At 44.6% G+C, this 115,343-nt stretch carries 112 protein-coding genes (1 of these 112 running past the window's edge); 44 read left to right on the forward strand and 68 right to left on the reverse strand.

The window, feature by feature from the left end; genetic code table 11:
• Positions 1-267: 267 nt before the first annotated feature.
• From WG943_RS17090 to WG943_RS17210, 25 genes are all read right to left on the reverse strand, one after another.
• Positions 268-1,914 carry a beta-N-acetylhexosaminidase gene (locus WG943_RS17090; RefSeq protein WP_340410862.1) on the reverse strand — a complete coding sequence of 549 codons (1,647 nt, stop codon included), beginning with the start codon at positions 1,912-1,914 and terminating at the stop codon, positions 268-270.
• 151 nt (positions 1,915-2,065) lie between these two features.
• Positions 2,066-2,935, reverse strand: a complete 870-nt coding sequence (locus tag WG943_RS17095; RefSeq protein ID WP_340410863.1) for a YsnF/AvaK domain-containing protein — start codon at positions 2,933-2,935, stop codon at positions 2,066-2,068.
• 58 nt (positions 2,936-2,993) lie between these two features.
• The gene (locus WG943_RS17100) at positions 2,994-3,401 is read right to left on the reverse strand and encodes a YsnF/AvaK domain-containing protein (RefSeq protein WP_340410864.1); all 408 of its coding nucleotides are present in this window, start codon (positions 3,399-3,401) and stop codon (positions 2,994-2,996) included.
• Between the two features lie 371 nt (positions 3,402-3,772).
• Positions 3,773-4,327 (reverse strand): GNAT family N-acetyltransferase, encoded by a 555-nt coding sequence (locus WG943_RS17105; protein WP_340410866.1) that lies wholly within the window; start codon positions 4,325-4,327, stop codon positions 3,773-3,775.
• Positions 4,328-4,362: 35 nt separating this feature from the next.
• A complete protein-coding gene (locus tag WG943_RS17110; protein WP_340410868.1) occupies positions 4,363-4,929 on the reverse strand; it encodes a DUF6438 domain-containing protein in 567 nt (188 codons plus the stop codon).
• The gene (locus tag WG943_RS17115) at positions 4,892-5,479 is read right to left on the reverse strand and encodes a hypothetical protein (RefSeq protein WP_340410870.1); all 588 of its coding nucleotides are present in this window, start codon (positions 5,477-5,479) and stop codon (positions 4,892-4,894) included. Before WG943_RS17115 ends, WG943_RS17110 begins: the two co-directional genes overlap by 38 nt.
• 102 nt (positions 5,480-5,581) lie before the next feature.
• Positions 5,582-7,414, reverse strand: coding sequence for a membrane protein insertase YidC (yidC, locus tag WG943_RS17120; RefSeq protein WP_340410872.1), 1,833 nt, complete (start codon positions 7,412-7,414; stop codon positions 5,582-5,584).
• Positions 7,415-7,450: 36 nt separating this feature from the next.
• The gene (locus WG943_RS17125) at positions 7,451-9,064 is read right to left on the reverse strand and encodes a CTP synthase (protein WP_340410873.1); all 1,614 of its coding nucleotides are present in this window, start codon (positions 9,062-9,064) and stop codon (positions 7,451-7,453) included.
• Positions 9,065-9,481: 417 nt separating this feature from the next.
• Positions 9,482-11,977 carry a zinc-dependent metalloprotease gene (locus WG943_RS17130; RefSeq protein WP_340410874.1) on the reverse strand — a complete coding sequence of 832 codons (2,496 nt, stop codon included), beginning with the start codon at positions 11,975-11,977 and terminating at the stop codon, positions 9,482-9,484.
• Positions 11,978-12,220: 243 nt separating this feature from the next.
• Positions 12,221-13,342, reverse strand: a complete 1,122-nt coding sequence (gene dinB / locus WG943_RS17135) for a DNA polymerase IV (protein ID WP_445323647.1) — start codon at positions 13,340-13,342, stop codon at positions 12,221-12,223.
• A 63-nt stretch (positions 13,343-13,405) separates the two neighbouring features.
• Positions 13,406-14,860, reverse strand: a complete 1,455-nt coding sequence (locus WG943_RS17140; protein ID WP_340410875.1) for an NADH-quinone oxidoreductase subunit N — start codon at positions 14,858-14,860, stop codon at positions 13,406-13,408.
• Positions 14,847-16,430 (reverse strand): NADH-quinone oxidoreductase subunit M, encoded by a 1,584-nt coding sequence (gene nuoM / locus WG943_RS17145; protein ID WP_340410876.1) that lies wholly within the window; start codon positions 16,428-16,430, stop codon positions 14,847-14,849. Before nuoM ends, WG943_RS17140 begins: the two co-directional genes overlap by 14 nt.
• A complete protein-coding gene (gene nuoL / locus WG943_RS17150; protein ID WP_340410878.1) occupies positions 16,427-18,313 on the reverse strand; it encodes an NADH-quinone oxidoreductase subunit L in 1,887 nt (628 codons plus the stop codon). Before nuoL ends, nuoM begins: the two co-directional genes overlap by 4 nt.
• 4 nt (positions 18,314-18,317) lie before the next feature.
• Entirely contained in the window at positions 18,318-18,626 is a 309-nt protein-coding gene (nuoK, locus tag WG943_RS17155; protein ID WP_340410879.1) for an NADH-quinone oxidoreductase subunit NuoK, read from the reverse strand.
• Positions 18,623-19,153: an NADH-quinone oxidoreductase subunit J gene (gene nuoJ, locus WG943_RS17160; protein WP_340410881.1), complete on the reverse strand. Its 531-nt coding sequence runs from the start codon at positions 19,151-19,153 to the stop codon at positions 18,623-18,625. The genes nuoK and nuoJ overlap by 4 nt, the downstream gene beginning before the upstream one ends.
• A gap of 5 nt (positions 19,154-19,158) precedes the next feature.
• On the reverse strand, positions 19,159-19,674 hold the full coding sequence (gene nuoI / locus WG943_RS17165) for an NADH-quinone oxidoreductase subunit NuoI (RefSeq protein ID WP_445323645.1): 516 nt from the start codon (positions 19,672-19,674) through the stop codon (positions 19,159-19,161).
• A 328-nt stretch (positions 19,675-20,002) separates the two neighbouring features.
• Positions 20,003-20,965: an NADH-quinone oxidoreductase subunit NuoH gene (nuoH, locus tag WG943_RS17170; RefSeq protein ID WP_340410882.1), complete on the reverse strand. Its 963-nt coding sequence runs from the start codon at positions 20,963-20,965 to the stop codon at positions 20,003-20,005.
• Positions 20,935-23,688, reverse strand: coding sequence for an NADH-quinone oxidoreductase subunit NuoG (gene nuoG / locus WG943_RS17175; RefSeq protein WP_340410883.1), 2,754 nt, complete (start codon positions 23,686-23,688; stop codon positions 20,935-20,937). Before nuoG ends, nuoH begins: the two co-directional genes overlap by 31 nt.
• The gene (nuoF, locus tag WG943_RS17180; RefSeq protein WP_340410885.1) at positions 23,676-24,947 is read right to left on the reverse strand and encodes an NADH-quinone oxidoreductase subunit NuoF; all 1,272 of its coding nucleotides are present in this window, start codon (positions 24,945-24,947) and stop codon (positions 23,676-23,678) included. Before nuoF ends, nuoG begins: the two co-directional genes overlap by 13 nt.
• A gap of 17 nt (positions 24,948-24,964) precedes the next feature.
• Positions 24,965-25,435, reverse strand: a complete 471-nt coding sequence (gene nuoE / locus WG943_RS17185) for an NADH-quinone oxidoreductase subunit NuoE (protein WP_340410887.1) — start codon at positions 25,433-25,435, stop codon at positions 24,965-24,967.
• A gap of 197 nt (positions 25,436-25,632) precedes the next feature.
• Positions 25,633-27,381: an NADH-quinone oxidoreductase subunit C/D gene (nuoC, locus tag WG943_RS17190; RefSeq protein WP_340410888.1), complete on the reverse strand. Its 1,749-nt coding sequence runs from the start codon at positions 27,379-27,381 to the stop codon at positions 25,633-25,635.
• 104 nt (positions 27,382-27,485) lie between these two features.
• A complete protein-coding gene (locus tag WG943_RS17195) occupies positions 27,486-27,758 on the reverse strand; it encodes a DUF4242 domain-containing protein (protein ID WP_340410890.1) in 273 nt (90 codons plus the stop codon).
• A 19-nt stretch (positions 27,759-27,777) separates the two neighbouring features.
• A complete protein-coding gene (locus WG943_RS17200; RefSeq protein ID WP_340410892.1) occupies positions 27,778-28,416 on the reverse strand; it encodes an NADH-quinone oxidoreductase subunit B in 639 nt (212 codons plus the stop codon).
• A gap of 76 nt (positions 28,417-28,492) precedes the next feature.
• Positions 28,493-28,903, reverse strand: coding sequence for an NADH-quinone oxidoreductase subunit A (locus WG943_RS17205; protein ID WP_340410894.1), 411 nt, complete (start codon positions 28,901-28,903; stop codon positions 28,493-28,495).
• 105 nt (positions 28,904-29,008) lie between these two features.
• Positions 29,009-29,443: a CBS domain-containing protein gene (locus WG943_RS17210; RefSeq protein WP_340410895.1), complete on the reverse strand. Its 435-nt coding sequence runs from the start codon at positions 29,441-29,443 to the stop codon at positions 29,009-29,011.
• Positions 29,444-29,685: 242 nt separating this feature from the next.
• On the opposite strand from WG943_RS17210, the gene WG943_RS17215 reads away from it, so the two are divergent.
• Positions 29,686-30,966, forward strand: a complete 1,281-nt coding sequence (locus WG943_RS17215) for a hypothetical protein (protein WP_340410897.1) — start codon at positions 29,686-29,688, stop codon at positions 30,964-30,966.
• An 85-nt stretch (positions 30,967-31,051) separates the two neighbouring features.
• On the opposite strand, the gene WG943_RS17220 is transcribed toward WG943_RS17215, so the two are convergent.
• Complete coding sequence (locus WG943_RS17220; protein WP_340410899.1) at positions 31,052-34,354, reverse strand: PQQ-dependent sugar dehydrogenase; 3,303 nt, start codon at positions 34,352-34,354, stop codon at positions 31,052-31,054.
• Positions 34,355-34,666: 312 nt separating this feature from the next.
• Between WG943_RS17220 and WG943_RS17225 the strand changes: the two genes are divergently transcribed.
• From WG943_RS17225 to WG943_RS17245, 5 genes are all read left to right on the forward strand, one after another.
• Positions 34,667-35,572 carry a mechanosensitive ion channel family protein gene (locus WG943_RS17225; RefSeq protein ID WP_340410901.1) on the forward strand — a complete coding sequence of 302 codons (906 nt, stop codon included), beginning with the start codon at positions 34,667-34,669 and terminating at the stop codon, positions 35,570-35,572.
• A 207-nt stretch (positions 35,573-35,779) separates the two neighbouring features.
• Positions 35,780-37,018 (forward strand): PAS domain-containing protein, encoded by a 1,239-nt coding sequence (locus WG943_RS17230; RefSeq protein ID WP_340410902.1) that lies wholly within the window; start codon positions 35,780-35,782, stop codon positions 37,016-37,018.
• A gap of 62 nt (positions 37,019-37,080) precedes the next feature.
• The gene (locus WG943_RS17235; RefSeq protein ID WP_340410903.1) at positions 37,081-37,443 is read left to right on the forward strand and encodes a histidine kinase; all 363 of its coding nucleotides are present in this window, start codon (positions 37,081-37,083) and stop codon (positions 37,441-37,443) included.
• Between the two features lie 59 nt (positions 37,444-37,502).
• Positions 37,503-38,195, forward strand: a complete 693-nt coding sequence (locus WG943_RS17240) for a CPBP family intramembrane glutamic endopeptidase (protein ID WP_340410904.1) — start codon at positions 37,503-37,505, stop codon at positions 38,193-38,195.
• Positions 38,196-38,260: 65 nt separating this feature from the next.
• Positions 38,261-38,698: a nucleoside deaminase gene (locus tag WG943_RS17245; RefSeq protein WP_340410905.1), complete on the forward strand. Its 438-nt coding sequence runs from the start codon at positions 38,261-38,263 to the stop codon at positions 38,696-38,698.
• Between the two features lie 131 nt (positions 38,699-38,829).
• On the opposite strand, the gene WG943_RS17250 is transcribed toward WG943_RS17245, so the two are convergent.
• The 3 genes from WG943_RS17250 to WG943_RS17260 form a co-directional block, all read right to left on the reverse strand.
• Positions 38,830-40,269 carry a M48 family metalloprotease gene (locus tag WG943_RS17250; protein ID WP_340410906.1) on the reverse strand — a complete coding sequence of 480 codons (1,440 nt, stop codon included), beginning with the start codon at positions 40,267-40,269 and terminating at the stop codon, positions 38,830-38,832.
• Between the two features lie 276 nt (positions 40,270-40,545).
• Positions 40,546-40,941 (reverse strand): response regulator, encoded by a 396-nt coding sequence (locus WG943_RS17255; RefSeq protein ID WP_340410907.1) that lies wholly within the window; start codon positions 40,939-40,941, stop codon positions 40,546-40,548.
• On the reverse strand, positions 40,931-43,120 hold the full coding sequence (locus WG943_RS17260) for a PAS domain S-box protein (RefSeq protein ID WP_340410909.1): 2,190 nt from the start codon (positions 43,118-43,120) through the stop codon (positions 40,931-40,933). The genes WG943_RS17255 and WG943_RS17260 overlap by 11 nt, the downstream gene beginning before the upstream one ends.
• A gap of 404 nt (positions 43,121-43,524) precedes the next feature.
• Here WG943_RS17260 and WG943_RS17265 point away from each other — a divergent pair, with 404 nt between their 5' ends.
• Together WG943_RS17265 and WG943_RS17270 are read left to right on the forward strand one after the other, a co-directional pair.
• Positions 43,525-44,106 (forward strand): AraC family transcriptional regulator, encoded by a 582-nt coding sequence (locus WG943_RS17265; protein ID WP_340410911.1) that lies wholly within the window; start codon positions 43,525-43,527, stop codon positions 44,104-44,106.
• A 68-nt stretch (positions 44,107-44,174) separates the two neighbouring features.
• Positions 44,175-44,639: a DUF4268 domain-containing protein gene (locus WG943_RS17270; RefSeq protein WP_340410913.1), complete on the forward strand. Its 465-nt coding sequence runs from the start codon at positions 44,175-44,177 to the stop codon at positions 44,637-44,639.
• Between the two features lie 17 nt (positions 44,640-44,656).
• Here WG943_RS17270 and WG943_RS17275 read toward each other — a convergent pair whose 3' ends face one another.
• The 7 genes from WG943_RS17275 to WG943_RS17305 form a co-directional block, all read right to left on the reverse strand.
• A complete protein-coding gene (locus WG943_RS17275; protein WP_340410914.1) occupies positions 44,657-45,847 on the reverse strand; it encodes an NRAMP family divalent metal transporter in 1,191 nt (396 codons plus the stop codon).
• A 2-nt stretch (positions 45,848-45,849) separates the two neighbouring features.
• Positions 45,850-46,626, reverse strand: coding sequence for a LamB/YcsF family protein (locus WG943_RS17280; protein ID WP_340410915.1), 777 nt, complete (start codon positions 46,624-46,626; stop codon positions 45,850-45,852).
• On the reverse strand, positions 46,623-47,633 hold the full coding sequence (locus WG943_RS17285; RefSeq protein ID WP_340410916.1) for a 5-oxoprolinase subunit C family protein: 1,011 nt from the start codon (positions 47,631-47,633) through the stop codon (positions 46,623-46,625). Before WG943_RS17285 ends, WG943_RS17280 begins: the two co-directional genes overlap by 4 nt.
• The gene (gene pxpB, locus WG943_RS17290) at positions 47,623-48,351 is read right to left on the reverse strand and encodes a 5-oxoprolinase subunit PxpB (protein WP_340410918.1); all 729 of its coding nucleotides are present in this window, start codon (positions 48,349-48,351) and stop codon (positions 47,623-47,625) included. The genes WG943_RS17285 and pxpB overlap by 11 nt, the downstream gene beginning before the upstream one ends.
• 321 nt (positions 48,352-48,672) lie before the next feature.
• A complete protein-coding gene (locus WG943_RS17295; protein ID WP_340410919.1) occupies positions 48,673-49,299 on the reverse strand; it encodes an HD domain-containing protein in 627 nt (208 codons plus the stop codon).
• Between the two features lie 13 nt (positions 49,300-49,312).
• Complete coding sequence (locus WG943_RS17300) at positions 49,313-50,656, reverse strand: TonB family protein (protein ID WP_340410920.1); 1,344 nt, start codon at positions 50,654-50,656, stop codon at positions 49,313-49,315.
• Positions 50,643-51,242, reverse strand: a complete 600-nt coding sequence (locus WG943_RS17305; protein ID WP_340410921.1) for an RNA polymerase sigma factor — start codon at positions 51,240-51,242, stop codon at positions 50,643-50,645. The genes WG943_RS17300 and WG943_RS17305 overlap by 14 nt, the downstream gene beginning before the upstream one ends.
• A gap of 206 nt (positions 51,243-51,448) precedes the next feature.
• Between WG943_RS17305 and WG943_RS17310 the strand changes: the two genes are divergently transcribed.
• Complete coding sequence (locus tag WG943_RS17310; RefSeq protein ID WP_340410922.1) at positions 51,449-53,296, forward strand: vWA domain-containing protein; 1,848 nt, start codon at positions 51,449-51,451, stop codon at positions 53,294-53,296.
• 152 nt (positions 53,297-53,448) lie between these two features.
• On the opposite strand, the gene WG943_RS17315 is transcribed toward WG943_RS17310, so the two are convergent.
• Both WG943_RS17315 and WG943_RS17320 read right to left on the reverse strand, forming a co-directional pair.
• A complete protein-coding gene (locus tag WG943_RS17315; RefSeq protein WP_340410923.1) occupies positions 53,449-53,787 on the reverse strand; it encodes a DUF1684 domain-containing protein in 339 nt (112 codons plus the stop codon).
• Between the two features lie 300 nt (positions 53,788-54,087).
• Positions 54,088-58,563, reverse strand: coding sequence for a DUF7619 domain-containing protein (locus WG943_RS17320; protein ID WP_340410924.1), 4,476 nt, complete (start codon positions 58,561-58,563; stop codon positions 54,088-54,090).
• A 189-nt stretch (positions 58,564-58,752) separates the two neighbouring features.
• Here WG943_RS17320 and WG943_RS17325 point away from each other — a divergent pair, with 189 nt between their 5' ends.
• The gene (locus WG943_RS17325) at positions 58,753-59,184 is read left to right on the forward strand and encodes an acyl-CoA thioesterase (protein ID WP_340410925.1); all 432 of its coding nucleotides are present in this window, start codon (positions 58,753-58,755) and stop codon (positions 59,182-59,184) included.
• Between the two features lie 209 nt (positions 59,185-59,393).
• Here WG943_RS17325 and WG943_RS17330 read toward each other — a convergent pair whose 3' ends face one another.
• Positions 59,394-59,726: a hypothetical protein gene (locus tag WG943_RS17330; RefSeq protein ID WP_340410926.1), complete on the reverse strand. Its 333-nt coding sequence runs from the start codon at positions 59,724-59,726 to the stop codon at positions 59,394-59,396.
• Positions 59,727-60,422: 696 nt separating this feature from the next.
• Here WG943_RS17330 and WG943_RS17335 point away from each other — a divergent pair.
• Both WG943_RS17335 and WG943_RS17340 read left to right on the forward strand, forming a co-directional pair.
• On the forward strand, positions 60,423-60,578 hold the full coding sequence (locus WG943_RS17335; protein ID WP_340410928.1) for a hypothetical protein: 156 nt from the start codon (positions 60,423-60,425) through the stop codon (positions 60,576-60,578).
• Between the two features lie 353 nt (positions 60,579-60,931).
• Positions 60,932-61,198: a hypothetical protein gene (locus WG943_RS17340; protein ID WP_340410930.1), complete on the forward strand. Its 267-nt coding sequence runs from the start codon at positions 60,932-60,934 to the stop codon at positions 61,196-61,198.
• A 71-nt stretch (positions 61,199-61,269) separates the two neighbouring features.
• Here WG943_RS17340 and WG943_RS17345 read toward each other — a convergent pair whose 3' ends face one another.
• On the reverse strand, positions 61,270-61,524 hold the full coding sequence (locus tag WG943_RS17345; protein ID WP_340410932.1) for a hypothetical protein: 255 nt from the start codon (positions 61,522-61,524) through the stop codon (positions 61,270-61,272).
• Between the two features lie 353 nt (positions 61,525-61,877).
• On the opposite strand from WG943_RS17345, the gene WG943_RS17350 reads away from it, so the two are divergent.
• Positions 61,878-62,159 carry a hypothetical protein gene (locus WG943_RS17350; protein ID WP_340410933.1) on the forward strand — a complete coding sequence of 94 codons (282 nt, stop codon included), beginning with the start codon at positions 61,878-61,880 and terminating at the stop codon, positions 62,157-62,159.
• A gap of 78 nt (positions 62,160-62,237) precedes the next feature.
• Here WG943_RS17350 and WG943_RS17355 read toward each other — a convergent pair whose 3' ends face one another.
• Both WG943_RS17355 and WG943_RS17360 read right to left on the reverse strand, forming a co-directional pair.
• Positions 62,238-62,429 carry a cold-shock protein gene (locus tag WG943_RS17355; RefSeq protein WP_340410935.1) on the reverse strand — a complete coding sequence of 64 codons (192 nt, stop codon included), beginning with the start codon at positions 62,427-62,429 and terminating at the stop codon, positions 62,238-62,240.
• A gap of 276 nt (positions 62,430-62,705) precedes the next feature.
• On the reverse strand, positions 62,706-62,870 hold the full coding sequence (locus tag WG943_RS17360) for a hypothetical protein (protein ID WP_340410936.1): 165 nt from the start codon (positions 62,868-62,870) through the stop codon (positions 62,706-62,708).
• Between the two features lie 275 nt (positions 62,871-63,145).
• Here WG943_RS17360 and WG943_RS17365 point away from each other — a divergent pair, with 275 nt between their 5' ends.
• Positions 63,146-63,589, forward strand: a complete 444-nt coding sequence (locus WG943_RS17365) for a hypothetical protein (RefSeq protein ID WP_340410937.1) — start codon at positions 63,146-63,148, stop codon at positions 63,587-63,589.
• Positions 63,590-64,000: 411 nt separating this feature from the next.
• On the opposite strand, the gene WG943_RS17370 is transcribed toward WG943_RS17365, so the two are convergent.
• From WG943_RS17370 to WG943_RS17380, 3 genes are all read right to left on the reverse strand, one after another.
• Complete coding sequence (locus WG943_RS17370; protein WP_340410939.1) at positions 64,001-65,308, reverse strand: hypothetical protein; 1,308 nt, start codon at positions 65,306-65,308, stop codon at positions 64,001-64,003.
• A 131-nt stretch (positions 65,309-65,439) separates the two neighbouring features.
• Entirely contained in the window at positions 65,440-66,210 is a 771-nt protein-coding gene (locus WG943_RS17375; RefSeq protein WP_340410941.1) for a DoxX family membrane protein, read from the reverse strand.
• Between the two features lie 157 nt (positions 66,211-66,367).
• Positions 66,368-66,790 (reverse strand): EamA family transporter, encoded by a 423-nt coding sequence (locus WG943_RS17380; protein WP_340410943.1) that lies wholly within the window; start codon positions 66,788-66,790, stop codon positions 66,368-66,370.
• 171 nt (positions 66,791-66,961) lie between these two features.
• On the opposite strand from WG943_RS17380, the gene WG943_RS17385 reads away from it, so the two are divergent.
• The 6 genes from WG943_RS17385 (at position 66,962) to WG943_RS17410 (ending at position 71,859) form a co-directional block, all read left to right on the forward strand.
• On the forward strand, positions 66,962-67,732 hold the full coding sequence (locus WG943_RS17385; RefSeq protein WP_340410945.1) for a Mut7-C RNAse domain-containing protein: 771 nt from the start codon (positions 66,962-66,964) through the stop codon (positions 67,730-67,732).
• A 245-nt stretch (positions 67,733-67,977) separates the two neighbouring features.
• Positions 67,978-68,658, forward strand: a complete 681-nt coding sequence (locus tag WG943_RS17390) for a response regulator transcription factor (RefSeq protein ID WP_340410946.1) — start codon at positions 67,978-67,980, stop codon at positions 68,656-68,658.
• 578 nt (positions 68,659-69,236) lie between these two features.
• Positions 69,237-69,545, forward strand: coding sequence for a hypothetical protein (locus tag WG943_RS17395; RefSeq protein ID WP_340410948.1), 309 nt, complete (start codon positions 69,237-69,239; stop codon positions 69,543-69,545).
• A gap of 102 nt (positions 69,546-69,647) precedes the next feature.
• Complete coding sequence (locus WG943_RS17400) at positions 69,648-70,508, forward strand: TIGR02587 family membrane protein (RefSeq protein WP_340410950.1); 861 nt, start codon at positions 69,648-69,650, stop codon at positions 70,506-70,508.
• A gap of 3 nt (positions 70,509-70,511) precedes the next feature.
• The gene (locus WG943_RS17405; protein WP_340410951.1) at positions 70,512-70,937 is read left to right on the forward strand and encodes a hypothetical protein; all 426 of its coding nucleotides are present in this window, start codon (positions 70,512-70,514) and stop codon (positions 70,935-70,937) included.
• 28 nt (positions 70,938-70,965) lie between these two features.
• Positions 70,966-71,859: a cyanophycinase gene (locus tag WG943_RS17410; RefSeq protein WP_340410953.1), complete on the forward strand. Its 894-nt coding sequence runs from the start codon at positions 70,966-70,968 to the stop codon at positions 71,857-71,859.
• Between the two features lie 284 nt (positions 71,860-72,143).
• On the opposite strand, the gene WG943_RS17415 is transcribed toward WG943_RS17410, so the two are convergent.
• The 4 genes from WG943_RS17415 to WG943_RS17430 form a co-directional block, all read right to left on the reverse strand.
• On the reverse strand, positions 72,144-73,166 hold the full coding sequence (locus WG943_RS17415; RefSeq protein ID WP_340410954.1) for an LLM class flavin-dependent oxidoreductase: 1,023 nt from the start codon (positions 73,164-73,166) through the stop codon (positions 72,144-72,146).
• Positions 73,167-73,365: 199 nt separating this feature from the next.
• Positions 73,366-73,935, reverse strand: coding sequence for a pseudouridine synthase (locus WG943_RS17420; protein ID WP_340410956.1), 570 nt, complete (start codon positions 73,933-73,935; stop codon positions 73,366-73,368).
• Between the two features lie 103 nt (positions 73,936-74,038).
• Positions 74,039-74,722, reverse strand: coding sequence for a response regulator transcription factor (locus tag WG943_RS17425; RefSeq protein ID WP_340410958.1), 684 nt, complete (start codon positions 74,720-74,722; stop codon positions 74,039-74,041).
• Positions 74,694-76,202 (reverse strand): sensor histidine kinase, encoded by a 1,509-nt coding sequence (locus tag WG943_RS17430; RefSeq protein WP_340410960.1) that lies wholly within the window; start codon positions 76,200-76,202, stop codon positions 74,694-74,696. The genes WG943_RS17425 and WG943_RS17430 overlap by 29 nt, the downstream gene beginning before the upstream one ends.
• Before the next feature lie 128 nt (positions 76,203-76,330).
• Here WG943_RS17430 and WG943_RS17435 point away from each other — a divergent pair, with 128 nt between their 5' ends.
• Both WG943_RS17435 and WG943_RS17440 read left to right on the forward strand, forming a co-directional pair.
• On the forward strand, positions 76,331-77,011 hold the full coding sequence (locus WG943_RS17435) for a hypothetical protein (RefSeq protein WP_340410962.1): 681 nt from the start codon (positions 76,331-76,333) through the stop codon (positions 77,009-77,011).
• A 262-nt stretch (positions 77,012-77,273) separates the two neighbouring features.
• On the forward strand, positions 77,274-80,219 hold the full coding sequence (locus WG943_RS17440; protein WP_340410963.1) for a glycosyltransferase family 117 protein: 2,946 nt from the start codon (positions 77,274-77,276) through the stop codon (positions 80,217-80,219).
• Positions 80,220-80,290: 71 nt separating this feature from the next.
• Here WG943_RS17440 and WG943_RS17445 read toward each other — a convergent pair whose 3' ends face one another.
• Positions 80,291-80,725: a hypothetical protein gene (locus tag WG943_RS17445; protein ID WP_340410964.1), complete on the reverse strand. Its 435-nt coding sequence runs from the start codon at positions 80,723-80,725 to the stop codon at positions 80,291-80,293.
• A 145-nt stretch (positions 80,726-80,870) separates the two neighbouring features.
• A complete protein-coding gene (locus WG943_RS17450) occupies positions 80,871-81,317 on the reverse strand; it encodes a hypothetical protein (protein ID WP_340410965.1) in 447 nt (148 codons plus the stop codon).
• Positions 81,318-81,618: 301 nt separating this feature from the next.
• Between WG943_RS17450 and WG943_RS17455 the strand changes: the two genes are divergently transcribed.
• Together WG943_RS17455 and WG943_RS17460 are read left to right on the forward strand one after the other, a co-directional pair.
• Positions 81,619-81,855, forward strand: coding sequence for a hypothetical protein (locus WG943_RS17455; RefSeq protein ID WP_340410966.1), 237 nt, complete (start codon positions 81,619-81,621; stop codon positions 81,853-81,855).
• Positions 81,856-82,152: 297 nt separating this feature from the next.
• A complete protein-coding gene (locus WG943_RS17460; RefSeq protein ID WP_340410967.1) occupies positions 82,153-82,752 on the forward strand; it encodes a hypothetical protein in 600 nt (199 codons plus the stop codon).
• Between the two features lie 40 nt (positions 82,753-82,792).
• Here the strand turns inward: WG943_RS17460 and WG943_RS17465 are convergent, their stop codons facing one another.
• The 3 genes from WG943_RS17465 to WG943_RS17475 form a co-directional block, all read right to left on the reverse strand.
• Positions 82,793-83,539 (reverse strand): DUF72 domain-containing protein, encoded by a 747-nt coding sequence (locus WG943_RS17465; protein ID WP_340410968.1) that lies wholly within the window; start codon positions 83,537-83,539, stop codon positions 82,793-82,795.
• A gap of 35 nt (positions 83,540-83,574) precedes the next feature.
• Complete coding sequence (locus tag WG943_RS17470; protein WP_340410970.1) at positions 83,575-84,201, reverse strand: HAD family hydrolase; 627 nt, start codon at positions 84,199-84,201, stop codon at positions 83,575-83,577.
• A gap of 174 nt (positions 84,202-84,375) precedes the next feature.
• The gene (locus WG943_RS17475; RefSeq protein ID WP_340410972.1) at positions 84,376-85,950 is read right to left on the reverse strand and encodes a protein adenylyltransferase SelO; all 1,575 of its coding nucleotides are present in this window, start codon (positions 85,948-85,950) and stop codon (positions 84,376-84,378) included.
• Positions 85,951-86,125: 175 nt separating this feature from the next.
• Here WG943_RS17475 and WG943_RS17480 point away from each other — a divergent pair, with 175 nt between their 5' ends.
• The 3 genes from WG943_RS17480 to WG943_RS17490 all read left to right on the forward strand — a co-directional run bounded on the left by WG943_RS17480 (position 86,126) and on the right by WG943_RS17490 (position 87,792).
• On the forward strand, positions 86,126-87,055 hold the full coding sequence (locus tag WG943_RS17480) for a 2-hydroxyacid dehydrogenase (RefSeq protein WP_340410974.1): 930 nt from the start codon (positions 86,126-86,128) through the stop codon (positions 87,053-87,055).
• Between the two features lie 3 nt (positions 87,056-87,058).
• Entirely contained in the window at positions 87,059-87,472 is a 414-nt protein-coding gene (locus WG943_RS17485) for a VOC family protein (protein ID WP_340410975.1), read from the forward strand.
• 104 nt (positions 87,473-87,576) lie between these two features.
• Complete coding sequence (locus tag WG943_RS17490) at positions 87,577-87,792, forward strand: hypothetical protein (protein WP_340410976.1); 216 nt, start codon at positions 87,577-87,579, stop codon at positions 87,790-87,792.
• 199 nt (positions 87,793-87,991) lie between these two features.
• On the opposite strand, the gene WG943_RS17495 is transcribed toward WG943_RS17490, so the two are convergent.
• Positions 87,992-88,417, reverse strand: coding sequence for a hypothetical protein (locus tag WG943_RS17495; protein ID WP_340410978.1), 426 nt, complete (start codon positions 88,415-88,417; stop codon positions 87,992-87,994).
• Positions 88,418-88,540: 123 nt separating this feature from the next.
• Here WG943_RS17495 and WG943_RS17500 point away from each other — a divergent pair, with 123 nt between their 5' ends.
• Together WG943_RS17500 and tcmP are read left to right on the forward strand one after the other, a co-directional pair.
• Positions 88,541-89,104, forward strand: a complete 564-nt coding sequence (locus WG943_RS17500; RefSeq protein ID WP_340410979.1) for a DUF1543 domain-containing protein — start codon at positions 88,541-88,543, stop codon at positions 89,102-89,104.
• Positions 89,105-89,377: 273 nt separating this feature from the next.
• Entirely contained in the window at positions 89,378-90,502 is a 1,125-nt protein-coding gene (gene tcmP / locus WG943_RS17505; RefSeq protein ID WP_340410980.1) for a three-Cys-motif partner protein TcmP, read from the forward strand.
• Between the two features lie 90 nt (positions 90,503-90,592).
• On the opposite strand, the gene WG943_RS17510 is transcribed toward tcmP, so the two are convergent.
• Both WG943_RS17510 and WG943_RS17515 read right to left on the reverse strand, forming a co-directional pair.
• The gene (locus WG943_RS17510; RefSeq protein ID WP_340410981.1) at positions 90,593-91,093 is read right to left on the reverse strand and encodes a VOC family protein; all 501 of its coding nucleotides are present in this window, start codon (positions 91,091-91,093) and stop codon (positions 90,593-90,595) included.
• Between the two features lie 22 nt (positions 91,094-91,115).
• Entirely contained in the window at positions 91,116-91,523 is a 408-nt protein-coding gene (locus WG943_RS17515; RefSeq protein ID WP_340410982.1) for a GerW family sporulation protein, read from the reverse strand.
• A gap of 178 nt (positions 91,524-91,701) precedes the next feature.
• Here WG943_RS17515 and WG943_RS17520 point away from each other — a divergent pair, with 178 nt between their 5' ends.
• Positions 91,702-92,451, forward strand: coding sequence for a hypothetical protein (locus WG943_RS17520; RefSeq protein ID WP_340410983.1), 750 nt, complete (start codon positions 91,702-91,704; stop codon positions 92,449-92,451).
• Positions 92,452-92,527: 76 nt separating this feature from the next.
• Here the strand turns inward: WG943_RS17520 and msrB are convergent, their stop codons facing one another.
• The 6 genes from msrB to WG943_RS17550 form a co-directional block, all read right to left on the reverse strand.
• Positions 92,528-92,980 carry a peptide-methionine (R)-S-oxide reductase MsrB gene (msrB, locus tag WG943_RS17525; RefSeq protein WP_340410984.1) on the reverse strand — a complete coding sequence of 151 codons (453 nt, stop codon included), beginning with the start codon at positions 92,978-92,980 and terminating at the stop codon, positions 92,528-92,530.
• A 141-nt stretch (positions 92,981-93,121) separates the two neighbouring features.
• Entirely contained in the window at positions 93,122-93,466 is a 345-nt protein-coding gene (locus WG943_RS17530) for a hypothetical protein (RefSeq protein WP_340410985.1), read from the reverse strand.
• Positions 93,467-93,593: 127 nt separating this feature from the next.
• Complete coding sequence (locus tag WG943_RS17535; RefSeq protein ID WP_340410987.1) at positions 93,594-94,673, reverse strand: AI-2E family transporter; 1,080 nt, start codon at positions 94,671-94,673, stop codon at positions 93,594-93,596.
• A gap of 121 nt (positions 94,674-94,794) precedes the next feature.
• Positions 94,795-95,544 (reverse strand): alpha/beta hydrolase, encoded by a 750-nt coding sequence (locus WG943_RS17540; protein ID WP_340410988.1) that lies wholly within the window; start codon positions 95,542-95,544, stop codon positions 94,795-94,797.
• Positions 95,545-95,659: 115 nt separating this feature from the next.
• On the reverse strand, positions 95,660-96,565 hold the full coding sequence (locus WG943_RS17545; protein WP_340410989.1) for a gamma-glutamyl-gamma-aminobutyrate hydrolase family protein: 906 nt from the start codon (positions 96,563-96,565) through the stop codon (positions 95,660-95,662).
• Positions 96,558-97,559 (reverse strand): amidoligase family protein, encoded by a 1,002-nt coding sequence (locus tag WG943_RS17550; RefSeq protein WP_340410990.1) that lies wholly within the window; start codon positions 97,557-97,559, stop codon positions 96,558-96,560. Before WG943_RS17550 ends, WG943_RS17545 begins: the two co-directional genes overlap by 8 nt.
• Before the next feature lie 145 nt (positions 97,560-97,704).
• Between WG943_RS17550 and ggt the strand changes: the two genes are divergently transcribed.
• The 5 genes from ggt (at position 97,705) to WG943_RS17575 (ending at position 102,728) form a co-directional block, all read left to right on the forward strand.
• Positions 97,705-99,393 carry a gamma-glutamyltransferase gene (gene ggt / locus WG943_RS17555; protein WP_340410992.1) on the forward strand — a complete coding sequence of 563 codons (1,689 nt, stop codon included), beginning with the start codon at positions 97,705-97,707 and terminating at the stop codon, positions 99,391-99,393.
• A gap of 178 nt (positions 99,394-99,571) precedes the next feature.
• A complete protein-coding gene (locus WG943_RS17560) occupies positions 99,572-99,997 on the forward strand; it encodes a DoxX family protein (RefSeq protein WP_340410993.1) in 426 nt (141 codons plus the stop codon).
• 166 nt (positions 99,998-100,163) lie between these two features.
• A complete protein-coding gene (locus WG943_RS17565) occupies positions 100,164-101,318 on the forward strand; it encodes a zinc-dependent alcohol dehydrogenase (RefSeq protein WP_340410994.1) in 1,155 nt (384 codons plus the stop codon).
• A 14-nt stretch (positions 101,319-101,332) separates the two neighbouring features.
• The gene (locus WG943_RS17570; RefSeq protein WP_340410995.1) at positions 101,333-101,839 is read left to right on the forward strand and encodes a hypothetical protein; all 507 of its coding nucleotides are present in this window, start codon (positions 101,333-101,335) and stop codon (positions 101,837-101,839) included.
• Between the two features lie 322 nt (positions 101,840-102,161).
• The gene (locus tag WG943_RS17575) at positions 102,162-102,728 is read left to right on the forward strand and encodes a hypothetical protein (protein ID WP_340410997.1); all 567 of its coding nucleotides are present in this window, start codon (positions 102,162-102,164) and stop codon (positions 102,726-102,728) included.
• A gap of 79 nt (positions 102,729-102,807) precedes the next feature.
• Here WG943_RS17575 and WG943_RS17580 read toward each other — a convergent pair whose 3' ends face one another.
• Entirely contained in the window at positions 102,808-103,947 is a 1,140-nt protein-coding gene (locus tag WG943_RS17580; RefSeq protein ID WP_340410999.1) for an MFS transporter, read from the reverse strand.
• A 248-nt stretch (positions 103,948-104,195) separates the two neighbouring features.
• Between WG943_RS17580 and WG943_RS17585 the strand changes: the two genes are divergently transcribed.
• Complete coding sequence (locus WG943_RS17585; protein ID WP_340411000.1) at positions 104,196-104,459, forward strand: hypothetical protein; 264 nt, start codon at positions 104,196-104,198, stop codon at positions 104,457-104,459.
• 133 nt (positions 104,460-104,592) lie between these two features.
• Here the strand turns inward: WG943_RS17585 and WG943_RS17590 are convergent, their stop codons facing one another.
• Positions 104,593-105,345, reverse strand: a complete 753-nt coding sequence (locus tag WG943_RS17590) for a hypothetical protein (protein WP_340411002.1) — start codon at positions 105,343-105,345, stop codon at positions 104,593-104,595.
• 147 nt (positions 105,346-105,492) lie between these two features.
• Here WG943_RS17590 and WG943_RS17595 point away from each other — a divergent pair, with 147 nt between their 5' ends.
• The 3 genes from WG943_RS17595 (at position 105,493) to WG943_RS17605 (ending at position 107,561) form a co-directional block, all read left to right on the forward strand.
• Positions 105,493-105,768 carry a hypothetical protein gene (locus WG943_RS17595; protein WP_340411003.1) on the forward strand — a complete coding sequence of 92 codons (276 nt, stop codon included), beginning with the start codon at positions 105,493-105,495 and terminating at the stop codon, positions 105,766-105,768.
• Positions 105,769-105,924: 156 nt separating this feature from the next.
• Positions 105,925-106,473 (forward strand): hypothetical protein, encoded by a 549-nt coding sequence (locus WG943_RS17600; protein WP_340411004.1) that lies wholly within the window; start codon positions 105,925-105,927, stop codon positions 106,471-106,473.
• Between the two features lie 233 nt (positions 106,474-106,706).
• On the forward strand, positions 106,707-107,561 hold the full coding sequence (locus WG943_RS17605; RefSeq protein ID WP_340411005.1) for a hypothetical protein: 855 nt from the start codon (positions 106,707-106,709) through the stop codon (positions 107,559-107,561).
• A 140-nt stretch (positions 107,562-107,701) separates the two neighbouring features.
• On the opposite strand, the gene WG943_RS17610 is transcribed toward WG943_RS17605, so the two are convergent.
• Entirely contained in the window at positions 107,702-108,112 is a 411-nt protein-coding gene (locus WG943_RS17610) for a hypothetical protein (protein WP_340411006.1), read from the reverse strand.
• A gap of 439 nt (positions 108,113-108,551) precedes the next feature.
• Between WG943_RS17610 and WG943_RS17615 the strand changes: the two genes are divergently transcribed.
• The 3 genes from WG943_RS17615 (at position 108,552) to WG943_RS17625 (ending at position 111,698) form a co-directional block, all read left to right on the forward strand.
• Positions 108,552-110,300, forward strand: coding sequence for an ABC transporter ATP-binding protein (locus tag WG943_RS17615; RefSeq protein ID WP_340411008.1), 1,749 nt, complete (start codon positions 108,552-108,554; stop codon positions 110,298-110,300).
• A gap of 223 nt (positions 110,301-110,523) precedes the next feature.
• Positions 110,524-111,072 (forward strand): RNA polymerase sigma factor, encoded by a 549-nt coding sequence (locus tag WG943_RS17620; RefSeq protein ID WP_340411009.1) that lies wholly within the window; start codon positions 110,524-110,526, stop codon positions 111,070-111,072.
• A complete protein-coding gene (locus tag WG943_RS17625) occupies positions 111,069-111,698 on the forward strand; it encodes a cupin domain-containing protein (protein ID WP_340411010.1) in 630 nt (209 codons plus the stop codon). The genes WG943_RS17620 and WG943_RS17625 overlap by 4 nt, the downstream gene beginning before the upstream one ends.
• Before the next feature lie 408 nt (positions 111,699-112,106).
• Here WG943_RS17625 and WG943_RS17630 read toward each other — a convergent pair whose 3' ends face one another.
• Complete coding sequence (locus WG943_RS17630; RefSeq protein ID WP_340411011.1) at positions 112,107-112,589, reverse strand: hypothetical protein; 483 nt, start codon at positions 112,587-112,589, stop codon at positions 112,107-112,109.
• Positions 112,590-113,020: 431 nt separating this feature from the next.
• Between WG943_RS17630 and WG943_RS17635 the strand changes: the two genes are divergently transcribed.
• Positions 113,021-113,881, forward strand: coding sequence for a universal stress protein (locus WG943_RS17635; protein WP_340411012.1), 861 nt, complete (start codon positions 113,021-113,023; stop codon positions 113,879-113,881).
• A gap of 86 nt (positions 113,882-113,967) precedes the next feature.
• On the opposite strand, the gene WG943_RS17640 is transcribed toward WG943_RS17635, so the two are convergent.
• A complete protein-coding gene (locus WG943_RS17640; RefSeq protein ID WP_340411014.1) occupies positions 113,968-114,807 on the reverse strand; it encodes an alpha/beta fold hydrolase in 840 nt (279 codons plus the stop codon).
• Positions 114,808-115,030: 223 nt separating this feature from the next.
• Here WG943_RS17640 and WG943_RS17645 point away from each other — a divergent pair, with 223 nt between their 5' ends.
• Positions 115,031-115,343 carry the start of a hypothetical protein gene (locus WG943_RS17645; RefSeq protein ID WP_340411016.1) on the forward strand. The gene runs 896 nt beyond the window's last position, so the window shows 313 of its 1,209 coding nt (coding positions 1-313); its start codon is at positions 115,031-115,033; its stop codon lies beyond the right edge, outside the window.

Raw genomic sequence — 115,343 nt, forward strand, 5'->3', positions numbered from 1 at the left:
TTATACTTTATATTTAAGTAAGTATAGGCTATTTGTTGATAATAAAATAGATGTGTATTCAAATTAGGTTTGCGAAGCCACACTTTGCTGGCATAGTAGCTTTACTAATCTCTATTACTGACTGATGCCTTCAACATCTCTCTTTAAGCTGAAGGCGTTAGTTACCAAACTTAAAGTATAGATAGATGTTAGCTTATGGCTTAAAGCAGCAGAGGCCGGAAATTATACTTCCGGCCTCTGCTATTTATACTTTAGTCTCTATACCTACTATTTGTTCTTCATGGTCCAGTTGGCGTAATCTTTAAAGTAGTTGGTATCCCAGTGTTTGTACCTTGGTATAACACTTTTCTCCAAGCGGCGCTTAAAGTCTTCGAAGTTCTTTTGCTTCGGATCAGACCATAGTGCCTCACTCAAGGCTGTCATTCTTGGGAAAACCATGTACTCCAGCTGCTGTATTGTCGGGATATATTCTGTCCAGACGTTACCCTGTGCTCCCATGATATACTTTGACTCCGGTTTGCCCTGCAACTGTGCCGGAATAGGGTTATAGGTATAAACGGCATCTAAGGGGCTATAGCCCGGTATCTGCAGGCTATCGGCTTTTGTTTTGGATTGGTACTGGTTAAAGTATAGCGGGAAGCTTGGCGTCATAATAACAGGATGTTTGAGCATAGCTGCTTCTGCACCTTTTTTATCATCGGCCCAGTTCATCACGATAGTGGTCGTGTCTAGTTTACCTTCCAGAATTTCGTGCCAGCCTATTATCTTTTTGTTCTTTTTGGCAAGGTAGTTTGCCACCTGTTCCACAAAGTATGTCTGCAGTCCTTTCTCGTCTTTCAGGTTGTGCTGCTTAATAAACTCCTGTGCCTGTGGGCTAGCTTTCCACCACATTTTGCTGGTTTCGTCGCCGCCAATGTGAATGTAAGGTGACGGGAAAAGGTCTGCTACCTCCTCAAAAACCGTTTTCAAAAACTTAAATGTTTCAGGGCGTGGGGCAAGCACATTGTTCTGGCGGTTATACATGCCCCAGGTATAGGCTACGTTCCAAGTGGTGTCGGGATGGGTGCTGAACTCAGGATAAGCGGCAATGGTGGCTCGGCTGTGGCCTGGTATATCAATTTCTGGTATAATGTTAATACCTCGCACTTGGGCATACTTTATTACTTCCTTTACCTCCTCTTGGGTAAAAAAACCACCGTATCGCTTAGGATTATACTTTATAGGCTTATCAAAAAAATGGCCAATTAGTGTAGAGTCACGGTACGAGCCAATGGAGTTTAACTTCGGATAGCTTTTGATCTCGATGCGCCAGCCCTGATCATCGGTTAAGTGCCAGTGAAAGTTGTTGAATTTATGGAAAGCCAGATAATCGATGTACTTTTTAATATAGTCAAGCGGGAAAGTATGGCGTACTACATCCAAGTGCATACCACGGTAAGCAAACTGAGGATAGTCTGTGATCTTAACAGGCTCTACCCGTACACTTGTTTTAGACTCTAGTGGCACCAGCTGTAGCAGCGATTGAATGCCGTATACTATACCGTTTACATCCTGTGCTTTTATTGTGATCACATCATTGCCAGACTCCAGTACGTACATTTCTTTGCGATTTGCTGATACTGGATCATGTTGCAGTACAATGGCATCTCTCACTTGCTGGCCTTTCGGTAAGGGCAAGGTACGTAGCTCCAGCCCAATTTGTCCTCTGAGCATCACCTTAAGTAGGCTGGCTTGTGTAGAGTAGGGGCTGTCAAAATATATAATACTTTTCGAGTTAACTTCTACCGGGTTTTTATCAAGCGGAATTATTAGTTGGGGCTTTGGTACAATGTTATTTGCAAGCTGTGCATGTCCTGAAACAACAAACAGAAAAACACATAGCAGCACCAATAGCTTTGAGAAATGTTTTTTCATAAGTGGTAGGCTTAAAATTGATTTCCTAAATTTACTTAATTCAGCATTATAAGCCTATTGTGCATGCAGTCATGTTACAGCTGTTTCATATAAAACAAAACAGGGGCTGCCTGATCTAGGCAACCCCTGTTTTAGTTTACTTTATCGGAGACTATAACTTTCTGTTCGGATCTCTTTCATTTGGGTTATTTCCCTGGTCTCTTCTGTTCGGGTCGTTTCCTTTATTTTTCGGATTTAAGCGGTCGATTTCGACATCAGTTTTGCGTTCAGTGCCTCTGATGGTCTCTTCGTGCTGTTCAACATCTTTTCCTAGTCTAACTTCCTCCACAACACGGGCTTCTTTATTCACCATTGGCCTTTCCGCATGCTCTGTCATGGTAATTTCTCCTTCCTTAAAGCCTTTTAGGTCTTGCTCGCTGGCAGGTCTGTTTACTGGTCGTCTCTCCACATGCACATGTTCTTCACGCAAGCGTAGTTTTTCTTCTACAGGGCGCTCAATAATTCTGCTCTTTAACTTAACGCCGCCAGTTTCTACATCGCGCTTGCCTACCTGCATTTTTTCTTCTACTACAGGTATAGATTGGCCTGAATTAGTCCATTTACCTTTGTCTGAAGTAGACATGCTTCTGTACTGAGCAGAACGTTCATTAACATCTATAGCGCCACACTTATCTAATAACTCAGCTGCTTTTTTTGCCTGCTCCTTAGAGTCTGCGTGAACAGTTACGATAGAGCCTTTTTGGGCAACCTCGTAATACTTGCTTGATTCGTCGCGGTTATCAAACAGGGAGTTGAAAAAATCGTTGTCTCTTCTGTCGTCGGTTGTAACTCTGTTTGTTGGTCCGCCTATGTTTGGTTGAGATGGATTAGGTCTGTTTTGGGTAGGGGCACTGCCTTTATCTTTGGCACCTCTAACTGCAATATCTATATTATTACTAGGAATACCGCTTTTTTCAAGCTCTTGAGCTGCCATTTGCGCATCTACGCCAAAATCGAAAATTCCTATTACTGTCTGTTTCATAGTGTTCTTTGTGTTTAATTTCAAAAAATCAAAAGCATGATTTTCATGCTTGAGTATCCTAAATTGATGATTGGTCTGCGTTATTGGTTCTATCTATCTTAATTTCCTCTTTTTTAAGCCTAACCTGTTGTGGGTTGTGCTCTTCCACTTTTCTTTTAGTGATATGAATTTCTTCAACCAGAACCAGCTTCTTCTGCACAACTATTTCTTCTTTAATGACAGGTACTATCATAGTTTCTCCTTCATAGCGCACATCAGGTATTGCTTCAATTGATATATTTTTAGCAATCCTCTGTACATCAATTTCCTCATGTACGAAAGGCACATCAACTGTTACCTCTTCTTCGTGCACCTGCTTAGACACTCGTACTTTGGCCTTTTCAACATCCTGTACGCTAACATTTAGCCTTTCTTCTATAACTGGTATAGTCTTTTCTGGCTTGCTTTGGCTGTCTTCAGAATTCATGCATTGCATCTGCCTTTTGTTAGGATGTTGTACTTTATCTTTACTGATATTTATTTTCATTTATAATTCACATATTTAAATATACCTTAGGCAAGATTGCTTTTTTTTTATCTATTTAGTTTTACGGCATCTCAAATCAAGTTTAATGGTATAGTTTAATAAAAACACACTATTATGCAAATTAAGTATTTTTTTATTGGTGGGTGATAGCTTACATACTGTGAGTCCAACAATCTTTTGAGTTAATGGGACAAAGGGTAATAGCAGGAAGAGAGCAATTCTTTTAAGAATTTAAAGAAGTAAGACGAAAGATTTAGTTATAGAAAGTATGAAAAGCTTCTTTTTAAGGTATTTCTTAGATAAGCTGCTGTTTATTGCCAATCCCAAAGTATAATATCCCATTTTTCGCCGCTGGCAGCGTTAAACTTCAGAATAGACTTAAATCCGGCTTTGTAGTGTGCATGTACAGAACGGGTGTTACGTTGTGCTACACCAGTAACTACATAATCGAAGTGCGGTTGCATCTGTTGCCTTAACTGCATGTACAGGCCTGCCAATACGTGTTGGCCTCTAAATTCTTTTGCTACACAAACTTGGCCCATAATAAAATAAGTAGAGGAAATTAACGGCACTTGCTCATAAATGAGTTCATCTACTACTTTAATTAAAGGTGTGAGAACAGGAAGCTTTTCTGAGAACTCCTTGAGCATTACCAGCGCATACCCGATAACCTGATTATCTTTTTTTGCCACTACGTGCCGGTACTTCTGGTTCATCTCCTGCAGGAGTGGTAAATTGTGCCGGGCTGTAACAAAACCTTGTTCAGTGGCTTCAGTAGCTGAAATTTGATCTTCGCAGTTAGCAGCTTGCAGCTGCAATATCTGCTCCAGGTCAGTGGTTGTTTCAGCGGAAGTGTAGATAATCATCGTCGGTGATGGTTAAGTTAACTAAGGCTGCTATATTACTTGTTTTCAGATTGATTTGCTATTAATTCCATCAGCTGCTGGTGCAGGCTATTTAGTAAGGCCACCAGGTTTTCAGGGCCGCCCTCCTGATGCTTTACTCGTTTTACTTCCTTGCCGTCTTGGTAAAAAGTTAAGTAGGAGCTAGGCCGGTCTGTCCAATTACTTAAATAAGCGTCTTTAAGTGAAGTATACTGAAGATCTGCCATGGCTTTTTTCAGTTGCTGTAGTTCCGGTTCGCTCATAAGCAGCTGCACAGTGTCATCTTCTGGCACGGCAATGTTTCCCCAACTGATCAGGCTTATACTTCCATCATCTCTAATATTGGCTTCGTAGGCAGGGCAGGGGCCATAACAGGGCGCTTTCTGAAACTGTAGCAATGGCAAAGCAACTTGGCTCTTGTTCTCTGTTTGGGCATTACCCTTACCTGCGCAGCTGCTAAGTACTAAGCTTACCAGTAGCAGTTGTACAAAACTGCTCAGTTGTAAATTTATGTTAAATAGCGCCTGCGGCATGTTGTCCTTGCAATTAGTCTTGGGATACTTTCCTGAACTTGCCGTTTTCAAAAGTATAAGCCTCCGGTGTACAGTTGCTACACTCTTGGTAGTTAATGGTGGAGTCGGGGGGATTAACGATAAACAAATGGCTATTGGCATTATACTTTGCTCCAACGCTGCTTTGCATTTCATCTAAAATCTTTCCGTTTTCTCTGTTAATAACATAGTGTCTTTGGCAGCTTGTGCCGCAACCTATAGTTACTACTGTATACTTTCCGGCAAAGTTTACACCTTGTTTCATACCCTCTCTAAGGGCAGTACGGTAGGTAGCAGCATCAGTATGACTTTTCTCATCAAGCGGCGCCAGGCGGCCACGGTACATATTTCCTACATCATATGCGCGGCTGTTCTGATACTCGTCCATTGTAATACGGTAGCGTTGGTACAAGTCTGGGTTACGGCCTTCTGTTATGGGCTCTGATACAGTTCTGTTTTCCAGCTGTTCTTCAAGCTTGGGGTGAGTTTCAGCTAAGTTGCCTTCCTTGGCGCCTTCATTTTCCTGCTGACAGGAAGCAAGGGTTAATGAAAGTATTAACAAGCAGGTTGATCCTATTTTCATCGTTTTATTCATATACTTCATCATACGGCTTTACGGCAAGTATAGCCATAAAAAAAGCCTTTCCTGAACAGGAAAGGCTTTTTTTATACTTTAAGGTGTCGGCTATTTCTTGGCCTTGTTACCACGCTTCTGCTGCTCTTTTTCAGCTGCCTGGCGCATTGCCTCCTGCATACGCTCTGTAAAAGATGGTCCACCAGACTTCTTCTTCTCTTTTATTCTGTCTTTGTTGGCTTCCAGTTTGGCTCTTACTTTATCCTCGTCTACAAACTTACGGATGATAGCCTGCTGACCGAATGTTACCATGTTTGAAACAAAGTAATAGAACGATAAACCGGCAGGGAAGGAGTTTAGAACGAACATGAAGATTACAGGCATCAAGTAGCTGTAGAACTTCATTGGGCCCTGCATCTGTGTATTAACTTGGTTGTTAGACCACGTATAAAGTATGGTAGAAGCCGTCATCAACAGCGTAAACATACTTACGTGGCTGCCATAGAATGGTATCGTAAATGGCAACTTGGCAAATACGTCATAAGTTGACAGGTCATTAGCCCAAAGGAATGCCTCCTGGCGCAGCTCAATCGAGTTCGGGAAGAAGTTGAACATCGCAAACAAGATCGGGATCTGCAACAGCATCGGGATACAGCCGCTCAGTGGGTTTACGCCCATTTCCTGGTACAGCTTCATGGTATCCATCTGCGTTTTCTGCATGTCGTCGCCGTTGCGCTCTTTAATGGCATCAATCTCAGGCTTTAATACCTTCATTTTCGCCATCGAAGTATACGACTTGTAAGTAAGCGGCAACAGAATGGTTTTGATGTATAGTACCAGCAGCATGATGATGATACCATAGTTGCCGATGAAATTCTCCAGGAAGTCAAATGCCGGAATAATCAGCCACTTGTTCACATAGGAGAAGATACCCCAGCCCAGGTCAAGGTTCTTATCAAAGTCGTTGCCAATGTGCTTGAGTATCTTGTAATCGTTCGGGCCGAAGTAGTAAGTGAAATCGGCAGCCCCGGATACAACATCCTGCGCAGGAATCAACACTTCAGATGATAGGGCTTTTACAACAGTTGTATCGGCAGCATCTACGGTAGATGTAAGTTTGGCGCCTGTAAACTGATTGTTTGCAATGATGCCGGCAGTAAAGAAGTTCTGCTTGTTAGAGATCCACTTCAGTGGCTCATCCAGTGTTAGCGTTTCTTTATCCTCTGAGATAGAAAGGTAATCATAACCGTCTGCTACTGTAGCGTAATTGATGGTAGTTTTAGCACGGTTCTGAGTTAGATCACGCTCCAGCTGTTTTACTCTGTCGTTCCACGTAAAAGTTACAGCGTTGCCACCAAGTTCACCTTCCAGTCCTTTAAAATCAAGCTCATAACCCATAGTAAAGCTTTCATCGTGCAGGGTGTATACCTGCTCAATGTACTGGCCATTGCCAATCTCAGCTCTAAAAGCAATAGTTTTACCAGTTATTTCGCCAATTTTAACGTTGCGTACCTCTGAAGGGGTGAAGTATAGATCAGACAGCTTTACATTTCTACCATCCTTTGTTGTAAAGGCAACATCCGTTTCGCTGCTTTCTTTATCAAACAAGTATAGCGGCTGGCCATTATACGTCTTGTAGTTTTTTAGCAATACTTCTTCTACCTGGCCACCTTTAGTAGTAAATGTTACTGCTATGTTTTGGTTTTCCAGGCTAATTGTGCTTGCCTCACCGGTTGCGGCGGCGCCAAAAGCACCCAGAGCCGTTGCTCTGCGAGCCTGAGCCAATGAGTCATCTTCAGCAACTGCTATACTTTGCACTTGCTCTACCTTGGCTTTTTCCTGCACCCCCTGCTTTGCCTGCTCTTCCGTTCCTGAAAAGAAGAAGGAGTAAGCCAGTAGCAGTATGGCCATCAATCCAAAGCCAATCGCTTGATTTCTATCCATTTACTGTAATTCTAAATTGTGTTTTGTGTATTATGCTTATTTAGTTTTAGCGTAATTATTTGCCGCTTTCACAAATTTAACAAAAAGCGGGTGAGGGTTTAGCACTGTGCTCTTTAATTCTGGGTGATACTGCGCTGCCACGAACCACGGGTGGTTGCTTAACTCAATAATTTCAACCAAACCAGTGTCCGGGTTAATGCCTGTTGCCATCATTCCGGCTTCTTCAAAAGCCTGTAAGTACTTGTTATTGAACTCATAACGATGCCTGTGGCGCTCTGAAATCTTAGACTTCCCGTAAATAGAATAAGCCTTTGAACCCTTTTTTAGTTCACAAGTATAGGCACCTAATCGCATAGTTCCACCCATTTGCTTGATTTGTTTTTGATCCTCCATCATATCGATAACAGGATGAGCTGTTTCCGGATCCATCTCCGTGGACGCAGCCCCCTCTAAACCAAGCACATTGCGGGCAAACTCTACGGCAGCGCACTGCATGCCCAGGCAGATGCCCATAAACGGTATATTATTTTCTCTTACAAAGCGGATAGCTTCCAGTTTGCCTTTAAAGCCACGCTCACCAAAACCCGGTGCAACAAGAACACCGTCCATGTCTTTCAGTAAACCGGCTACATTTTCATCAGAGATATTCTCTGATTGGAACCACTTGATATTTACCTTGCACTCGTTGGCAGCACCAGCATGTACAAAAGATTCTACTATAGACTTATAGGCATCCGGCAGCTCCACATACTTACCAACCAGGGCGATGTTAACTTCTGAAAGCGGGTTTTTCAGTTTCCCTAAAAACTCTTTCCAGCTATCCAGGTTAGGGTCAGCCTTGTGCGGAAGCTTCAGCTTGCTGATCACACGCTCATCCAGCTTCTCTTTGCGCATGAGCAGCGGCACATCGTAAATGGTATCCGCATCCAGCGACTCTATAACAGAGTTCTGCTTTACGTTACAGAAAAGCGCAATTTTTTTGCGCAGCTCCAATGGTATATGATGCTCAGAGCGGCACACCAGGATATCTGGCTGCACACCCGCCTCAGATAAATCTCTTACAGAGTGCTGGGTTGGTTTTGTTTTAAGCTCTCCGGCAGCTTTTAAGTATGGCACCAGCGTCAGGTGAATTACGCAGGTTTCGTTAACGCCTAACTCCCAGCGCAACTGACGTACCGCCTCAATGAAAGGCAACGACTCAATATCACCCACACAGCCACCAATCTCAGTTATTACAATATCATACTCGCCAGATTCGCCCAAAAGCAGCATGCGGCGTTTTATTTCGTCTGTAATGTGCGGAATTACCTGCACCGTTTTACCCAAATAAGCACCTTCACGCTCCTGCATAATCACATTGTAGTAGATGCGGCCAGTAGTTACGTTGTTAGCCTGGGAGGTAGGTACGTTTAAGAAACGTTCGTAATGCCCCAAGTCCAGGTCAGTCTCAGCACCGTCTTCGGTTACATAGCATTCGCCGTGCTCGTACGGGTTCAGCGTGCCTGGATCGATGTTAATGTAAGGGTCAAATTTTTGGATGGTTACAGAGAAACCTCTTGCCTGCAGCAACTTAGCAAGAGAAGCGGAAATGATACCTTTTCCGAGAGAGGACGTTACACCACCAGTAACGAAGATATATTTAGTAGCCATAAGTTAGGTTAAACTTTATGGGCTACAAAGGTACTCGAATAATTTGATTTTCCTGATAAAACACGAAGGTTGTACCTAAGCCTTAAGATATCTTTCTTAAAATTCAAGTGTAATTCGATTTGATTGTTCGTTGCTTGATTACTTTGCCTCACTTTGATTCTTCTGATGCTAAAGACCTGGCAGCGTCCGGCGGTTCTGCGAGCGTTTGGGGTAGGAAGGGCCGTGGCTTCATAGTGTTAGAAGCTCGCGGGGCATAAAGACACCGCGAGGCCTTTGTCATTTATCCTTTAACTTTTTATTTCCCATCTTTAAAGTAACAAGTGACACTTCGCTTATGATTTGAGCCAATAAGTATAAAAAAACCGCCTCAACCAAAATGGCTGAGGCGGTTTGATTAACTAACCAGTAAGTATAAACTTAGCTTTTCGGGTTCAGAATATTATCAATTCTAACCAGAGCATCCTGCAGGTGATACTTTGTCATGGTATCTTTTGCCTGTGGGATTGAACGTTTTATCTGGCTTTGCAATGCGATCAATTCACCGCGAACTACCGGGCGGATATCAGACTGAGATACATCTACAGAAGAACCTCCTCTGGCTCGGCCAGCTGCTGAAGATTGCTCCTGATCCGTCATGAGGTAAGCCATGCGCTCCAGGTAACCACGCTGCAGGTTTCTGCGGTACGTGTCTATGGATTTGCCTGCGCTTAACTCAGACCAAATGCCGCCACGAAGATCAGACATCATTTCAGTTAAAGTATAAGTGTTGTTACCCAGTGTCGCCTGAGCCTCAATTAGTCGGCCCATACGGCCTGCATCTAATACATTGTTCAGGACATTAGTCTGAGCTGCGCGGATTCGCTCTACAGTGCCCGCTGACTCAATTTTACGCAGAATGTTGTCGTCCAACATCCAGGTAGGAGTAGCAAAGCTTTGCTCGTTCAGGAATTTTAGCGCACGTTTTTGCTTATCTTTCGGCACAAATGAGTATACATCACCTTTCTGGTCGTAGGTTTTGTAGTTTTCGTAAACACCACCAATGTTAGCTGTTACGTGGCCCATGTAGCGGTTCCACTGGCCAAGCACCTGACTGTACATCTCCTGAAGGTCGTCGTAGTTTTTATTATCCTCTTTAGTCCATTCGATCAGGTTAGGCATTACGCGCTTTAGGTTTTTAATGCCGTAGTCGCTGGCCAACATTGCGTCATCACCTAAGTCTTCTGTCTGAGAAGATGGATCGACTGGGTTGCCCTGCTGACGGCCAAAGCGGTACATGGGGTCGTTCTCATGCTGACGAATCCAGCTGCTTAGCTTTGTGATGTTGTCACCGCCTTTAGTTTCAGGGAAGTAAGAATAACCCCACTTCACGGCATGCTTGTCATAAATACCAATGCCAGGCATCAGGGCAACGCCTTTATCTTCTGGCTGTGCTACGTAGTTAAAGCGGGCATAGTCCATGATGGATGGGGCAGTACCCATTTCTTTCGTGAACTTTGCATCGCGGAGTTTTTCTACAGGATATGCTGCACTAGAACCCATGTTATGTGGTAATCCTAATGTATGGCCAACTTCGTGTGCTGATACAAAACGAATCAGTTCACCCATTACTTCATCTTTGAACTTAATGCTGCGGGCATCCGGGTTAATGGCAGCCGTCTGGATAAAATACCAGTTACGTAGCAGGTTCATCACGTTGTGATACCAGCCAATGTGGCTTTCCAGGATTTCTCCTGAGCGTGGGTCGTTTACATTAGGGCCGTAGGCATTTTGTGTTTCAGAGGAGAAGTAGCGGATAACAGAGTAACGCGCATCTTCTGTGCTGAACTCTGGATCTTCTTCAAAAGAAGGCGGGTCTTTGGCTATAATTGCGTTCTTAAATCCGGCTGCTTCAAAAGCTTTATTCCAGTCCTCAACTCCTTGCTTTAAGTATGGGCGCCATTTCATTGGCGTAGCCGGGTCTATGTAGTATATAATTGGTTTCTTAGGCTCTACCAGTTCACCACGTGCATAAGCCGCTTCGTCTTTAGGCTCCAATCTCCAGCGCACAATGTAACGGCGCTTGGCAGCACGCTGCTCGTCTGTGCCGTAGTCGGTTTGGCTCACAGTAAAGAAACCAACACGCTGATCGAAAGTACGGGCAGCCATTGGAACTTTAGGCAACAACAACATAGAGTGGTTCAACTCCAGAGTAATAGTACCTGTGCTTGAATTTGCTGGCGCATCGGTTGCCTCGTATGTCATCAGCGAGCGAGCCTCTACGTTTATCGGGAAGCTTTTCACACTCTCAATGAAAGAGCGCTTATCATCAAGTTTGCGCACTTTATACTGCTCACGTCTTCTCTTGTCCAGGCCAAGTGCAGTAACGTCTTTCGAGAAGAAATCCGTCACATCAATTACCTGTGTACCTTGCCCGAATGCTTTAACATCGAAAGCGTAAATTACAGGAGCCAGGTTAGAGTTTTGTACAGAGTTGTAGATCTCCAGCGTGTCAGCAGCTACGTTTTGGTAAGATATAACACGTAGAAGTACATTGTTGCCTTTGCGTTCCCAGCGCAGCATTTGCCTGTTCAGCTCTTCACCGCCATAGCCAATATTAGTGGCTGTTTTGGCGATACGACTCACCATCAGCATGTCGCGGTTCAGGAGCGTATCTGGTATCTCGTACAGGTACTTATCGTCAATTTTGTGTACCTTAAACATACCATCATCGGTAAGGGCTTTGGCAGTAATTACCTCGTTGTAAGGTTTTGGTTTACCGTCGTCTTTCTTTTGTGCAGGAGCAGCGGCTGCAGTTGTTTCCTGCTTCGCTTTCTTCTTCTTTTTGCTCTTTTGCGCAAACGCCGACGATGGTGCAACAACAGCACCTGCCAACATTAAAGCCACAATAGGAGCAAAGCGTAATTTTTTACTCATAATCGGGTGATTGGTTAATGGATTAGGATTAGTTAGTATTAGTTTAAGGTAATATAGGTAATTATAGTCACAACACCAGTTTCTGCTGTTGCTTTTGTTAAGACTGGAAATGGGGGAGATGGTTTAAATAGGTATTCTGATTTGATCAGGATTTGCAGGATTATTGGATGGGTAGGATGACCTTCAGAGCTTACTGGAATTTCGATTTTAGTGATCCAAAGACACTGCCAGGTCTTTATGAAACTACAATTCCAGTGTAAGCTGATATCCTTCCTGCAGGCGGTCGTGTTGGTAGAGCAGGCTGCTTACTGATACACCTAGTAGCCGGACTGGGTACTGGGGCAGTAGGGGAGTGCGAAGCAGGTCGCGGGCAATAGTATAAATGGCGTCGGTGCTGCTGAACTCGCTCAGAAAGGTTTTGCTGCGGGTATTTAGCGTAAAGTCGAAATACTTTATCTTTAGAGTAACTGTTTTAGCCGTAGCCTTTAGTCTTTCCATGTCCTGGGCTACTTCCTGACACAGTTTGTCTATTTGTAAGAGCATATCGTGTTCTTCAATCAAATCAACATCAAAAGTACGCTCTGAGCCAATAGATTTGCGGGTGCGGTGTGGCTGTACATCGCGCTCGTCTTGAGCGCGGGCAATGCGGTAGTAGTAGCGGCCTACTTTCCCGAAATTTCGCACCAGCTCTTCCTCACTACGCTCACGTAAATCGCCTCCGGTAAGTATACCCATACTTTGCATCTTGGCTGCTGTTACTTTTCCAATCCCATGAAACTTCTCTATCGCCAAAATGGCAACTAACCCCTCTGCTTTATCGGGAGTGATAAGCGTAAAGCCGTTGGGTTTATTCATGTCAGAGGCAATTTTTGCCAGAAACTTGTTATAGGATACACCTGCAGATGCGGTAAGGCCGGTTTCTTCGAAAATTTTTTTCCTGATTTCCTGTGCAATAATGGTAGCGGAGGGCATTCCGATTTTGTTTTCAGTTACGTCTAAATATGCCTCATCCAGCGAAAGCGGTTCTACTAAGTCAGTATATTGATGGAAAATTTCACGTATCTGTCGGGATACAGCGCTGTAAACATCAAATCTAGCTTTAACAAAGATCAGGTGCGGACAACGCTGGGCCGCTATTTTTGAGGCGAGGGCAGAGTGCACTCCATACTTTCGTGCTTCGTAACTGGCAGCGGCCACAACACCTCTTGCCCTGGAGCCACCCACAGCCACAGGTTTCCCGCGCAACTCAGGGTTATCACGCTGCTCCACCGACGCAAAAAATGCGTCCATATCAATGTGAATGATTTTACGGATAGGCTGGAGCAAGGAAAGTATAGCTGTAAATTGCCTGTAAAGATACAAAATTACCTGTAGTTCAGTGGCAATTTATGTGTTCTAAACTCTTAAGATTAGCACTATAATTTGCACTTATAGCGCAGGAGCATTTATTGAAAGCATTAGGTTCTCAATCATTTGCATCAAGCCTGTCGGGTAAACGCCCACGTACACTAAAAGTATGGCCAGCAGGGCAATGGTAATGCCGCTTACCAAATATGCAGAAGGGTGTAGTGCCTGCCGCTCCCGGCTTACATTAGCTTGGGAAAACATTACCGCGATGATTTTAATGTAATAGTATAAACCGATCACACTGTTTAAGGCCAGCATAATAACCAGTAGCCACAGGTCGGTGCGCACTCCGGCTGCCAGAATATAGAATTTGCCTACAAAACCTGCTGTTAATGGTATACCTGCCAAAGATAGCAGCATGCCAGTAAAAGCGGCAGCTGACCAGGGCCGTCGCCAAAGCAAGCCGCGGTAATCCTCCAGTTGTTCTGCGTCCCGCTCCTCATCCGAAAGCAAAGTAATGATGCCAAATGCTCCTAAGCTGGTTATAAAGTAGGCTACCAAGTAAAACGTAACTGCTTCTACACCCAAGGCATTGCCTGCCAGGAAAGCCACCAGTATATAACCTAAGTGTGCAATGGAAGAGTAGGCGAGAATGCGTTTAACATTAGTTTGCATCAGGGCCAGAATATTACCTGCCAGCATAGAGGCAATGGCTATGATCGTGAAAATCAGCACTAAGGTTGGGTATTCAAACCCACCTGTCTGTATGAAAAAGCGAATAAGCAAGGCCACGACACCGCCCTTAGATACTGTGGCGATAAAAGCCGTAACCGGGGCAGGGGCACCCTCATACACATCCGGCGTCCACATATGGAAAGGCACTACACCCAGTTTGAAACCAACACCTACGATCATCATCCCGAAGCCGATTAAAAGTATAAGCGGTACCTCCTGAGAAACAGATAAGTATAAACCGATTTCGTAAAATCCCATAGAACCCGACATGGCATAAACCAAGGCCATTCCAAACAGTAAAAATGCCGACGACATGGCTGCCAGTATAAGATACTTAATACCGGCCTCGTCTGATTTTTCCCGGGAACGCAGGTAAGCCACTAACGCATATAGCGAGACACTAAGCACTTCCAGCCCCAGAAATAGGCCTGCAAAATGTTTGCTGATAACCAGCACGCAGGCCCCAAGTGTTGCCAGGATGTGCAGAATGTAATACTCTTCTTTTCGTTCTTCGCGCTGCTCAAAATAGGCATAGGAGAGCATGGCCACGAACAAAGAAGAAAGCAAGATCATGCCCATGTAAAACAGTCCGAAGCCATCTATCACAAAAAGTGGGCTGATGTGGTAAGGCTCTGTTTCCCCGATCTCAAATAACGATGCAAATGCTGCGATAAGCGAGAGGAGCGTGATAATGTAAACGATTTTGTGGTGACGCTTCACAGAGATTACCAGCATGATGATCAGGGACGCTACTACCAGAATCAGCAGTGGCATCAGGTGTAGAAAATCATTTAAGACCATAAGCACCTCCTTCGGGTTTAGGTTGAGAGAGCGAATCTAGTGGTTGGGTTATACTTTTAGGCTGCTCTAAAGACAATGTTCTTTTTTCGGGCACGTTTCTGTAGGCCTGCAACTGCTCATTTATAGAGGGCGCTACCGTTTCGATAACTGTTTGCGGGAAAAGGCCCAGCCATAGAAGCAGTACCACCATCGGCACCATGATCAGCATTTCCCGGGCTGACAAATCGTGAATAAGGTGGTCTGTGAGGTTACGGCCGTAGTATACTTTTTTTAGAATGCGCAGCGAGTAAGCCGTGGCCAGCACAATACCGATAGTGGCAAATACCGTGAGCCAGTTGTTTGCCTGCCAGCTGCCAATCAAGGTTAAAAACTCTGCTATAAAATTGCCCAGCCCCGGAAGCCCCAGCGAAGCCATCACAAACACCAGCGCAATGACACCCATTTTTGGAGCGGTAGCCCAGAAGCCACCCATTTTCTCGATGTTGCGGGTATGGATGCGGTCGTACAAAAAGCCCGCAAGTATAAAGAGTGCGCCTGTACTTAAACCATGCGTAATCATCTGCATCACCACGCCCTGCAGCGCCAGCTCATTAAAGGCAAATACCCCCAATATAACAAAGCCCATGTGGCTTACCGAAGTATAGGCAACCAGCCGTTTCAGGTCGGTTTGAGAGTAGGCAAGCACGGCACCGTAGAGTATACCGATTACACCCAGTAGCATGGCCCAGGGTGCAAATTCTTGTGCCGCATCCGGGAAGAAAGGCAGTACAAAACGGAGCAAACCGTAGGCACCAGTTTTCAGGAGCAGACCGGCAAGTATAACACTGCCCGCTGTTGGTGCTTGTGAGTGCGCATCGGGTAGCCAGGAGTGAAAAGGCACTACCGGCAGCTTTACCAGAAAAGCCGCCAGGAACCCAAACATTAGCCACATACCCACGGCAGGCGAGAAGCTGGTGCCGAGCAACTCGAAGTAGTTAAAAGTATAAACACCCGTTTGTGAACCGTGTATAAAGTATAAGCTTAGGATGGAGAGCAGCATCAGCAGGCCGCTAGCTTGAGTAAATATGAAGAATTTGTATGCTGCGTAAATCCTGTTCTCATGGCCCCAAATACCGATCAGGAAGTACATTGGAATGAGCATTACCTCCCAGAAAAAGTAGAACAAGAACAAGTCCATGGTCAGGAAGACGCCTGTGATACCAGCCAAAACCCAGAGCAGATTAAAGTGGAAGAAGCCTACTTTGGTGTAAATCTCGTTCCAGGAAACCAGCACAGCCAGCGCACCTAACAGGAACGTGAGCAGGAGCATCAGCAAACTCAACCCATCCAGCGCCAGGTCAAAGCCAACACCCCATTGCGGAATCCAGGGAATTCTTAAATGGACAATCCAGGGCCCCTTTGGAGTAAGCGCTGTTACAGGGTCTGCCATCCATAGCCATACACTAATAGCCAAAGCAGCAAGTATAACCAAAAGCGAAATCCAGCGGGGCAGCATGTCGTTTACCCTTCCGGCAATCCAGGCAAGTATTCCACCTGCCATCAGTAACACGATTATCCAGAGTAGTATCATAGCAGCAGACTTATAGTTACGACAAGTATGGCACCTACCAGTACACCCAACATATAGGTGCGCAGCATGCCGGTTTGAGTGCGGGTAAATAAGCTGTTAAGCCATTGGGTAACGTTGGCAAAGCCGGTGTAGACGAGGTCAATTGAGTCGTGTTTGTTTAGCTTGGAAAGGTACACGTAAGGCTTTACAAAGAGCGTGTTGTACAAGGCATCGAAGCCCCAGCCTGAATACCAGAATCGGTGCAGGGCCATGGCAAAACTAGAGCGCTCAATATTCTGTACCAGCTCCGGCTTTTTAAGGTAAAACAGGTACGCAATATAGATACCAGCAAGTGCCACCAGCGCAGCCACAATCTGGAAGATCCACTCGATGGTAGATAAACCTTCATCTATTACGATTACTGGCAGCACCGGCTCCAGGTAATTGGTAAAAAGTGTAAAGTGAGCAAAATTGTGTGGCAGTTCTATAAATCCGCCGATTAAAGAAAGTATAGCCAGCACCACCAACGGCAGCTTCATCCAGAAGCCGGGCATGTGGCTGCTGTGGGTTTTTTCTTCGCCGTAAAAGGTGATGAACACCATCCGGAAAGTATAAATGGAAGTGACAAATGCACCGAGCAAAGCTGCAATGTAAAGTATAACACTGCCGCGTTCACCAGCCAGGCCAAGCCACAGAATCTGGTCTTTGCTGTAGAAGCCGGCACTAATTAAAGGTACAGCAGCAAGAGAAGCCGATCCTATTAAAAACGTCCAGAATACGACAGGCATTTTGTGGCGCAGACCTCCCATTTTAAACATATCGTGCTCGTGGTGCAGCGCCATAATAACTGCTCCGGCACCAAGAAATAACAATGCTTTAAAGAAGGCGTGAATCATAAAATGAAATACCGCCGCCGACCAGGCACCCACACCTAATGCAAGAAACATGTACCCAATTTGGCTGATGGTGGAGTAAGCGAGTACCCGTTTGAGGTCGTTTTGGGTTAGGGCAGTAAATCCGGCAATAAGCAGCGTTGCCGCACCGATAAAAGCTACTACCATTTGCGCAGTAGGGGCTAGTTCGAACAGCACATACATTCTGGATATTAAGTATACACCGGCAGTTACCATAGTTGCCGCATGTATGAGCGCACTAACAGGTGAGGGACCAGCCATAGCATCGGGTAGCCAGGTTTGTAAGGGCAGCTGTGCCGATTTACCTACCGCGCCACCTACTAGCAGCAGCGCCACCAGCACAGCAGTTTGCGAACCAACTGACCAGGTTTGCGGTGCCTGTGTAAGTATCTCCTGAATATTTAAGGTGCCGAAGTGCTGGAAGAGCAGGAACAGGGCAAAAGCCATGGCTGTATCACCCACACGTGTGATGATAAAGGCTTTTCGGGCAGCATACCCATTGGCAGGCTCACGGTACCAGAATCCTATCAGCAGGAAACTACATAAACCCACACCTTCCCAGCCTAAGTATAAAAGCACCAGGTTATCAGCCATCACCAGCACCAGCATAGCGCACACAAACAGGTTCATGCTGGCAAAGAAACGGGAGTAGTCTTCATCTTCATGCATGAACTCAGCAGCGTATAAATGGATGAGAAAACCGACAAACGTGATGACGAAAATAAACACCATCGTCAGCGCATCCACATGAAAGGATACACCCGGGTTTAGGCCTGCCACACTAAACCATTGCCATACCTGCTGCTCGTACATGGCAGCGCCGTCGCTTAAAAACTGTATTCCTAAACGTATGGTGAGTAACGCAGAGATGCCTACACTACCAGCACCGATAACAGGTACAAGTAAACGTGGCATCTTAAGCCCGAAAAGTATAAGCAAGGTTGCTCCAAAGAGGGGCAGGGCCGGTATGAGCCAGATCAGGTTTTCCATAGCGTTATCCTTTCATTCTGCTTGCGGCATCGCTGTCCAAGGTTTTTAACTGGTGATACAACTGTAGTATAAGAGCCAGGCCTACCGATACCTCTGCGGCAGCCATGGTAAGTATAAAAATGAACATGATTTGCCCATCAGGCTGAGCCCAGCGCATGCCTGCTACAATAAAAGCCAGGCCGGCTGCATTGAGCATGATCTCCACCGAAATAAGCATGAAAATAACGTTGCGCCGTATAAGCACGCTAATCAAGCCCAACACAAAAAGTATAGCCGCCAAAAGCAGCCCAGCTTCCATAGATACTCCGTTCATTGCGCGGCCTCCTTCTCCAAAAAGCGGTGAATAACTTTTTTCTTCTGCCTACCCAGGTGGTAAGCTCCTACAATGCCGGCCATCAGCAGCATGCCACACAACTGCACACCTAACATATAAGGGCCAAAAAGTGCAATGCCTACTAGCCGGGCATCTACGGGCACCAGAGCTGTTTCCGGTACATCCACTCCTAAGAAAATGTAAACGAGTTCGGCCAGCAGCACAAGCGAAAGTATGGACGGACCAATCCATATTTTGGGTTTTAGCCACTCAGCTTCTGTCTTCACAGATTCCGCGTTCAGGTTTAACATCATGATGACGAAGATGATGAGCACCACGATGGCCCCGGCGTAAATGATGATTTCGAGAGCAGCCATAAAAGGGGCACCCAACGTGAAGAACACCACCGAAATTGCCAGAAAAGACACCACTAAGTATAGCAGCGCATGAATCATGTTATACCTGGTGATAACCATGATGGTGGAAAGTATGGCAACGGCTGCCGCGATGTAAAATGTCAGTTCCATGGCGTTTAGGGTAATAAGCTTTTGATGTCTACCGGAGGAGTTTCGTTCTCTGCCTCGCCTTTGTCTTTTCCGCCGATTGCCATGCCTGCTACTTTGTAGTAGTTGTAGCCGTGGTACTTGCCTTCTCCGTTTATGAGCAGGTCCGGTTTTTCGTACACCAGGTTCTGGCGATTGTATTCTCCCATCTCAAAGTCTGGTATTAGCTGGATAGCATAGGTAGGGCAGGCCTCTTCGCAGAAACTACAGAAAATACAGCGCGAAAAGTTTATCTGGAAAAACTCTGGGTATCGTCGTCCGGTGGGATCTTCAGTTGCTTGAAGCGCGATGCAGTCCACGGGGCAGGCAGCAGCGCATAGGTTACAGGCCACGCAGCGTTCGCCGCCATCGGGGTCGCGGGTAAGCACAATGCGGCCGCGCCAGCGAGGTGGCAGGTAGTTTTTCTGCTCGGGGTAAAGTACAGTGTCACGCTTGTGGAAAGCATGTAAAAACGTGAGCCACATGGTACGCAGTAAACTAAACATATTCCTGCTCCTTTCTTTTAAATATTATTTCAAATTGTCCCCTCAAGGGGACACTCTCTGCTATTACTTTAGCCAAAGTATAGGTTTCATAGTCTTAGTCGTTGCGCGGACAGGTCACGACCTGTCCCTACGAATGTGTAAACCCACCCCTAACCCCTCCAAGGAGGGGAGTTTGGTCTGTCGCTCCTTTTCTCATTTCGAATGCAATGAGAAATATAGAGTCTTTTAAAGCTCTGAAATGTTTCAGATTTCAGAGCTTTATTCGAATTGACAACCTTATCTATTCACTCACTCTCTAACTCCTAAACTTTCTAAATCCCAAACTCCTTTACTCCCCCAGCCACAACAACACACCTCCAGTTACCAGTAAATTTAGCAGCGTAAGCGGCAACAGAATCTTCCAGCCGTACTCCATCAACTGGTCGTAGCGGGGGCGTGGAAGGGAGGCACGTAGAAGTATAAACAGGCAGATGAACGCGAAGACCTTAAGTATAAACCACACAATGGGTGGCAGAAAATCAGGTCCTAGCCAGCCGCCAAAGTATAGCGTTACCACCATACACGAGATCAATGTGATGCCCAGGTACTCACCTATAAAGAAGATGCCAAACTTCATACCCGAATACTCGGAGTGGAAGCCTGCAATTAATTCACTTTCTGCCTCCGGAATATCGAATGGCAGGCGGTGTGTTTCGGCGATACCGGCTATAAAGAAGATCACAAAGCCTAGGATCTGAGGAATGAAGAACCACAGTCCACGCTGCGCTTCCACGATCTCACTCAGGTTAAAAGATCCGGCCATTAGCACCACACCCATCAGCGACAGCCCCATAAAAACTTCATAAGAGATCATCTGTGCAGCGCCACGCATGGCACCCAACAGGCTATACTTGTTATTAGAGGCCCAACCACCCAGGATTATACTATAAGCTCCCATCGAAGAAGCAGCCAGGAAAAACAGCAGTCCGATGTTCAAGTCCGCCACCACTATACCGGGTGCAAAGGGTATCACCGCAAATGCCAGCAGCACAGAGGCCATCACGATAGCTGGAGCCACCACAAACACAGGCTTATCAGCAAAAGGTGGAATCCAGTCTTCTTTAAAAAATAGCTTGAGCGAATCTGCCAGCACGATCAGTATACCAAAAGGACCCGCCCGGTTGGGGCCATAGCGGTCCTGCCAAAGCGCCAGCATACGCCGCTCTATCCAGATGAGCCCTGCCGCCACGTTCAGCAGCGCAAAGAGTACTCCGCCGATAATCAGGAGATAGGTTGAGGTTGCTTCTTCCATGATATTTCCCTGTTTAAAATGCCCCAGGCTGGCAAGGCCGAAAAAGGTAAACCAGGCAAGCCAATTGGTAAGCCTGCAGCTCCCTGTGCTACAAATGAGCTGGTTTTAACAGGCAGCTGGTATACCTGCTCTTCAATTTTAAATGTTAATGCTTCACCCTCTGCCAGTTTCATTTCCTGCGCATCGTGGCTGTTAAGCAGCACGTAGGGTTCCGGTGCACGCTCCATAATGGCTGGGGTGTGTATACTTAGTTCCTCCGAGCCGAACGTGTGGTAAAGCGGTACCATGAACAGGTGCCCGTCCAGCGGCAGGAAGTGCTGCGGTGCTTCATGGAAGTATGTGCTTCTGCTTTGCAGCGAAGGCTTGATCAGTTTTGTCCCTGGGTCGCCGCCTTTCAATGGCCCCCCAATCTCTAGCTGGTACTTGTTTGTAGCTTGTATGGAGTTCCACCCCGGTGACCAGAAGAATGGAATGATCGATGAAGGTGGCTGGCCTTTGTACCCTTCCATGGTAAAGCTAAGTGCTGAATCAGGATCTTCGGCTGGTTTAGGCTCACTTACATTGGTTACAGCATTGGTGGCGGTGCGTCCGCTGATGCGGTGCGAAGCTCGTGGTATTTTCTGCCCGGCAATTCGGAACTCAGCAGGGGGTGTAATACCCTCTACACCACGTAGGTTCTGGTGTGCTACTACCATAGCCGGCAACAGGTCGTCGAAGGTTTGCCAGCCGCGCATGTACTGGTGCTGCACCAGATCACCGAGTTGCATCAGCCATCGCCAGCTTTCCTGCATGTCTTCTAATGTAGGGTATACCTGGTAAAAACGCTGGGCTCTTCCTTCGTTGTTTACCAGCGTACCGTCTGATTCTGCAAAGGTGCCGGATGCAAAAAGTATATCAGCCCGCTCCGTGGTTTTGTTGTGCAGTGAATCCAACACGATAACATTTTTACACTTGTCGAAGAATCGGTTCACCTGTGCGGTACTTGCCCTGCGGTAGAGGTCGTTCTCCAGTATAATCACCGTGTCGGCGTAGCCGTTGTCAATGGCATCGAAGGCAGATTCCAGTCTGTGGCCGCCCAGCATATCCAGCCCTAAACTGTTACACTCAGGGGCAGTAAGCATAATGCCGGCATCTTTCCCTTTTGTCTTCAGAGCGTTGGCAATGTTGGCAGCCGCTTTGATGATGCTTTCGCGGCCTCCGTGTGTACCTGAAATGACAGCTGGTTTTCGTGCATGCAGCAGCGCATTGGCAATCTGGTTGGCCATTCTGATGGTTTGCTCTGTTACATCGTGCACGCTTATCTCTTCTCCGGCAATAATGCTGGCCATGATAAATCCGAGTCGGGCAATTTCGGCAGGAGTGGAGTTAAAAGTTTCGGTGGCAATCTCATCCAGTTTCGTAGGTTGGAAAGTGGCGATGAATAAAGGTCCTTTTCGGTCTTGTACCAGTTCCCGCACCGCTGCATCCTGCCACATCGGGAAACCCGCTTTAGGCACTTCTTCCATCATCGGCTGCTGCCTTACCGACTGCCTCACAGCCAGATCGAGCATGGGAGCGGTGTTAGTCAGGTCTTCGCCAAGTATAAACACGGCATCGCAATGCTCTACTTCTCTTAAAGAAAGTATTTGTGCATCGGTGGTTTGCAATACCTCGAGGTTAAACTCTACCAGATCGTGCTCCGGCTCCGAAAAGCCCTGATAAAAATGATCTGCACCTACCAACGTCTGCAAAGCAAAGTTTGATTCTAAGGAAGCACGTGGCGAGCCAATGCCAATTACCTTACCATTGCTGATAAGTTTTGCAGCTTCTTCTAAAGCTATGCTTTGACTAGTGGATTCCGGCAGCTGGCTTCTCACTAATGGTTTGCGGATACGGCTGGCGCTGTTCACGAACTCATAGCCAAAGCGGCCACGGTCGCAGAGAAAGTAGCCGTTTACCTCCCCGTTATACCTGGTGGTGATGCTGCGCAGGGTGCCATACCGTTCGCCGGCACTCGTGTTACAGCCCAGGCTGCAATGCTGGCAGATGGAGGGGGCAGAAGTAAGGTCCCATTTGCGGGTATAATGGTGTTTCAAGGTCTTATCGGTGAACACTCCGGTAGGGCATACTTCCGCCAGATTTCCGCTGAACTCACTTTCCAGCACGCCATCTTCGTGGCGGCCAAAGTATAAATGGTTGTGTGCTGCAAACACGTCCAGGTCTTTTCCGCCGGCATAATCTTTATAATACCTCACGCAGCGGTAGCATTGGATGCAGCGGTTCATTTCGTGGTTCAGGAAGGGACCCAGGTATTGATTGCGGTAGGTACGTTTCTCAAACGTATACTTCCGGTAGGCATGGCCTGTCATAACGGTCATGTCCTGCAGGTGGCAGGCACCGCCCTCGTCGCACACAGCACAATCGTGGGGGTGGTTTGTCATGAGCCAGCCAATGATGTGGTTCCGGAATTCTTTAGCTTGTATATCCTGTATGGATATGCGCATGCCTTCCCGCACCGGCTCCATGCACGACATCATCAGGCGACCAATGGTATCATTTTCGTCTTTAAAAACCTTAACAGCGCATTGGCGACAAGCGCCTACAGAGCCCATAGCCGGGTGCCAGCAAAAGTATGGCAGGTCTTCGCCGAGGCCCAGGCAAGCCTCCAGCAGGTTCTTGCCAGCCTTTACTTCAACAGGTTTGTTGTCTATATAGATCGTTACTTTAGGTGCTACTGCTTCCATGGACATCTTTTTTCTTTGATATGCCGTTCAAAATCAGCTCTGAAGTATTTAAGGGCGCTTTGCAAGGGCTCCATCGCACCGGGTGCCAGGGCACAGAAGGTGTTGCCAGGACCTAGGTATTGAGTGTGAAACTCCAGGATGTTCATATGCTCCGGCTGCCCCTCGCCACGTTCCATGGCTCTTAGTATTTTCTCCACCCACGGTAGGCCCTCCCTACAAGGTGTACAAAAACCACAGGACTCCTGCGCAAAGAAGTGCTGCAGGTTTAGTACAAAGCCAACAGGGCAGGTTTTATCATCCAGAATTATCATGGTGCCGGTTCCCATGCGGCTGCCTGCTTTGGTTACAGAACCATAATCCATTTTCACGTCGAGGTGCTCCTCCACCAAAAAATCTGTTGATGCGCCACCAGGTAAAAGGCCCCTGAACTTAAGTCCATCTTTCATGCCGCCGGCATATTCTTCCAGCAGCTCACGCACGGTTACACCCATCGGCAGCTCCCACACGCCAGGCCGTTTTACTTTGCCGCTGATGCCGTAGATCTTGGTGCCAGAGTCTTCGCTTTGGCTTATACTTTTAAACCACTCGGCACCCTTGTTCACGATGTGCGGCAGACAGCAGAGGGTTTCCACGTTATTTACAATGGTTGGCCGGCCATACAAACCACTTACCTGCGGGAATGGAGGTTTAGCTCTTGGGTTGGCACGTTTTCCTTCTAAAGCATTAAGCAAGGCTGTTTCTTCGCCGCACATATAGCGACCCACTCCGGTGTGCAGGTGCATGTCTAAAGTATAGCCGCTACCAAGTATGTTTTCTCCTAAGTAACCTGCTTCGTATGCTTCTGCTATGGCTTTGCGTATTTCGCTTGCTGCCAGTTTGTATGCCCAGCGCAGGAACACATAAGATATATTTGCCTGAATAGCATAAGCTGCCACAATCATTCCTTCAATCAGCTGGTGCGGATTGCCCTCCAGCAGCAGGCGGTCTTTAAAAGTGCCTGGCTCCATTTCGTCGGCGTTTGCTACCAGGTATTTTGGCCCCGGCACATTCATCGGCACAAAACTCCACTTCATGCCTGTGCCAAAACCTGCACCACCGCGCCCTTTCAGGTTAGAGGCTTTTACCAGATCAGTTACCTCTGTTGGTGTCATTTGCTTTAGTACTTTGCGCACCGACTCGTAGCCGCCCACGCGCTCATACTCTTTTAAGCTGAGGGGCTGCCTGCCTGCTACAATATGTTGGGTTAGGGGCGTTTCCATGGTAGCGATTGGTTAGGTTAGGCGTATTTGTTTAATATCTCGTCCAGTTGCTCGGGTTGCAGGTCCTGGTACAGGTCGTTGTCAATCATCAAGGCAGGGGCATGGTCGCAGCAGCCGAGGCATACATTAGGCAGCATGGTAAAGCGGCCATCCATAGTGGTCTGGCCGTACTGTATGCCTAATTTGTCACTCAGGTATTGCCGCAGGTTTTCGTAGCCCATTACCCAGCAGCTGATGCTGTCGCAGACTAAAATCACGTGCCTACCCACAGGTTGCCGGAAGATGAGGTTGTAGAAGGTCGCCACGCTATCCAGCTCCGCCGGCGACATATCCATCAGGTCGGCGACTGCTTTCATACTTTCATCAGATACCCAGCCACGGTGCTGCTGCACTACTTTTAGTGCCTCGATGCAGGCAGCTTTTTTAACCGGCACCAATGAGATTTCGTGCTGTATTTCTTCAATTTCCTCTGGCGTTAGTGTTACCATATCTGGAGAATTATGAATTATTAATGCTGAATTATGAGTGCCATTGCTGGTGGCTTACATAGGATAAAGTATAAGAGTGAGGCAGGTGTTGGTAGTAGTTAGTATACTTTGGTGGTACAAGTGGCGACGTACTTAAATACATGCGCCACCGTGTACCATTTTAAATCTTTTTAATCCTTTGATCTTATAGATCCTAGTCACCTGTCAATATCCGCCAGCACGTAGTCCATGGCACCAAGTATAGACAGCATGTCGGCTACCATATAGCCCTTGCTGATGTAGGGCAACATTTGCATGTGCGGGAACGAGGGAGTCCGAATTCGTACTCGGTAAGGAGAGGTACTGCCATCGCTTGTCAGGTAATAGCCGTTTGCTCCTTTTGTCGCCTCAATGCAACTCATCGCCTCACCAGCTGGTATCACAGGTCCCCATGTCACGCCTAAAAAGTGAGTGATCAGGGTTTCAATATCATGCATGGTGTTTTTCTTAACAGGTGGAGTGGTGAGCGGATGGTCTGCTTTGTACGGTCCCTCTGGCATATTTTTAAGGCATTGCTCGATAATGCGCAGGCTCTGGCGCATTTCCTCTACACGTACCACAGCACGGTCATAACAATCGCCGTTAGTGGCTACCGGAATGTCAAAATCAAACATTTCGTAGCCGGAGTAAGGCCGCTTCTTCCGGAAGTCCCAGTCCATGCCACATGCTCTCAAGCCCGGACCGGTTACGCCCCATTCAATAGCCTCATCCAAAGTAAAAATACCGATGCCTACGGTACGCGCTTTAAACAGGCTGTTCTTCATTACCATGCTGTCGTACTCGCGCAGGCGTTTCGGGAAGTAATCGATAAACTCCTGCACCAGCCGTTCCCAGCCTTTTGGTAAATCCTGTGCCACACCGCCTATTCTGAACCAGTTAGGGTGCATGCGGCCACCGCATACAGCCTCTATAATATTAAAGATCTTTTCGCGATCAGAGAACATGTAAAATACAGGCGAAAGCTGCCCCAGGTCCTGCGCAAAAGTGCCATACCAAACCAGATGGCTGGCAATTCTAAACAATTCACACAGCATCACCCGGATCACCTTTACTCGCTCCGGCACCTCAATGCCGGCCAGTTTTTCAACTGACAGCAAGTAGGCCAGGTTATTCATTACGCCACCCAGGTAGTCTACTCTGTCGGTGTAGGGGATGTAGGTATGCCAGGTCTGGCGTTCGCCCATTTTCTCGGCTCCCCGGTGGTGGAAACCGATGTCGGGTATGGCGTCTACAATATCTTCTCCATCCAGCTGAAGTATGATGCGCAGTACGCCGTGCGTGCCAGGGTGCTGCGGACCGATGTTCAGAAACATAAAGTCGCTGTCTTCGCTCTCGCTCTTCAGCCCCCATTCTTCGGGCTTAAACTGTAGCGCTGCCTGTTCCAGGTCCACTTTTTCGTCGTAAAGCTGAAACGGTCCCATTTCGGTGGCGCGGGCGGGATGTTCTTTTCTAAGCGGATGGCCTACCCACGTGCGAGGCATGAGGATGCGCGACAGGTGTGGGTGCCCATCGAACTTGATACCGAACATGTCGTAAATCTCACGCTCGTACCAGTTGGCGTTGGCCCATAGGCTGGCTATACTTGGCGCTTTCGGAAAATCATCTGAAAGGGCTACTTTTAATCTGATAAAGTGATTTCTGTCGAAGGAGAAGAGGTGGTAAACAAGGGTAAAGGTAGAGGTGGGGCTGCCGTTTTTTTTCTGGTGCGTCCGCTCGTCAATGGCAGTCAGGTCGAAGAGCATTTTGTAAGGCTGCTGTATTCCGGCTTTCAGGAACCGCAGTACCTCCGTCAATTTATCGCAGGGCATCCAGAGGGTGAGCAACTCATCCTGGGTGCTTTGTTGCGTAAAAGTGTCCTCGCCGAACCGCCTTTGCAGTTCAATTAATATGCTGCTGTTATTTTCCATAAAGAGAAATGAAAAATGAATGCCGATACTACCTTTAACTCATTGTGCTGATTTATACTTTACTCAGTTTATACTTTCTGTTAAATATTAGTTGGTTTGATTTCTTATTCGGCTGTCACGGGGTCTATGATCGTTTTAACCTCGTTAATGGCGTTTGCCGGAATACCAACCTGCTCTGCATGCTGCCGAATCATATCTTTGTCTGGAGCATTGTAAATGCAGTAAACTTTATCGCCGGTTACATAGCTATGCACCCATTGTATTTTTGGGCCCAGTTTGTTTAAAACCCCACACGAATTCTGCGAAACACTTTTTAACTCCTCCGCAGATAAGTTTCCTGCTCCCTGAATTTCACGCTCTATTATATACTTCGGCATAGTCTTGTTTCTTTTAATTTTATACTTCGTCTGGAGAGCGAAACTCTGTCATGGATTCACGTTGCTCTCTTACACGTTCTTTCACGTCAATTTTTTCTGGTTTGATGATGCCCTGCTCTCCAACCACCCAGCTTAAAGGACGTCTTTCTTTGCCCACGCTTTCGGCAAGTAAGGTTAAGCCATGCATAAAGGCATCGGGTCGGGGAGGGCAGCCAGGAACGTATACATCTACAGGTAAGAATTTATCTACGCCCTGTACCACACTGTAAATATCGTACATGCCGCCACTGTTGGCACAAGATCCCATCGAGATCACCCACTTAGGCTCCATCATCTGTTCGTGCAGGCGTTTAATGATCGGTGCCATTTTAATAAATACCGTACCGGCTATAATCATCACATCGGCCTCACGGGGTGTGCCACGTATAACCTCAGCACCGAAGCGGGCCACATCATACTTTGGTGTCATGCTGGTGGCCATCTCTACAAAACAGCACGATAACCCGAAGTGGAAAGGCCACATAGAGTTTTTACGCCCCCAGGCCAGCAAGTCTTGCACAGTAGTAAGCATAATGCTTTGCTGCACAGCCTCCTCGTAAGAGCCGGTGCCTTTCACGGTGTTTGCCGGTGCGTTTGGTTTACTTAGCCACCATTTCATAGGCTCGTTATTGGTTATCTGTTGTTCGATCCGCTATACTTGTTGATCTTTTGTCAAATAGTCCTTTGGCAAACTGTCATTTTTCAGCCGGCTTGTTCAGCATCCGTTTGTATGCTCTCAGTATTTTCTTACCGTCAGGTCCAAAATCCAGGGCTCCGTTTCTCCATTCGTAAATCAGAACCACTACCAATAGCATGATAAATACCAGCACTCCAATGTATCCGTACCATCCCAGGTCGCGGAAGGCGATGGCCCAGGCAAGTATAAATACTGTTTCCACGTCGAAGATGACGAAGAGCATGGCTACCAAGTAAAATTGAGAGGAGAAGCGGAGGCGGGCAGAGCCTGCGCTCATGATACCGCCTTCATAAGGTTGGCCGGTGGCTCGGTCGTTGTGTCGCTGCCCAAGCACGTAAGACAGCCCCATAATAAGCACTACGAGGCTAAGCACTATAGCACCATATACTAGCAAGGGCCATAAAAGCACGCTATTTTCTTCTGAAGCATACACAGCCTTATCACCTTGCGGCGACCATTAAGTGAAACAACCTGTTCTAATGTCACTCCCGTACCAGGAAGGCCCCTTTGGCTATCAGGTGCCGGAAATGTAATGCTCGAGATTCTCGATAATGAATTTTTGCTCGTCTATTATATATTTCACGATGTCGCCTATTGAGATCAGGCCTACAAGGTTACCAGCTTCAAAAACAGGAAGGTGCCGGATGTATTTGGTTGTCATCAGGCTCATGCATTGCTCCAGGGTGTTGTCTGGTGTTACAGAAACCGGATGCTCTGTCATTACTTCTTTTATCCGGGTTTCTTTGGAGGCTTTGCCTTTCAGGATTACTTTACGTGCGTAATCACGTTCTGTAAATATGCCCGCAAAATGTTCTTGCTCGTCTAATACCACTAGTGCACCCACATTTTTCTCCACCATCTCTTCAAGCGCACTAAATACGGTATCGTTGGGATGAACAGCGAAAACTTTGTTTCCTTTAGCCTGTAAGATACTTCGAACTGTTCCCATGCTAACCTCCTGTAAATAAAAGGGTAATAGAAAAAGATATTTCGTTACTTATACGTGTGTCGTTTAAAAAGGACAATAAAATAATGAAAATATACTCTTTTTTTATACTTATTCCGTGCTGCACCTGAGTTTTGTAATCATTGTCAGTATTTTTTACTGAACAGGTTTAATTATTTCGCTAAGGACTAAACGGTTACCTTTAAGCAGAGTTAAATTAGATAGGCCTTTTAACAATTTCATTTATGGAAAATAATAGTAATTCGAAGGGCTTTTCTGAGATGCTTAATTTCGGTTTAGTGGAAGCATTATTAGGACGCAGGTCGAGACGTTTTTTTATGGGTGCTGAAATTCCGGATGGTGTCTTTGCCTACAAATCAAAGTATGAGTCTGTACCACTATCTGAGCTTGAGAAACTGCTGGTGGTAACGGCTTGCGGAGGCAACACTGGCTGGCACTACATGATACAACGGGCACAGCGGTATGCACCGCACCTATCTAACTATGCAGCTGCAGCAGGAGGACGTACTTTTCCGTCGGCTGCGGGGTTTCATACCAGTAAGACTTTCTTTACCGACGATGAGGGTGTATATGTGCTGGATAATCGCGATGCCCCTGCAGCAGCAGAAAGAAACGATGATGGTTCCCTGGATTTGGATGCTATACTTGATGTACTAAAACTTAATGTTATAAAGCTACAGGATGGCCGTTTGCGCGTGCCCTCCGAGGTGCCTTATGTAGAGGCGCACAATACCTGGGTAGCCAATAAACCGGGCACGCTGCTTGTTTTTCCGGTGGCAGACCTGGCGCAGCATGTGCTGTTGGGGTTATGTTATATGCTGCAAAATGGCTTGGTGCTTACTGATGATATCAACAAGCGTCCTATTCCCGGCATCGAAAAGTATAAAGACATAGTAGACATCAACAACAACTGGAACATTACCTTTCTGGATCAGATATCACTGGCCGAGGTAACTGCAGAGATATCTACAAGTTGTTATGCCGGTGCTTTAATGCTGCAGGCGATGGGGCTTGGCGGCTGGATGTACGACGGCATAGATCTGTTTAGCGTGCTTGGTGCCAGCGGCAATCCCGATGTACCCGGCCTTGGGTTCCGCTATGATACGAACGATAACTGGCCCTATCCGAACCCTACCGGATTAAAAGGCGTGATGGAAGGCTTTTGCCCGCCACATTTCCCTGACATGCGGGCAGCGGTAGAGGCAGTTTGCGAACGAAAATTCGGAAAGGGAGGGCCATTTAACGAAAATACACCAGGTCCCTGGAAAGATGCAGCAAAAGTAAGGGGAGCGGCCCAGGTTCATTCAGAGCGCTTTAGAGAATGCGTTGCGCTGCAGGCGCAATATATTTACGACACATTTGGCAAGTTTCCGGCAACAGTACCCTCTATTTTTATGCTAACCTACCTGCAGGCTCATCACCTTGATCTGGAGTTCTATGATACGTTTTACAAGCCAGGTGCATACCTCAAAACTCATGCAACACATATGGCTAAGTGGCATTAAATTATAAATAACAACTATATAGAATCAGGCCCTGTTACTTATTTAAGTATAGTAACAGGACCTGTCCATGATTCTAATTCAACATTTATTCCCTCAGAATTTTGATACTCTTTATTCTATCTTTGGTATCAACAGTTTGCAGAATGTATATTCCTTTCCTGAGGCTTTTAGCAATTCTAAATGAATACACCGCATTTTCCGGCTTCTGTTCTGGTAGTTGCTTGTAAAAGATACTTTTACCTGCTAAGTCAAACACTTCTATACTTTTAAGTGCAGTTTTGTCTCCTATAGCAAGAGATAACTCCTCTTTAAAAGGATTTGGGTAGACTATAATATTCTCCTCATCACTGATTTTTCCAAGTAATGCCTGCGTGCCAGAAACAGCTACGTATGGCGACAGCCTGCTTCCGGGGATGGGCCTTTCGAGGGCGCCGCTGGGCAGCTGCCAGCCCACGGCCAGGTTGTCACCGCCGGCCTCCTCCTTGTGCAGGGCCTCGATGTAGTAGCGCTGGCCGGCCTGCAGGCTCACCCGCACCGACTGCTGCTCGGGGTACTTGCCCCACTCCCGGGGGGCGGTCCAGCCGTTGACGAAGGCCAGCCTGGCCTTGGCCGCCGGGCTCTCGGAGGTGCTCAGGTAGAGCTCGGCGTTGTTGTCGGCGGCGATCCAGAGGGTGTACTGCCCCGTCTCGGGGGCCGTGACGTAGCCGCGCACGCGCTGGCCGTAGTTGTCGCCGGCGTTGGTCGGGGCCTCGAACAGCGGCAGCTCGCCCGTGCTGCTTGGGGCCGAGCTGGTGGGGATCGAGCCCACGCCGTAGCCGCCCAGGTTCGTCCAAACCTCCCGTGAGATCTTGCCAGATGTAGTACCTCCGCCACCACCGGTACCCGTAACTGTAATTGCAATTGCATCAGAACTAATCGTATGATTGTCGACATCGGTACCTATTGCCTTAATGCTATAGTTGCCTCCGGGTACATTAAACCAGGTCGCAGCATAAGGAACAGCAGTAGATTCTGCTATTTTAACTGCGCCTTGGTAGTACTCCACCTTTGCCCATTTTCTGGCTACTTCTGCAAAGCTTACACTTAGGTTTATGTTGCTACCTGCTGCAAAAGTTTGTCCTGCTGTTGGCGAGGTTAGGGTAATAGGCTTCGTCACACCACCACTACAATCCGGGTAAAGGTCTACAAAATCACTTCCGACCAGGCCTTCAGGATCTGTAACCTTTAGAGAAATTCTGTAAAAATACGTTTCCCCATCGCAGCCAATTGGTGTTATAGTAGTAGTGGTAGTAGGATTTGTGTCTATTGGCTCAGGGTGTGTGTGCGTATTGTGGTGTAATACGGTTTGCCACTCATACTTTAACAGCGATCCAGCACTCTCAGCATCAGTAACGGCAGCAGAAAGGGTGTATACTTTATTAGCTGTCATGGGGTATTTCGTACCATCAGCCGGACTTGTAATATTAACGGTAGGTGGCGTGTTATTAAGTGCTATGTCAAGTGTGGTAGTGGCAGAAAGCCCGCCAGCATCGGTAATTTTTAAGGTAATTTTATAGATCGTTCTTCCGGTAGCAGAGAAAGTATGGCTAGGATTAGCGAGCGTAGAATGAGCAGTTCCATCTCCAAAATCCCAGTCGTACGTTAATGGTTTACCTTCCGGGTCAGAAGAGTTACTGCCAGTGAACTGCACAGTAAGCGGACTCTGGCCGAATAATTTGTCGGCAGTGGCTACTGCCTTTGGGGGACTGTTAGTGGAGTTGTAGGATACCCTGCGCAACTGATAGGCATAATTTATATAGTACAATCCACCTGTTACAGGGTGAGTAGCCATCGCTACCACAGCGGCATTCTGATTTATATAGTTTGTAATTGACTGTGGATTATGCGAGGCATCGAACCTAGCGTTCTTGATCCAGCCGCCTACATAGTCGCCAAAAAAGTATGTGTTTTTATACTCAACCGGAAAATCATCTCCGGTATACCATACACCGCCAGTAACAGAGCCGCCGTTAAACTGTGGGCCTGAAACCGGAGAACCGGATGAGCCAATAAGAGCTACGGCAGCTGTTTCGCCTGAAAAAGTGCCTGTTCTGGCTGATGTGCCTTTGGTTTGATGCCACCAGTCAAATGCTGGCCGTTGGTGCACAAATAACTTATAGGCAGCGTTGGAAATTGGTACATTGTAATCGCAGGGGTTGCCAAAGTATGGAGCAGTCGACTTTTGAGGCTGTTTAATCAGGTTGCCGTAGTAGAAATACTGCTGTGTACAACTGCCCTGTCCATATAAAGGGTTTGGCTGATCGTAGTTATTAGGTACCTGCACATGGTAATACCATTCCTGCTCTGTAAGGCCTTCGTAAATGGGCCAGCCAAAGTTCTGCCCGGCTTTTGCTACTACGTTTATTTCTTCCCAGTTGTACCATCCTACGTCTCCGGCATAGATAACCCCTGGGAAGCTTGCGCTGCCTGTACCGGGTTTTATAGTGAACCGAAAAACGTTTCTGAAACCCAATGCCCACACCCGTGATGCCGGAGAGCGAGGCGCTGCTGAATTATAATAGGGGTTTGAGGGAAGGCCGTTACCGGTTGCGGGATCTATACGCAGTATTTTACCGTTAATGCAGTTTATCTGCTGTGCCCTAAATGCCCCAATATTTTCTTTGCTGGTAATGATGCCATCCTGAAGGGCCTGCGGAACATAAGTATCGTTAGGATTGGCTGGGTCGTAGCCTTTGTCTACATACCCAGCTGATCCACCATCCCCGATTGAAAGTAGCAAAGAGCCATCCTCGCCAAACTTCAAATCGCCAACACCGTGCCCCGTGTAAAGTACAGGTAAGCCAGTAGATTTGGTTTCTCCTATTAGGATTTTTCGGCTTGCCGGATCTACCGTACGCTTATTGTCCGATGTGCGGGCTGTGTAGCGGGTAAGGCGGCCAATGGAAGCGCTAAAAAAATCATTGGCAGATGGGTTATAACTGCTAGTGCCAAAGTATAGCAAATGGTGCCTGTCTACCACATAGAGCACATACACATAGCCGTTACTGTCGAAGTTAGGGTCAATCGCAAAGCCCAGCATTCCGTGGTCTTTCCAGTCGCCCACCTCCTCGCTAATGTTAAGAAAAGGCGTGGCCAATTTTTGCCCATTTTCAATCAACCATACCCTGCCTCCTTTTTCCCAGACGTACGTTCGGTTGCCGTCTTTCGAGAAAATAAGGCCAACAGCAGCATTCCAGTTATCACCAATCTGTACATCTGAAAAACCAGATGGCTGCGAAGAAGCTTTGATAATAAATAGTAAAAGGAAGGTGAGGACTAATAGGGAGCGAAAAAAGACATTGCGGCTCGCGCATAATAATCCCCCTGATAATGTAGAAACAGTAATCATAGAGGGTATTTAAGAAAAGAATAAATAAAGAGTACCTGAAGCGAAAAGACTAGCAAAACGATTGCTCGAAGGAGAGGAGGAAATATGTAAAGTTTAATATGGGGTTAGTTCTAAACCACCAGCCATTCACATTTATTTGTACGCAACTGGTTATAGGGTGTTTTAATGATTCAGATATTAATTTGGATAATAAATGTAAGATTTAATTAGTGGTTCATATTGATTGCCATTTATCTGATTTGATCTAAAGCTTATACAATTCCGGTAAACCAAATACTGAATTTTAAGCGTAAGTTTTCTAAAAGTGAGAAGATGAGGGAAATTACGCAGCTGCTTTCAGATGTTACGGGACTTACGTCAGGTTTTATAGAGCATTTACTTGTTACACTTGCTGTACTGCTGGGACTATGGTTATTGAGTAATTTAATTCTAAGTATCGCATTTAAGCGTGAGCAGGATCTTCGAAAGCGCTATATGTGGCGCAAATTCACCAATTACATCATAACAGTAACTGGGATCATACTTCTCTTTAATATCTGGTTCGGTGGGCTACGTTCTGTCGCTACTTTTTTTGGTTTACTTTCTGCAGGATTGGTACTTGCCTTACGTGAACCGCTGCTTAATATTACCGGCTGGCTTTTTATTATTTGGAAACGGCCCTTCAGAATAGGAGACAGGATACAGATTGGGAGTTTTGCAGGTGATGTAATTGACATCAGACTGTTTCAGTTTAGCTTAAACGAGATAAACGGCTGGGTAGATGCCGACCAGGCAACAGGTAGAGTGGTACACATTCCTAACTTAAAAGCATTTACAGAGCCACAGGCCAACTATAACTATGGTTTTCCATTTATCTGGAATGAGGTGGCCGTTAAAATAACCTTTGAAAGTAACTGGAGCAGAGCAAAAGCTATACTTCAGGAGATTGTGCAGCGGCACGCAGAAAATCTAAGCGAATCAGCCCTCAAACAGGTTAAGAACCAGTCGCAGCAGCATCTTATTTTTTATGAGGATTTCGGACCAACTATCTATATAGATGTAGTAGAAAACGGTATAAAGCTGACAATGCGGTATATGTGTAGCCTGATGCGAAGGCGTAAAAGCGAAAACGCCATTTGGGAGGATGTGCTAAAAGCCTTTGCCACAACAGAAGACATTCACTTTGCTTATCCGGCCACACGTTTTTACAAGGGAGAGGAAGGGCGCTCTACATTATGATAAGATAATTTTTTAACCACCAACTGCTTTATCGTAGGCATAGTTTCAGCTTTAAGTATCTGGAATCATAGTCACTTATTAGATAAGAGTAGTGTTTTTTAAATTTTACTTCCATAATTTTAGAAACTTAATCAACCAAGATTAGTAGTAGTCCTTTAGCTATTATCGCTGGATTTGTTGTCTCTCTTCTCTTTATTAAAATCAAAAATGGATTATCAAAAGCTTTTTGTATCTGTTCCGGAAGCCATTGTGCTGCTTTCGCCCGACTTTACCATTTTAGCTGCTAATGATAGATATCTTGAAGTAACGATGCGCACACATGATGAGCTGATAGGTAAAGATTTTCTGAAAACATTCCCGGACAACCCGGACGCATCTGAATCTAAAAATGAAATGTTGCTGCGCCAGTCGCTGGAAAATACACTGCGCACTAAACATGTAGATTACTTAGATGTGTTGCGTTACGATATACCACGGCCTGCCTCACAGGGCGGAGGCTTTGATGTACGGTATTGGGAGGCATCCCATACTCCCATATTAGATGATGAAGGAAATGTGGAGTGCCTTATGCAGCTAACAAAAGATGTAACAGAGCGAGAGGTGGCGAAACTAGAACTGTCTGAGACGCAGGAAAAGTTTAAGTTTATGGCGGAGGCGATGCCGCTGCTTATTTTCACGACAAATACCGAAGGCAAAATAACTTACCTGAACCAACGCTGGGGAAAGTATACAGGTACAGCTACCAAAGAACTTATCTATAATGGTGTTAAGCAGGTATTTCATCCAGAGGACGCCGCAACTTTTACTACCCGCTGGGCAGATGCCTTTGCCAACAATACCGAGCTGCAAATGGAGGTAAGAGTCAAAGCCAGTGAAGGAATTTACCGTTGGCATTTGGCACGCATACTTCCGCAGGTAGACGAAAGCGGTAAGCTTTTAATGTGGGTAGGCGCTATTACTGATATCCATAACTCGAAACAATTGGTAGAAGAGCTATTGGAGGCGAATACTCAAATGGAGCAGCTTTCTAACCACGTGCAGCAAGCCTTTAAGAAAGTGGAGTCGGAGCGTAATATCTTAGAACGCCTGATTATAGAATCTCCGGCCTTCTTCTGCATACTGAAAGGACCGGAACATACTTTTGAGTTGATAAATAAAAATTACCAGAAGATTTTTCCTGGAAAAGAATTGCTTCATAAGCCTGTAGCCAAGGCCCTGCCAGAAGTTGTTGATCAAGGATACATTGCTATTCTTGACAAAGTATACCAGACCGGTGAAAGTTATGTAGCGGAACACATACGTATAATGCTCGACAGGTATAACACCGGCGCTCTGGAAGAGCTAACCATTTCTTTTCAATATCAGCCGCTGTATGATGAAAACAACACTATTTACGGCATACTAGTTTTTGGGTATGAGATTCCTGCTTTAAGCCATCAGCAATAGCAAACGAAACAACTGCACTCATTTAATTTAAAACTACTACAAGGCTCTTTTAGAGCACCTACATGAACCCAATCCAGTTAGATATACAGCAACTTCGGATTAAACATATTTTGTTTAAATCTAAACTGCGATCGGTGTTGTATGGTGGCAACTACGATGAGATTTTTTTCTCTGAAAGTGGGCCTGTAGGGCAATGGTTTATACAAACTGGCTGGCCAAAGTATAGCAGCCTTAGCCAGCTACAGGAACTTCATACTTTAAACCTCGACCTAAACAGGCAGGCAAAGCTGCTTATTACTTTATACAATAACAGCAAAATTGAGGAGGCCCATGACGGCCTGCGGGCCATTGATCTTAAATCAGACAGGTTTTTGAGTCTGCTATCTGAAATTGAGCAAAACCCAGAGGCGAGAACTTTATTTTAATCTACTTTTTATCGGTCGGTATTCTTGCTAAATTAAACTCGTACTTAGTTCCTGTAACTATGGTGGGCAACCTTTTCATACTTGTAGTAAGCTGGTTTTTACTTCGGCTGGAACGTAAGCAGCTGGGACCGGTTTTAGGTGTTAGTAACCCTATGTACCGGCTTTTTCAGTTTGGGATGGGGTTCTCTTCTACAGCTATACTTGCCATACTTACCAGCCTGGTTTTTGCTTTAACAGCTAACTTTACATGGGTTCCGACTGGTAGTGCTACTCTCGAATATCTGCTTAAAGGTTTTTATAATGTCTTCAACGCTGTATTATTCGAAGAGCTGATATTTAGAGGGTACCTGCTTTACAAAGCTCTTGAGTATTTAGGCGAGCGTAAAGCATGCTTTCTAAGCGCAGGTGCTTTTGGTGTGTATCATTGGTTTACGTTTAGCACATTCGGTAATCCTGTTTTAATGGGTTGGGTGTTTTTTTACACCGGAGTATGGGGATTAATGTTTGCCTACGCCTATACTAAAACCCGTTCGCTGGCGCTGCCTATAGGTTTACACTTGGGTTGGAATCTGGTGGATCAGTATATTTTTTCTAAAACGAGCCTAAGTTTATTCGAGCCTGTTACTACAATTCATACACGCTACCTAGGCACGCTTGAAAGTATGATGTTCCTGAATTTGCCAACCATTGGGTTTGCTGTACTTGTTATTTTGCTGTTGTCTAAGGTGCAAGGCAGGTATAGCACCAGGTAAGTAACAGCTGCTGATGACAACTAATTATACTTGCTTAGTGTAATCATAACTTAAAAAACACAACGATGGATGAATTTTTACAAGCTGCTATAGAAGAAGCCAGAAAAGGGTACAACGAAGGTGGTATTCCGATAGGTTCTGTACTAGTGCACAAAGGAAAAGTAATTGGACGCGGGCATAACAAGCGGGTTCAGGAGGGTAGTGTAGTACTACACGGCGAAATGGATGCACTTGAAAATGCCGGACGCCTGCCAGCTTCTGTTTACCGGGAGTGCACCATGTATACTACATTGTCGCCATGCCCGATGTGCTCCGGCACTATGCTGCTGTACGGTATTCCCAGAGTAGTTATAGGCGAGAACAAAACTTTTATGGGAGAAGAGGAGCTGCTGCGCAGCAGAGGAGTAGAAGTGGAGGTACTGAACAACGAGGAGTGCCACAACCTGATGCAACAGTTTATAAAGGAGAAGCCGGAACTATGGAACGAAGACATTGGGGTGTAAGCTAAAAGTATGAACTGTAGTTTTCTCGGAGTTTATACTTTCGCCGACACTTGTTTACTTCGAGGGTAATATAAAAGTATAAAAAAGGGTGATGCAGTTACTGCATCACCCTTTTTTATACTTACAATAATTTACTCAATAACTTTTATCAGCATACCTTTTTCAACGCGGTCTTGTAGCTGCATTCCGTTTAGCACGGCTATTTCTTCCAGCCTTTTACTTTCTTGTGAATACGACTGTAGAGCCTGTGCCAGCGTACTGGTTTGCTTTACCGGTTTGATTTGTATACGCTCTGGTTGTTTGTTTATTTTGGAGGCGTCTGTGAGTTGCCTGAAGCTTTCCATGGTGTTGCTGAACAGTTGTGCGTAAGCATCGAACTGTGGTGCTGTAGTAATGCCCATGATGCTGTAAATTCGGCCGTCATACTGGATCAGGTAAGTAAGTGTCCGGATGGTTGCCTGCTGTTGCTCTTGCTGCTGATCTGCAATAATAGCGAGCGCCGGTAAGCCGTTTACTGTTGTATTTCCTGATTTAACGGGTGTAAGCTTGTACTGCTGCATCATCTGCTGTGCCGCCTCCTCTAGTGAATTACCTGGAGCAAGCGTCAGGTTCATCATGGCCTTACCATCTTTAGCCCCCATCTGGAATACCTGCGGCGAGTTCATATAAGACCAGTTGGTAGGAATCTGGAACTGAAATTTTAACTCCGGATGATAGAAGACGTTGTTCTCCACAAAGCCCTGCTTCGGGTCTTCGCCATAGATCATGCCGTCTATCATTTTCAGATAATTGTTGCGGTTCACATCCAATGTGGTCAAGCTAAGTTTCTGTTTCCATTCAGTGGCTAGCTGCTGCACTGTAGTATAGCGGTTACCCGGGTCTGGGTGAGTAGAAAGAAATTCCGGTATAGCTGATCCGCTTTCCTGTTGCTTGCGCTGCAGCGTTAAAAAGAAGTCAGCCATCTCATCGGCATCATATCCTATTTTAGTTGCGTACTCTACACCCAACCTGTCAGATTCACGTTCGGCATCGCGTCCGAATTTAAGAAAAAGCAAACCTAAGCCCTGAGAGGCTGCCTCACCAAACTGTGCCAGTTCCGGAGCGAGCACCATGCCGGCTATCAAGCCAACCTGGGCAAGTATGGCTTTGCTTTGCTGCTGGACCGTATGGCGTGCGGCAATGTGCCCGATCTCGTGACCAAGTACACCGGCAAACTGGGCTTCGTTGTTAAAGTGCGCCATAATTCCGCGCGTAAAGTATACGTATCCGCCAGGCACGGCAAATGCATTTAACACAGGCGAATCGAGTACCTTAAAACTATACTTTATATCGCTGCGGTGTGAGATAGCGACCATCTGCTGTCCTTTCACATCAATAAAGCGCTGCATGGCGGGGTCATCGTAAAGGCCGAACTGTGCCACGATCTGTGGGTCAGCTTCCTGGCCCATAGCCAGTTCCTGGTCTTCCGACATCAGGGTTACGTTTTTCTTTCCTGTTACGGGGTTGGTGGAGCATGAGCTCCATATGCTCATTAAACCTGCCAGCAGACAGGCCGAAATATATTTTTTCATAGTCGTGTATTTAATGCCAAGTAGCCTTTCCTGTATTGGGTGTTCTTGGAAAAGCTATATTCAATTTATCAAACGATACTCAAAAGTATAGGTTTCTGATAGTGCTTTTTAAGGCAATAAGGTAGCATTAAATGCAAAACTGAAATAGCTTGCCAGCAAACTATTTTCTGAAAATAAGAGATATGGTGCCTTTAGTTTTGTAGTCTGCTACTGTACTGGTTCATAAACTGTAGAACTGCAGTTGTTTTTTTAAGAACTGCCATAGTACAAAATGCATCAGCTGTTGCTTATACGTTTGATGATCTCCTCATCGAGGGGTTTTTGTAAAAAGCCAGACACAACTTTATACTTTTGGGCTTTGTCCATATCAACCTGATCTACTGATGAGGTAAGGATGTAGATCTGGCATTTAGAAAGTAATTCTTCCTCATAGGGCAGTAATCTATCCAAGAAATCCCACCCACTCATATGAGGCATGTTCAAATCCAGAAAAATAATATCCGGAAGTTTCTGATACGCTTTGTCTGTTACTGCTGAAATAATTTCTGCAATGGCATGCGTGGCACAGGAAAAGCCTATACATGATTGGGTAAACTGTACTATCTCCAATAGTGTCTCGGTTAAAAAGACACTTATTTCATCATCATCAACAATAAAAACTTTACTGTACATGTTTGTTACCCAATAATAATGTGAAGGTTGTACCAGCTCCGGGTTCGCTTTTTACCAGAATTTTTCCGCCTATTGTCTCCACCTGCGTTTTTACCAGAAACAAACCAATGCCTTTGCCATGGGTGTTTGGATGAAAGCGTTTGTACAATTTAAAAAGTTGATTTTGAACCAACTCCATATCCATTCCCAGGCCATTGTCGCTTACGCTAAGAACATAACCACGGGCATCTCTGCTTACGCTGATTTCTACTTGCAGGAGCCTTTCCGGTGAGCGGTACTTGATAGCATTAGACACCAGGTTCTGAACTATACTGTACAGGTAGGCTTTGTTGGAAAGCATGGTGTAACTACAGTCAATAGCCAGAGTTACTTTGGCGTTGTTTATACTCAACTCATCCTGAAAAGGACTAAGTACTTCCTCTACAATGTTGAGCAAGTTAACATTTTCGCGGGGCAGGGTTCTGTCTGCATCTTTGATTGAGAGAATTGAGTTAATGTCTTTGATTACATTGTCAAGTTGTGTAATCGACATTTCCAGCTTATCCATGATATTATCAAACTGACCTGTGCCTAATTGCACCTTTCTGGCCAACCTTGATAAGCCTAAAGCATTTGCTACAGGTGCTCTGAGATTATGGGATACCATGTAAGTAAACTGCTGCAGATTCAGGTTCTGTTTATACAGATCGTCCGCTAATTTAAGCTGCTCGGCATCAGCTTTTTTCTTTTCAGTTATATCTGTTTGTAAAGCGATATAGTTTACCAGTTCACCGGTTGCATCTTTAATTGGGGTAACATCTATATTTACCCAATACGGCTCACCGGTTTTGCGGTAGTTAAGTATCTCGGCTGTAAAGTGTTCCTGCTCTTTATACTTTTGGCGGATATAATTTTCTGTTTCAGTGTCGGATTGATACCCTTGTAGCAACTGGCTGGGAACTTTGCCGATTACTTCTTCTTTAAGATACCCTGATAACCTCGTAAACCCGTCGTTTACCCATTCAATACGGCCCTGAGGGTCCATGATCACAACCCCGTTAATTGTTTTGCTGGCCACAAAAGACAATTTCTCCATTTCGCGGTGGAGGGCACTTTTTGCTGTTGTGTCTATAAAGTGAATAGCCAGCCCACCATCAAAGGGAAATATGCTGTAACTCAGTGTTAGGTGGCCATTGGTGTCATAGGTTTCTTCCAGGTATTCGGTTTTACCGGTTGCTTCTACCTGGAGGCAACTTAAGTAAAAGTCTTTATCCATTAAACCAGGAAACACCTCCCAGATAACTAACCCGATAAACTCCTTGGCTTCCTTGTTTATATGGTTGCAGTAAGCCTGATTTGCAAAAGTATAACACCAGTTTGCGTCGAGGGCAAAGAATGGTTCTGTTACACTGTTTAAAATCTTACGTAGCTGTTCAGAATGTGCTTTTATCAAGTGTTGGTGCTCTATATCAACAGTAACGTCTTTGGCAATTCCCTGCACTCCGATAATAGTACCACCCACAGAGACAGGAAGCACCGCTATACTCATCACCCTTACCTTGCCGGCAACATCCAGCACTTTTAACAAAATATCCTGCGACTCGCCTTCTAATGTTTTTTTGAAAGCTATCAGCGAATAGTTAAAATCATCAGGGTGAACGAGTTTAAGAAAGTGCTCTTTCAGAACGGCATCTTCTTGGTAGCCTAATTTATTCTTGAACTGCTTGTTTACGGAGGTAAAGTTTCCTGCAATGTCAAGCATAAAAACTACATCCGGGTGCGCCTCATACAAAGATATGTAATACGCCTGGTGCAGATCTTTTTCTTCCCGTTGGGATATAGTTTCGGTAATATCTTTGGAGTTGGTTACAAAACCTTGAATAAGCTCGTCGTGTAGCAGGTTTGTAACAGTGCTCTCAATCCAGCGCCAACCATTATACTTCGACATGAAGCGGTAAGGAGGGCTTACTATTTTATCGGTTGATACTACTTTTTGTAAAACAGAAACCGCTTTGTCTAAATCATCCGGGTGGATGTATGATAAGGCATTTTTGCCCACCATTTCAGACGCTGTATAGCCTAGAATTGCAGTAACAGAGTCGCCTACATATTTATATACTCCAGTTTCATCGATAACTGATAACAGGTCGGTGCTGTTTAGTAGTAGGTGCTTGTAAAAATCTGAGTGCAGGTGACCCATGAGTATTTAAAAATACAGCGTTTTAATAAAGAGTTTAAGTGCGTTTGTTATCATATAGTCATGTAAATTATAAGTGAACGCTACTGTTAGGCGTTAAGAGTAATTACTTATAATAAGTTCATCGTAGTAGGAGCAAAAATATCTTTCAAATTAAACAATTTTATCAAACACATTAGCTAATAATTAAAATTTAATGCATTCTTAATTTTAAATTTGTAATATTCTTATATATATCGTGTTGATATGAAGAGCGTATTAGAGATATAAAATTAAGGTTATAACATTCTTACATCAAATATACTTTCTTAATATAGAGCCATACTTCTATATTGCTACACCTGTAAATGGCTTTTGTTTTGTAATTTTGAGCAGTTGTTTTAAGGTATGTTTTTAGATTAATAGCTATGGGAACGTTAAAACTCCACATTAAGAACATGGTATGCGCCCGGTGTAACCGTGTTGTGGCTGAGGAGCTTGCTAAATTAGGTTATCAGGTGTTGCAGGTTTCGTTAGGTGAGGCCGAGATCAGCAGAGCCGACAATGCGTTTAACATAGAGCAGATAAGGGAAACGCTGACTGCCAACGGATTTGAATTGCTGGATGACCGAAAAACGCAGTTAATTGAACAGGTAAAGCTGGCAATAATTGAGCTGGTGCACCGCCAGGGGGAAGCAGATTTGCATATTAATACATCAGATTATTTGTCTGAAAAACTGGGCATGGATTATAGTTACCTTAGTTCGCTTTTCTCGTCGCATGAGGGGATAACTATAGAGAAGTACCTTATCCTGCAGCGCATAGAGCGCGTAAAGGAACTGCTGGTGTACAACGAGCTAAGTCTGAAAGAGATCGCCTATCAACTAGGCTACAGCAGTGTTGCGCACCTTTCAAATCAGTTTAAAAAGGTAACAGGCCTAACACCCAGCTATTTTAAAGAGGTTAAGGAAAATAAGCGAAAAACTATAGACCACGTGCAGGAGCAATAGTTCTTGTGAAACTAAATTCGCCAGCTGGTTATGTATAGCCGTATCAGCAAAGTATAATTTTTTAATACATGTATTCCCGCGAACAGGCATCTCAACTACGGCAGTCATTCTGGACTGCATTCGGACAGTACATAGCGCCGCATCCTTCTGCTGATGGCTATAAAATTAACTGGTCTAACTATAAAACTGGGTTAAAGCACGTTTATTTCCGGATGCAGGCCGACAAAAGATCAGCGTCTATTGCCATTGAATTAACTCACCCCGACCCGGAGATACAAGAGCTGTTTTTTGAGCAGTTTGAAGAATTAAAAAACCTGTTGCACGAGTACGTAGGAGAGCCTTGGGAGTGGGACCTGCACACTACTAACAGTGAAGGCAGAACCATTAGCAGAATCTATAAAGAGCTACCGGATGTAAGCGTGTTTAACCAAAACGACTGGCCAGCGCTTATTTCCTTTTTCAAACCCCGAATCATCGCCCTAGACGAATTCTGGAGCGGCGCCAAGTATAGCTTTGATGAACTGAAGGATTAATAGTTTAGGTAAACTGCCTACTTAAACAAAGCCGGCAGTTGCTGCACTAAAGTATAGCCACCCATCCAGGCCATCACCAGCACTACCAGCACACCGAATATTGTAAGTATAACCGGGTGTTTGTAATCGCCTACTACTTTGCGTTTATGTGCTGCCCAAATTATAGTACCCAGTGTAACAGGAAGTATAAGACCGTTTAAAGCACCGGCAAGTATAAGCAGGTGAACCGGCCTGCCGATTGTTACAAAAATAACCGTAGAGATAAGTATAAACCCGATGATGAGCCAGTTCTCATACTTCTCAAATACTGGTTTAAACGACTTGATAAACGATACCGAAGTATAAGCCGAACCAATAACAGAAGTAATAGCCGCCGAGAGCATCACCACACCAAAAATTTTATAGCCAATATCACCGGCTGCCAACTGAAACACAGAAGCAGGAGGATTGCTTTCATCTAGAACCAAGCCTTTGCTTACCACCCCAAGCGCTGCCAAAAACAGAAAAACCCGAATTACCGAGGCAATAGTAATACCTGATACAGCACTACTGTTAACCTGCGGAAGCGCAGCCTTTCCTTTTATTCCCGCGTCGAGTAGTCTATGGCCGCCTGCAAAGGTTATGTAGCCACCCACTGTACCACCTACAAGTGTAACGATAGCAGCGAAGTCGATTTGGTCCGGAAGTATGGTTTTGATGGCTGCTTCGGCAAGGGGAGGGGCAGAGGTAAAAGCTACATACACCATCAGCAGAATGAGGAGCAAACCCATTACCTGGGCAAACCGGTCCATTACTTTTTTGGCCTCGCGCACCAGAAAAATACCGATGGCAATGGCCGCAGCTATAACGGCCCCTGCTTCTGCACTTAATCCAAACAATACGTTAAAGCCAAGCCCTGCGCCCCCAATGTTGCCAACGTTAAAAGCAAATCCGCCCAGCACAATAAGCAGCGAAATAAACATCCCAAGCCCTGGCAGCACGATGTTGGCAATATCCTGTGCACGTTTTTCCGATACAGCAATTACACGCCATACATTTAGCTGTGCCCCGATATCCAGAATAATGGAGGTAAGTATAACAAAGCCAAAGCTGGCACCTAAAGTTTGGGTAAAAACAGTGGTTTGCGTCAGGAATCCGGGACCAACGGCAGAAGTAGCCATTAGAAAGGCTGCGCCCAAAAGTATACCCCAGTTTTTATTTTCACCCATACTTAGATCGCCTTTAGCTGTATGCTTTTTTTAGTGAGTGTGTCGTTTATGTAACGTGCAAAATCCAGGGCATGCGGTCCATCCCCGTGAATGCAAACAGTATCAGCTTGTATATTTATGTCGTTGCCTTGCTGCGTCTTTACCTTTCCAGCTGTAATCATGCGCAGCACCTGCTGCACAGCTCTCTCCGGGTCAGTGATTAAAGCATCGGGTAGTTTGCGGGAGGTGAGGGTGCCATCTTGTTGATAGGTTCTGTCTGCAAAAACTTCGCTGGCTGTTCTCAGGCCTGCAGCCTTGCCCGCATCTAGTAAAGCGCTCCCAGCCAAGCCGTAAAGTATAGCCTCCGGACACGTTTTGTAAACGGCTTGTGCTATAGCCTGTGCGAGTGCAGGATTAACAGCCGCCATGTTGTAAAGCGCTCCATGTGGTTTTACATGATGCAGGGTAATACCCTCTGCCTTTGCCATAGCCTGCAGCGCCCCTACCTGGTAAACCGTCATGGTATATACTTCTGCGGCACTAACAGCCATTTCTCTTCGGCCAAATCCAGCTAGGTCGGGTAGGCCGGGGTGTGCACCAATGGCTGCCCCATGTTGCAGTGCCAGCTGAATAGTGCGCTGCATTACCAATGGATCGCCGGCATGGTAGCCGCAGGCAATGTTAGCAGAAGTAACGTATGGAAGTATAGCCTCGTCGTTGCCTATGGTATAGGTGCCAAAGCTTTCGCCCATGTCGCAGTTAATATCTATGGTGAGCGGTTCTACAGCAAATGGTTTCATGATGTTCTTAATTTCAGGCTGATGGCACTTTTCAGTTGCTCCAGGTCTGCTTCCTGTTGCATGTAAAGTGCATGTGCCTCCTGTAAATTTACTTTTTTAAACTGAATATTTCTGCCCGGCTGTACCTGCGCCAGCTTCGGAAGATCTGCTGATATTACCTGTGCAATGCGTGGATAACCCCCTGTGGTCTGGTGGTCGGCCATGAGTATAATAGGTGAGCCCTGCGGAGGCACCTGCACCGCGCCAAAAGTCACAGCACTTGATAACATTTCCTCGGGTTGAGCAAGTTGCAACACCTGCCCCAGGAGGCGGTAACCCATTCTGTCGGATTGTGATGTTACCTGAAACTTACCTTCCCAAAAATACTGCTGGCTACTTTCGTTAAACAGCTCATGCTCCGGTCCTGGCAGTGCTTTGATTAATGGTTGCTCTTCGTACACCATGTAGGGCTGCGGCTCAAGTGTCCAGGAGGTTTGCGCAAACCATTTGCCAACGGCCTGTTCGGATAACTTAGTAAAAAGTGCTGCAGCAACTGGCGTATGAGTTTGGCAGGGAATAACATCATCCACTTGTAACGCTCTACCCTGGTAGCCTCCGAATCCTGCCCGCAGGTAGGTAGAGGTGCTCCCAAGTATAGCAGGCACATCTATTCCGCCGGAAACCGCCAGGTAAGTGCGGCAACCCTCTCTTGCACCTTTTAAAGCCAAAGTGCTACCAGCTCTTAAAAGTATAGGCCGCCACATGCGTACCGGCTCATTATTTATAACCGGTGTCATGTCGGCACCTGCTAAAGCTATCAGCTGGTCGTTCTCAAAGTATAAAGTAGGGCCCTGAAGAGTAATTTCTAAAGCAGCAGTATTATCAGAATTCCCAACCAAAAGATTAGCTATGCGCAGTGCAAAGGGGTCCATAGCTCCGGCTACAATTACGCCTTCCTGTTGGTGCCCATGCCTACCCAAGTCTTGTACCGTTGTCAGTAAGCCAGGCTTAATCACTTTAATGCTCATGCTGCTGTTCGTGCTTTTTAAAATCTTCTTCTGAAACTGGTAAAAACCTTACTCTATCGCCGGCTTTTAGTAAACTTGGCTGCTCCCGCTGTGGGTCGAAAAGCACCAGTGGCGTGCGCCCGATCAGTTGCCAGCCTCCCGGTGTAGTAATAGGGTAAACTCCCGTTTGTGTACCTGCAATGCCTACCGAGCCTGCGGGTATAGTTGCTCGTGGTTCGTTTTTGCGTGGGGTGGCTAAGCGTTTATCTAAGCCACCGAGGTAAGGAAATCCGGGGGCAAAGCCTATCATGTGTACCAGGTATACTCTTTTGCTATGCAGCTCGATCACTTTTGCTGGTGTTAGCTTGTTATGGCTTGCAACCTCCATTAGGTCAGGACCATACCTCCCTCCGTAGCAAACAGGTATTTCTACTATCCTGCTGCCGTTTGCTTTTTGCTCCCTGGTTTTTGTTAACACCTCTTGCAGTATGGATATTACTTTGTCATAAGGGTCGGTTTTACCTTTGTTGCTGAGTAGCCATGGGTTATAATAAACGGTGAGGGTGGTGTAGGCGGGTACGTATTCCAGAATGCCAGGGATAGGGTGGCGGTCCAGGTAACGGGCTACGGCCTGGATTTTAGCATGTGTGGCTTCCGATACATCCTCTTCAAACTGCAACACAATGGCTTTGTCGCCGAGGGGCAGCAGTTGGATCGGGATAAGTTCTTTTCGGTTCATAGAGCTTGTTACGGAGTATAGCCACACTTCTGTTCAAGCTAAGCAAATTTCAGCGGAAATGGTAGGTATGTATACCTTATTCAATGCTAGTATTTTACTCGTATAGGGCAATCGTTAAAGAAATTGTCTACATAAGAAAACTAAGGGAGTAATTGCATCTGCATAGTCATAACTTTTGTGTCTATCCAGTGATTCAAACTTTCCAATAATCCCCTTAAGAAGATAGTTTTCTACTACTGTTGGTGCTGACCATTCTAAAAGAGCCGAACCGAATATGGAACAGTATAAAACTTTTAGCTCGCACCCTGTTTGGTTTTCTCCCTACCGCAGCATATCCAGCTCCATGCGCAGGTTTTCCCTTGCCTGTAGCTCTAGCCGTTCCCGGAAAAATGGAGTTTTAAAAATGTAGGGCTGAGCCAGAAAGCGCTGGAGTATACTTTGTCTGCCAGTTTGGTAAGTTGCGTCACTATACATGCTATACTCTTTACGTATGGCCTGTCGGTATACATTATATTTTTGCCAACCAGCGCCAAGTATAGCCAAGTCTAGGTCCAATAGAAAGTCAGTGGTGATATTGTTGTTTTGCTGGTGATTTTTAGTTGACAGAATCATACTTTTAACCTGGGCAATTTCATCCTCCGGTAAACTTATCTGATGCAACTGTTCTTCTGCAAGTTGGGCGCTTTTTTCTTCGTTGTCGGTTTGGGTAGGAGTGTATACAATATCGTGGTAAAAGATGGCAAATTGCAACAGGTCGTACTTTATACTTTCGTGCTTATACTTTTCTGCCAGTTCCAGCATGTAAGCCAGGTGGTTGAGGTTGTGGTAATACCGGCCTTCGGAAGTATACGCCTGCTCCAGCTCTTGCCATAGATTTTCTGTTAAGTAAGCATCAGCAGTATACTTGCTGCACAGTGTATCCCAGTTTTGTTTAAGTTCTTTAACCATGTTTGCTAACTATTTACGGCTTAAACCGCACTGTTATTTTTACTTGCTGCGCTTTAGCACTTCCGTTGCTGGTAGATGGCTTCCAGGCAGGTCCTTCTTTTATTAGTCGTAAGGCTTCCTGGTCGCAGCTGGTGCAAAGGCTTTTTACTACCTTCAGGTCTTGCAGTTCGCCGGTGGCGCCTACGGTTGCCTGCACCACCACACGTCCTTTCTTAGAATTTGAAGTATAACGGATATTTTCTTCAAGATATTTTTTATAAGCACGTATGCCGGCAGCGGGTCGGGCAGCTACGATGGCAGGAGGGGGTGCAGTGGTTTTTGCGTAGCCTGTCACCACCACTTCGCTAAGTGCCCTGGTATCCTCCTTCAGGTTTACGGTCAGGTTTTGAGTACTGGCATCGATGCTTTTTTCTTCTCGCTCAAAACCGATAAAGCTGAAGGCCAGTGTTGTATTATCCTGTGGTAAACTGATTGTGAAGTTGCCATTAGAATCGGTAGCCACACCGGAATTTGTTCCTTTTATTGTTACGGCCACACCCGGCAAAGGCTGCCCATCCGACGAAAGCACCTGCCCCTGTACCTGCTTTATGGCAACGGAGTTTATTCCTCTTATCCTTATGCCAGCTGCTTTTCCTACTAATGCCCGTTCTACAGAAGTAGATTCTGGTACCAGCGTGTTTCTGCTCTGGTAGCCTAAAGACTTTACAGCTTCGGTAGGTGCTGTTGTTTTGGCAATGGCAGGAGCATCGGCTAGCTTTATTGGGTTTAAGAACAACGTATCTGGCTTAGCATCTTCCTGTACCAAAACATCTTCTACAACCTCAGCCTCACGATCTGCTACTACAACAGGTGGCGTATACCTTGGCCGACTTTGTGAAGGAGACGCTACAATCAATTTAGGGCGCACGGTATCCGGGGCAGCCTCAGCTATACTTTCTTCTGAATCTGCAACAGGCTCATATGCTGGTTTCATAGCTTCCTGAAGGGCCGTTTCTGTTGCGGCTATACTTTGTTCCTGCTTCAGTTCTCTGTAGTTGTAGTAAAACACCAATACTGTTGAGCATAGTAACACCAGAATAGCTGCGGCTATACTTACAGTTGTTACCGGCCGGCGCTTCTGTTGCTTGGTTCTGGCTGCAACTAGTTTGTTTATACTTTTAACAGCAGCCGCTGTTTTGCCTGCATCCGAAATAGCCATACCTTCCAGCACATCCGAGCACAAGTCGCAGTCCAGCAGGTGGCGCTCCAACTGGTGATGCAAGGAATGGGGCAGGGTGTTATCGTGGTACTGGCGCAGCAGCTCCACAGACGGATGGTCTCCCGGTTCCCAAAGTATATGTCGGTTATTTTGGTGCATGTTTTTTCTCCAGGTATAGTTTCAGGTTTCGTTTCCCGTTCTGGATATAACTTTTTACTTTGTTTAGATCGCAACCGGTTAAGGCGCTTATTTCTTTGTAACTTTTTTGCTGCAGGTAAAACAGTTCGATGCATCGGCGTTGTTCAGGTGGCAACTCCTGCAGGGCCTGCCGCAAAGCCTGTTCCGTTTCCTCAACCTGTTCTGCTTCTGTTAGATGCATGGGTGGCGCATTTTCCATAAACAGGGGAGGAGAATCTTCTAAAGCTATACGTTGCACCTTTTTGCCAGCCCTAAGTTGCATCAGGCAAAAATTACGGGTAGTGCTGTGCAGCCAGCTTTTAAAGTTGCTTACTTCGTGCTTTAGCAGCGCCTCTGCAATGTGTTCAAACAGCTGCATGGTGGTATCTTTGCTTTCTTCCTCATCCTTCAGGTATTTCAGGCAAACCAGGTATACCATTTCCGAGTGTCGCTGATACAGTTCTCCCAAATGCTCCAACTCACCCGTCTGTTGGTAGAGGCGCAGCAATTCCTCGTCGCCGGGAGGCGCCTTGCCGTTGGTAAATAGCCTGAGGAAGAAGGGTAGCATTAAATTATACTTAGCTGTTATAATGGATTACAGTACTTGCTGTCAGGATTTTCGTCTTCTGTTTTTTATTTAAACGCAAAGTACCTGAAAGATGCAAAGCAACATCTCGCTTAAGACCATCATCTAAAGAAAATAAAAATTTTCCAGAATTTTTTATGGAAAGTGTGTGAAGGCTGCATCCACTAGTAAACCAAAACACAAAAGCCATGAAAAAGCACATCTACTTACTGCTTGCCCTTATGATGATCGGGCTGCAGGCAATTGCACAAGGACGTATGATTACCGGGACCGTTACCGATGCAAACGGAGGCCATCCCTTACCTGGGGTAACCATAATGCTGAAGGGAACAAGCACCGGTACCAGCACCGACCAGCACGGCAAGTACAGTATAAGTGTACCCAACAACAAAGCCATACTTGTATTCCGGTTTATCGGCTACAATACCAAAGAAGTGAAAGTAGGTGCCAAACAGCAGCTGGATGTGGCCATGGAGGTGGATAATAAGCAACTGCAGGAGGTGGTTGTAACCGGATATGGAAGGGCCTTGGCTGGAAAGGTGGCTAGTGTCAGAATTCGGGGCGTGGCTACACAAACTTACGTGTCTTACGACATGAATGCGCCCATGCACAATACCGAAAATTACAACTACATCAAAGAAAGTACTTTTCAGAACGCCAAGAGAAACCCTTTGTCAACCTTCTCTATTGATGTGGACAATGCCTCGTACAGCAACGTGCGCCGCTTCCTGAACCAGGGACAAAAGCCACCTGTAGACGCTGTGCGCATAGAGGAAATGGTTAATTATTTTACCTACGACTACAAACAACCAACAGGCGATGCGCCATTCTCGGTATATACAGAACTTTCGGAGTGCCCTTGGAATAAAGATAACCAGCTGCTGCACATCGGCCTGCAGGGCAAAAACATACCTACAGATAATCTGCCGTCGTCTAACCTGGTATTTTTAATTGATGTGTCAGGCTCTATGATGTCACCGGATAAACTGCCGTTGGTAAAATCTGGGTTTAAATTGCTGGTGGAGCAGTTACGGCCACAGGATAAAGTTGCCATTGTGGTTTATGCCGGAGCAGCCGGTTTGGTATTGCCTTCTACAAATAAAAAGAAAGATATGCTGCAAGCGATTGATGCCCTGGAGGCAGGTGGTTCTACAGCAGGCGGTGCCGGTATTAAGCTAGCCTACAAGGTGGCACAGGATAACTTTATGCAGGACGGAAACAACCGGGTTATACTTGCCTCTGACGGTGACTTTAACATAGGCGTGAGCAGCGACAGTGAACTGCAGCGCCTGATTGAAAAGGAACGTGAGTCGGGTGTGTTTTTAACGGTGCTGGGTTTTGGTACCGGCAACCTGAAAGATTCTCGAATGGAACAACTGGCTGACAAAGGCAATGGCAACTATGCGTATGTAGACAATATTCTGGAGGCAAAGAAGGTGTTTGTGAATGAGTTTGGCGGCACCTTGTTTACGATTGCCAAAGACGTAAAGCTGCAACTGGAGTTTAACCCGGCTAAAGTAAAATCTTACCGACTGATTGGCTATGAAAACCGAGCACTTGCTGATGAGGAGTTTAACGATGATAAAAAAGATGCCGGTGATCTGGGATCCGGGCACACCGTAACGGCTTTATATGAAATTGTACCGGCCAGTTCCAAGTCTGATACTAAAGCAGCAGGGGACGTAGACCCGTTAAAGTATCAGAAAACAGAGCTGGAGCCAAATGCGAATCGAACAAACGAAATCCTGACCCTGAAGCTACGTTACAAAGACCCTAATGGCTCGCAAAGCAAGTTGATCTCTACTACAGTAACAGATAAAGCCGTAGCAGTAAACAACACCTCCGATGACTTCCGTTTTTCTGCTGCAGTGGCTGCCTATGGTATGCTCCTCCGCGACTCTGAATTCAAGGGCAACGCCTCTTACCCGATGATTCTGGAACTGGCAGAAGGTGGCAGAGGTAAAGACAGAGAAGGATATCGTATTGAGTTTATAAATCTGGTAAAGTCAATGAGCTTGTTGAGTGATAGGAGGTGATTTGAGTAATTACTAATTATAAATTACAAATTAAGAATTGATGGGGTGATATACAGGCTGTCATTTCGAGAGCACCGCGAGAAATCTGAAATATTGTAGTATTATGAAATGCTCCGGATTTCTCGCGGTGCTCGAAATGACAACTTCTACCTTTAGTTAAGATCCATTACGCCGGCTCTATTCTCAAGCGTCAGCTTATTCTCCTTGGGAGTAATGGGGCAGAAGTAGTTGTAGTTGTAGTTGTAGTTGTAGTTGTAGTTGTAGGCGCAGTAGGTGTTATAAGTTTTGTTCAAGTCAAGCATGAGGGTGTTGCTTTTTGGTATACGCAGGTCCAAATAGCGGTATCCGCCGTAGGAGGTTATGCCTTTGGTAGCATCCGTGAATGGAAGGAACAGGTAGTCTTTATACTCTTCCTTTAACCAGAGATCGTGGCTCTGGTATATGGTAAGCATAAGTGGCTTGCCTTGTAGTTTACAAGTGCAGTTCGCCATACTTTTCTCAGATGGCCCGGCTGCCTGTGGTGGTAGGCATGGTAAACGGAAGCTGATCAGGGGTTATGGCGAACTGGGCTGCTATACAATGATTACTATCAGCAGGAAAGAACTCCAGCCCCTTAAACTTTTTGAGCGCCTGCTTTGGAAGCAGTGTTTTTTCGGGGCTGCGTACATGTTGTTTAGCTCAGCCTCTAAGTTTATGACCTCTTGCTGCCACAATGCTACAGGCTGCTCCTGTGCCTGAGCAAGCATGGTAACAAAAACATGGTGATTAAACCTAATAAATTTATTTTCATACTATAGCACACTTAATTTTTTGGTGATAATCCCGCGATCTGTTTTAATCTGAAGCAGGTACATTCCCGCCTTTACTCCATCAATATCTACGTCAAGTTTTTCAGGTCGTGGCTTTGTAAGCGTGGCTGTGTACACTAGTTTACCTACCGAAGTATAAAGCTGTACCTCCTGCACATCAAAATCAGCATGTAAAAAACTTATGGTAAACTTGTTATTAGTAGGGTTCGGGTATACGGCAATAGCCTGGTCTGGCGTTAGCATTTCTAACATAAAATCTGTAGTGCTTGTGGCTGCACCGCCAATACCATGCACAGAGACTTTGCCGGTTGTTGCTCCACGCGGCACCTGCACTTTATACTTAGTTGCCGACGCCTCCAGTATCAAGGCCTTCTCACCATTAAAAAATATCTCATCCTGAATGCCCAGTGTGCGGAAGTGGCTGCCGGTAATTTCTACGGTGGTGCCAACAGCGCCTTTTACTGGAGACATAGCTTCGAAAACGGGAGCAGGAATCACATCAAAATAAACAGCGCTACTTGCCTTGCCGCCTGGGGTTTCTACAGTAATATATCCTGAGGTGGCATCTTGAGGTATTCTTACGGTTAACTGGGTGGTAGTAGCGGTTACTATATGCGCCAGCGCCTGTCCAAAGTACACTTTGTTTCGTTCTACAGCAGTAGCAAAGTTTTCTCCGACAATAGAGACAGTGGCGCCAACTTTATCTTTTTGTTTGCTCAAGCTGCCGATGCTTGGCTTGTGCCATACTACATAGGCGTTAGAGCTTAAGATTTCTCCCCCTTTTGTAGTTATCTCAAACTTGGCTGTGGTTGCCTGAGCTGGTATCTTAACGACTAAAGTATTATCGTAGTGGTCTATTATCTCACATGTTAAGTTACCTAGTTTTATACTATGTAACAGGCTGGAGTCAAGGTGCTGGCCTTGTAGCGTAACAGTAGCGCCAATCACTCCTTCGGCAGGGCTAAAGCTGCTTATAATGGGAGGCTGGTATACTTCAAAAGTTTCTGTAGTGCTGGCAGCTCCATCGGGTGTAACAACTTTCAGTTTGCCAGTGGCAGCGGCTACCGGTACCAGTACTCTTAATGCTTCTGCCGTGGAGCTGATTACCGTAGTCTGCACACCGTTAAAATATACTTTGTTTTCGGTAGCACGGGCAGAAAATTTGCTGCCGCTAAGTATAACCTCAGTTCCCAACTTTCCTGCAGCAGGAGAGAAGGTACTTATACTTGGGCTTGCAATAATGTCCTCAGCATTCAGCTTCACGTTTTCGTTTACTACTGGTGGCATGTTGTAGATGCGGTTAACAGTAGTATTAGTGCGTACCGGAGAGTTGTAGTCAAAAAAGATATCAGCAAAGTTTTCTACGGCTGTTTTCGCTGGCAAATCTGCTTTTGGTTTAATGCTGAACTGGATATATCCATGGCTAGCCGGTTCGTTGGTTGTGCTATCGGGTAGCATGATGTTATCAAAGGTCCAGGTGAGTACGGGTTTGCCTTTGCCGCTTACTTCAAAACGTGCTGTATGCGAGGTTGAACCTAGCTGCAGTGTGCTCAGGTCCAGTTGCTCTGATAAGGTGTCTACTACCACTACACGATAAGCCACATCCGTACCTGTATTTTGAAATCGTATTTTATACTTTAAGGTTGCTCCTGTTGGTGTATAGTTTTCTTCCGTCAAACCCACCGGCGATACTAGCTTGTCATTAGGGTCGAACGAGTCGATGATCGGAAGGCATTCTTCTGCCACTTCGGCCTCTTCATCATCGGTTGGCATGGCGTTTACAAAGCCAGTGCTAAAGGCTTCACGGGTTGCTGCAACACGGCATCCTTCTATTGTTGCGCTGGCCAGCTTGTTATCGCCGTTTCCGTTTGGTTGATCAGCTTCCAGCCTAACTGTTTTACCTCCTGCCGGTATCCAGAAAACCAAGCTGTCGCCTGCGGTAAGTTTGTACTCCTCCACTGTTGCCAGCTGGCCATCAACGAATAACCTGAACACCTTACGGGAGTCCATGTCAGCCTGCCCTGAATTTTTGATTACAAATCGTACCATTCCCGATTCGAAATCGCATTTGCCTGTAATGGTAGCAACAGCAGAAGGCGGAGCAGTGGGGCTCTGGTCTCCCGGGGTTATCCAGGCTTTGGTGCACACGGTAAGGCCGCGTATACTTTCGTCGCCGCAAACTACTTTGTCCTGTATGGTTATCACGCTTGTCTGGCCAGGATTAACGGTTCCTGCATCGAACACATACGTGCCATTTGGCAGCCGGGTATAGGGTTTGTCTGCTGAGAGCAGTTCTACCTCTTTTGGCAATTGGAAGTATACTTTGGCGTTAGTGGCAGGGGCAAAGCCTGAGTTGGTATAGGTAAGTTTGGTGGTGCTGTCGAAGCAACGGCGGCGGCGCGTGGAGGATACACTGACAGAGAGGTAGGGGGAGAGGGTGACTTGGTTGGCGAAGTTTATGTTTTCAATATGTTGAGTACTTTCGCTTACGGATATAACTTGGTTGGCTTCAGGGCAAATTGGTTTGATCTCCTGACCTACTTTACTCGGTAGTATCTGTGATATATTATATTCTCCTTTACCCAGTGAGAGTGAGTAAATGCCGTTTGCATTAGTTACACCGTAGTATGGACCCGGAGTAGCCATGACCACTATACCTTCCAAAGTCTCTTCTTCCGGTTCATGTTTGCAGTTTAAATTTTTATCATAGTAAACTGTGCCAGATACATACCTGTTAGATTCGACATAGCTATCAGATGTATAAAGGGTGTATGCTTCACTTCTCCCATCGTACACAATTAACTTACTTGCTTTACCATTAACATCTACCCAGGCTATCTCATCCGCTGATTGATAAAGTAGCACACCATCCGTATTGTATACATTTAACTTCCGATCTTTAACTTTTGATGTTACATACACATTTCCTGAATCATCAACGTCCAAGTCAACTTTTGTTTCAATATCAATCTGGTTGAGAGAAAAACCGCCAAATTGCTTTACAAACTCTCCTTTAGGGGAAAACTTCTGTACACGATCTCCATCAAAGTCTGTTGTATAAATATAGCCTAAAGGGTCTACGGCAATATCTAATGGATTACGCATTCTGGTTGACTCTTCGAAGCCAGATTTTATTTTTTGTATAAATTGACCAGTAGCACTAAGCTTTAGTATACTGTTTCCATAGTAATCCGATAAATATATATTGCCCGCTAGATCTATTGCCAAGCCAGAAAAATAATGTCCTGTATTCAGATCATTGCCGAAGTCAGTGTACTTGTTTATATATTTTCCTGTTGGGCTAAATTTCCAGATGCAGGGTTTACCAAACCCGTGCTTATTACTTTCTAAAATATAAATGTTGCCGTGAATATCCTGTTCAATTCTTTCAGTAGAATTAATCCATAGTCCATCTGATATTGTAGGTCCAAATTGTAAAATTTTCTTTCCCTCGCCGTTAAATTTTGTGATTACTCCACGGTAGTCAAGGAAAAGTACGTTGCCTATATTATCTATAGAAAAACCTGAAGATTTATAAGTATCTCCCCATTTCTGAAGTACCTGACCACTATTGCTGAATTTAAGGATTTGACTATCACCATGATGGCGACTGTCTGAGACATATAAGTTATTTTCTGTATCTAAAGCCAAGTGTATTTTGGTACCATCAAGCATACCAACTCCACTTCTGTAACTTATTTCCCGTTGGTAAACTCCTGATGTATTGAAAACCAATATTTTTCTTGCATTTAGATCTGATACAAACACCTGTCCATTAGAATCTATAGCAATTTTGTATGGGTTGTACAGGTACTTGCCTCCATTTGCAATGCGAAAATCTACTAGTAATTGACCATCTTCAGAATATTTGTGAACAGTTTTACTATTATAGCCATCAACTACATAGATGTTGTTGTCACTATCTAATGCAATTCCTGTTGCATCCACATAATTAAGGTCTGGTGATGTCAATTTGAAGCTGTGAACTAAAATACCTGTGTTTGAATACCTTTGAACACGGTCGTTTCCGGTATCGAGCACATAAATGAAACCATTATCGTCAACGGTTATGTCTTCAGGATACTTCAACTGCTCTGGATCACTACCAAAGGAGCCAAACTCCAACAATAGATTTCCCTCCTTGTCAAATTTCATCACTTTTGAGTTGGAGTAATTTACAAGATAAAGGTTATCTTCTTTGTCAGTAGCTAAGTTACATGCCCGGTAATGATTGCTATCTATTCCCTTTAATTCATAACGCCAATCAAGTTCCCCTTCCTGATTGAACTTACGGAACTGCCAATCTGAAACGTATAGGTTATTGTGGCTATCAATAGTTAGTCCCCAAGGATAATCTACTTTAATACCAACCATTTTATTTAAAGAAAAACCCGGTATTTGAGAGAAAGTAGTACTTGATGAAATAAATAGAATTAAAAAAAGTAAAGCTGTTCTCATAGGCTAAAAGTATAAATGCAGTAAAGTATGGCTATCAGGCTGTAAATGTACTAATTAAAGTATAAACATAAAGCAATATTGTGGTACTACATCAGCCCATTTACAACAACGCACATTGTGTTACATTTTCAAAACCTATCTTTGCCGAAAGCCTTACGTTAAGGTATTGATATAAACTGAAAACGATACATGAGCCATACTTACACTGGTAAAGTAATGTGGTCGCACCTGGATGCTAACATGCACATGCGCCACTCCGCCTACGCCGATTTTGCAGCACAAGCCCGAATAGAAGCACTGGAAGAACTAGGCCTGGATTTAAAAACATTCCAACGCCTGCACATTGGTCCTATACTTTTTAGGGAGGAAACGAAGTACCTGCGCGAGGTCGGTATAAACGAAGAGCTAAAAGTTACTACCGCACTTAATAGCAGTAAAAAAGACGGATCGAGGTGGGCCATCCGACATGAGATTTTTAAAGCAGATGGCGTAAAAGCAGCCATCATACTCGTAGAGGGCGCCTGGATTGATACATTGAAAAGGAAACTGGCTGTACTACCTGATGAACTGGCCGAACACTTCGCATTACTTCCTAAAGCGGAGGATTTTGTAGAAATGTAAAGCTAATTGGCAGAGTTAAGATAAAATGTAAAGCTAATTGGCAGAGTTAAGATAAAGGGAATCAAAGTACTGCATTCATAACCCCGCTTTTCTAAACTTGCCACAACCTGTTAGCATGTGTACAGCGCAGACTACTTTTGGCAGCTTCGCAGTACACATGTCTCCTGGTGTTGTATATTTCAAGTAGCCATGTAAAACTCAATTATACTTTACTGGTTAAACGCTTCTGATTGCGCATCAGCTTTGTTTCGAGCTTTGATAGCCTTTTGCTCCAGCTTAACCATCTTTTTGGCTTCTTTAGCAGCTCTACTTGCTTCTTTGTGTGCTGCTTTTGCTTCTTTATACTGATTTTGAGCTGATTTCAATTCACGCTCCGCTTCTTTTAAGTTGCGTTTGGTTACAGCTGCCTTAGAATCGTGCAGTTTGTAGATAGAATCTGCTTGGTGTAGCCGCAGCTGTTGCTGTGGAGTTTGTGCCTGTGCAGGAGTACCTTCAGTAGCTAAGAAAAATACTAGTATAAATATGTATATTAAGTGTCTCATATTTATTTATACGTATTAGTATTTGTTTGATTCACAATATGTTATGAATAATTGAATCTTTATGATTAGTAATCATACTTATAACATCTACTAAAACCTCTGCTGCAGTTTTCGCTCCTTAAAGTGGCACCGGTTATATACTTTACTTTTTCCTGTTGTTATGCTCATATCTAGGTAAGGAAATATCTGCAAAACTCTTTGTAAATATTTATTTAGAAAGTATGATGGGAATATTACTTATGGTCAAATTAACATATATGGATTAGGATAACTAATCTACTAATCAAGCTATTGCAAATGGTTATACACTGTTTTTGGTATCGTTTACCAAAATTATTTAGTTATATAAAAACAAAAAGGAACTGTGGTATGTTACAAACGTACAATTAAATAATAATATAGTTATAAACTGTAATTGAACTAATGGTGAGAATTAAGTGGGCGCTTGTCATAGACAAAGAGTATGTAACGATTAGATACTGCCCTTGGAAAAAATTTTTGTGGAGTGAATGGAGAGGTGTCATCCCGAGCAAATCGCTTCGGAAAGATATGCTATTTGCCGCCGAGTTCATATATGAAAACAATGTGGAGTATGTGCTGGCAGATTACAGTCGCCTTTCAGCTCCCTTATTTGAAGATTAGATTTGGGTTTCTAACCACTCACTACAACTACTCCAGCACTCTAATCTTAAAAAAGTGGCTAATATTATCGGTTACGACCTATACGAGCAAATTGCTATTGATTCTATTTACGAAATGACAGCAGTACAGTCGATGCCATACTCAACAAAAGAATTTATCGCGAAAGAGGAGGCTCTGAACTGGTTGCTTGTAGCAAAGCAAGTCGCATAGGGTAACATTACAGCATCTTGCAAGCAATTTAATACCTCCTATTAACTAGAAAAACAATAAAAGTATAACGCCACCATAAAATAATGTGTGCACTCAGAAGTCTTTCGTTTTAAGACTATAACAAATATAGAGTGTTTACACGGCATCACTAAAACCCTACGTATAGCTCTTACTATTTATGATTTTGTTTGAGGGAACAGTATATGAAATCTTTGGTTTGGGAAATAGCCTTAGAACAGAAGTATTTAACAATACGATACTGCTCCGAGAAAAATTTAATCTGGAATGAGTGGAAGGGACAATTGCCAAGTAATGAACTACGGGAAGCAATTAAATACGCGTGTAGTTTTATAATGAGTAATGATATAGAATTGATATTGGCAGATTACATTCAGATGGGTGCTCCGAGTATGGAGGATCAAAAATGGATTGCTAACTATTCAGCGAAAATACTGCAGTATAGCAAGTTAAAGAAAGTAGCCAATTTGCTGGCATCTGATATTTTTCAGCAGATCGCAATAGAAGTAATTTATGAAACCGCATCAGAAATACCGCTGCCTCGCGAGTCGAAATACTTTTTGTCACAAGAGGATGCCATGGACTGGCTACTGCAGGATTAATGTGTAAAGTGTTAAATTATAAATCTAAGCCTGTACAGTTTAGGATAATAAAAGAGTAAATGCCACCCAGATCAATTAGGGCACAGCGACATTAATTTATTCTTGTTCCTTTTCTTTAACAACTTAAGCATAAATTTAAACACGTAGTACTCTTCGTTTTCCTTTTCATGTTCGGGTAGGTTAATTCTAAAGTTGAGTGTTTCCAGAAAGCTAGGGGTGTCGTTATAGAGCATATATTCATACACATTGTAAAAGTACTTCTTGGCGGAGGCTGTGCCAATTTCTATTCCCAGCGCGTCAAAAACAGCTTCTTTACTATCTTTCATAGTAGGTAGTCTTATCTTGAGTGTTCTGGTAATTTACTCTCAATCAAGCCTAAAAGAAATGAGGATTGTCACTTTCTGCTTTTACTGCAAAATTAACCACACCAACTCACGTATATTCACCCTCCAGGATTATAAATCTATGCATCTACCTTTATTATCTAGAGCCAAGACAGCCTTTAACGCGCGTTGGAAAAGAACGCTAAATCATACAACGCTACCAGTTTGCATTATGCACAAATAACCTAAAACCTTAATAAGCATGGGCTTGTAAGGAGGTCTTATATAAGTTTATTCAAACACGATACTTATGACGCCGTAAGTAAAATAAAACATGTTTAACTAAAGAATAAACTATGAAAACATATACTTTTAGAAAGGTAGCGGCTAGTTTAGCTATACTTTTCCTGCCACTTCTGATAAGCTGCTCATCATTAACAGGCGGGGGAGTATCCAACGATCCGGCAGTAGCTGCCCAGCAACAGCAGGTAGATTACCTAAAACAGGAACTGCGTGAGGCAGAGCGTTTAGCAGAAGAAGCTCGCCAACAAGAGAAAGCGGCTAAAAATAGATTAAAAGCAGCCGAACACGAATTGAAGGCAGCAAGGGAGCGTGCTAGAAGAATGGATGAGTACTAAATTTACGCTAACCATATAAAAACAAAAAAGCCTTACGGTTTGCGTAAGGCTTTTCTTTTATAAGCTGACTAACAGGAATTAGGCACGCTTAACATTAACAGCGTTAAGGCCTTTTCTGCCTTCCTGCAGTTCGTAAGTTACTCTGTCATTTTCTCTGATCTCATCAACCAAACCGGTTACATGCACGAAGTACTCCTGGTTAGTATTTTCGTCCTTGATGAAACCAAAACCTTTTTCGGCGTTGAAGAATTTTACTGTTCCGTTGTTCATAAATTTTTGATGTTATTGTCTAGAAGACGTTAATTAAGCTTAAAATGTTCATTATAATTTACAAAAAAATATATTTTTTATATAAATGTGCTTTAAAGTAACTCTCAGGGCTATTTTTAGATGGTTATTTTAGCAGAATTTTGGTTACTTAAATCGCAAAGGAGAAAGCGTAATAAAAATGCCCCTGCAAGGCAGGGGCTCTCTTTTTCATAGTTTTATATAGATGTGGCGGTAAATTATTCAAATGTACTAAGTGCGATACGCATAAGCAGTTAATCAGCTGGCAGTAGATACCTGTTGAGGCACAAGGTTAGGGTTGTTACGCCATTCCACTCCAGCTTTAGCCCGTTCTTCCTGATCACAGGCGGTAAAATCTTTAACGCCCATAATCGTAAGTGTAAGTAACAAAAGCATAGCAACAGCTGCGAATACTGGTTTCATAGTTTTAGTTTGCATATAGATAGATCGTTAGACGGTAATAAATCTTTATCTGGATTCCATAATTAGTTTACAAGTTAAATGCCATAAATGTAAGTTGTTTAATACCAGTAGATTAAGGAGATATTGCGGTATTTTTAACTGTCTGAAACCGGACATTTTAAATGCAAACTGTTTGATATCGAACAGCTGCTACAAGTCCATATCAACTTATAAACCTGCTGGTTACTACTTGTGAGGTCTGCCACGTATAAAAAACAGGAGCTTCATTAAACAGTATGGAATTGGTAAGTGAGTTTTTCTATTGTAAAGTGCTACAGCCGTATAATCTGATCTTTACAAAATTCTTGCGGCCTGTGGTGCACGAGGAGTTTAAACAAGCTATGCTGGCAGTTTACACAAGTATACAAGAACTCAAGCTAACGAAATGGGTGATGATTTCTACGATTAGTGAGTTTACAATACCTGACCAAAAATGGGCTGTGGAGCAGTTGGGTGTTCTACTCTATGATACGACACTAGAAAAAATAGCTATGGTCCGAAACCACGATCAAGAGTTACAGGCAATTGCCGAGTCAATCAGAACTAAAGTTTACAGAATTTACGGCAACAGCAAAGAGATGCAGCATTTTGCCACCCTTAACGAAGCAATCAAATACTTAGAGCCAGACTCTGAAACAGAAAAGTTAGTAACCAAGCTTATGATAACCAAAGGCGTGTAAAAAAACAGACATCGTTCTTTTCTCCTTTATAAGCTACAAAGGTTAAATAGCTAATTCTATCTTGTAACGTAAGCTGACTAAATTGTTGTTAATTATCTCGGCTAATCATTTTCACAAGCATGCTAAACAGCATATGCGACCTTAGGTCTAGACGGATCATTTCTATAAACTTTTTTTTCATTAGAGGGTGAATTAGGTTTAATGATCGTTGTGTATAATAGAGTCGGAAATATTATATTATTTCGCGTATTAGGTATAAATTTAAGGAATCTATTCTTATAAAGCAATACGCATTTTTGATGATTTTTTGTAAAGTATAGATCAGTGTTACACAAAAGGGAAACAAGAGCAGGCAATGTATACTTTTAAAGGCACTACCTGCTCTTGCGTAATTGTAAATTATAGGTGCAGCTATTTTAACGTAGATGCAGTATTAGGCTTAGAGAGTAGTTCTCCAAACAACTCCCATCGCTTCTCCGGGTTATCGGCTGTGCCACCATGCATTTCGATGTGCTGCCTTACCAGCTGTTGCCCCAAGTTATAGTTTATTACATAACTTCTGTAGCGGTCTATGAATTGGGTGCGCTGCAGTGCTTTGTCTTTTTCATAAAAGTTATACTTTACAATCCAGTCTGCGGCCTGTTCCCGGCTAATTTTGCCATCTAAATACATCCTAGCTGCTTCGTTGCCTGCAAAATTAAGCTTACCTATTTTCTCCAGTAGCGTGTAATAGCGGTCTGCCTCAGCTGCATTTAAACCAGCCAAGGGAAACAGTACTTCTTTCTCGAATTGTATGCGCTCCTGCTCCGGAAAAGCGACCTCAATACCATAGTTTGCACTGCCTTCTGCTATCAGTGACTGAGGACTGAAAAGCGGGTAAACTGAAAATTCTTTCCAGCCACGTTTGTTTACTAGTTCCTGCTCCAGTAGTGCATTAAATACATGGTGGCCCGGGTACCCCTCGTGGCAAGCTAAGTCTATAGCACGTTCCATGTAAATCGGAAAGTCAGTGTTTATCTGTATCAGGCTATATCCATTTCCTTTGTAATAATTGTAACCAGACCATGGCTTGTCGGTTACAAATTCTACCTTAAAATTCTCATTTTTGGGTAATTTGTAGTGTGCCAGTGTTCGCTTGCGAGCCTCCTGTATTGCCGCCTGAAAAACTGTATCCAATTTACTTTTCGGAATCTCAAATTTTGCACGGTAGTTAGCCCAGCGGTCTGCCACCGTGCCCTTGCCCGGAAGCATGCTGTCAATCTCTTGTAGCAACGAATCGTAATAGGCTTGCTGCTGGTGTGGTGGCTGTGCATCGTACAGTAGTTTTGCTTCTTCATCAAAAGAAAGTTTACGACCATCCATCAGCTCTATCTTGGTGGCGGTTGCCAGCACCTGCTTCTGCAGCATCAGTATCCTGCGCTTATCCATCTCGTTAAGTCCGGCAGTATCCTGCTTGGCAAGTTCCTGTTGTATGGCGCTTAATTCATTTAACAAGGCATAGGCTGGCAATGTGTCAAGAGGAGTGGTAGTAGGTTTCCACTCTTCCGGGCCATAATATGCATCTACTACATCGCTGTTATACTGGCCTAATTGCAGCACCGTCTTTACATAACGTTCTGCCAGCTCATCCATCGGCAACGCAGAGTTGGTTTGATCTGTAGTACCTGTAGAGCAGGACCAAAGTCCGATAGCCAGGCAGTATAGAAGCGTCTTTTTCATGTGTGTTGTAAGGGTTGTGTAAATCAAGGCCTATCAGGGATTACAAAGTATATCACCTGTAAGGCCTTGATTAGAAATGGAGTTAAGTACTATATCAGCACCAAAGTATAGCCAACAATGCAAGTTTATACTTACACATTACCTGCTACCACACCAGTTGCTGATGTATCTTGGCTACGATTACCAGAGTATATTCTTATGCCAAGAAGTATAGCCTCGGCGGCAAGTATAACTAACAATGCCGGCACCGCCAGCCCTGTTAAGTTAGCAAACGTAACAATGAGCATTGCAAGAAACGGAAGGCCAAACAGCAACCTGTCCAGTTTGCCCAATATTTTGTCTGAAAGTATAGTTAGCGCAAAGCTGAAGAAGATGAAAGTTGCTAATACATTTGTGAGCATTAAATTATACCTCGCTGCAACTATTATGAACAGGCACAAGACAAGGCCTATCCAGCTATACATGTTCTGCCCAAACTTATCGGTAAGTGCAGGATTGATTGTATGAGTAGCCATTGGGTTAACCAGGAATGCAAACTTTTGGCGCTCCATCAGCAGCAGTACCAAGTTTAAAGCCAGAAATACTGAATTTACATAAGGTGTGCCTGCCCAGTTCTGCGAAACAGTAACTGCAAGTATAGCCACATTCATAGGCACCAGCATTATGGCACCCAGCAGACTGTAGCGTTGCGACATAAGTAGGGCTCCGATTATCACCTGACTTATAGCTACTACCTGTGCAAACAGGCCGAGTCCGTGTTTTGCCAATGCCTCCTCCAGCCAGGGTGGCCCCATTAATTGACCAAAATTGCCGCCGGTTAGTTTGCACACACCAGCCGAGAAAAATAAGTAACCTAGAAAAAGCCGGATAAGCACCAGCAATAGATGTGAAGTTTTTACCATAGTTTTAGATGTTGTAGTAGCAAATAGAAATTATAGTAAATAAAGGAATTCTAACAGATCTAGAAAATATAATATACTAAACGGGATATTTTAACTACAAAAAGAAAAATTGTATTGAGCCGCTAAACAAAAAGAGAGGCATATGCCTCTCTTTTAACTACTTCCAGATAAGTATGAGTGTGCCGGCAAGTATGGTTCCCATGCCTAACAGCAGACGGGGTGTGAGCGGCTCTTTTAATATAAAATAGGAGAGGAGTACTGTCACCACAATACCGGCTCTGTCTATAGTGGCTACTACCGAGATGTTGGCTGTTTTTATTGCCTTAAAATATAAAATCCAGTAAACGGCGGTGCAGAGCCCGGCCAGCACTAGCCACAGCATTGTTTTATTATCTACTTTGGCTACACCTCTTAAGGCACCTGCGTACCAAGCATTGGCTACTACCATGGCCAGTAACACACTCGTTCTTATAACGAGGGCCACATGCTCGTTGGCGCTGCCCATTCCCATCTTCGCAAAAACCATCGCTACGCCGCCCATCAGCATTGCCACGATAGCATAACTAAGCCATTGTTCCATGTAATCCTTTACTATTGCTTTATTTAAAGCGCAATACTACACCAAGTTTTTGGCTATTCGGTAGCACAGCCTAAATATTTTTAACATGCTTATAAAGCTGATATGGATGGTGTGTATAGCTAATTAGGCAGCACTATCGTTTAGAAAGTAGTAAAGCTATTTTGTATCCTAATGCCTAGTACAGCCATATTTACGTTCCATAGTGTCTTACAGGACTTTCTGAAACCCGCCGCCAGAAAAGTGCCTGTTGTATATACTTTTAATGGCTCACCTGCTCTAAAAGATGCCATCGAGGCCATGGGCATTCCACACACTGAGGTTGCTGCTATTCTAAAGAACGATGCACCCGCTACCTTCTCGGCATCCCTGCGACACCACGATAAACTGCAGGTGTATCCCCTGGATCAAAGCAAAGTATGGCCGACAGGGTACAGCTTACGCTCTGAACCGCTTAAACCTTATCGGTTTGTACTGGATGTGCACCTGGGGTCCCTTGCCAAAGTGCTGCGCATGCTAGGCTTTGATGTAGTATATCACCAGAGCCTGCACGACACAGAAATTGCACAGCTGGCACAGGCAGAGCAGCGTATTGTACTTACTCGTGACATAGGCCTGCTAAAGCAAAAGATAATTGAACATGGCTATTGGCTGCGCTCTCAGCAGACAGAGCAGCAACTGCAGGAGGTAGTAAGCAGGTATGAATTACAGGAGCATTTTAAACCATTAATACGGTGTTTGCGGTGTAACGAACTTATAAGGCAGGTGCCAAAACAAGAAGTGCTTCACAAACTGCCACCTAAAACCCGCCTGTACTTTCATGATTTTTATTACTGCTCACCCTGTGACAAAGTATACTGGAAAGGCTCGCATTACGAACATATGATGCAGGTTGTACAGCAACTTAAGATTAAATTATTGCCCCTTGAACAAACAGGCCTTTAACTAGTTTTTAGTTAGGGTTGAGCTCAATTTACAGATATATACCAAATAAGTCACTGACCTTATTCGGCAGTAGATTAATACGGATTCAATTCGTACTAATACGTATTTGTGGCTCTTATACTTTAATAAATTTATATATAATGTTTAAACGGTGTAGCTTAGGTTAACTTTAAGAACAGCGCAGTAAAAGTATGCAGAGCAGCGTTCAGGAGGGCTAAAAGCTAATTATTAAATTAAAAATTTAGATGTCGTTGGGCAACAAGATAAGAGTTATCATTACAGATGATCATAAGATACTACGGGAAGGGCTACAGGCCTTGTTGGAGCGTTATGATGATATAGAAGTAGTAGGAGAGGCATGTAATGGTCAGGAAGTGCTAGCTCTCTTAGAAGAGATGCAGGCTGATGTGGTGTTGATGGACATTAATATGCCGGTGATGGACGGTTATGAGGCTACCAGGCAAATTTGCGCACGTTTTCCTGAGGTAAAGGTATTGGCACTTTCTGTTTTGTATAAAGAGCAGTGCGTAAATACAATCATAACATCTGGCGCTTCAGGGTATTTACTGAAAAGCGCGGGTAAGGAAGAACTTCGTATGGCCATACAACTGGTGCACAGAGGTACGCCTTTTATATCCTCAGACATCTCCCTTAAAATGCTGGGGCGAAAAACATCGTTTGCTGAAGAATCAGACAAATTAGATACTGATGAACGCCACAATTTGTCGAAGCGGGAGCTGGAGGTGCTGTGTTTGATAGCTGAAGGCTATACAAATTCTGAGATCGCTGAAAAGTTGTTTACGAGCAAGCGTACCATTGAAACACACCGCCAGAATATTTTAGATAAGACCAAGGCAAAAAACACAGCTAATCTTATTAAATATGCGTTTCTTCATAATCTAATCCCACTGCACACCTTGGACTAGAAGAAGCCGGGTAAGTATACTTTGCTTACATATATACTGCTACGTTTTTATGGCTGGTGCACCAGCAGTTTTACACCCGAAAACTACGTATATCAGTAAGTATAAATTGGGATTTAACACGTTTAATCATTTAAAATCAACCTTTCTATTCATTATCTCCTTAACCATGCCGTATTACGAGTATTGCTCATTCTAATGAAATTCATTAGTGAGTAAACTACATCCAAAATTAAAGCAGTGAAGAGTCAACCTAATTGGGTGCTGAGGTGATTCCTTCACTGCTTTAATTTTTAAAGATACCTTTCCTTTTCAATATTCATTGTACAGCTTCAACATTTCTTAAATTGGCTATACTATTAGATGCATTCTATATTTTCATTGAAAATTAGTAAGTATTTATACATAGCATTGGTGTTTTAACGGTAAATGCCAGTTTCAGCTGTAAATAATTGCACTGTTTTTAGATATAATCTGGCAATAGGCCGTATAGAGTTTTGGTAAATTGTTACCAACAATTACAGCTTACTTGTATAAGCAGCTGTGCTGGACAACAGGAATTTTCTTTCGAACATACAATAATGGTATTACATACTAAAACAGACTTTATTAATGTGTCTGTGTGCTCTGATGAGCCTATTGAAAATTTTCTGGACACCAGAAGGTGGTCTGATCAAAGACTCAAAAATCAAGCAAATGCTAAAGTTGCTGAGATCAATGCAGGAAAACTAAGCTTTGGTGCTGCTAAAGAAATAAGAACCCCGGATACTGCGCTTCATACTCAGGATATCAGCCAGATGTCGTACAGCGACTTTATCAACTTCAATTATGGCAGAGTTTACCAGCGTTACCACAATGGGCCTGGTAGTGTAAAAGTAAAAATAGCCTAGCTTTTATTTAATGCAGTAACATACTGGATGAATTACTAACACGATGCATACATATTTTCGTATGAAGGTAAATTCATATAATAATGTATGTGAAACTACAGAATGGCCGGATCAGGTAACGACAGACCGTTAAAACAATCACTAAAGGAGTACGCGCGTGGTGTAGCAGGAGGGTTGCTGTTTAGCTTTCCGATGTTGTTCACCATGGAAGTATGGTGGGCTGGTTTTATCGCACAGCCACTGGATTTGCTGGTGCTGGTGCTGGTTACGTTTCTGCTTTTACTAGGCTATAACCGATATGCTGGCATGCATCCGGGGGTTTCCTGGCGAAGCGTAATGGTTGACTCTTTTGAAGAGTTGGGTATTGGGCTGCTGCTTTCGTTTGGGGTGCTCCTTATGCTGAACAGAATTAACTTTCAAGCGATGGGCATGGACGAGATAATGGGAAAAATCATTATTGAAGCCATGGCTGTATCTATTGGTGTATCGGTAGGTACAGCCCAACTTGGCACCCACGAAGATGAAGAAACCGAAGAGCAAGAAGATGAGTCTGTTAACAGAGATACCAAATCTGCTATGCTGGTGCTGGCCCTGTGTGGTGCCATTATAGTGGGAGGCAACGTAGCGCCTACAGAAGAAGTATTACTCCTCGCCATAGAAGCTACACCCACACACATCTTTTTTATGGCGCTGGTTTCGTTGCTGCTGTGCATTGTGGTTGTATACTTCAGCGATTTTAGAGGAACCATACGCAGAGGCTCTGGAAGTAATAATGGGATACTGTACAATATTGTTTTCGATACGTGCCTGAGTTACATAATCGCGCTTGCAGGCAGTGCCTTTATGCTTTGGTTTTTTGGCAGGTTCGACGGTGTTAATTTCTGGACTGTAGTATCTCAGACTGTTACTTTAGGTGTTATAACATCGTTGGGTGCATCAGCTGGCCGGTTACTAATAAAATAGGCAATGCAGGTAGAAAAAAGAGATGATAAGCCGGGAGATAACGGCGCAAAAGATAAAAAGAATTGGCTGGAATGGGCTGTTTTCGGGATTAGCCTTACGCTGGTACTGGCATTATTGGGTTACCTGGTGTACCATGTATTTACAGATAATCCCAGTTCACCGGATCTGCAGGTAGAGGCAGTTGCTGATCCCTCAGAGCTGTCGCCGTTTCGCTATCATATAACCATTTATAACAGAGGCGGCACCACTGCTGAAGAAGTATTAGTAGAGCTTGCCTTAGAAAAAGATGGTGCAGCTATCGAAACAGCAGACTTGCACCTACCTTTTGCGCCTCAGGAATCAAAGCGTGAGGCCTGGGTATCGTTTAGCAAAGATCCAAGCCAGGCCGACACGTTAGTATCCAGGGTGGTGAGTTACAAAAAACCTTAACCTGAATGTAGGTATTTCAACTAAAGTCATGACAAAGCGAAAAACATCTGGTCATCAGAAAATAACCAGCATTCCTCCCATTCCTAAAGGGTGTCTGCTAGCAATAGGAGGCAAAGAAAGTAAAGGAGAAAATGCACAGACAGAGGACCAGGAGCATAATACAGATTTTGAGAGCGAGCAGATACTAAAGTTTTTTAAAGATCATCTTAAAGGAAATGATCCGTTGGTGGCATTAATCCCTACGGCTTCTACTGAACCTGACCAAATAGCAAAAGATTATTTAAAAGTGTTTGATAAGCTTGGTTTAAAAAAGGTTGAAGTATTGGATATTCGTAGCAGGGATGATGCGAATAAAGAAGAGTATATAAAGATAATTGAGCGTGCTAACGGTATTTATTTTTCTGGCGGCGATCAGCTGCGTCTTACATCCATCTTGGGCGGCACAAAACTGTTGCAACTGATGAAAGAGCGCTATACTTACGACGAAGTATTAATTGCAGGTACTAGCGCAGGGGCAATGGCTTTGAGTACTCCTATGATTTATGAGGTTATGGCCAAAGGCGGCTTTATAAAAGGAGATGTGCGTATTACTACAGGTCTGGAATTTATAAAGAACGTAGCCGTAGACACTCATTTTATAGAACGTGGCCGCATGGTTCGAATGGCCCAATGCGTTGTAACAAACCCTGGTTGCATAGGTATGGGACTGGAAGCAGATACTGCTGCGTATATAACACAGGGCAAGGATTTACTGGTGGTAGGTAGCGGACTTATTACTATTATAGACGGGATGAATATTATTGATACCAATATTTACAGAGTAGGAGCAGGTGAACCTTTTTCTGTACGAGGTTTAAACGTACACCTGCTAAGCGATAAGGATACCTATACTTTCCCTACTTACGATCTTCTGCACATTTAATCCGGTTTTATCTAATTAACCAGTCTCAAACAGGATATCTACAGTGGTATACATCTAAAGTTATCTACAGTATTTCATTAAAAAGTATATTAGGCGCAAAGCTGCTTCTGAAGGGGAGATGACTTAGTATGAGCAAAGGCATTCATTCCGAACTTCGTGAGAAATCTGGCTTATTTCAGAGCTCTGAACATTTTAGATTTCTCACGAAGTTTGAAATGACAACAAGCTTTACCAATTACGTAATTGGTAAAGCTTGTTAACAAGGTAAAAAACTTCCAATCCCATTATACTTTTTGCCCTATCTCAGCCAGCAGTTCATATGATTTTAATCTTGCCTTATGATCGTAGATATGTGCTGCTACCATAATTTCATCTACCTGAGTGTCATCAATAAAAGCCTGTAGTTCTTCCTGCACCGTTTTAGGACTGCCTACAAAAGTATAACGCAGCATCTGTTGTACGGCATAATGCTCTGATGCACTCCACAAACCTTCCATGCTATCAACTGGTGGCTTTTGAGGACTGGCTGTGCCGTTAATCACATTCAGGAAAGACTGGTAAAGCGTAGTTACCAGTCGGTTAGCTTCTGTATCAGTGTCGGCAGCAACTACATTTACACAGGCCATAGCATAAGGCTCTTTTAACGTATCAGAGGGTGTGAAGCTGTCGCGGTACACTTTAAGGGCAGCTTGTAGAGCGGCCGGTGCAAAGTGACTGGCAAAGGCATAAGGTAAGCCCATTAAGCCGGCCAAATGTGCGCCAAAAGTGCTAGAGCCCAGAATCCATATCGGTACGTTTGTTCCTTCGCCGGGTACCGCACGCACGCGCGCATTCGGCTGTATCGGACCCAGGTAGGTTCTCAGGTCCTGCACATGCTTCGGAAAATCCTCTACAGATTCCATCAAGTCTCTTCGCAATGCTCTTGCTGTTAGCTGGTCTGTGCCCGGTGCCCGGCCTAGGCCCAAATCTATTCTACCAGGGTACAGGGTTTCCAGTGTACCAAATTGCTCTGCTACTAACAGTGGCGCATGGTTGGGTAGCATAATCCCACCCGAGCCAACTCTTATTGTTGATGTGCCGCCTGCAATGTAACCAATAAGTACAGAGGTAGCAGAACTGGCGATGCCCTGCATGTTGTGGTGCTCTGCAAGCCAGTAGCGTGTATAGCCTAATTCTTCTGCTTTACGGGCAAGGTCCAGGCTATTCTCAAAGGATTCAGAAATGGTTCTACTTTCCAATATCGGCACCAGGTCCAGTACTGAGAGTTTGGTGTCGGAAAGTTTTTTCTTTTGCGATATAGCTGTCATTGTGTATTTGCCTCTGTTAAAAAGATAATGCCTGCATAGGCAGGTCAACAAAGATTTTTATACTCAACATGTAAGCAGATGTTATGTTGCGTATCTGCTAAGAAAAAAATGTTTAAACTTTGATTTGTATGCTAGAAGTTTTGCTGCACCTGCTTCAGATGTTAGATAGTATGCTTAACTGCAGTGGTTTAATCTATTTTTATGGGTAAAGTATAAAGTCATCTACTTCCTGCACGCCACGCTGTGGTAGATCGCCAAGATGCATGCAGCCAATACGTACCCGTACCAGGCGCAAGGTCGGGAAACCTACAGCAGCTGTCATTTTGCGCACCTGCCTAAATTTACCTTCAGTAACCGTAATGGATACCCAACTGGTAGGGCCGTGCCGATCGTCGCGTATTTTCTTGGTGCGGGGGGCAAAGCCAGGAACCGGGTCCAGGCGGCGGGCTTTGCAAGGCAGGGTTTTATACATGGCATCCCCGGAGCCAATTTCGAGCCCCTGTTGCAGTAGCTCAATCGCTTCCTCGGTAATTACACCATCCACCTGCGCATAATATTCCTTCTCTACATCCTTTCGGCGCACTCTTTCGCTCATTTTTCCATCGGTGGTAAGCAGCAGCAAGCCTTCGCTGTCTTCGTCGAGGCGGCCAATAGACATGGTGCCTTCCGGAAAATCGAAAAACTCACCTAGTAATTTATTTTGTTTATGATTGCTTACAAACTGGCAAATGTAGCCGTAGGGTTTATGAAGTATAAAATGCCTGTGCATGGTTCGGAGCTCAAAAAGAGGCAATGTAGAGCACTGCCAATATAAAATGCAAAGGTCCGATTTTATGCGCCAAAAGGCAAAGAAAGTATAAAGTAGCTGGTGGTTATACTACCAATTTATACCCAACACCCCGTATGTTCAGGATTTCGATGGATGGATCCTGTTTCAGGTGCTTCCGCAGTTTGGAGATGAATACATCCATGGAACGGGCATTAAAGAAGCTGTCATCACCCCAAAGTTTGAGCAGGCTGGCCTTGCGGTCTAGTACCTGGTTTTTGTGCTGCACCAGCATTTTTAGCAGCTCGTTTTCTCGGTGCGAAAGCTTACAAACCAGCTCCTGCTGCAGCCACAGTTCCTGCTTTAACGGATCGAACGTATAAAGACCAATAGCTGTACTTTCTGGCACTTTTTCTTCAGAGGCATTTCTGCGGAGCAGCTCTTTTAACCGCAGCACCAGCTCCTCCAGGCTGAAGGGCTTTTTAAGGTAATCGTTCCCGCCCAACTCAAAGCCACGCACCACATCTTCGGTCATGGACTTGGCAGTGAGAAAAAGTACAGGCGTTGTTTTATCGGTTTTTCGGAGCTCCTGCACAAAAGTAAAGCCATCCATCAGGGGTAGCATTACGTCTACCACGCAAATATCGAAAGCTGTAGTGCGTACAATATCTAGGCCCCGCAAACCATTAGGTGCGTGTGTTACAGCAAAGTCTCTCTTCTGAAGGCTTTCCGTAACGATCTTGGCCAGTTGGGGCTCATCCTCAAGCAAAAGTACGCTCGGCTGCATCATAGGTATAGGTTGGTAAGCTAATGGTAAAAGTGGTGCCAACGTTTTCTTTGCTTTGCAGGCTGATGCTTCCGTTATGGCGTTCTACAATAGTTTTAGCATAGCTTAAACCAAGTCCGTAACCTTTAGTGTTGTGCACATTACCAGAAGGAACCCTGAAAAATTTATCAAACACCTTTTGCTGCATTGTAACCGGAATGCCCATACCATTATCTGTAATTGAAAGTATAACGTTACCGTTTTCTTCAGAACAATTGATGTGCAGTTTCAGGGTGCCACGGCTATACTTAAGAGCGTTTTCAATAAGGTTAGATAATACGTTGAGCAGGTGCAGTTCATCCGCTTTAATAAACAAATCTTGCTGCGGTTGATCAATTTTTACAGCAGCTTCGGCAATATCCAGCTGAGGGCGGTGTTGTAGCAAGGCTTGCTGTACCAGCTGCTGCATACTTATTGGCTTTGGCGCAAGCTCCAGCTGGTTCTGCTCAAAGGCCAGGTTTTTCAGTATGTCATCAATCAGGTGGGAGAGGCGCCCAGACTGCTGCCGGATAATTGAAAGATATTCTTCAGATGAACTTTTGCTCAGGTTAAAATCCTGCATGGCTTCGGCGGCGATGCTGATAGTGGCAACAGGGGTGCGCAGCTCGTGCGTCATGTTGTTCACGAAGTCGTTTTTAAGATCGGCCAGTTTCTTTTGGCGCAGGATGGTACGAACGGTGTAGGCAAAACAGAAGATGGTAATAGCAGCCAGAACTAAGGAGCTAAGCAGTACCCACTTCATGCGCAAGATCAGCGTTTTGTTAGGATCCGGAAAATAAGCAGTTACTTCATAAAACGGTTTCCGGAAACCAAATTCAAAGGTGCGGGTGGCGTAGGGGAAAGCCGCTGTTTCGGCCAGCTTTTCATCTGCAAAGTATAACTGAAAGCTTGTTTCGATTTCCCGGGTGAGCAACTCCTCCGTGAATAGCTGCTGTAGCCGTGCCTTGTCCAGTTTCTCTTGCTTATAAGTTTCTTCGAGCAGATCACCGAGTTGCTGCGTGTAGTAAATAGATATTTTCTCCTTTAAGATTTCCCGAACATGGGTTTTCACGAAGCGATCGATAAAATACCGTTTTACCTTTGGTGTCATTTTACCGGTTTCTGGCTGGTATTCTTGAAATCCAATTGAGAAAGTATTTCTGTCGTTGTCGGATGCCTTTTTGTCTGTAACGGTAAAGGCAGTGGTACCGGAGGCTGTATCTACGTGGCAATTGATGTTGACGAGGTTAGTATCAGCAAGCCACACTTTATACTTATCAGCAATAAAATCCTGGCGCAACTCCATATCCCTGTCCACGGCGGCTTGCAGGGCTTGGTTGATATCGCTTTTAAACGTTTTGGACGCTCCCAAAAAGCCCTGGTAACTCCAGTAAAACTGGAAAGCGAGCAAGCACAGCGTACACACCGACATCAAGACCAGAATCAGCTTTATCCTTTGCTTCATAGTATCAAATATAAGAATTGATATACGGACTTGTGCAGTCGTTAACACTATTTAACATTCATTAACAAGGCTTAACACTATACCCGAAGTATAAAAACTTCCTTTGTGTAGAACTAAAACCTAAACCGATGAGCACATTTACGATTGTTAGCTTCTGCAGTATAGCAGGAGAAAGTATAAAGTATGGAGTAGTCTTTATTTGCAGTTTCTTACTTTCTTTTCAAGCTTTTGCCGGCAACTCAGACAGCACCACTATTACCGTTACCTGGGATATGAAGTCTACGGAACTGCGCGATGTGCTGAGGCTGCAGAACATAGATTACTTCAGTGTCGCCTTTACCGATACCAGCCTGCGAGGCAAGCATTTCAAGATAGTGTCAAAGGAGTATCGTAACAGCAAGTTAATTGCCACCCGCGATCATTACACTGAAACCAACTATCCGGCAGCCTTTGCTTTCAATAAAGACAGCGCCGCTTTCAGGTTTAATATATTGGCGCATCAGCCTAAAAAGAAGCAAACGCATTTCATGTTCCAGTTTGATAGAGTAGGTCTGAACCCGAAGTATAAATCTAAAAACACCAACCTTTATAGCCTTCGCGACGCCACCGGATCGTTAGGTGAGCCCGTTCAGGTGCCGCTGTATACTTCTTTCCCGCTGTTTGTGTACTCTCTGCCTTATGTAGATCCGAATAAGCCAGATATGTACCAGTACTGTGCCCTTACACAGGATGCCGTACCACCCAGCGAGTGGGGCAAAAAGTATGGTGTAAAGCACTACATCGTATTCGAGATGCAGATAATAGATTGAAATTATTAAAGGAACAAAAATAGGTTTTGTCATTTCGAGCTGAGAGTAGGGGCCTAGTAAAGCGAGCAATCTGGAACATTTTATAAACCCGCAAGATTTTAGATTTTTCGCTTATTAAGGACCACTACTCTCAGCTCGAAATGACAGCCTTTGTATTATACTAACCCATAGGCAGCACCTATCCGAATAAAAACAGTAACAATCAGAATTATTATTTAATAAGTGCAGCAGTCCTTCAAAATCATATTTAAAGAGCACAACCATGCGCAACTATAACCTCATCAATAACATAACCGGTTGGGTAGTGTTTGGCATTGCCTTAACTGTTTATACTTTAACCTTAGAGCCCACTGCTAGCTTCTGGGACTGCGGAGAATTTATCGCCTGTTCCTACAAACTGATGGTACCACATGCACCGGGTGCACCCCTGTTTTTGATGATTGGCCGCTTGTTCACACTTTTAGCTGGAGATGCTTCGCAGGTTGCCTGGTGGATGAATTTTATGTCCGGTTTGTGCAGCGCTTTTACTTCGTTGTTCCTTTTCTGGAGCATTACTAAACTTGCCCAAAAACTGCTTCCTAAAACAGAAGAAACACCAACTAAAGCCGATGTAGTTTTAGCTATGGGAAGTGGAGTAGTTGGTGCGTTGGCCTATACTTTTACCGACACAGCTTGGTTTTCTGCCGGTGAGGCAGAGGTATATGCTATGTCTTCGTTTTTTACCGCCATCGTTTTCTGGGCAATGTTAAAATGGGAAACAAAGGCAGGCACAGCAACATCAGATAAATGGCTTATACTTATTTCTTACCTCGTAGGCCTTTCGATTGGCGTGCATTTGCTTAACCTGGTGGCCATTCCTGCACTGGCTTTTATCTTCTATTTCCGGCACTATAGCTATACTTTTAAAGGGAGTCTTATAACCATTAGTATCAGCGGTTTTATACTTGTATTTATACTTTGGGGCGTTATACCGGGTATGCCAACCTTGGCCGGTAGTATGGAATTATTCTTTATCAATAGCCTTGGCTTGCCTTTTGGGTCGGGTATCATTGCCTTTGTTATACTTTTAGCAGCGGCTATACTTTACAGCCTATTCTACAGCATAAAGTATAAAAAGCGGATTCTTAATACGGCTATACTTTGCTTTGTGTTTGTGCTGATTGGCTACGGCTCATACCTGATGATCCCGATACGCTCTGCTTACAATCCGACCATCGATATAAACAACCCCGAGGATGTGATGAGTGTGGTGTCGTATCTGAAACGAGAACAGTACGGCGACAGACCTTTGCTCTACGGGCCACAGTACAATGCCCAACCGGTGGGGCAGCAGGAGGGAGCGCCGCGCTACAGCAAGGGCAAAGATAAGTATGTAAAGCAGCCACGCATAGAACCTGTTTACGACAGCAAAGATAAAACCCTGCTGCCCCGCATTTACAGCGATAAGCCTGAGGATGTGCGCGAGTATAGTAAGTGGGTGGACCTAAGGCAGGGGCAGATGCCAACCTTTGCACAAAACATTAGCTTTCTGCTGCGCTACCAATTAGGGCACATGTACTGGCGCTACTTCCTCTGGAACTTTGTGGGCCGCGAAAGCGATGTGCAGCATGCCGGAGTAGTTTGGTTGGGAAAAGGAAACACTGGCCTGCCGCAAACACTGCTGCAGAATAAAGCCCGCAATAGTTTTTACATGCTGCCGCTTTTGGTAGGTATACTTGGGTTACTCCATCAAGTGCGAAAGCGTAAACAAGATGCCGTAATTGTTGGGCTGCTGTTCTTCTTTACTGGAATGGCAATTGCCTTATACTTAAACCAGCCACCTACGGAGCCACGTGAAAGAGATTATACGTTTGCCGCCTCCTTCTACGCCTTCAGCATCTGGATCGGGTTAGGTGTGATGGCGATGGCGGCCCTACTCCGGCATGTGCTAAAGTATAAATTTGCCTCCGCTACATTGGCTGGTATACTTTGCCTGGCTGTACCCGCTGTTATGGCGGCAGAAAGCTGGGACGACCACGACCGTTCTGACCGTTACTTCTCTCTCGATTCCGCCAAAAACCTACTCGACTCCTGCGCACCCAATGCCATACTTTTTACATATGCCGACAACGACACTTACCCGCTGTGGTATGCACAAGAAGTAGAAGGGTACAGAACCGATGTGCGTGTGGCTGTGATGACCTTCCTGAACACTGACTGGTACATAGAACAGATGATGCGGCCAGCCTACGAAGCAGCGCCATGGCCGCTTACCCTGGAGATGGAGAACTTTCGGCAGGGCACAAATGATTACCTGCCTTACCTGGAACGCCCACAGGTAGCCACCGGTATCGACTTAAAGCAGTTTATGCAGCTGGTTAAGCAGAACCACCCGGCACTGCAGGCACAGTACGGCTCCGGGACTACCTTACTCACCTTCCCCACAAAAGACTTTTACCTTCTGGTAAACAAGCAACAGGTGCTGGAGCAGGGTGTACTTACAGAGGAGGAGCAGCATGCGGTAAACAACAGGATGCACCTGAAAGTAGAGGTGCCATACTTAGAAAAGCGCCACCTGGTGGTGCTGGATTTACTTAGCACCCAAAACTGGGACAGGCCGATTTACTTCTCTACAAACATACCTGTTTCGGATTATGTGGGCCTGCAAAAGTACAGCCGCTTAGAAGGGTTTGCGTATCGTATTGTGCCCGTAAGCGCTGAAAAAGATCAGGAGCAAGTAGATACAGAAGTGTTGTATGATAACCTGATCAAGAAATTCAGTTACAGAAACCTGGATGACCCAAGTGTTTATCTGGACCAGAACTACCTCAATTTTGCTGCTTCAGCTCGTGAGAAGTTTGCCTTGTTAGCCAAGAATTATCTTAAGGCAGGAAACAAAGAAAAAGCAAAGGAGGCGATCGATTTCTGCTTTAAAAAGATTCCGTTAGATACAGTGCCCTGCGATTTTAGTACACCAAAGTTTATCCCGCTGTTAACTGCCATCGGCGAAACAGAAAGAGCAGAGCAATTGGTAAAGCAAATCGCAAAAAGCACGCAGCAGGAACTCGATTTTTACCTTGCTAAAGGCCCTCTTCATGAGCGTAAAGTACAGCTTAACATGCTACAGTTGCAGGAACTGATTATAGCAGCACAAGACAGTGGCATGTTGGCAGAGGCAAAGCAACTAGAGCAGCCTTTTCTGCAATACTTGCAGCGAATGAGGCAGTAGAATGATTGTAAAACAGAAAGGGGAAGCAATGTAGTTGCTTCCCCTTTCTGTTTTATGCTTGTTAATTTGGCTTAGTTACTTGGCCAAGAGATCCAAGGAATGCGGATAAGTATAAGTACAAGGGCAATACCATAGAAAATAGCGATGCTCTTAAAACCGTTGCCAGTACCTACCATGCGTTTTGCTTTAGAGTAGCCAATTGTGATAAGTACTACAGCAATGATCATCATAAGTGGGTGCTCCAGCACATAAAGCCTTGAAACGGAATCCTTCATAAATCCACCTGTTGCGCTGTCGATGCCTAGCGGGGATACAAAGTATAGAATCAAACCAATTACCCACTGCAGGTGTGCCGGAATAAGGCCTAGTAAACCTAGTTTTCTGTCTTTGTCAGTGAAAGGCTTGTTGCCGAACCAGCCTGCCAGCGCAACAATCACGCTGATAACTACCCCTGCAAGCACCAAGTAAGCTAGGTACGAGTGTAGATGCTGTAAACCTGTGTACATAATGTCGTTTAGTTAGTGTTAGGCGTAAAGGTATAAATAATACGCCAAATCTAATTAAACAGAACGCTATGTAAAAATGCAGGAAACTTTAATAAACTGATAAACAGGCTTGTTTAAAGTTAGGTAGGTATACTAATAGCTTAGGCTACTCAAGTTCAGACAAAAGCCAGTCTAGTGCATCCTCTTCGGTTAAGAATTGCTCTAACGTCAATTTGCTACCTGATATCTTCTCTTGATCAAGGTTGCTGATAATGCGAGAAACATCCATCAAAGTCATGCACTCTTTGGTAGTGATGCGGGCATACTTTGTAAGTCCGGATAATCTTAGCGGTGGAATAACATGGTCTAGTACCCAGTTTTGATCAGAGAACTCAAGGTAAAGAATAGCGGTAGATTTGCTTAACCAGTACTTGATCTTATGCTTAATAACGAGGTTCACCAGTATCTCAAATAGCCGCCTGAATTCCTGACTGTTTGGATGGCAATACCAGGTAACGCGCATAAAACCAAAGGCTTTATCTATTTCAGCTAAAAGGAAATCATCCTGATATGCATTTTCTAATTGAAGCTCTATATGAGAGGTGAATGTCATTATGAATTGTTAAGACACATCAAAGTTATACTTATACATAAAATGTTGCAAGCATGGTTCCATAACCATAGTTGTTAATGATACTCTGTAATTGGAAAATACCAATCGTAAATAAGTAGAAAAACCTTTGGCATAACAGGATGTGATAATTGAATTATACTTTTCTAAGTTAAAGTTTCTGAAAATAATTTAGTATAATTCTAAATTTCTGTAAAGCAGCTGCATATCGTAACCTGCCAGTAGCCTTGGCAAGTATAGATTAAGTAAATTGAAATATGTCAAACTATAAACTACACAAACTATGGAAGCAACCTGCAATCACTGCACCCATTGGGAGCAAGATCCAAATAAAGTAAAGCTCCAAAGCAATGACTTTGGCGTTTGTGACGAACTAACAGGCCAACATGCGTTGGAGCCATCCTATGTGCTTCCGCTGGTTCACGAGGGAGTTGAAGATAAAAAGCCACGCCAGTTCGAAATGATTACTGGTGCCCAGTTTGGGTGCAACCATTTTAGTGAACGTAAAAGATGGGTATAATGCTTTTAACTAGATAAACTGAAATTTATATAATAACAGAGAGCCGGGCGAGTAAATTGCTCGGCTCTCTGTTATTATAGCTGTTCAAGGTTTTACTAAAGCCTTAATAAAATTGCCCTCAAAGTGTACTGCCATATATTTTTTGAAAAGGTCTTCACAGAATTTATTCAGGCTCAGTCTACAATGGATAGCTCACGGTTGCGTCAAGTCTCTTTTGCTCTTACCTCAAGCGTATTCAAATTCTATCCTGCATCGTATAAGGAACCATACTTTTTGTAGAACATAAAACCAGTAACCATGAAAAACTTTTTAGCTGCTTTTGTGCTGCTGTTAACAGTAGTGGGTGCCAAAGCACAAACAAGTATACCATCCGCAGAGGTACAAATAAAAGGTGCTGTATTAGCTGCCCCAACTGATAAACAAGCTGGTGCGACAGTGATGGGCTACAACCAGAAAGGGGAGTTGGTACAGTTGCGTAAAGGTACAAACGAGCTAATTTGCCTGGCCGACGATCCAAACCAGAAGGGCTTCTCTGTTGCCTGCTACCACCGCGACCTGGAGCCTTTTATGGCACGGGGGCGAGCCTTGCGTAAAGAAGGAAAATCATCAAAAGAAATTTTTGACCAACGTGAGCAGGAAGCTAAAAGCGGTAAGTTAAAAATGCCAAAACAACCGACATCGCTTTTTGTGTACACTGCCCCAGAAGAAAGCTATAACAGCAGCACCGGAGACGTGAAGGATGGCTATTTGCGCTATGTAGTTTATATTCCGTACGCCACCTCCGAAAGCACTGGTTTACCTTTAAAGCCAGATGGCGCCGCCATGCCTTGGATAATGGATCCTGGCACACATGCCGCACACATTATGATCACACCGGCACGACCGAATAAAAAATAAACTATACTTTATACTTGTGCTAAAGTATCAAAGCATGATGCTATACTTCCCGGATCAGCTGCATTAGCCTGCGGGCATCGGTTACAGCATTGCCCAGCACGGTATTATTAAAAAACACCCACACCGGCCTTTCATCCTCCAGCCAGTCTTTAAGCATAAAGGCATAACGCTCCAGCTTTTCGTCGGAGTAGGAGGAGGTGTACATTTTCTCATCGCCGTGCAGGCGCAGGTAAATGGTATCGGTGGTGCTAATCTCTGTACCCGGAAACCGCTTACCAGCACTAGCCATGACGGCTGTTATGTTGTAGTCCCGCATCAGATCCAGCGACTCTTCTGTGAACCATGATACATGCCTGGCTTCCAGTGCAAAGGCCTGGTTTGGGTACTTCTCCCGCAGGGTTCTATAAAACTCCTCAGCTGTAAGCCTGTCGTAGCGGAAACTGCCGGCAATTTGCACCAGCACCGGACCAAGCCGCTCAGTCATCAGCGTGTAACGAGACATAAATTTCTCCAGCGGCTCTTCCGCATTTTTAAACTTTCGTTTGTGCGTGATTTCCTGGTTTAGCTTTGGGGCAAATTTAAAGTAGGGCGGTGTGGTGGCAAGCCATTTCTCAATAGTTTTAGCCATCGTGAAATGGTAAAAGCTGCTATTGATTTCTGTGGCATTAAACTGTGTGGCGTAGTAGGAGAGGCGGTCAGCTGATTTCAGATCAGGTGGGTACAAAACCTCCTGCCAACGGTAACTCCAGCCAGAGGTGCCTAGGTGTAAGTTTGAGATAAATTCCATAGTAATACTCGGGGGTGCGTAAATACTTTTAGTAGCTAATCGTTTTTCTTGTAAGGCTTTATTTTTCCGTCTTTTACCAGATAAGCTTTCTCTGCCTCATCCAAAATATTTTCTTTACTGTCGGAGTATGCTTCTACAATAGTGTATCCTGCGCTTTCGTAATGCTTATCCAGGCGGTAAATCTTTTCCTCGTCTTTACAGGCTTTGCCTACAACTTTATAGGTGTTATCCTCATACTTTGCCTGTGTGCCGGCAAGGCCATCAATCTTAAACAGATCAAACAGCGGCTTAACATACAGCTCCAGGCCACCGGTGGCACAGAAAAGCTGTAGCCCCTCTTTTCGGGCTTCTTCAAAACGGTTAAGTAGTTCTTTATTAAAATTATCCGGATACTCCTGCTTCCAGAATTCTCCTGCGTAAGCTTCCACTTTTTCGGGTGGTAAGGTGTCGAGGTAGTTGAAGAAGTTCTCCTTAAACTCCGTTTGCCTGATCTGGTTAAGCTCGTGCAAAAGTTTGTAGTACAGCATCTGGAAGTAATACATTGCCTGCTTTGGTTTTTTGGCAGCAACAAACTTAAAAAACTCATCTTTTGAGCTCTTGTTGTAGAAGGTCTGGTTCAGGTCGAACGCAAGTACTTTTATTTTTTCTTTGTCTTTTGACATGGGATGCAAAGTATAACTTAGGCTGGTTTATGCGCCAGCAGCTGCTACTTAGCATACGAAGAAGGCTGTAAAAGAATGATATCAAGCTTTTGTAAACGTAAAAGAGGAAAGCAATGGCTGCTTTCCTCTTTTACTTGTGGTCCGATGCTCAGTGAAATTGTAGCAGGTTTAAGTTTACGAACTACACGAAAGCATGGAGCAACCAGCTTTTTGAGAAGCCCATTCAGGCCTTGTCTGGAAAAACTCGTCATACTTATCCGAGTAAGGCTCCTTTATGGCTGCCTGAAGTTTTGTAAAGAGTTCATCTTTTCCCTGCTCCAGTTCCTCGATGGCCTGGTGCAGCAGGTAGTTGCGAAGTACAAAGCGTGGGTTAGTGCGGCGCATCAGCTCCTGCGAAGCCTCACGCGTGCAGCTGTTTGCATTAATGCGCGCTGTGTACTTCAGCACAAAAGTATAAAGCTGATCCTTTTCATCTTCATTCAACTCACTATAGAGTGCTGTGTTAAAGTGTTCCTCAACTGCGGCTGCATCAGCCATTTCTAAAGGCAAATCAATCAGCAACTGAAAGAATATAGTCATGTCTGGTTTGATGGCAGTTAGCATTTGCTCCAGTTCTTTTATAAGCTGTACATCCTCACCTGAAACCTGGTCAAGGCCGAGCTTTTTACCCATCATGCCGTAGTAATTTGTCCAGTATACTTGCTTGTATGTTTCCAGCACCTCTACCAGCTTTTTAGTGTCCGGGAACAGTGGCGCTAAGGCACCTGCCAGGCAACCCAGATTCCAGTAAGCTATAGATGGCTGTTTGCTAAAAGCGTAGCGGCGGCCGGGTAAGTCTGTGGTGTTGGGAGTAAAGTCAGGGTCGTAGTCATCTACAAAAGAGTAGGGGCCATAATCTATCGTGAGGCCAAGTATAGACATATTATCGGTGTTCATAACGCCGTGTACAAAACCCACGCGCATCCATTCCACCATAAGCTTAGCCGTACGATCTACAATCTCTTTAAACCAGTTTAACACCTTGTCCTCATCTTGAATGTGTGGGTAGTAGTGATCGATGGTCCAGTTTACCAGCTGCTGTAAATTATCAAGTTCTTTTCTGGCTGCCAGCATTTCGAAGTTACCAAAGCGCAGGAAACTCGGTGCTGTACGCATAACAATGGCCCCTGGCTCGTAAGCAGCGTTGCCGTTGTAGAACATATCGCGCAGCACAGGCTCACCGGTAGTTACCAGGCTTAAGGCTCGTGTAGTTGGTACGCCTAAGTAATGCATGGCTTCACTCATCAGGTACTCGCGCACCGACGATCGAAGCACAGCCCTGCCATCTGCTCTGCGGGAGTAAGGCGTTGGACCAGCTCCTTTTAGCTGGAGCTCCCAGCTTTTACTAGTTTCTGTTTCCCATTCGCCCAACGTAATAGCGCGGCCATCGCCTAATTGCCCGGCCCAGTTCCCGAACTGGTGACCGGCATAACAGGCAGCGTAAGGGTACATGGTGTCTGCTATGTGCTTTCCGCCCAACACATCGATTTCCTTCTGGTCGGTTGGTTTTTCGATGCCAAGCTGCGCAGCCAGTTCCTCAGACCATGCTAAAAGCGTTACTTTCTCAACAGGCGTTGGTATAGCCTTACTGTACAGCATACCAGGTGTTTGGCGTGGTGTTAAATTTCCGCTATCATCTCCGTTAAAGGCAGTTATAAATTCTTTTTTATACTTTTTTGAGCTCAGTTTCTCTTTTTGTACTGTATTCATCTGTTGTTAGTGTATCCCTTTTTAACAAGGATGAGGCAAGATAAGTTAATTTTTAACGGAATAAACTTGAATAGATGTGTTAGCTTGCAGTTTATACTTTCTGTGCTAATATATTCCATATGTTGCCTTAAAGGTATAGTTTTAAACTACATGCATAACGATTACCACATTTTACATGCCGATATTACTTGTTAGCCAGGGGCGCGACTTAACTCCTTGGGTAAATGCTATGAAAGAAGTGCAGCCTGAGCTGGAGGTTTATGTATATCCTGATGCTGGAGCCAAAAATGAAATTGAGTTTGCCATTAGCTGGAACCATCCTTTAGGAGTATTTAAAGAGTTTCCGAACCTAAAATGCATAGCCTCTATGGGGGCAGGCGTAGACCATATTCTTAAAGACCCTGAGTTACCGGAAGGAGTTGTTGTAACCAGGCTAACAGATGAACACCTGGCAACAGACATGGCTACCTTTACCACAGCATTAGTTTTAAATTACATGAGAGGTTTGTCGGCTTACAAGGCAGCGGAAGAGCAGGCCCTGTGGCTGCCAAAACCTTACCTGAGGCAAAGGGATATTACAGTTGGCATAATGGGAATGGGCGTACTTGGGACAGCGGCGGCAAAGCAACTAAAAGCGCTAGGATTTGAAGTGCAGGGCTGGGCCAGAACATCTAAAGATATAAAAGACATTACAGTGTATGCCGGTAATGCAGAGCTGGATAAGTTTTTAAGCTCAACGGATGTGCTAATCTGCCTGCTGCCGCTCACACCTGAAACCGCAAACATTCTGAACAGAACAGTTTTTGAGAAATTACCCAAAGGGGCTTATGTGATAAATGTAGCCAGAGGAGAACACCTGGTAGAGGAGGACTTGCTAATAATGCTGGAAAAAGGGCACTTGTCTGGTGCCAGCCTCGACGTGTTCCGGACTGAGCCGCTACCGCAGCAACATCCATTCTGGGCCCATCCGAAAATAGATATTACCCCTCATATTGCCAGTGTTACAAACCCTGCGACGGCAGTTATACAAATACTGGAAAATTACGACAGGCTTAAACAAAATAAGCCGCTGCAAAACGTTGTTTCACAAACCAAAGGTTATTAAAAAATGAACGCTTTTCACTACGCATTTAAAGTTAAAGACATTGCCTCTACACGTACGTTTTATGTAGATATTTTAGGATGCCAGGAAGGACGCAGTACTGAGCACTGGATCGACTTCGATTTTTTTGGCCACCAGCTTTCGGCGCATGTTAGTGACAACATTCCAGAATTGGATTACTGCGGTAAGGTAGACGGTGTGAGTGTACCGGTACCTCATTTTGGCTGCATACTTAGCTACGAGCAGTTCGATGCGCTGCAGGATAGACTTACAGAAAACGAGGTGAAGTTTGTAGTTAAAGCCCACACCCGTTACGAAGGGCAGGTAGGGGAGCAGCGTACCATGTTTGTACTTGATATGAGCAACAACCCGTTAGAATTCAAGGCTTTTAAGAATGCCGACGAAGTATTTGCCTCTTAAATTGTAGGCTACAGTTTTATACTTTATAGATGTTTTTATATCCTATACGGTTATATCGACGTACTTGAACCTATAAACTCAAAAGACTTAAAGAGACAGAAAATATGGACGCATCAGTAAACTCATTAGAGGGGTTAATGAAAGATCCTTCGCAATTGGCAGATATCATCAAAGATCCGGCTACGCATGGGCTTGATTTTTATAATGGCTTATCAGGTAAACAGAAGCAGTATGTGCTGCTGGCTGCCGGTATCGGGCTTATTGCGTATGCCATTTACGTTGGCAGGCAAGGTGATAATAATCAGTCAAAATCTGCTTAACATTTGCTACAACAAAACGTATACTTAAGTACATACATTTTTTGTAATCGTACAGACAGGTTAAAGCCTGAATAAAGCTTGTAGAAGCTTTCTGAAATTTTTTAAGTTTGTTCGAGAAACAAAGAATAAAGACCTGCTTTAAGCTATACTTAAAGCAGGTCTTTGCATGTATTTACCAATCAGTTTGGGATCTTTGTTTTTATCGCTTTTTACCTTTTTTGGCCACGCGTTCTTTGTGGCCTTTTCTCTTCAGTTCCTGAAAATCAGCATTTGATACAGTTACAGTGTAATACACTGACGTTAGCACTACAAGGCCAGCCTCCTCTACAAAAGATGTAGTTAAAGAAAGCTGCTTGTCTGGGTTTAGCACGTACTCATCGTCCACTTTCTCATATACGTTAAACTCGTAATCACCTTCTGCGGGCTGGCTGTTGCTGGTTTGGGCAAGGCAGTCTCCGGTAATGGCAAGTGGCGTGTCCAGCTCTACCTCATAGTCAAAAGGCTGATAATATTTACCGTCCTTTTTGTGGGTGATGTACTCAATTTTGCTGATGTATACTTCTATGCCAGCATTTTTACTGTCACGCTTATGTTTAATGTCGCTGATGTTGCCTACTAGTCTCATGTTGCTTTGTACTTGGCGCTTTGCTATACTTTTGTCTCCGCAAAGGTACAATTTATATCTCTCTTACGTGTGCAGTTTGTAAAGATGAAAGTATAAGCCAGTGTAATTCTATACCTTTGCCACATGCAAAAACCTAAATTATTTATGCTGATGCTCGGGGGCAGGCCCTCGGGACGCAACATCGAACAGCACGACATGTTTTTCGGGATAGCAGAAACGCTAAAAGATTTGGTGCCGGCTATCAAAAAGTTTTGGCCGGAGGCAGTCGGCAACCTGCACGTAGATGCATGGCGAGAAGTAAACAATGTGAATGGCTACAACGTGAATGTGGTGCCAAAACAGAACGCAGGTGCTGGTGCAGCGGATAAGCTCTTCTTTATCAACCTGGGCGGTTACAAACCAGGCGAGTTCGATGAGTTTCATTACAAGATGCTGGTTGTGGCGCCTGATATGGGAGATGCCTCGGCTCAGGCTAGAAAGTCTGCTTTTTACAAGCACACAGGCTTTAAAGGCGCAGCCTCGCACATAGACGACAAGTATGGCGTAGACGTAGATGACCTGCAATTGGTAAAAGATATGCTACCGGAGTCGGTAAAGCAGGAGTACACTATACAACTTACACCTACAGATGAAGCAGTGGAGGATGAGATACACCTGGGTTATTTCCAGCTGCATAAACTAACTTAGAGCTAGGAGTAAAGTATAAATTTCCTTCATGGTATTTTCTCAGCGGCCGGAGCAGAAAACAGCGGCGTATTTTGTGTTCGTTTTCGGTTAAATAAGAGCATCATACTTTGTTGAGTTATAGGAAGTAGTATTTTGCCTGTATTTTAGCTTGCAGAAGGTTTATACTTTGTGTCATAGTTTTATACTTTGCCAGCAGTTTATAGCCTTCACTTTCGAAATCAGGATTAACTTTGTAGTTAAAGAAGAGGGAACAAAAGCACGAATTACGATACCATGTCTACGGTTGATACCAGCGAATTTTTTACGGCTCAGCGAGATGCATCTGAGATCAAGTCACAAATACTGAATGATTACTTCAGGGATTGGTGTACAGCTATACTTCAGGGGCAGCGCTATAAGTCGAATCATGCGCTGGCTTACATCGATCTGTATGCCGGAGACGGCAAGTATCAAGACGGTAAACCCGCCACACCGGTTAAGGTGCTTAACAGTATTTTCGGGGCAACAGATAAGTTTAACCTGAACAAGATCGTGCGCACGTTCTTTACCGATGAGAAGCCAACGGTAACACAGAAGCTGAAGCAGAACCTGGAGGCACTGCCATACTACGAAAACCTGATCTACAAGCCGGTTATACTTAACGAGGAGGTAAACTTTAGCCTGCTGGCCAAACTGCTCGGCACTGATACGCCTGCCTTAATGTACACCGACCCATTTGGATATACTTTCTCGCAGCAAATGCTGCTGCAGTCTATCAAGCGGTGGGGCCTGGATGTATTTATGCTGTTTAGCCCTGCCAAAATGCGGCCAGCTATACTTAATGCCAGCGAAAACGATTTACTGACGGATATTTTTGGGGTAGAACGCATCGCCAAGATTAAAGAGTTTTGCGAGCGTTACCAGGATGCGGGCCAGCGCGAAGATTTTATGGTGGACAGCTTTGAAGACATCTTTAAGGAAAAAGACTACAAGACGTTCCGGTTTAAGATAAGCCTGCCTAAAAAGAACCAGACCAGTCACTACCTCTTCTTTGTTTCCAGAACGGATACCGCTTACATGAAGATGAAGGAACTGATGCTGACCTACAGCGATTTTCAGGAAGATGGCGTTCCGTTGTTCGGAGCCAACATTAAGCACCAGCTGTCGCTTTTCCAGGAGCAGTACCGTTATTCCATTAAAAACCTGATAGCAGAGCTCTCTGGCAAAGCAAGCTTTTACCACAACCTGTCTCTGGATAGCATTTACAGGCACCACAACATCGGCACCAATTACATACGCGGCAATTACCTGGAGGCATTCGAAGCCCTGAAGAAAGAAGGTGTAGTAGAGTCTATCAACCCGATCAGCAGAAAGCCGATGCGCAAAGTGTCGTTTACATCTATCATCGCTTACAAGTAGGCTGCCTTATTTTAGGTACAGTTTTCGGTAGCAAGTAAAGGGTAGCGATTCGGAATAGGTACTGAGATTGATCCAGTCCACTTTTCAATCCTAAGAATCCTGGTCCAATTCAGCTAAAAGGTCTTCCAGATCTAAAGGGCGGGTATACATGTGCAGTGATCCGTCTTCGTGTTTTGGCCATTGTTCTCTTGGCCGGTCCCAGTACAATTCTACACCGTTCTGGTCAGGATCATTTAAATAAAGTGCTTCCGAAACACCATGATCTGAGGCTCCGGTTAACGGATATTTAGCATCGAGCAGGCGCTTAAATATGGTTGCCAGGTCTTTGCGGATGGGGTAGAGGATGGCAGTATGAAACAAACCAGCGCTGTTTACAGGTGCCGGTGAGCCTCCTTTGCTGTACCAGGTGTTCAGGCCGATGTGATGATGATAACCACCAGCCGAAATAAAGGCAGCATCGTTGCCATACATGGTGGTTAGTTCGAAGCCCAGCAGATCACAGTAAAATTTCATGGCACGATCTAAGTCAGCCACTTTTAGGTGTACATGCCCAATGCTGGTTTTAGCAGGCACTTTATACGTTTCATCCATTTTATCAAAGGCCCTTCTGTTGTTACTTCTTTTTATTTTTACCTTTTTTCTTTCCTTTATATGAGAATATGTTGGTAACAGTTTTAGCTGTCAGGTAAGCGAACAGACTACTTATCGCTACAATTTTAACTGTAGTCTGAGGATCTCTAATGGAGCGGAATCGGGTATTGCCGTCCTTTATCTCAATATAGCCCACAGGAGTTAATGATACGCCTCCGCCGCCGCCTGAACCGTTCTCGCCGGCTTTAGTGCCTGCCCCACCGCCAAAGCCGTACATAGCTTTTGCAACAGGCACTACCGTTACACCATCACGCTCTATCGGATCTCCATATATGCTTGCAGCCTTTGCTGTTATTCCAAGCTTTTCAGCCAGATTCTCAACTAAAGTAGTTTTGCTAGGCTGGTTTCCTTTGTTTTCTTTCTGCTCCATTTATATATGATTAGAGATGGCTTATTGCTTACACTGCTTAACTTCAAGCAGAGTTCAGGCTTTTATACTTTTATCTCTACAGGTTTGTTATCTAGCCTCTACCTAAATAACCTTAGATGAACATGCGCCATTATCCTGCGTTTAAAGGGAGAGTGATTATTCCATAAACAAGAAAGCTATGAACAGAAACTTTGATAACGAGAATCGTCAGCGTAAAAACCATTACGCTGATTTTGATGATTACGGAAACCCCAGAACAGGCAATCGCAACAGCTTGTCGCGCCATACCCCTGAAAGTAAGTATGGTAGCTTTGGCCAGAGAAACCAAACAGACTCCTACGACCAGCAAAGGCAGTATGATAGACGTGCTACCAATGCTACACGTGCCTACGGAGACATGAGCCAAGGCACACGTTATGGCGAAGGTGGCAGCAACGAGGGTGGCGGATCGTCTTATGGTCATTCTTACTACGGCCTATCCGGAGACCATGGACCAAGTATAACCCAACACGACAGAAACCGCCAGGACAGCAAACAATATGATGGCCACGGAGATTACGACCATTTTATGAACCGGAACTACGGCAACAGCTTTGGCAGCAGCAGCGATGGCGGATATACTTCCCGGAACAGAGAAAACGAAGACAGAAGAGAAAACCAAAATAGAGACAGCCGCTTAGAGAACCGCTCCGGCAACAGAGGGTATGAGGAGAATAGAGGCTATGATCGTGGCTATGACAGCTTTGGTAATACTGGCTATGGCGCTACCGGGTACAACATGCGCGACCTAGACAGGGAAAGGGGTGCTTACGGCAATCAGCAGCGATTTAGAGACGATAGCAGAGGCTACCGCTCTGAACCAGCGTGGGACAGAGACAATAGCCAAAACCAAAGCCGTAGCAGGTTTAACCGGGATATGGATTGGTAAAGAAATTTGTTTTGTGAAAACAGCCACCTGTACTACTACAGGTGGCTGTTTTTTTTACCTCAGCTACTATACTTTTTTATACTTTGCTTTCCTGGTGCACCAAACATACCGAGTTAATGCAGTACCGCAGGCCTGCTGGTTCAGGACCATCGTTAAACACATGGCCCAGGTGCGCATCACAAATATTGCAAAGCACTTCTATCCGTTGCATGTTGTGGCTATCGTCGAAGGCGTATTTTACTGCGCTTTTAGTAACTGGCTGTGTAAAGCTGGGCCACCCCGATATGGCATGGTACTTTTCTGAAGAAGTAAACAGCAAACTGCCACAGCACACGCAGCTGTAATTTCCAGGGTCGTAAAAGCGGCAGTATGCATTTCGGTAAGGTAGCTCTGTGCCTTTTTGCCTGGCTACCTGGTACTGCGCCGGCGTTAGCAGCAGCTGCCATTCCGCTTCAGTTTTCTCCTCTTTATAAGGCGGCTCAGGGTTTCCATACTTTGCGTATCGTAGTACATCAAACCATCGCATCATAAGCACTTATTCTATAATTTATCTCTTAAACAGCACCTTGCCAGCCGTAGGTTATACTTTATAACAGCAAAAAGCCCGGTTATTACCGGGCTCTCTGGTTTAAGCCATTACAAGTTGGCTTTATAAATGTTAAAGGCTTAATTACTTATTTTCCTTTCTTATTTTATCCAAATCTGCACTGCTTTTATGGCTTTTTAGTGTGCTGGCATTTGGCTGGTTATTGCGGAACTCCTTGTCTGTGCTGTCTGCGCCACGACTTGTGGTAGTCAGGTTTGCATTAGAACCCTGAGGGCTGTCTTGCTTAGGAGTGTCTTTCCCTTTTTTTTCACCACCGCTGTTTCCTTCTCTGCTAGGTTTGTTTTCTCCGCGTGTGTTGTCGGCACCGCCAGCCACTGGACCTGTGTTGGTTCCTTGTGGGCGTCCGCTTACATTTTTGTCCTGCTCAAAATCTCCCTGGTTCTCAATGTTTCTATTATTTGTACTCATGGTTTGTCTTCTTTTGGTTTAAAATTCAACTATAGTCTTGTGGCTTGCACAAGGTTTTTATTTGTACGGATGATCAGAAGTATAGGATAACTATTGATTAGCAACCAAGGCCCTAAACAGGGTTGCATTAAAGGGTGTTATCATTAATGCTTACCTGCGGATTTTCTTCTTTGCCAAGCAGATAGCCGTATGGTTTTAACTCCGGTATCCTGTCCAGGAAAATTTTAAGGCTGGCAAAAAGCGGCACGAACAGGATCATGCCTGGAATACCCCAGATCAGGTTACCCAAAAGTATGATCAGGATTGTTGCCAGTGGGTTTAACTTAACTTTAGAGCCCGTTATGTAAGGAGTAAGCAGGTTAGCCTCCAGCAACTGAGTTACCATAAAAAACAGCAGCACCAAAACCGGATACCAAAGCGAGTCTTTCGTTAACATGGCAAAGGCAATAGGTAACGCAATGCCCAGAAAAGAACCAAAGTATGGCACCACCCGCAACAGGGCGGTTATCAGGGCAAAAAGCATGGCATGCTCTAGCCCAATGGCCCAAAAACCCAGCGCATACACTACAGCCAGAATAGAGATAACAGTTAACGTGCCTTTCAGGTAATCGTGTATGATGCGCGAGATCCGGGCAAGCATCACCCTCGATTCTTTAGGGCCGCTGAATAGCCTAAGCCACACAAAAAAGTTTTGAATACGCTGCTGATAGATCAGGAAAAAGAAAGTATAAGTAAGAACAATAAACACAAACAAGAGCACGGCAAAGGTCTGCAGCAGTACATCTCTCACGCTTTTAAATACAGCTTTGGCAATGTCCGGTTTTTTCTCTTCTAAGATCTCCTCCTGCTCATACTTCGAGATGTCTGTTGTTTCGTAGAGCAGCCACTGAAGCCGGTTGGTTTTTTCGTCTAGTTTCGCCTCCAGTTGGGGCAGGTCCTGCACAATACTCTTGATCTGGTAATGTAAAAGTATACTTAGCAGCACAAGTACACCCAACAGGGTAAGCACAGAGGTAAGCGCTGCTATTGGTGCTTTAAGTCCGCGTTTTTCCAGGCCCATCATCATCGGGAACAGAAGCATCGCAAAGAAAGCCGCAATTACAATGGGTATCAGGAAGAGTTTGCCCAGGTTCAGGAGTACGCCCAGCAGGAGTACTGTTAAAAGACCTTTGTTAAAATTGGTTAATTTTGCTTTTCTGATGTTCATACCTGGTTTGGAGTAAACGCAAAAGCAGGTGCTATGTTCTGGAGGCAGGCAGTATAAAACAGTTTATTTCTATAACTAATTTACCGAAGCAAAAGCGGCCGTTATATTGCAACTTTATACTTTACTTCACCGCTGCCAGTACAACAGCCAGTGCCTCTTTATACTTTGGGTTTTCGTTCATGCCGTTATGTCCCTGTCCCTGAAGTATAATTACCTGATCAGTTGGCTTGAGGTGCGCCTTTAGTTTTTCAGACGAACCATGATAAATGATCTCATCCTGTGCGCCATGAAACAATACAACAGGCGCTTTTATATTCTCCAGAAACCGATACGTCTCAAATTTATACTTCAGCAGAAATGACGGAATGATGGGGTAGAGGCTTTTGGAAAGATCGCTGAGGCTGTAGTAAGGTGCCTGAAGTACAAGTAAACGAGGCTCATTTTCTGAGGCCAATTTCGCCGCTGCTGCCGTACCAATAGAGTATCCTGCAATGATAACCTCCTGCTCATGGTAGCTTTTTCTGAGGTGCTCGTAAGCGGCTTGTGCATCTTCGTAAAACTGAGTTTCGCTGCTGATGCTGCCTTCGCTTTTGCCATAGCCACGGTAATCAAATACAAAGCAATCGTAGCCTAAGTCGGTGTAGGTTTGAGCAGCCCAACCCCAGGAGTCTACTGAGCCAGCATTGCCGTGCAGGTAAAACACCAGGCCTTTTGGTGCATCAACCTTAAAGAGCAGACCGTGTAGCTTAGCTCCGTCTGTTGCTGTTACAAACACTTCCTCAAACTCCTGTACAAAAGAAAACTTGTGGTCTGGGCGCAACTTCTCCGGAAAAATGATCAGGTTCTCCTGCTGTAAGAATGCAAGGCTCATGAGTGATAAGTAAATAATTAAAAGTATACTTCCGGTAACGAGTAGGCTCTTTAGCAAGGCTCAAAAATTATAGATTAATTCTCTGAAAAGATCAGTAGGGATTTATACTTTTCAATTACTTTCCCTGTTTCTCAATCTCATTATACACCTCTCTTGGTGCTGCTATGGCATCTAGTACATCCTGTTCCTCAATTTGTGCCTGTACTGCCTTTGCCTGTTGCACCAGTGCTTTAAATAATTTGCGGTGGCGGCTTTTCTGAGGCAGATACTCCGGGTGCCACTGCACCCCGATCATGTACTGTAGGGTGGTGTGCTCGATGGCCTGCACTACGCCGTTTGGCTCCCAGGCAGCAATGCAAATGTTCGCTCCAGGTTCCTTTACAGCCTGCTTGTGCAGAGCATTTACATCAAGCTTATCGGCGCAAAGTATATGCTGTAACTTGCTGCCTGCCTTTACTTCGACCACCTTTACAGGCAGTATGCTGGCAGGGTTAGGTGCTTCTGTGTAAAAAGTATGAATGCTCTTATGTAATGTACCTCCAAAGTACACGTTCATGAGTTGGGCGCCGCGGCAAATACCCATTACAGGAAGGTCTTTTTTTACTGCCTGGTCGAGCAATTGTAGTTCCAGGTGATCCCGAGCTTTATCAAGGCCAAAAGTAAGTTTGCGGCTTAATAATTTCCTGAAAAAGAAGAGTGCCGGAAAGTATAACCAACTTAGGAAACGCCCCACCCGCTGTAAAACATTTTTGTTCGGTTGCCTGATCGTTTGCTGCAGATAATCGTTGAGTAAATGTTCCTGCTCGTAAATAGTAGGGTCTACATCGGCGCCTCCTCCTATTACCAAGCCTTGCAAGCCATCAGCAGTACGGGGTCTGGCGGGGGTTACATGCACAGGTTTTCCGCCGGCTATCCAAATACCGAGTGCTGTAAAAAGCCATGCCGCTTCGCCACCCTTGTCTGGGCCGGTTATGCCAATAGTGGGTCTGCTTCGGTTTATTTTCTGACTCAGGTTAACCATTTTCAATTCTTTTCACCCACTTTGTATCAAACCCTAAAATAGTGTCGCCTTTAAGTGCCAGGTATTCCAGGCTTAGGGCTTCTATTTTTTTCCGGTTATTGGCAAGTTCTTCTATGGCTACCCAGTTGTTCCATTCCTGGGCCAATGTCCAACCTGGTTGCGCTATAGAGCTATTGGGTAACCTGTAATGAAATGTTTTTCTGGCCTTTACTTTTCCAAGGTTTTCGAACTGATCAAGCAGGTCGCTTTCTAGTGCTGCAAACAGGGGATACATATCCAGCGGCCTGTTTCTGTCTGGGTTAAAAGTATGGTAATCTAGTATTAGTTGTTCTAAACTTGGCTGGTACTCAGGTGATAATACAAGTGCTGTGTAGGTAGCAGGATATGACTTTATAAATGGACTTAACTTTCGGGCAAGGTCTGTATGGCCTATTTCCAAAAGCCAGGGGTAAAGCAGCAGGAAAGCCCTTAAGTATGATAAAAGTGTGTCTGTGTCTGTATCAGGTGTTTCTACGTTTATGTGTGTGCCAAAGGCATTGGTCAGAAAGGAGTCTGTGCCCTCAGCATGGTGCTGGTACAGTGCCTCCCTTAGTTTTTCCAGTTCACCCAACTGCGTATAGGGCACTGGTGGGCAGGCAATTTCATACGGAAAAACTTTGCCGATCAAGCTTTCAAGCGCCGTCTCTACCTCATCTTCTAAAGTATCGCCATTGCTAAACTTAACATCCTCTATATGAATGTTCAGCGACTCTAAAGGCTTTTTATAGCGTTTCTCTGTTAGCAGGGCCAGGTCAAACTCAATGGTAAAGTCGCCAAGTTTAGTATGCTGCACTTTTTGCCTGAACCTGTTCTCTTTGTGAATGCTGCCGCCATATAAGTCCTGTACTATCTGCACAGACTCCTCGATGCCTACATTGGCATACTCCAACTCAAAGCCTACTGTGCGCAGCTTTCCTTCTTTATTATACAGTACAGGTGGTTGTTTGAATTGCATTGGTTTAAGCAATTGGTAATACCTTAAAAACGTCAGGAGCAGCATTCCGTTTTACTTTATATCGTTTGCTGCAAAATTTTGCCGCTTTTAAACTTGTTACCGAGTAATGGGGTAAAACCGGATTTTATACTTTTTACATATACAGATGTTCAGAAAGTTTACACTGCTCTTCTTACTGATAAGCTTCGCAAGCTGCACCAGTAACAGCCTGACTGATCGTGGGTTGGTAACTGATAAGGCTATGGTGGTGTCGGCGCACCCGCTGGCTTCTGAGGTTGGAGCCGAGATACTCAGGCAAGGCGGTAATGCCATTGATGCAGCCGTGGCTGTACAGTTTGCCCTGGCTGTAGTATATCCGGATGCCGGTAACATAGGAGGTGGCGGTTTTCTGGTGCTCCGCCAGCAGGATGGAAGTATAAATGCCCTGGACTACCGCGAAAAAGCCCCTGCTGCAGCACACCGGGACATGTACCTGAATAAAACTGAAAAGGTAGTAGAGAACCTGAGCTTTAAGGGGCACCTGGCGGCTGGCGTACCCGGCACTGTAGACGGCATGGTGCAGGCGAACGAAATGTATGGCAGCATGCCCTGGAAGGATCTGGTGCAGCCCGCTATAGACTTGGCAGCCAATGGCTTTCCCTTAACCAAAAAAGAAGCTGCAAAACTAAATGAGCAGCGTGAGGATTTTATAAAGTATAGTACTGTAAAACCCGCTTTTATTCTTCGGAACAAATGGCAAGAGGGCGACAGCTTACGCATACCGGACCTGGCACGTGTGCTGCAAAGGGTTAGAGATAACGGCAGGGCCGGTTTTTATGCAGGAGAAACTGCAGACCTGATTGCTGACGAAATGAAAAGAGGGGGAGGTATCATCACCAAAGAAGACCTGGCTGCTTACCGTTCTGTGTGGCGCGCACCGCTTACTGCCGAGGCGAACGGCTACCGAATCATTTCCATGCCGCCCCCATCCAGCGGAGGCATTGCCTTAATCCAGTTGCTCACTATCACAGAAGATTACCCACTTAGCGATTGGGGATGGAACAGCGCCCGCACAGCTCATTTTATGATTGAAGCAGAAAGGAGAGTATACGCAGATAGGGCAAAACATCTCGGAGATCCTGATTTCTACCAGGTGCCCGTGCAGGGACTGCTCGAACAAGATTATATCAAGGGCAGAATGGCCGACTTCACTCCTAAAAGAGCAACAAGTTCTGATGCTGTTTCGGCTGGTTTACCAGCACCTCCTGAAAGCCCGAACACCACCCACTATTCTATAGTTGATGCCCAAGGTAATGCCGTGTCGGTTACTACTACGCTAAACAGCAGCTTTGGCTCTAAAGTGTTTGTGGCAGGTGCCGGATTTTTGCTCAACAATGAGATGGACGATTTTAGCGTGAAGCCCGGATATCCCAACAGCTATGGTCTTGTAGGAGGAGAGGCAAATGCCATAGCACCTGGGAAACGCATGCTCAGCTCCATGACACCCACCATCCTGGAGAAAAATGACAGCTTGTTTATGGTAGTAGGAAGTATGGGGGGCTCTACAATCATTACAACGGTTTATCAGATTATACTTAATGTAACAGTGCACGGCCACACAATGCAGGGAGCTATAAATGCAGGCCGCTTTCACCACCAGTGGAAGCCAAACTGGGTACTGTCGGAGTGGGGTGCATTGGGAGCCGGTACAGGAATTAAGCTGTGGCTGAAAGGACACAAGATTGTACCCCGCAATGGTGGCATAGGCAGAGCAGCCGGTATACTTGTACTACCCAATGGTAAACTGGAGGGTGGCGCAGATCCAAGAGGTGACGATGCAGCAGCTGGGTTTTAGGTTATCAGGAGTTACAAAAGTATAGAAGGCTTATCAGTAGTGTGAAGAGTCCTTTACAGAATTACGGCGCTAGATTAACTCTTAACTTTCTGCTTCTTGTATGCGTTAATCTATCCATGCAAATATCTGTATTAAAATAAGTTATAGTAATGATGGTGCAATTATACAACAGGAAAAAATGGATAGATTTTTAGGAAAGTTTAGTCCGCACTTATACGCGATACTCAGGTTTGTGGCAGGTATACTATTCGCCATGCATGGTACACAAAAGCTTTTCGGTTGGCCAGGTGGCGGCGATACAGTAGAGCTTGCCTCTCAGATGGGGCTGGCAGGTATCATAGAGTTTGTTGGAGGATTAATGATTGCCTTTGGTTTTCTCACGAGTTGGGCAGCGTTTATCGCCAGTGGACAAATGGCATTCGCATACTTTATAGCGCATGCTCCGCAGGCACCGTGGCCAATCCTGAATAAGGGTGAGTTATCTGTACTATACTGCTTTTTGTTTTTATACATGGCGGCACGCGGGTCTGGTATCTGGAGTGTAGATGAGGCTATCGGTAAACGTAGCAAAGCGGGTTTTGCGGCAGACAGGCGTTATGGTTGATAGAGTTGTCGGTTTGTACTTTGGCAGTGCCAGAATGCCCATACGCGAAACTTTGAAAGTCCGGATTAGTATCTTATTAGCATTAAGACACGTTACAGGTAAGTGTCTTATTATAGATAAAATATGTACCCAATAGTGTAAATCAAAATAAACTGAAAACAAACTTATGCTTGCAATGAACTACAGGGGCCCTAAAAGGGTCCGAATTGATGATAAACCCATGCCCGAAATTCTGCATCCTGAAGATGCCATTGTTCGGGTTACCCGTTCCTGCATTTGCGGATCTGACCTGCACTTATACAATGGCAATGTGCCCGATACCCGTGTAGGTATGACCTTTGGCCACGAATTTACCGGAGAAGTAGTTGAGATAGGGTCAGAAGTAACCAAGGTGAAAGTGGGTGACAACGTGATGGTACCATTTAATATTGCCTGTGGAAGATGTGCCTTCTGTAAACAGGAACTGTATGGTAACTGCCACGAAGCTAACCCACAGGCAACAGCAGTAGGTGGCATTTTTGGCTACTCGCACACAGCCGGTGGCTACCATGGGGGGCAGGCAGAATATGTACGGGTACCTTATGCTAACGTAGGCCCAACTGTCATACCAGAAGGTATGGACCCCGATGATGCCGTTATGCTGACTGACGTTGTGCCAACTGGGTATCAGGCAGCCGAAATGGGAGGCATTCAAAAAGGTGATACCGTAATGGTGTTTGGTGCAGGCCCGGTGGGTATTATGGCGGCACGTTGCTCATGGTTGTTCGGCGCTGGCCGTGTCATCATCATCGATAAAGAAGATTATCGTCTGGAGTTTGCGAGAAATTACGCTCAATGCGAGGCATACAACTTTGAGGAGATAGGAGATCCTGCTGTGTTTGCCAAGAAAACTACGGACTCGTTAGGTGCTGATGTGTGCATCGATGCCGTTGGTGCTGAAGCAGCCGGCAATGCCATGCAGACAATTACTGGTAGAAAACTGCTTTTGCAGGCAGGCTCTGCTACAGCGTTACATTGGGCAATTAATTGTGTTAAGAAAGGTGGTATCGTATCAATAGTAGGCGTGTATGGCCCTACAGACAACCTGGTGCCGATCGGTAATGTGGTAAATAAAGGCATCACTATAAGGGCAAACCAAGCCTCGGTAAAGCGCCTGTTGCCAAGGCTGATTGATCATGTCCAGAATGGTGTCCTGAATCCGAAGGCGCTGATCACGCACCGCCTGCCGCTGGAAGAAGTGGCCGAGGGCTACAGAATGTTCGCTAATAAACTCGACAACTGTATTAAGCCTGTACTTATTCCACCATCAGCAAAAATTTAAATCAGAGAAGTATCATGGAAAATAACAGACCATTTGAAAATAACAGGGGCAAAAACCCTGAGTATATAAAAGGCTGGGGTATAGATGCAGATCCGAAAAACGACCCGACTTATCCCATAAAAAAGCGCACAAACGAAGAGCATAAAGGCTACACCTGGGACAGGCCAACGCAGCAGCCTATTAACATAGAAGTTTTTCACTCGATTGAGCGGCCCAACGTAACGGCAGTGTTTGGTACTTCGGTGCCACCAAGTGGCCTGAGCGGCATGATCCGGCGTATGGCTTTTAAGAAAAGTGAGAACGATTATGGACATTGGCTCCCATTGCTTATAGCTGACCGCGTAAATGTAGTTGAGGGAATAATCGAAGATTTTATGCATGGTAAAGTGCCTAATATTTTAGCAGAGAAGGGCTATAAAGCAGATTGGCAGCACAACAAAACAGGCTTGTTAACACGAGTAGCAGTTGTAGCAGGAATTACGGCAGCTATCGTTATGTTGGTTCGTAATAACAGAGATTAAACAGGATAGAAGTATAAACTACCTTTTCCTTCAGTATACTTTAAAAGCACAACAAAGAGCTTAATCTTTGTTGTGCTTTTTTTATATGCCTATAGCCATTAGGTAAGTATAGTAACCATGTAGTTTAAGCTTTAGAGGCTGCAGTTATAAGTAAATTTTGTTATCCTTTAAGTTATTAACTTACTGTATGAAAAGACTTTACTACCTGCTACTATCGCTTGGCATACTTACAGCCTGCGACGAAGATGAAAACTAAGGACCGAAGCTGGATTACCCTGCAACATTTGCAAGCAGCGAGTTCAGGAGCGTTACTCCTGTGCGGATGTACACTATAAAAGGGGGGGTAAAGGATGCTGCGCTTATCAAGGCATTTATATCTAAGAACGCCAGTAGAATAAACTATCATCAGGATGGCAAACAAGTAGAATCATATGTAGGGGAGAAGCTTGTACTACAGTCACATGCGCAGGCAGAGAAACAAATGCATGGGCACGTAGAACGTTATCAAGCAAAGTGGAACGGTAATGCCCTGGAGCTTATAGCAGAAAAAGAGGGCACTGTAATGTATAACCAAAGCGATGAGGCGTTTATCAATTTTCATACTGGAATATGCAAATACAAACCAATTGTATATGATAAACAGGCTTTGGCTACAAGTACTGATTTTTCTTATCAGTATAAAACCAAGCCCCAGTTTTTTGCCTCATTAGAAGGAAATCAATTGCTGGTAGATCAAATGATTTATACTTTGAAGACTGGCGATAAGAATGCAATTATGGTAAAGGGCTATTACATTTCAAACAAATTTGATGCTAAGGGTTTAGCTAATCTTCGTGCTAATGATACTTTGGTGATACAGGAGTTTGTAGTAGTAGCTGATAAGGAGTAAGAAAACGCCTTAAAGTATAAAACCCGTTACCTAGATTTAAGCCAGGTAGCGGGTTTTATACTTTAGAGGAGGCTAGAGTTTAACCAATGCGCTGCATTCTAAAAAAGCCCCTAGATATTGGAATGAGCATAATGCCTGCAAGCGCGAAGGCTACAAACGATACTTTTAAATTAAAGGCATGAGCCAGATAGCCAATCATAGGCGGCCCTATCAGCATACCTACTATACCAAATGTGGCTATTAAAGAGATGGCAATACCAGGAGAATATTTTTTAGAGGCACCGGCTAAAGAATACGTCATGGGGATAACGGCGGCACAGCCAAAGCCTACCAGCGAGAAGCCAATCATAGCAGGCCAAAAGCTTGGGAAAAGTATAGAAAGCAAGATACCTACGAAGATAAAGAGTGCACTTAGCAGGTAAGTGTTAGGCATTCCCAATTTATCGATGATACGATCAGACACAAACCTGGATAGGGCCATAAACGACATGAACGTTAAATATCCTGCTGTAAATACTTCTTCTCTTACCACCTGCTGAAAATAAATTCCGCTCCAGTCGAACATGCCGCCCTCGCAAACTGCTGCAAAAAACACCAGCAGCCCCAAGTATAAGATATAGGGATCGGGCTTACCAAAAGCCAGTTTGTTTCCGGTAGTTGAAAGGTCGTTGCGGAGCAGATAACGGTATGCCACCAATGCCGCCAGCACCGATACTGCTGCAACACTTACAAGGTGCGGCACCATAGCCACATCAAGTGAGATTAGCAAGGTAGTAAAGCCCACCCCAAGTATGCCGCCTGTGCTCCAGAGCCCATGAAAAGATCCGTTTATTTTACGGATATACTGCTTTTGCAATGTAATAGCCTGTGTATTAACCGATATGTTAAAGATGCGCATACTCAGCGAAAACAGAAACAGGGCCACTATCAAAGTATAGGCAGAATCGGCAAGACCAATAAACGTTAAGCATATAGAGTTTAAAAGAAAACCGATTGTTAAAGGTATTCTTGTTTCCAGCCGGGCAACCAGCCAACCGGATAAGGGCAAGCCTATAAGAGAGCTCACGGGCATGGTCAGGAGGATCGTTCCTAGTTCTGCTTCGTTTAGATTTAATGCGGCTTTAATGGTTGGTATTCGGGAGGCCCAGCTGGCAAAGTTAAATCCGGACAGGAAAAAAAATAAGCTAAGCGAAATACGCTGCTGGTTTAGTAACTTCATTCAGGTAAAATAAGCCCGCAAATATGCGCAATTAATCTGCAATCAAGTGCAGCGATTTTAAAGATTATACTGTCTGTTGCCAGGCTAATAATTAAAAGTTAGTCTTTACATGCGAGCTGCTGCAGAAGGCTAAATAGTATATGAGGCGTAATCAAAAGAATTTTTTTAGATTATGAATGGTATTATAATACAATAATTAATTTGCTACGTACAAAATAAAATTATAAACTATTATACCTATCCTTGCTATGAAGTATGCTTTAATTCTACAGTCGGAGTTCCATCACCCTAATTTTTGGGTATGTTATGCAGTGGCCAGTTCCCTGGAAAACCTAAAGAATAACCTGTGCTACGACCCAACAGTGCAGCTCATGCTGCATAAAGCTTGCTGTAAGGCCACACCTTTAAATGATATAGAACTTCCAAGTTGCACATCGGGTAGCTATGCGCACTTTATAGTATGTGAAATTGAAGTGCCAAAAGGACTCGCTTACCGGTATGAGTTATCGTGAAAGTATAGTAGAGATGATTATAGTTTAATGGGTGAGTTTACTGACCGTAGTAAGTATGCCTACTTATGTTATCAGTTGCTATAACTGTGCTGGTAAGTTTTTGCTATACTAAAGGCTTGCGCAGTATGTTATATTAGAAATAGTACTCATCATCTTCTTCTAAGTTGTCCGGGTCTTCTTCGTCATCAAACTCATCATCATATTCGTACTCTTCTACATCCTCTGCAGTTCCTGTATCGGGTAGTAACTTATCTATAAGCTCCTGCTGTGCCTCATCATAGATAAGCTCTCCTTTTAGCAGAAATTTATTAGCATCTAGCAGCACTTCATAAATAGGTGTATGTATGTGTTTAGGGATCTTTAAAAGGCGTGGGTCATTCTTATCAAAAGGTGTCTTCGCTTTAGAACCAAATAAGTAGGGGATCAGTGTTTTAGAACAACTGATAGCAATCCGGTGGATGTCGTGGTGCTCGAAATACTGCTGCAGGCGTTCATTTATATTTTCAAAAAACTCTACTGTTTCACCTAACCGTACCCGCGAGCCAGCCCTCGATTTTCCTTTCGTTTTTAAGTATTTGATTTGGCTTTTGCCCTGCTTTTTGCGCACCATATAAGACCGAAACACTTTATGGTTCAGGTTTCTGCCGTTTTCGAAGTAGCCAAGGGCACAGTTACCCGACTGTATCAGCAGGATCACGTAATGTAATTGAGCAGGCACAACTGATGCAGTAAGCGTAATCGGTAACCGAAAGTATACTTTTGCGTTCCCAGCTTCATCCAGAATCGCTATCCGGTGTTTCTCGGGGTCGTAGGCTGTGGGCAGGTTAGTTTTCTGCAGTGAATGCAGCAATTCTTCAGCCTTGTCTTTTGATAAAATTTTATTCATGTGTGGCAGCTGGTGCTATGCATAGCTTTCGTAGGGCAACAGGCAAGTTACTAAATTTGACTGTTATGCCGTAGTATGACTAAAGAAGTTGCTACGAGCACTTGTAAGTTTATTCTTTTAATCTAAATAGGAAATCAAATTTAAGATATGAGCACAGATTATAAACCCATTAGTACAGCTTACCGGCAGATGATCAAGGAAATGACTGAAAACAGAACCAGTGCACGCATACAGTTTTACTCTGATATAAACGAATTCTTAACCCTACACGGTACTTTCAAGGAAATTGAGGACCGCGAAGGCGAGGAGTATCTTGTTTTAACAACAGGTGAGGAAGTTCGCCTCGACAGAATCGTAAGGATAGGAGATAAGCCTGCACCAGGCTACGATGAAAGTTTCTTTCAGTGTGACACTGGAAAATAAGCTTTTGCAGCAGGCAAAATATACAACACTGCTGGTCATCAACTAAGTATCGCTATATAAGTATACAAAGCAGCGCACTTTACGTACAGAGGGTGAAAGCCAGGCTCAGGCACACCTGCTGAAGCATTGCAACCTGCTTTGATGTATACATTTAAAATGAAATGGAAATCTCTACTCATGCTGCTCCTGTGCTCCTGCGCTACCCAGCGCCAGGCCGAAAAGTTTTTCGACAAAAACACAGATAAGCTGGCGGAGTATGTAGACCAGAATCAGAAGTATACACAAGAACATGGCGGAGCGTATGCAGCCAAACATTTTCCGCCAAGATTTTATGCACCTGCCGTACATGCTCCTGCCTTTCCCGCACCTGCCCGATTATCGCTTACTCCACCCCTAAGCAGAAGCGAACTTACGGCTGTTGGTCCGATGCATTTAACCTGTCCGGAGTGCCCAGAAATGTATACTGTTAAAACTGTTTATGTAGAAGATACAGCCCTACTAGACTCTTTGCACCGGGAGCTGGAGACGGAACAGCTGGCTAATAAAGGATTTCAAAAGCGATTAAAAGATACCGAAGCGCAACGTGATTATTGGCAGGAGAAGAACCACCAGAAATTTTGGACTTTGATTCTGATGGCCATCTTTGGTGTATTGTACATACTTTTTAAATTTCTAGCCTCGCGTGTTCGTGAAACGGAGGAGTAACTTAAGAGTGCTTTACCGTTGAACTTAAGTATAAGCGTTATTCTAACGCTAGTATAGGTTTCTCGGGAGTGAATGTATCAAATTGTTACTGGCAGTCTCATTTCAGCTTATGATTTAGATTTTATATACTGGCATTTGGCTTGTAAATAGGCAAGGCAGGAGGAGTTTATTAAACCGCTCGGCTTAAGTCCCGTTTATAAAGTGTAAATGTTTTAAAAACCTAATAGTAAACTATGAACAGACAAGAAAGAGATCGCTATGATAACAGATCAGATTACGGAAGCTATGATGATTACCGTAACGACTCGAATTACCACAGTGCAAGAAACCTGACAAATGACTTTGAGCAGGATTTTCAGCGTGAAAGAGGAAGCCGTTTTGATGGTGACCATGATCGTTATAGCCGCAACAGGAGTTACCACGAAGGCAATATGGGAAATGCCTATGAGCGCATGAGCAGAGAAGGAGAAAGTAGGAGAGGCAACTCAAGCTATGATATGCCGAACAGAAGCCAGGACAGAGACTACTCCCAAAACTTTAACCACCAGCGCGACAAGTACAGCAACTTCCAGGACGACTACAGAAGCTACCGCGATAATGATAGAGAAAACCGCTATAGCAACGATCGTGACAGGCGTGGTAATATAAGCCAGGGCTATGGCATTTCTGATTATGGAGGCACCTCTGACCGCTACAATACTTTAGACAGCAACCAGAACAGGAGCTATGATCAGGACAATTATTCTGGCTCCAGGGGTAACTACAGAGGCGGTGACTATGGCAGCGACAGCATGCGAAACTCTTCGGTGCACTCTGATAGAGGTATACCAAATTATGGCAGGCGTACGGCCAACGATTTCTGGGGAACCGGCAGTACATACGGTGGCAGCAACTACGGCGGCGGTACAGGATACTCAGAAGGGCATCGTGGCGGCGCGTTTGGCAACGAAGTGCACGGTTCATCGTCGGGCAACTATGGTGGCTCCGGTTCTATGGGCGGCGGTACCTACGGTGGCCGCAGTAACAGCGGTTGGGGTAACACTTCCCATAACACCGATAGAGGTACCAGAGAATATGGTGGTTTTTAAATTAAATCACTCCTATAAAAAAACAGCCGTTGCTTATAGTAGCGGCTGTTTTTTTATAGGAATAAGTTAAATAAGAGCATAAGAAGAATGAGCTAAACTAACCTGTAACTTAAAGATAGAACTGATTTGATTCCCTATGCTCAGAAAGAATCCTCTACCCAAATTTTCCTGGCAATTCCTAGCCCTACACGACTGCCTTGTCCACCTCCCCGCAATAAAATAGCCACTGTTTGCCCCTGCTGAAACTCACTGATGCTGATTGATTGCCCATTTGCCCCTACCATCTGTGCGGTAGGCAGTACAAGTACATACGCCCTGTCGTAGCGCGACTGTGGTGAAGGAGAAAGCCTTTCTACCTCCAGTATAACCTGTCCATCGCTGTACCGGCTCGTAATAACCTGCCCCCTTATATCTACCCGCTGCGGCGCCCGGTTTACATTTTCGGTAGTTGTACCTGCGCTGCCAGTTGGTGTAGTTCCGCGCGCGCAACCAGTTAACCAAAGTATCCCCAAAAAACAAAGTACTACCAGGTATTGCTCTATCTGTTTCATATACCCTCCAATTTATATGTGTTAGTTATAACGCTAGCTGCCAGGGCTTAGTTATAGATTGTCTGGATGTACAGCATGCTAAGAGGATGTATGTATAACCAGTTGATTTTGTGTTTTATGACCTTATCAAGCCGACCTTAATGGCAAGGTTGTGCAGTGGCAGGGTTGGCCGTTTAAATGCACCATCATTAGCAGCTGAATCGTTTCGTAATGTTAGTTTTCCCTGTCTTTAAGTGGGCATTGCATATTAGTGGGAGCCGCAGTATGCGAGTTGCTGAAAATAGCAGGTAAATCAACTCCGAGGTATAAAAAAGTTAAACACATCTAAAACGGAAAACACCTAACTTGCACTTTATTGTTTTTAGTTTAGCTATACTTCCGCTTTATACATTTTTTCCCATAACTCCTTAATGGAGGTTTACTCTCTATTACCGTCGATATGCCTAAATCAAAAAAGCTCCAGAACGTTACCGTAGCACAAGTTTTTAAAACTATTATCTGGCCGCGCAGGAAATACTTGACCGTTGGATTGGTTTTGATCATTATTAGCCGCGTGGCCGGACTCGTGTTGCCTGGGGCAAGCAAGTACCTGGTAGATGATGTGATCCCGAACGGTGACAGCACCATGCTTAAATGGCTGATTGGGGCGGTAGTGGCTGCTATTGCCATACAATCCGTCACCTCCTTTGCGCTTACACAAATCTTAAGTGTAGAGGCGCAGCATCTGATTTCGCAGTTGCGGGCCAAGGTACAAAGGCACATTATACAGCTGCCTATCCGCTTCTTCGACAATACCAAAACCGGAGAGTTGGTGTCGCGCATCATGACGGACGTAGAAGGGGTGCGCAATTTAGTAGGCACAGGCTTTGCCCAAATGATAGGTGGAGTGCTGACTTCACTTATCTGTCTTGTACTGCTGATTGTTATCAGTCCGCTGATGACGTTGTATGTACTATTTCCGGTAGTTATTTTCGGACTTATTTCTCTGAAAGCATTTGGCAAAATACGACCCATATTTCGGGAGCGTGGTGTGATAAATGCGGAAGTGACCGGTAAGCTTACCGAAACCCTGGGTGGGGTACGCGTGATTAAAGGCTTTAACGCCGAAGAGCAGGAAATTAAAACCTTTGAAGATGGCGTAACGCGACTTTTCCTTAATGTGAAACAGAGCCTGACCACCACCAGCATGGTAACGAGTGCAGCTACGCTTTTGCTGGGCCTTGCTTCGGCGGGTATTATGGGTATTGGTGGCTACCTGATCATGAACGGAGAACTAACTTTCGGCGATTTTCTGGCTTTTACACTTTACCTCGGTTTTATGATAGCCCCGATCCTGCAGATGAGTAACATTGGCAGCCAGTTTACCGAAGCATTTGCCGGCCTGGATCGGACACAGGAGATCCTGAACACACCTTTGGAAGATGCCACTGGCCAACGCACACTGCAGCTTAACCACATCCATGGCGATATCAGATTTGAAAAGGTGTCTTTTGCCTATGAAACTGGAAAGGATGTGGTAAAGGAAATTAGCTTTAAAGCGCCTGCTGGTTCTGTTACGGCCCTGGTAGGAACCTCAGGCTCGGGTAAAACCACCATAGCCGGTTTAGCTGCATCATTCTTAAACCCCGAAAGCGGCACTATTACTGTAGACGGGCACGACCTGCAAAGTATAAGCTTACAAAGTTATCGTAGCCAACTGGGAGTGGTGTTACAAGACGATTTTCTTTTTGAGGGCACTATTCGGCAGAACATACTTTTCCCGCGGCCAAATGCTACCGAGGCGCAATTGATGCAGGCTGTAGAGGCAGCACATGTGCAGGAGTTTACAAATCGTTTTCCGGAAGGGTTAGACACACTGATCGGGGAGCGGGGCGTGAAGCTATCAGGAGGACAGCGGCAGCGCATCGCCATTGCCAGGGCCATACTTGCCGACCCACGCATTCTTATACTTGACGAAGCCACCTCTAACCTTGATACCGAAAGCGAAAGCCTGATACAAGCAAGTCTTAAAACATTAATGCAAGGCCGCACCACCTTTGTTATCGCCCACCGACTAAGCACTATCCGGCAGGCCGACCAGATACTGGTGATAGAACAGGGATGCATAGTTGAGCAAGGCCGACACGACGAACTACTGGAGAAACAGGGGAGGTATTATCAGCTATATACTTACCAGGCCAGGATTTAAACTTTAACGCTTGAATTGGAAATAATGCCGGAGCTGGATAAGCATGCATGTAACATTAGATGTAAAAAATATCAAATTACTTAAATTTAGTTCTTATTATTACGTACAAAGCCATATCTACACCTCCGGTGGCAGTTCGGGGGCTGCGCTTTATTCTAAGTTGTTTTATTTATCTACTACTGGCCGCTTCGGCGCATAAGCGTTAGCCAGAGCTATAACAAGTATGTCTGAAATAAATTTTGAGGGGGAAAATGAGGAAGCCTTAATAGCGTCAATACGGCAGGGTAGGCAAGAGGCTTTAGGAAAACTTTACGATGCTTATGCACCCATGATGTTGGGGGTGATAACCCGAATTGTGCAGGACAAGGAAGTGGCTGAAGAAGTACTTAGCGAAACCTTTGTGGCTATCTGGAGCCGGATCGGAATATATAACTCCTCCAAAGAGCGGCTGTTAACTTGGGGGTTGGCTATTGCGAGAGGAATAGCGCTCGAAGCCGTGAAGACCAACAGGTATAAAAATTTGATTAAGCCATCTATCAAGTCCGTAGAAAATAATGTACTCCAAAATTTTGATGTAACTTTACGTAAAGATCAGCCCAAAAAGCAAGATCTTTGTAACCTGGCACCATTAGAGAGAACCGTATTAGAATTACTCTACCTTAAAGGCCGCTCCTGCCCCGAAATTGCAGGTGAGCTGAAAATGACTGAAGCGGAAGTAAAAGAAATTTTGAAAAGCGCATTTACCCAATTAAAAGCAGAAAAGCCAATATGAACCCAGTTATAGAATTCATAGAGTCCGGGGTTTTGGAGCTATATGTGATGGGTGTGGCCAGTCCGGAAGAAGTACGTGCCGTAGAAGATATGGCTGCTGCACACCCTGAGGTAAAGGAGGAGATAGAACAGATTAGGCTGTCTATAGAGCATTATGCGCAGGTGCATGCTATAAAACCGCGCAGTACGGTTAAAACGCTAATAATGGCAACCATAGACTATTTAGAGCGCATGAAACAAGGCGAGTTGCCAGAGTCGCCACCTATTTTAACACCCGAATCGCGCATCAGTGACTACGAGAAATGGCTGAACAAAAAGGAGGCTGTACTGCCAGAAGATGCTGATGGTTTATATGCCCGCATTATCGGCTATACACCTAAATCTACCACGGCTATTATTTGGGTTAAGGAAAGGTCAGAAGTAGAGTTGCACCATGATGAATACGAGCGTTTCCTGATACTGGAAGGCACCTGTAAGTTTACTACAGGTAACAAAATACAGAACTTAACTGCCGGAGATTTTCTGGAGATTCCGCTGCACACGCCCCACCACGTAGAAGTTACATCAGATACTCCCTGCAAAGCTATACTTCAACGCCTAAGCTTGGATAAAGAAGAGGCCTGTTAACTACCAGAATGGCTACAAGGATTGTTTCGTAGTTATGGCAATTGAAATTTATTAAAAGCATCTTCTGCCCATACTTTACAGGCAACTCCAATTCCTATGCGTTCGGTGCTAAACGTGTGCGTTTCTCTGTTAGGAGTGTTTACTGATAGGCAACTGCTAGATATATGCTGAAAGAACGAACCTGATAAATAGTTGGTTGACAGGCCTAAATTAAGAGTAGCTAATCTATACTTTTCTTCTCAAAAACTAAGATATACCCCTAACAGGCAAATAAAGTATAACAAGCCAATCTATACGGCTATTTTAATCATTGGTCCCCTTATAGTATACCCTGCTTTAAGTTAGAATGGTGCTTAATAAAAAAGCGCGGGCCAAAAGACCCGCGCCATTTAACTTATTTAAATACGATTACTGTTTTCCCCTAACAAACTTCCAGGTATAAACTCCTACTTTGGATGTTGTCTTTTGGTCGTCCGGCACCTCTTCCGGATATCCAGCCCAGGCTTTTTCTTCTACCCATACCATGTTGTCGCCAGATAGCGTTGTGATTTTATACTTCGTTGTAACATTGTTCTGCCTCAACTCAATATAGGTAGAGTCATTTTTATCTGGAAAGTTGTAGTTCCAAACATCTTCCGTTGCGCTGCCAGGCAATGTAACGGTCATTTTTTGGCCGTTAAAGTTAAAGTAAGCTTGGCGTTTAACAGAGTCTTGGTACATTATGGTATCTCTGTCGGAGTAGTAAATCCTTTTAATGTCTGTGTTAGTCCAGTCGCCTCTCATGTCAGCGTCAATTTCAGAAACTGGCGGAATATCCACCTCTGAGTCCTCATCGTTGCAGGAGGTAAAGAAAAGCGAAAAGCATAACGGAATTAATATTAACTTCTTCATAAGTATTACAAATTAAGTGAGCAAAGAAATTTTACGAGTAGAGTTAATATCATGCTTTTCTATATAGATTATTTGTTTTTAGCTACTATAGTACGCACGTGCAAAAGCAGAGTTTAAGATAAATTTAATATAGTGTGTAATTTTACTAGTGAGTTGGAGATAAGTTACTACCGTATAAAACAGGTAAAAGTAGATGGCTTTAAGGTTCACATAATGCCTGAAAGACATTAGGATCAAATTTAATAAGTTAATTTTCACTTACTTAAACTTTTGTTTCGTAGTAAGTAGCAGTGCCGCTGGCAAGCAGCGATTGACCAAGATCATGTATAGGAATGATTTATATCGTTTTGTTAAGCTGGTGCAGCACGCATCTTTGTGATTATGAATAAGACTACAAACATCTATAGTCATAAACTTTAACTTATATGCACATGAAGACTTTCCTTGTTCCGACTGATTTTACTGATAGTTCCCTCAGAGCACTTGATTATGCCTTTGATCTCGCAAAAGAAGTTGATGCGAGGGTAGTAGTTTGCCATATACATGATAAAGCGTTAGTTCCTGGTTTTAGTAGCGCGATGGATAAAGCCCATAAGGAGGAGGCTCAGCAAGAAGTAAACAGGTTCATAGGCAAAGCTAAAAATACAGGTGCCGAGATAGAGACTGTGATAAGAGGAGGGAATGTAGTAGACGAAATAGCGAAGGCCATAGAAGAGTTTGGCGTTTCTTTGGTGGTAATGGCAACGGCTGGTGGAAAAGGATTTAAGGAAAGATTCTTTGGAACAAGAACTGAAGCCATTGCAAAACGTGGCCTGTGTTCTGTGCTGGTATTACCCGAAAACGGACCTATAAAGCCAATTGAGCACATTGTTTATGCTGCCGATTTTGAAAATGGAGATCAGGTAACTGTGTTACAGTTAATGCAGTTGAAAGAGCTATTTAGTGCTACCTTAACGTTTCTTCACGTGAAAAGTAAAAACCAGCCCGATCTGATCGATGATGAATATGTGAAGCAAGAGCTTATAAAACAGTTTCCGCAGGCAGATATACAATTTGTAGAGATAGCAAATGATGATGTAGTTGAAGGTATAAGCCGTTTTGTTCAGGAAGCCAACACTAGTTTACTTTCTTTTACTATGTTAAACAGGATTTTCCTAGAGCAGATGACGCACAACAGCGTATCAGCTAAACTGCTTCGCAACCTTAACCTTCCTATGCTGGCGCTACCAGAAAACGGAAGATTACTGGATCTGCAGCGAAATGCTAATTCTGAAAGAAGAATGGATAGATAAGCTCCCATCTGAACAAAAGGAGATATATTATTGTAAGAGAGCCGCCGCTATGGATAACGTAGCGGCGGCTCTCTTACTGCTTATAGCTACTGCTGCCTCAGAAAATCTATTATGGCAGTGTTCAGCTCTTCCTTGTGCGTCAGGAACAGGCCATGCGGGGCATTCTTGATTTTTACAAACTTGTTGTTGCGGATCTCTTTGGATGACTGTTCGCTGCTTGTTTCGATGGGCACAATCTGGTCTGCATCTCCGTGTACAATAAGCGTGGGCACAGTAACATTGCGCAATTCATTTCTAAAGTCTGTGTTTGCCCAAGCCTTTGCTGTTTCTATGGTGGCGCGTGGCGAGGCCGCAGAGGCAATGGCCCAGTCATACTTTAGTTGCTCCTCGCTTACTTTATCTTTATAATCGCTGTAGTTGTAGAACTGCTTGCTGAACTCTGCCAGAAAAGTTACACGCTTGGTTTGGAGCGCATCCATAATTTCATCCAGCTTGTCCTCAGGTACACCATCCGGGTTGTCGTCTGTCTTTTTCACAATAGGAATAATCGAGCTGACAAGTATGGCTTTGTCTATACGGTCATTGCCGAACATGCTAAGATAGCGTACCACTTCACCGCCACCCATCGAGAAACCAACCAGCACGCAATGGTGCAGATCCAACTGCTCTATCAGTGCGCGAAGGTCTTGGGCCAGAGAAGTATAATCATAGTTTAGCCAAGGCCGGTCAGAGTCACCGAAGCCGCGGCGGTCGTAAGCGATACAGCGGAACCCGGCATCTACTAAAGTCTGTATCTGGTTTTCCCACATCTTGTGGCTCAGGGGCCAACCATGGATCAGGATAACAGGCTGCCCGTCGCCGTAGTCCTGGTAGTTCAGGTAAACGTTTTCTCCTCTCTGGATGTCTTCTGTCTCAATAAATGGCATAAGTAAGTTTGTTATGGTTATGGATGTAACAAGTGTTCATTGCCGATACCGGCTTTCACTTTTAACTGCTTATAAAATTATTTGTTTACAGTAACTGCTTCTGCACCCATACTTAAGCGTTTTTAAATGATGATTTGGTGTACAAACTATTAGTGCAACAATGTTGCATATATAAAATGTCTATATATATTTGCAACATTGTTTCATTTATATACTTTAAAGCATGACCAAAAAATTTAATCTCCGTAGTCTGGGCCTAAGCTTGGTTGCAGCTATGGTGTTTACCGCTTGTCAGAAAGATGATGACGTAAACCCTATTGAAAACAAAGGTGAATTTAAGCATGTGCGCGTACTTGTCACTGATGAGTCTGCTACTAAGCTTACCCAAATCAATCCAGCTACTGCAGGGATTACTTCTTTTGATACCAAGTTTCCGATGGGTAACCTTTATGCGACAGCCAACGGGCGCTTTGCTGCTGTTGTTTATGGTAGCCAAAATCTTACAGAAATGTTTGACACTGGCCTTGAATTTCACG

This window comes from Pontibacter sp. H249, assembly GCF_037892465.1.
Lineage (GTDB): Bacteria > Bacteroidota > Bacteroidia > Cytophagales > Hymenobacteraceae > Pontibacter.

Bases quoted from the DNA above. Each gene is read 5' to 3' on its own strand.
- nuoC (WP_340410888.1), bottom strand. From the start codon at position 27,381: ATGGAAAATAACAGCAGCATATTAATTGAACTGCAAAGGCGGTTCGGC.
- WG943_RS17535 (WP_340410987.1), bottom strand. From the start codon at position 94,673: ATGAACATCAGAAAAGCAAAATTAACCAATTTTAACAAAGGTCTTTTA.
- nuoH (WP_340410882.1), bottom strand. From the start codon at position 20,965: ATGGAAGAAGCAACCTCAACCTATCTCCTGATTATCGGCGGAGTACTC.
- nuoK (WP_340410879.1), bottom strand. From the start codon at position 18,626: ATGAACGGAGTATCTATGGAAGCTGGGCTGCTTTTGGCGGCTATACTT.
- WG943_RS17235 (WP_340410903.1), top strand. From the start codon at position 37,081: ATGAACCCAATCCAGTTAGATATACAGCAACTTCGGATTAAACATATT.
- WG943_RS17220 (WP_340410899.1), bottom strand. From the start codon at position 34,354: ATGATTACTGTTTCTACATTATCAGGGGGATTATTATGCGCGAGCCGC.
- WG943_RS17350 (WP_340410933.1), top strand. From the start codon at position 61,878: ATGAAAACATATACTTTTAGAAAGGTAGCGGCTAGTTTAGCTATACTT.
- WG943_RS17300 (WP_340410920.1), bottom strand. From the start codon at position 50,656: ATGCACCAAAATAACCGACATATACTTTGGGAACCGGGAGACCATCCG.
- WG943_RS17390 (WP_340410946.1), top strand. From the start codon at position 67,978: ATGTCGTTGGGCAACAAGATAAGAGTTATCATTACAGATGATCATAAG.
- WG943_RS17395 (WP_340410948.1), top strand. From the start codon at position 69,237: ATGGTATTACATACTAAAACAGACTTTATTAATGTGTCTGTGTGCTCT.
- WG943_RS17450 (WP_340410965.1), bottom strand. From the start codon at position 81,317: ATGACATTCACCTCTCATATAGAGCTTCAATTAGAAAATGCATATCAG.
- WG943_RS17575 (WP_340410997.1), top strand. From the start codon at position 102,162: ATGTACACTATAAAAGGGGGGGTAAAGGATGCTGCGCTTATCAAGGCA.
- WG943_RS17580 (WP_340410999.1), bottom strand. From the start codon at position 103,947: ATGAAGTTACTAAACCAGCAGCGTATTTCGCTTAGCTTATTTTTTTTC.
- WG943_RS17325 (WP_340410925.1), top strand. From the start codon at position 58,753: ATGAGCCATACTTACACTGGTAAAGTAATGTGGTCGCACCTGGATGCT.
- WG943_RS17500 (WP_340410979.1), top strand. From the start codon at position 88,541: ATGCAAAAACCTAAATTATTTATGCTGATGCTCGGGGGCAGGCCCTCG.
- WG943_RS17310 (WP_340410922.1), top strand. From the start codon at position 51,449: ATGAAAAAGCACATCTACTTACTGCTTGCCCTTATGATGATCGGGCTG.
- WG943_RS17380 (WP_340410943.1), bottom strand. From the start codon at position 66,790: ATGGAACAATGGCTTAGTTATGCTATCGTGGCAATGCTGATGGGCGGC.
- pxpB (WP_340410918.1), bottom strand. From the start codon at position 48,351: ATGAACCGAAAAGAACTTATCCCGATCCAACTGCTGCCCCTCGGCGAC.
- nuoE (WP_340410887.1), bottom strand. From the start codon at position 25,435: ATGGTAACACTAACGCCAGAGGAAATTGAAGAAATACAGCACGAAATC.
- WG943_RS17095 (WP_340410863.1), bottom strand. From the start codon at position 2,935: ATGAAACAGACAGTAATAGGAATTTTCGATTTTGGCGTAGATGCGCAA.
- WG943_RS17265 (WP_340410911.1), top strand. From the start codon at position 43,525: ATGGGAACGTTAAAACTCCACATTAAGAACATGGTATGCGCCCGGTGT.
- ggt (WP_340410992.1), top strand. From the start codon at position 97,705: ATGTTCAGAAAGTTTACACTGCTCTTCTTACTGATAAGCTTCGCAAGC.
- WG943_RS17435 (WP_340410962.1), top strand. From the start codon at position 76,331: ATGAGCACATTTACGATTGTTAGCTTCTGCAGTATAGCAGGAGAAAGT.
- msrB (WP_340410984.1), bottom strand. From the start codon at position 92,980: ATGATGCGATGGTTTGATGTACTACGATACGCAAAGTATGGAAACCCT.
- WG943_RS17295 (WP_340410919.1), bottom strand. From the start codon at position 49,299: ATGGTTAAAGAACTTAAACAAAACTGGGATACACTGTGCAGCAAGTAT.
- WG943_RS17460 (WP_340410967.1), top strand. From the start codon at position 82,153: ATGAAAAACTTTTTAGCTGCTTTTGTGCTGCTGTTAACAGTAGTGGGT.
- WG943_RS17640 (WP_340411014.1), bottom strand. From the start codon at position 114,807: ATGCCATTTATTGAGACAGAAGACATCCAGAGAGGAGAAAACGTTTAC.
- WG943_RS17225 (WP_340410901.1), top strand. From the start codon at position 34,667: ATGAGGGAAATTACGCAGCTGCTTTCAGATGTTACGGGACTTACGTCA.
- WG943_RS17245 (WP_340410905.1), top strand. From the start codon at position 38,261: ATGGATGAATTTTTACAAGCTGCTATAGAAGAAGCCAGAAAAGGGTAC.
- nuoL (WP_340410878.1), bottom strand. From the start codon at position 18,313: ATGGAAAACCTGATCTGGCTCATACCGGCCCTGCCCCTCTTTGGAGCA.
- WG943_RS17615 (WP_340411008.1), top strand. From the start codon at position 108,552: ATGCCTAAATCAAAAAAGCTCCAGAACGTTACCGTAGCACAAGTTTTT.
- WG943_RS17590 (WP_340411002.1), bottom strand. From the start codon at position 105,345: ATGAATAAAATTTTATCAAAAGACAAGGCTGAAGAATTGCTGCATTCA.
- WG943_RS17620 (WP_340411009.1), top strand. From the start codon at position 110,524: ATGTCTGAAATAAATTTTGAGGGGGAAAATGAGGAAGCCTTAATAGCG.
- yidC (WP_340410872.1), bottom strand. From the start codon at position 7,414: ATGGATAGAAATCAAGCGATTGGCTTTGGATTGATGGCCATACTGCTA.
- WG943_RS17595 (WP_340411003.1), top strand. From the start codon at position 105,493: ATGAGCACAGATTATAAACCCATTAGTACAGCTTACCGGCAGATGATC.
- WG943_RS17255 (WP_340410907.1), bottom strand. From the start codon at position 40,941: ATGTACAGTAAAGTTTTTATTGTTGATGATGATGAAATAAGTGTCTTT.
- WG943_RS17105 (WP_340410866.1), bottom strand. From the start codon at position 4,327: ATGATTATCTACACTTCCGCTGAAACAACCACTGACCTGGAGCAGATA.
- WG943_RS17465 (WP_340410968.1), bottom strand. From the start codon at position 83,539: ATGGAATTTATCTCAAACTTACACCTAGGCACCTCTGGCTGGAGTTAC.
- WG943_RS17550 (WP_340410990.1), bottom strand. From the start codon at position 97,559: ATGCAATTCAAACAACCACCTGTACTGTATAATAAAGAAGGAAAGCTG.
- WG943_RS17425 (WP_340410958.1), bottom strand. From the start codon at position 74,722: ATGATGCAGCCGAGCGTACTTTTGCTTGAGGATGAGCCCCAACTGGCC.
- WG943_RS17545 (WP_340410989.1), bottom strand. From the start codon at position 96,565: ATGGTTAACCTGAGTCAGAAAATAAACCGAAGCAGACCCACTATTGGC.
- WG943_RS17285 (WP_340410916.1), bottom strand. From the start codon at position 47,633: ATGAGCATTAAAGTGATTAAGCCTGGCTTACTGACAACGGTACAAGAC.
- WG943_RS17600 (WP_340411004.1), top strand. From the start codon at position 105,925: ATGAAATGGAAATCTCTACTCATGCTGCTCCTGTGCTCCTGCGCTACC.
- WG943_RS17605 (WP_340411005.1), top strand. From the start codon at position 106,707: ATGAACAGACAAGAAAGAGATCGCTATGATAACAGATCAGATTACGGA.
- WG943_RS17585 (WP_340411000.1), top strand. From the start codon at position 104,196: ATGAAGTATGCTTTAATTCTACAGTCGGAGTTCCATCACCCTAATTTT.
- WG943_RS17125 (WP_340410873.1), bottom strand. From the start codon at position 9,064: ATGGCTACTAAATATATCTTCGTTACTGGTGGTGTAACGTCCTCTCTC.
- WG943_RS17130 (WP_340410874.1), bottom strand. From the start codon at position 11,977: ATGAGTAAAAAATTACGCTTTGCTCCTATTGTGGCTTTAATGTTGGCA.
- WG943_RS17365 (WP_340410937.1), top strand. From the start codon at position 63,146: ATGGAATTGGTAAGTGAGTTTTTCTATTGTAAAGTGCTACAGCCGTAT.
- WG943_RS17215 (WP_340410897.1), top strand. From the start codon at position 29,686: ATGGAAAATAATAGTAATTCGAAGGGCTTTTCTGAGATGCTTAATTTC.
- WG943_RS17540 (WP_340410988.1), bottom strand. From the start codon at position 95,544: ATGAGCCTTGCATTCTTACAGCAGGAGAACCTGATCATTTTTCCGGAG.
- WG943_RS17400 (WP_340410950.1), top strand. From the start codon at position 69,648: ATGGCCGGATCAGGTAACGACAGACCGTTAAAACAATCACTAAAGGAG.
- WG943_RS17485 (WP_340410975.1), top strand. From the start codon at position 87,059: ATGAACGCTTTTCACTACGCATTTAAAGTTAAAGACATTGCCTCTACA.
- WG943_RS17455 (WP_340410966.1), top strand. From the start codon at position 81,619: ATGGAAGCAACCTGCAATCACTGCACCCATTGGGAGCAAGATCCAAAT.
- WG943_RS17345 (WP_340410932.1), bottom strand. From the start codon at position 61,524: ATGAAAGATAGTAAAGAAGCTGTTTTTGACGCGCTGGGAATAGAAATT.
- WG943_RS17635 (WP_340411012.1), top strand. From the start codon at position 113,021: ATGAAGACTTTCCTTGTTCCGACTGATTTTACTGATAGTTCCCTCAGA.
- nuoI (WP_445323645.1), bottom strand. From the start codon at position 19,674: ATGTTTAGTTTACTGCGTACCATGTGGCTCACGTTTTTACATGCTTTC.
- WG943_RS17375 (WP_340410941.1), bottom strand. From the start codon at position 66,210: ATGGTAAAAACTTCACATCTATTGCTGGTGCTTATCCGGCTTTTTCTA.
- WG943_RS17240 (WP_340410904.1), top strand. From the start codon at position 37,503: ATGGTGGGCAACCTTTTCATACTTGTAGTAAGCTGGTTTTTACTTCGG.
- WG943_RS17625 (WP_340411010.1), top strand. From the start codon at position 111,069: ATGAACCCAGTTATAGAATTCATAGAGTCCGGGGTTTTGGAGCTATAT.
- WG943_RS17565 (WP_340410994.1), top strand. From the start codon at position 100,164: ATGCTTGCAATGAACTACAGGGGCCCTAAAAGGGTCCGAATTGATGAT.
- WG943_RS17490 (WP_340410976.1), top strand. From the start codon at position 87,577: ATGGACGCATCAGTAAACTCATTAGAGGGGTTAATGAAAGATCCTTCG.
- WG943_RS17210 (WP_340410895.1), bottom strand. From the start codon at position 29,443: ATGGGAACAGTTCGAAGTATCTTACAGGCTAAAGGAAACAAAGTTTTC.
- WG943_RS17570 (WP_340410995.1), top strand. From the start codon at position 101,333: ATGGAAAATAACAGACCATTTGAAAATAACAGGGGCAAAAACCCTGAG.
- WG943_RS17630 (WP_340411011.1), bottom strand. From the start codon at position 112,589: ATGAAGAAGTTAATATTAATTCCGTTATGCTTTTCGCTTTTCTTTACC.
- nuoJ (WP_340410881.1), bottom strand. From the start codon at position 19,153: ATGGAACTGACATTTTACATCGCGGCAGCCGTTGCCATACTTTCCACC.
- WG943_RS17520 (WP_340410983.1), top strand. From the start codon at position 91,702: ATGAACAGAAACTTTGATAACGAGAATCGTCAGCGTAAAAACCATTAC.
- WG943_RS17405 (WP_340410951.1), top strand. From the start codon at position 70,512: ATGCAGGTAGAAAAAAGAGATGATAAGCCGGGAGATAACGGCGCAAAA.
- WG943_RS17415 (WP_340410954.1), bottom strand. From the start codon at position 73,166: ATGACAGCTATATCGCAAAAGAAAAAACTTTCCGACACCAAACTCTCA.
- WG943_RS17340 (WP_340410930.1), top strand. From the start codon at position 60,932: ATGAGTAATGATATAGAATTGATATTGGCAGATTACATTCAGATGGGT.
- WG943_RS17320 (WP_340410924.1), bottom strand. From the start codon at position 58,563: ATGAGAACAGCTTTACTTTTTTTAATTCTATTTATTTCATCAAGTACT.
- WG943_RS17355 (WP_340410935.1), bottom strand. From the start codon at position 62,429: ATGAACAACGGAACAGTAAAATTCTTCAACGCCGAAAAAGGTTTTGGT.
- WG943_RS17430 (WP_340410960.1), bottom strand. From the start codon at position 76,202: ATGAAGCAAAGGATAAAGCTGATTCTGGTCTTGATGTCGGTGTGTACG.
- tcmP (WP_340410980.1), top strand. From the start codon at position 89,378: ATGTCTACGGTTGATACCAGCGAATTTTTTACGGCTCAGCGAGATGCA.
- WG943_RS17230 (WP_340410902.1), top strand. From the start codon at position 35,780: ATGGATTATCAAAAGCTTTTTGTATCTGTTCCGGAAGCCATTGTGCTG.
- WG943_RS17495 (WP_340410978.1), bottom strand. From the start codon at position 88,417: ATGAGACTAGTAGGCAACATCAGCGACATTAAACATAAGCGTGACAGT.
- WG943_RS17530 (WP_340410985.1), bottom strand. From the start codon at position 93,466: ATGAGTACAAATAATAGAAACATTGAGAACCAGGGAGATTTTGAGCAG.
- WG943_RS17385 (WP_340410945.1), top strand. From the start codon at position 66,962: ATGCCTAGTACAGCCATATTTACGTTCCATAGTGTCTTACAGGACTTT.
- WG943_RS17305 (WP_340410921.1), bottom strand. From the start codon at position 51,242: ATGCTACCCTTCTTCCTCAGGCTATTTACCAACGGCAAGGCGCCTCCC.
- WG943_RS17510 (WP_340410981.1), bottom strand. From the start codon at position 91,093: ATGGATGAAACGTATAAAGTGCCTGCTAAAACCAGCATTGGGCATGTA.
- WG943_RS17560 (WP_340410993.1), top strand. From the start codon at position 99,572: ATGGATAGATTTTTAGGAAAGTTTAGTCCGCACTTATACGCGATACTC.
- WG943_RS17480 (WP_340410974.1), top strand. From the start codon at position 86,126: ATGCCGATATTACTTGTTAGCCAGGGGCGCGACTTAACTCCTTGGGTA.
- WG943_RS17195 (WP_340410890.1), bottom strand. From the start codon at position 27,758: ATGCCGAAGTATATAATAGAGCGTGAAATTCAGGGAGCAGGAAACTTA.
- WG943_RS17445 (WP_340410964.1), bottom strand. From the start codon at position 80,725: ATGTACACAGGTTTACAGCATCTACACTCGTACCTAGCTTACTTGGTG.
- WG943_RS17330 (WP_340410926.1), bottom strand. From the start codon at position 59,726: ATGAGACACTTAATATACATATTTATACTAGTATTTTTCTTAGCTACT.
- WG943_RS17315 (WP_340410923.1), bottom strand. From the start codon at position 53,787: ATGGCGAACTGCACTTGTAAACTACAAGGCAAGCCACTTATGCTTACC.
- WG943_RS17270 (WP_340410913.1), top strand. From the start codon at position 44,175: ATGTATTCCCGCGAACAGGCATCTCAACTACGGCAGTCATTCTGGACT.
- WG943_RS17470 (WP_340410970.1), bottom strand. From the start codon at position 84,201: ATGTCAAAAGACAAAGAAAAAATAAAAGTACTTGCGTTCGACCTGAAC.
- WG943_RS17440 (WP_340410963.1), top strand. From the start codon at position 77,274: ATGCGCAACTATAACCTCATCAATAACATAACCGGTTGGGTAGTGTTT.
- WG943_RS17200 (WP_340410892.1), bottom strand. From the start codon at position 28,416: ATGAAATGGTGGCTAAGTAAACCAAACGCACCGGCAAACACCGTGAAA.
- nuoG (WP_340410883.1), bottom strand. From the start codon at position 23,688: ATGGAAGCAGTAGCACCTAAAGTAACGATCTATATAGACAACAAACCT.
- WG943_RS17250 (WP_340410906.1), bottom strand. From the start codon at position 40,269: ATGAAAAAATATATTTCGGCCTGTCTGCTGGCAGGTTTAATGAGCATA.
- WG943_RS17090 (WP_340410862.1), bottom strand. From the start codon at position 1,914: ATGAAAAAACATTTCTCAAAGCTATTGGTGCTGCTATGTGTTTTTCTG.
- WG943_RS17115 (WP_340410870.1), bottom strand. From the start codon at position 5,479: ATGAAAATAGGATCAACCTGCTTGTTAATACTTTCATTAACCCTTGCT.
- WG943_RS17275 (WP_340410914.1), bottom strand. From the start codon at position 45,847: ATGGGTGAAAATAAAAACTGGGGTATACTTTTGGGCGCAGCCTTTCTA.
- WG943_RS17260 (WP_340410909.1), bottom strand. From the start codon at position 43,120: ATGGGTCACCTGCACTCAGATTTTTACAAGCACCTACTACTAAACAGC.
- WG943_RS17360 (WP_340410936.1), bottom strand. From the start codon at position 62,870: ATGAAACCAGTATTCGCAGCTGTTGCTATGCTTTTGTTACTTACACTT.
- WG943_RS17610 (WP_340411006.1), bottom strand. From the start codon at position 108,112: ATGAAACAGATAGAGCAATACCTGGTAGTACTTTGTTTTTTGGGGATA.
- WG943_RS17420 (WP_340410956.1), bottom strand. From the start codon at position 73,935: ATGCACAGGCATTTTATACTTCATAAACCCTACGGCTACATTTGCCAG.
- WG943_RS17100 (WP_340410864.1), bottom strand. From the start codon at position 3,401: ATGAATTCTGAAGACAGCCAAAGCAAGCCAGAAAAGACTATACCAGTT.
- nuoF (WP_340410885.1), bottom strand. From the start codon at position 24,947: ATGGAAACGCCCCTAACCCAACATATTGTAGCAGGCAGGCAGCCCCTC.
- nuoM (WP_340410876.1), bottom strand. From the start codon at position 16,430: ATGATACTACTCTGGATAATCGTGTTACTGATGGCAGGTGGAATACTT.
- WG943_RS17515 (WP_340410982.1), bottom strand. From the start codon at position 91,523: ATGGAGCAGAAAGAAAACAAAGGAAACCAGCCTAGCAAAACTACTTTA.
- WG943_RS17280 (WP_340410915.1), bottom strand. From the start codon at position 46,626: ATGAAACCATTTGCTGTAGAACCGCTCACCATAGATATTAACTGCGAC.
- WG943_RS17475 (WP_340410972.1), bottom strand. From the start codon at position 85,950: ATGAATACAGTACAAAAAGAGAAACTGAGCTCAAAAAAGTATAAAAAA.
- WG943_RS17410 (WP_340410953.1), top strand. From the start codon at position 70,966: ATGACAAAGCGAAAAACATCTGGTCATCAGAAAATAACCAGCATTCCT.
- WG943_RS17140 (WP_340410875.1), bottom strand. From the start codon at position 14,860: ATGGTCTTAAATGATTTTCTACACCTGATGCCACTGCTGATTCTGGTA.
- WG943_RS17370 (WP_340410939.1), bottom strand. From the start codon at position 65,308: ATGAAAAAGACGCTTCTATACTGCCTGGCTATCGGACTTTGGTCCTGC.